67 protein-coding genes and 4 pseudogenes (1 of these 71 running past the window's edge) are annotated in these 82,973 nt (G+C 59.5%); 32 read left to right on the top strand and 39 right to left on the bottom strand.

The window, feature by feature from the left end; all coding sequences use genetic code 11:
- The 3 genes from ASD12_RS03430 to ASD12_RS03420 all read right to left on the bottom strand — a co-directional run.
- Window positions 1-746 (bottom strand): IS481 family transposase (locus ASD12_RS03430; RefSeq protein WP_056581946.1); only part of this gene is annotated, 746 nt, incomplete at its 3' end.
- 255 nt (window positions 747-1,001) lie between these two features.
- A complete protein-coding gene (locus ASD12_RS03425; RefSeq protein ID WP_082525218.1) occupies window positions 1,002-2,615 on the bottom strand; it encodes an ATP-binding cassette domain-containing protein in 1,614 nt (537 codons plus the stop codon).
- Entirely contained in the window at window positions 2,612-4,270 is a 1,659-nt protein-coding gene (locus ASD12_RS03420) for an ABC transporter transmembrane domain-containing protein (RefSeq protein ID WP_082525217.1), read from the bottom strand. Before ASD12_RS03420 ends, ASD12_RS03425 begins: the two co-directional genes overlap by 4 nt.
- Window positions 4,271-4,370: 100 nt before the next feature.
- Here ASD12_RS03420 and ASD12_RS03415 point away from each other — a divergent pair, with 100 nt between their 5' ends.
- The 3 genes from ASD12_RS03415 to cydX are packed head-to-tail and all read left to right on the top strand — an operon-like array spanning window position 4,371 to window position 7,280.
- Window positions 4,371-5,945, top strand: a complete 1,575-nt coding sequence (locus tag ASD12_RS03415) for a cytochrome ubiquinol oxidase subunit I (RefSeq protein ID WP_056581879.1) — start codon at window positions 4,371-4,373, stop codon at window positions 5,943-5,945.
- A 27-nt stretch (window positions 5,946-5,972) separates the two neighbouring features.
- A complete protein-coding gene (cydB, locus tag ASD12_RS03410; protein ID WP_056581878.1) occupies window positions 5,973-7,127 on the top strand; it encodes a cytochrome d ubiquinol oxidase subunit II in 1,155 nt (384 codons plus the stop codon).
- Between the two features lie 21 nt (window positions 7,128-7,148).
- Complete coding sequence (gene cydX, locus ASD12_RS32690; RefSeq protein WP_082525216.1) at window positions 7,149-7,280, top strand: cytochrome bd-I oxidase subunit CydX; 132 nt, start codon at window positions 7,149-7,151, stop codon at window positions 7,278-7,280.
- Window positions 7,281-7,321: 41 nt separating this feature from the next.
- On the opposite strand, the gene ASD12_RS03405 is transcribed toward cydX, so the two are convergent.
- The gene (locus tag ASD12_RS03405) at window positions 7,322-7,651 is read right to left on the bottom strand and encodes a rhodanese-like domain-containing protein (protein ID WP_056581877.1); all 330 of its coding nucleotides are present in this window, start codon (window positions 7,649-7,651) and stop codon (window positions 7,322-7,324) included.
- Window positions 7,652-7,726: 75 nt separating this feature from the next.
- Window positions 7,727-8,056, bottom strand: coding sequence for a metalloregulator ArsR/SmtB family transcription factor (locus tag ASD12_RS03400; protein ID WP_244482722.1), 330 nt, complete (start codon window positions 8,054-8,056; stop codon window positions 7,727-7,729).
- A 131-nt stretch (window positions 8,057-8,187) separates the two neighbouring features.
- On the opposite strand from ASD12_RS03400, the gene ASD12_RS03395 reads away from it, so the two are divergent.
- From ASD12_RS03395 to ASD12_RS32685, 8 genes and pseudogenes are all read left to right on the top strand, one after another.
- On the top strand, window positions 8,188-9,480 hold the full coding sequence (locus ASD12_RS03395) for an FAD/NAD(P)-binding oxidoreductase (RefSeq protein ID WP_056581876.1): 1,293 nt from the start codon (window positions 8,188-8,190) through the stop codon (window positions 9,478-9,480).
- A gap of 29 nt (window positions 9,481-9,509) precedes the next feature.
- Window positions 9,510-9,713 carry a DUF2892 domain-containing protein gene (locus ASD12_RS03390; protein ID WP_056581875.1) on the top strand — a complete coding sequence of 68 codons (204 nt, stop codon included), beginning with the start codon at window positions 9,510-9,512 and terminating at the stop codon, window positions 9,711-9,713.
- Between the two features lie 87 nt (window positions 9,714-9,800).
- The gene (locus tag ASD12_RS03385; protein WP_056581874.1) at window positions 9,801-10,811 is read left to right on the top strand and encodes an efflux RND transporter periplasmic adaptor subunit; all 1,011 of its coding nucleotides are present in this window, start codon (window positions 9,801-9,803) and stop codon (window positions 10,809-10,811) included.
- On the top strand, window positions 10,808-14,074 hold the full coding sequence (locus tag ASD12_RS03380; RefSeq protein WP_056581873.1) for an efflux RND transporter permease subunit: 3,267 nt from the start codon (window positions 10,808-10,810) through the stop codon (window positions 14,072-14,074). Before ASD12_RS03385 ends, ASD12_RS03380 begins: the two co-directional genes overlap by 4 nt.
- Before the next feature lie 18 nt (window positions 14,075-14,092).
- Window positions 14,093-14,479, top strand: a complete 387-nt coding sequence (locus ASD12_RS03375) for a DUF302 domain-containing protein (protein WP_056581872.1) — start codon at window positions 14,093-14,095, stop codon at window positions 14,477-14,479.
- 9 nt (window positions 14,480-14,488) lie between these two features.
- Window positions 14,489-14,938 carry a universal stress protein gene (locus tag ASD12_RS03370; RefSeq protein WP_056581871.1) on the top strand — a complete coding sequence of 150 codons (450 nt, stop codon included), beginning with the start codon at window positions 14,489-14,491 and terminating at the stop codon, window positions 14,936-14,938.
- Window positions 14,939-15,057: 119 nt separating this feature from the next.
- Window positions 15,058-15,459: an OsmC family protein gene (locus ASD12_RS03365; RefSeq protein WP_056581870.1), complete on the top strand. Its 402-nt coding sequence runs from the start codon at window positions 15,058-15,060 to the stop codon at window positions 15,457-15,459.
- Window positions 15,456-15,714 (top strand): annotated as a pseudogene (locus tag ASD12_RS32685) (VIT1/CCC1 transporter family protein); the annotation flags it as partial. The gene ASD12_RS03365 and the pseudogene ASD12_RS32685, both read left to right, overlap by 4 nt.
- 57 nt (window positions 15,715-15,771) lie before the next feature.
- Here ASD12_RS32685 and ASD12_RS34560 read toward each other — a convergent pair.
- On the bottom strand, window positions 15,772-16,344 hold the full coding sequence (locus ASD12_RS34560; protein WP_056581869.1) for a hypothetical protein: 573 nt from the start codon (window positions 16,342-16,344) through the stop codon (window positions 15,772-15,774).
- Here ASD12_RS34560 and ASD12_RS34555 point away from each other — a divergent pair.
- Window positions 16,343-16,951, top strand: a complete 609-nt coding sequence (locus tag ASD12_RS34555) for a Crp/Fnr family transcriptional regulator (protein WP_056581868.1) — start codon at window positions 16,343-16,345, stop codon at window positions 16,949-16,951. The genes ASD12_RS34560 and ASD12_RS34555 overlap by 2 nt on opposite strands.
- Before the next feature lie 282 nt (window positions 16,952-17,233).
- Here ASD12_RS34555 and ASD12_RS03350 read toward each other — a convergent pair whose 3' ends face one another.
- The gene (locus ASD12_RS03350; protein ID WP_056581867.1) at window positions 17,234-17,833 is read right to left on the bottom strand and encodes an NAD(P)-binding domain-containing protein; all 600 of its coding nucleotides are present in this window, start codon (window positions 17,831-17,833) and stop codon (window positions 17,234-17,236) included.
- A gap of 150 nt (window positions 17,834-17,983) precedes the next feature.
- The gene (locus tag ASD12_RS03345; protein ID WP_056581866.1) at window positions 17,984-18,718 is read right to left on the bottom strand and encodes an SDR family oxidoreductase; all 735 of its coding nucleotides are present in this window, start codon (window positions 18,716-18,718) and stop codon (window positions 17,984-17,986) included.
- A gap of 291 nt (window positions 18,719-19,009) precedes the next feature.
- On the opposite strand from ASD12_RS03345, the gene ASD12_RS03335 reads away from it, so the two are divergent.
- Window positions 19,010-19,900, top strand: a complete 891-nt coding sequence (locus tag ASD12_RS03335; protein ID WP_056581864.1) for a LysR family transcriptional regulator — start codon at window positions 19,010-19,012, stop codon at window positions 19,898-19,900.
- A 356-nt stretch (window positions 19,901-20,256) separates the two neighbouring features.
- Here ASD12_RS03335 and ASD12_RS03330 read toward each other — a convergent pair whose 3' ends face one another.
- The 6 genes from ASD12_RS03330 to ASD12_RS03305 all read right to left on the bottom strand — a co-directional run bounded on the left by ASD12_RS03330 (window position 20,257) and on the right by ASD12_RS03305 (window position 26,724).
- Window positions 20,257-20,997, bottom strand: coding sequence for a ribonuclease activity regulator RraA (locus tag ASD12_RS03330; RefSeq protein WP_056581863.1), 741 nt, complete (start codon window positions 20,995-20,997; stop codon window positions 20,257-20,259).
- 19 nt (window positions 20,998-21,016) lie between these two features.
- Window positions 21,017-22,180, bottom strand: a complete 1,164-nt coding sequence (locus ASD12_RS03325) for a mandelate racemase/muconate lactonizing enzyme family protein (RefSeq protein ID WP_056581862.1) — start codon at window positions 22,178-22,180, stop codon at window positions 21,017-21,019.
- Between the two features lie 33 nt (window positions 22,181-22,213).
- Window positions 22,214-23,311 (bottom strand): ABC transporter ATP-binding protein, encoded by a 1,098-nt coding sequence (locus ASD12_RS03320; RefSeq protein ID WP_056581861.1) that lies wholly within the window; start codon window positions 23,309-23,311, stop codon window positions 22,214-22,216.
- 10 nt (window positions 23,312-23,321) lie between these two features.
- Window positions 23,322-24,212: a carbohydrate ABC transporter permease gene (locus ASD12_RS03315; protein WP_056581860.1), complete on the bottom strand. Its 891-nt coding sequence runs from the start codon at window positions 24,210-24,212 to the stop codon at window positions 23,322-23,324.
- Window positions 24,209-25,168 (bottom strand): sugar ABC transporter permease, encoded by a 960-nt coding sequence (locus ASD12_RS03310; RefSeq protein WP_056581859.1) that lies wholly within the window; start codon window positions 25,166-25,168, stop codon window positions 24,209-24,211. Before ASD12_RS03310 ends, ASD12_RS03315 begins: the two co-directional genes overlap by 4 nt.
- A 77-nt stretch (window positions 25,169-25,245) precedes the next feature.
- Window positions 25,246-26,724, bottom strand: a complete 1,479-nt coding sequence (locus ASD12_RS03305) for a sugar ABC transporter substrate-binding protein (RefSeq protein WP_056581858.1) — start codon at window positions 26,722-26,724, stop codon at window positions 25,246-25,248.
- Window positions 26,725-26,937: 213 nt separating this feature from the next.
- Between ASD12_RS03305 and ASD12_RS03300 the strand changes: the two genes are divergently transcribed.
- From ASD12_RS03300 to ASD12_RS33915, 5 genes are all read left to right on the top strand, one after another.
- A complete protein-coding gene (locus tag ASD12_RS03300) occupies window positions 26,938-27,648 on the top strand; it encodes a GntR family transcriptional regulator (RefSeq protein ID WP_056581857.1) in 711 nt (236 codons plus the stop codon).
- A 53-nt stretch (window positions 27,649-27,701) separates the two neighbouring features.
- Window positions 27,702-28,868 carry a mandelate racemase/muconate lactonizing enzyme family protein gene (locus tag ASD12_RS03295; protein ID WP_056581856.1) on the top strand — a complete coding sequence of 389 codons (1,167 nt, stop codon included), beginning with the start codon at window positions 27,702-27,704 and terminating at the stop codon, window positions 28,866-28,868.
- 61 nt (window positions 28,869-28,929) lie between these two features.
- Window positions 28,930-30,288: a mandelate racemase/muconate lactonizing enzyme family protein gene (locus ASD12_RS03290; protein ID WP_056581855.1), complete on the top strand. Its 1,359-nt coding sequence runs from the start codon at window positions 28,930-28,932 to the stop codon at window positions 30,286-30,288.
- A gap of 38 nt (window positions 30,289-30,326) precedes the next feature.
- Window positions 30,327-31,523 (top strand): mandelate racemase/muconate lactonizing enzyme family protein, encoded by a 1,197-nt coding sequence (locus tag ASD12_RS03285; RefSeq protein ID WP_056581854.1) that lies wholly within the window; start codon window positions 30,327-30,329, stop codon window positions 31,521-31,523.
- Between the two features lie 1,781 nt (window positions 31,524-33,304).
- On the top strand, window positions 33,305-33,562 hold the full coding sequence (locus ASD12_RS33915) for a hypothetical protein (RefSeq protein ID WP_156398528.1): 258 nt from the start codon (window positions 33,305-33,307) through the stop codon (window positions 33,560-33,562).
- A gap of 162 nt (window positions 33,563-33,724) precedes the next feature.
- Here the strand turns inward: ASD12_RS33915 and ASD12_RS03280 are convergent, their stop codons facing one another.
- Window positions 33,725-35,614, bottom strand: a complete 1,890-nt coding sequence (locus ASD12_RS03280) for a DUF4838 domain-containing protein (protein ID WP_162252203.1) — start codon at window positions 35,612-35,614, stop codon at window positions 33,725-33,727.
- Window positions 35,615-36,567: 953 nt separating this feature from the next.
- On the opposite strand from ASD12_RS03280, the gene ASD12_RS35695 reads away from it, so the two are divergent.
- The 6 genes and pseudogenes from ASD12_RS35695 (at window position 36,568) to ASD12_RS32675 (ending at window position 41,172) form a co-directional block, all read left to right on the top strand.
- Entirely contained in the window at window positions 36,568-36,699 is a 132-nt protein-coding gene (locus tag ASD12_RS35695) for a hypothetical protein (RefSeq protein ID WP_280139533.1), read from the top strand.
- 161 nt (window positions 36,700-36,860) lie between these two features.
- Window positions 36,861-37,034, top strand: a pseudogene (locus tag ASD12_RS35840) (MucR family transcriptional regulator); the annotation flags it as partial.
- Between the two features lie 85 nt (window positions 37,035-37,119).
- Window positions 37,120-37,266: a MucR family transcriptional regulator gene (locus ASD12_RS35835; RefSeq protein ID WP_320410768.1), complete on the top strand. Its 147-nt coding sequence runs from the start codon at window positions 37,120-37,122 to the stop codon at window positions 37,264-37,266.
- Between the two features lie 372 nt (window positions 37,267-37,638).
- Window positions 37,639-38,955 carry a GMC oxidoreductase gene (locus ASD12_RS03270; RefSeq protein ID WP_056581852.1) on the top strand — a complete coding sequence of 439 codons (1,317 nt, stop codon included), beginning with the start codon at window positions 37,639-37,641 and terminating at the stop codon, window positions 38,953-38,955.
- A gap of 505 nt (window positions 38,956-39,460) precedes the next feature.
- On the top strand, window positions 39,461-40,237 hold the full coding sequence (locus tag ASD12_RS03265) for a response regulator transcription factor (RefSeq protein WP_056581851.1): 777 nt from the start codon (window positions 39,461-39,463) through the stop codon (window positions 40,235-40,237).
- Window positions 40,238-40,365: 128 nt separating this feature from the next.
- A complete protein-coding gene (locus tag ASD12_RS32675; RefSeq protein ID WP_162252202.1) occupies window positions 40,366-41,172 on the top strand; it encodes a Crp/Fnr family transcriptional regulator in 807 nt (268 codons plus the stop codon).
- 39 nt (window positions 41,173-41,211) lie between these two features.
- Here ASD12_RS32675 and ASD12_RS03250 read toward each other — a convergent pair whose 3' ends face one another.
- The 8 genes from ASD12_RS03250 to ASD12_RS03215 all read right to left on the bottom strand — a co-directional run bounded on the left by ASD12_RS03250 (window position 41,212) and on the right by ASD12_RS03215 (window position 50,212).
- Window positions 41,212-42,396, bottom strand: coding sequence for an acyltransferase (locus tag ASD12_RS03250; protein WP_056581848.1), 1,185 nt, complete (start codon window positions 42,394-42,396; stop codon window positions 41,212-41,214).
- A gap of 966 nt (window positions 42,397-43,362) precedes the next feature.
- On the bottom strand, window positions 43,363-44,460 hold the full coding sequence (locus ASD12_RS03245; protein ID WP_162252201.1) for a NeuD/PglB/VioB family sugar acetyltransferase: 1,098 nt from the start codon (window positions 44,458-44,460) through the stop codon (window positions 43,363-43,365).
- Window positions 44,461-44,472: 12 nt separating this feature from the next.
- Window positions 44,473-45,405, bottom strand: a complete 933-nt coding sequence (locus tag ASD12_RS03240) for a transketolase C-terminal domain-containing protein (RefSeq protein WP_056581846.1) — start codon at window positions 45,403-45,405, stop codon at window positions 44,473-44,475.
- A gap of 3 nt (window positions 45,406-45,408) precedes the next feature.
- Window positions 45,409-46,416, bottom strand: coding sequence for a thiamine pyrophosphate-dependent dehydrogenase E1 component subunit alpha (locus ASD12_RS03235; protein ID WP_156388983.1), 1,008 nt, complete (start codon window positions 46,414-46,416; stop codon window positions 45,409-45,411).
- Window positions 46,416-47,591 (bottom strand): DegT/DnrJ/EryC1/StrS aminotransferase family protein, encoded by a 1,176-nt coding sequence (locus ASD12_RS03230; protein WP_056581845.1) that lies wholly within the window; start codon window positions 47,589-47,591, stop codon window positions 46,416-46,418. Before ASD12_RS03230 ends, ASD12_RS03235 begins: the two co-directional genes overlap by 1 nt.
- Window positions 47,592-47,613: 22 nt before the next feature.
- Window positions 47,614-48,291 (bottom strand): PIG-L deacetylase family protein, encoded by a 678-nt coding sequence (locus tag ASD12_RS03225; protein ID WP_056581844.1) that lies wholly within the window; start codon window positions 48,289-48,291, stop codon window positions 47,614-47,616.
- Window positions 48,288-48,950, bottom strand: coding sequence for a sugar transferase (locus tag ASD12_RS03220; RefSeq protein WP_056581843.1), 663 nt, complete (start codon window positions 48,948-48,950; stop codon window positions 48,288-48,290). The genes ASD12_RS03225 and ASD12_RS03220 overlap by 4 nt, the downstream gene beginning before the upstream one ends.
- Window positions 48,947-50,212 (bottom strand): polysaccharide biosynthesis/export family protein, encoded by a 1,266-nt coding sequence (locus ASD12_RS03215; protein WP_056581842.1) that lies wholly within the window; start codon window positions 50,210-50,212, stop codon window positions 48,947-48,949. The genes ASD12_RS03220 and ASD12_RS03215 overlap by 4 nt, the downstream gene beginning before the upstream one ends.
- A gap of 314 nt (window positions 50,213-50,526) precedes the next feature.
- Between ASD12_RS03215 and ASD12_RS03210 the strand changes: the two genes are divergently transcribed.
- Window positions 50,527-51,678, top strand: a complete 1,152-nt coding sequence (locus tag ASD12_RS03210; RefSeq protein ID WP_162252200.1) for a glycosyltransferase — start codon at window positions 50,527-50,529, stop codon at window positions 51,676-51,678.
- A 9-nt stretch (window positions 51,679-51,687) separates the two neighbouring features.
- Window positions 51,688-52,875: a glycosyltransferase family 4 protein gene (locus ASD12_RS03205; RefSeq protein WP_244482721.1), complete on the top strand. Its 1,188-nt coding sequence runs from the start codon at window positions 51,688-51,690 to the stop codon at window positions 52,873-52,875.
- A 36-nt stretch (window positions 52,876-52,911) separates the two neighbouring features.
- Here ASD12_RS03205 and ASD12_RS03200 read toward each other — a convergent pair whose 3' ends face one another.
- Window positions 52,912-55,218 (bottom strand): polysaccharide biosynthesis tyrosine autokinase, encoded by a 2,307-nt coding sequence (locus ASD12_RS03200; RefSeq protein WP_162252199.1) that lies wholly within the window; start codon window positions 55,216-55,218, stop codon window positions 52,912-52,914.
- A gap of 252 nt (window positions 55,219-55,470) precedes the next feature.
- Between ASD12_RS03200 and ASD12_RS03195 the strand changes: the two genes are divergently transcribed.
- Window positions 55,471-56,811 (top strand): O-antigen ligase family protein, encoded by a 1,341-nt coding sequence (locus tag ASD12_RS03195; protein ID WP_056581838.1) that lies wholly within the window; start codon window positions 55,471-55,473, stop codon window positions 56,809-56,811.
- A gap of 512 nt (window positions 56,812-57,323) precedes the next feature.
- Here ASD12_RS03195 and ASD12_RS03190 read toward each other — a convergent pair.
- Together ASD12_RS03190 and ASD12_RS03185 are read right to left on the bottom strand one after the other, a co-directional pair.
- Window positions 57,324-58,772 carry a pectate lyase gene (locus tag ASD12_RS03190; RefSeq protein WP_162252198.1) on the bottom strand — a complete coding sequence of 483 codons (1,449 nt, stop codon included), beginning with the start codon at window positions 58,770-58,772 and terminating at the stop codon, window positions 57,324-57,326.
- 20 nt (window positions 58,773-58,792) lie between these two features.
- Complete coding sequence (locus ASD12_RS03185) at window positions 58,793-60,883, bottom strand: nucleoside-diphosphate sugar epimerase/dehydratase (protein ID WP_244482720.1); 2,091 nt, start codon at window positions 60,881-60,883, stop codon at window positions 58,793-58,795.
- Window positions 60,884-61,510: 627 nt separating this feature from the next.
- On the opposite strand from ASD12_RS03185, the gene ASD12_RS03180 reads away from it, so the two are divergent.
- Entirely contained in the window at window positions 61,511-62,389 is an 879-nt protein-coding gene (locus tag ASD12_RS03180; RefSeq protein WP_056581835.1) for a sulfotransferase domain-containing protein, read from the top strand.
- 104 nt (window positions 62,390-62,493) lie between these two features.
- Here ASD12_RS03180 and ASD12_RS03175 read toward each other — a convergent pair whose 3' ends face one another.
- The 10 genes and pseudogenes from ASD12_RS03175 to ASD12_RS03135 form a co-directional block, all read right to left on the bottom strand.
- The gene (locus ASD12_RS03175) at window positions 62,494-64,686 is read right to left on the bottom strand and encodes an acyltransferase family protein (RefSeq protein WP_056581834.1); all 2,193 of its coding nucleotides are present in this window, start codon (window positions 64,684-64,686) and stop codon (window positions 62,494-62,496) included.
- 25 nt (window positions 64,687-64,711) lie between these two features.
- Window positions 64,712-64,858, bottom strand: a pseudogene (locus tag ASD12_RS03170) (sulfotransferase); the annotation flags it as partial.
- Between the two features lie 12 nt (window positions 64,859-64,870).
- Window positions 64,871-65,851, bottom strand: a complete 981-nt coding sequence (locus ASD12_RS03165) for a glycosyltransferase family 4 protein (protein ID WP_056581832.1) — start codon at window positions 65,849-65,851, stop codon at window positions 64,871-64,873.
- Between the two features lie 244 nt (window positions 65,852-66,095).
- A complete protein-coding gene (cysN, locus tag ASD12_RS03160) occupies window positions 66,096-68,027 on the bottom strand; it encodes a sulfate adenylyltransferase subunit CysN (RefSeq protein WP_056581831.1) in 1,932 nt (643 codons plus the stop codon).
- Window positions 68,027-68,992, bottom strand: coding sequence for a sulfate adenylyltransferase subunit CysD (cysD, locus tag ASD12_RS03155; RefSeq protein ID WP_244482719.1), 966 nt, complete (start codon window positions 68,990-68,992; stop codon window positions 68,027-68,029). The genes cysN and cysD overlap by 1 nt, the downstream gene beginning before the upstream one ends.
- The gene (locus tag ASD12_RS03150) at window positions 68,993-70,330 is read right to left on the bottom strand and encodes a lipopolysaccharide biosynthesis protein (RefSeq protein WP_244482718.1); all 1,338 of its coding nucleotides are present in this window, start codon (window positions 70,328-70,330) and stop codon (window positions 68,993-68,995) included.
- A 356-nt stretch (window positions 70,331-70,686) separates the two neighbouring features.
- A complete protein-coding gene (locus tag ASD12_RS35830) occupies window positions 70,687-72,507 on the bottom strand; it encodes a sugar transferase (protein ID WP_082525204.1) in 1,821 nt (606 codons plus the stop codon).
- A gap of 85 nt (window positions 72,508-72,592) precedes the next feature.
- Window positions 72,593-72,793, bottom strand: a complete 201-nt coding sequence (locus ASD12_RS33910; protein WP_156388982.1) for a hypothetical protein — start codon at window positions 72,791-72,793, stop codon at window positions 72,593-72,595.
- Window positions 72,766-73,848, bottom strand: a complete 1,083-nt coding sequence (locus tag ASD12_RS03140) for a glycosyltransferase family 4 protein (RefSeq protein ID WP_057144053.1) — start codon at window positions 73,846-73,848, stop codon at window positions 72,766-72,768. Before ASD12_RS03140 ends, ASD12_RS33910 begins: the two co-directional genes overlap by 28 nt.
- Before the next feature lie 59 nt (window positions 73,849-73,907).
- Complete coding sequence (locus tag ASD12_RS03135; RefSeq protein ID WP_244482717.1) at window positions 73,908-74,759, bottom strand: sulfotransferase domain-containing protein; 852 nt, start codon at window positions 74,757-74,759, stop codon at window positions 73,908-73,910.
- Between the two features lie 428 nt (window positions 74,760-75,187).
- On the opposite strand from ASD12_RS03135, the gene ASD12_RS03130 reads away from it, so the two are divergent.
- Window positions 75,188-76,087 carry a formyltransferase family protein gene (locus tag ASD12_RS03130; protein ID WP_056581827.1) on the top strand — a complete coding sequence of 300 codons (900 nt, stop codon included), beginning with the start codon at window positions 75,188-75,190 and terminating at the stop codon, window positions 76,085-76,087.
- Between the two features lie 92 nt (window positions 76,088-76,179).
- On the opposite strand, the gene ASD12_RS03125 is transcribed toward ASD12_RS03130, so the two are convergent.
- The 3 genes from ASD12_RS03125 to ASD12_RS03115 all read right to left on the bottom strand — a co-directional run bounded on the left by ASD12_RS03125 (window position 76,180) and on the right by ASD12_RS03115 (window position 80,117).
- Window positions 76,180-77,211, bottom strand: coding sequence for an NAD-dependent epimerase/dehydratase family protein (locus tag ASD12_RS03125; protein ID WP_056581826.1), 1,032 nt, complete (start codon window positions 77,209-77,211; stop codon window positions 76,180-76,182).
- Window positions 77,208-78,557 carry a UDP-glucose/GDP-mannose dehydrogenase family protein gene (locus tag ASD12_RS03120; RefSeq protein ID WP_056581942.1) on the bottom strand — a complete coding sequence of 450 codons (1,350 nt, stop codon included), beginning with the start codon at window positions 78,555-78,557 and terminating at the stop codon, window positions 77,208-77,210. The genes ASD12_RS03125 and ASD12_RS03120 overlap by 4 nt, the downstream gene beginning before the upstream one ends.
- Window positions 78,558-79,442: 885 nt before the next feature.
- The gene (locus ASD12_RS03115) at window positions 79,443-80,117 is read right to left on the bottom strand and encodes a hypothetical protein (protein WP_056581825.1); all 675 of its coding nucleotides are present in this window, start codon (window positions 80,115-80,117) and stop codon (window positions 79,443-79,445) included.
- Window positions 80,118-80,638: 521 nt separating this feature from the next.
- Here ASD12_RS03115 and cysT point away from each other — a divergent pair.
- The 3 genes and pseudogenes from cysT to ASD12_RS03100 all read left to right on the top strand — a co-directional run.
- Entirely contained in the window at window positions 80,639-81,505 is an 867-nt protein-coding gene (gene cysT, locus ASD12_RS03110) for a sulfate ABC transporter permease subunit CysT (RefSeq protein WP_056581824.1), read from the top strand.
- Window positions 81,498-82,382: a sulfate ABC transporter permease subunit CysW gene (gene cysW / locus ASD12_RS03105; RefSeq protein WP_056581823.1), complete on the top strand. Its 885-nt coding sequence runs from the start codon at window positions 81,498-81,500 to the stop codon at window positions 82,380-82,382. Before cysT ends, cysW begins: the two co-directional genes overlap by 8 nt.
- Before the next feature lie 186 nt (window positions 82,383-82,568).
- Window positions 82,569-82,973: pseudogene (locus tag ASD12_RS03100) on the top strand (sulfate/molybdate ABC transporter ATP-binding protein) (its annotated part continues 631 nt past the right edge of the window); the annotation flags it as partial.

The raw sequence follows: 82,973 nt of genomic DNA, 5'->3' as shown, positions 1-82,973 counted from the left end.
TCCTTGATGGTTCGGTTCATGCGCTCGACCTGGCCGTTGGTCCAGGGATGCTTGATCTTCGTGAGCCTGTGGTCGATCTCATGTTCGTTGCAGACACGGTCGAAGATGTGGACGAAGGCATAGCGATGCCGTTCCTGGTTGGTGAACTGGATGCCGTTGTCCGTCAGCACTGTGTGGATGGCATAGGGAAGGGTTGCGATGAGATTGCGCAGGAACTGTGCCGCAGCCATCTTGCCCGCCTTCTCGTGCAGTTCGACATAGGCGAACTTTGATGTCCGGTCGATCGCAACGAAGAGATAGAGCTTGCCTTCGGCGGTCTGGACTTCAGCAATGTCGATGTGAAAATAGCCGATCGGGTAGGATTTGAATGTCTTCTTTGCAGGCTTGTCGCCCTCGACATCCGGCAGGCGTCCAATGCCATGGCGCTGCAGGCAGCGGTGCAGCGACGAGCGTGTCAGGTTCGGGATGGTCGGCTGGAGGGCATAAAGGCAATCATCGAGCGGCAAGAGTGTGTGCTTCCGAAAAGCCACGATGACTGCTTCTTCCTCAAGCGACAGGACCGTTGATTTCGGATCTTTCGGGCCAGTCGGAAGATCCGCAACGGACGTGCGCTTCTTCCATTTGGCAACGGTCTTCTGATTGATGCCGTAGCGCTTCGAAAGCGCTCTCAGGCTCTCTTCACTATTCTGTATTGCTCGACGGACTGCCTCTGTCGTCGTGGCGCTCCCATGTAGAATCTGTCCCACAGTGCATCCCTCCATTCCAAGGAAAATAATGCACCATCAAAGCTCGGGATCAAACACTTTAGACTAGCACAGCGATTTTTCGCGATCATTGCAGTCGAACCGCAGCGGACCCTTTCGGTGTCAGCTCNCTGCCTCTGTCGTCGTGGCGCTCCCATGTAGAATCTGTCCCACAGTGCATCCCTCCATTCCAAGGAAAATAATGCACCATCAAAGCTCGGGATCAAACACTTTAGACTAGCACAGCGATTTTCGCGATCATTGCAGTCGAACCGCAGCGGACCCTTTCGGTGTCAGCTCGTCATGACTGGAGAGGATTACTATCCGCTCCCGCAACCGGTGTAGCAGGGCGTCGAGAATGCGCTTGCCTTGTTCGGCCGCGAGATGCTCGGTCGGTTCGTCCAGGAGTACGATGGGCATATCGGAAAGCCATGCACGCGCGAGGTTCAATCTTTGTGCCTCGCCGAGTGAAAGCATATCCTGCGTGATCCAGCCGTCCAGGCCGCCCGCCGCCCCGATACGGTCCTGAAGTTCCACAGTGGTCAACGCGCGCCACAGCTCATCGTCGCTGGCGTGCGGGGCAAACAGGTTCTCGCGCACTGTGTCGGCGAGAATCGTCGCGTCGTGGGGGCAGAAACAACTCATGGAGCGGCGCGCATCCGCACCGAGTCCAATACCATCGCCCAGGACGCATTCGTCACCGGCGTCGAGCCAGCCGGCGATCTGCTTCAACAGGGAGGTCTTGCCGCAGCCACTGGCACCATGCAGGACTGTTGTCCTGCTGGCGTGGAAGGTCGCGCTGAGTGGCCTTCCAATCAGCCGGCCATCCGGGGCGTGGCGCGGCAATCCGTCCAGCGTTAGTGACGAGATGTGCTTTCGGAAGTGATCGCGCGACAAACCGTCCGCGTTTACGGTCCATTTCGCCAGGGCCGCGCGCGCCGCTGTCTCGCGCGCGAAGGCGACGACGATCTTCGATGCACCCAAGACGGATTCCCCGACGGCCAGCCAGGAGAAGGCAAGGAGGGCGGGCACCAACAGGGCCTCGCCGCGCAGGCCCGACAACCAGGCGCACACCAGGACGCTCAGCATGGCGCATGGCGCGAGGCAGTTGGCCAACATATCGAACAAGGTCTGCCTGTGACGAAGCACCAACGCGCGTGCCTGGGCATTGGCGTGGCCCTCAAATGGCTCGTTGAGCATCGGGTCCCAGCGGCGTTCGCCTTGCAATGGCACCACGGCCTGTACCGCCGCGCCAAGCAGGCGGGAGGCCGTTTGCCTGCTTTCGCGAATTGCCGCCAGATCGGACTTGGCTCGTCTGGCAAGGAACCGGGCCCCGACCGTGTTTACCGCGATGAGGAGCAGGATGGGTACGATTGCCAGCGGGATCAGCCAAGAGGTAGCCACGACAAGCAATGCAATGGCGACGCCAAGGGTGACCGACGGCAGGCCGACGCGCAAGCGTGCATAATCCACGTCCTCGACGTCATCGAGATAGTCGGCGAGGCGATCCTGATTGCCGAGCTGCCACCCGGCTCTGCGCACCGCCGGCGCGGCGGCCATCGTGGCGAACAACGTCGAGCGACGCAGGACCTGATCGGTGAGCGCCGCCCGGTGGCCGACAACGCGCTCGCCATATTTGGCAGCCGTGCGCGTCAAGGCGAACAGGCGTATCAAGGCGGCGGGGATATGGAAGTTGAATGTCATGGCGGCGGGCGTCAGCCCCGCCAGCGCGACCGCGCCGAGAAACCACACGGACGCGCCGGTCAGCAGGATTGAGCCCGCCAGAGCGGCAAATGCCATAACAAGAGCGAGGCGCCACGGCGCTCTGTTCCGGGCGCGCTCGGTGACTTTCGGGGAAGCGCTCTCGTTCATGCGGCTCGCTCCCCTGCTTGCCTGTTTCCCACATCGAGGTCGATCGTTCTACCGGCAAGCATGGCCAGGCTCCTGTCGTGCGTGGCCACGAGTACGAGCCGGCCGCGCGCGGCATCCGCAAGCGCAGCACGGACGATCGCGGCATTGGCGGGATCAAGCTTGGCGGTCGGCTCGTCGGCGAAAATCGCTCGGCTCGAGATCAGTGCCCGCGCCAAGCCGATGCGCACGCGTTGCCCACCGGAGAGGTTTTCACCGCCAGCCTTGATCAGCGCGTCAAGCCCTGCCGGCAAAAGCACATCGTCGAGCAGGCCGACATTCCCCGCCGCAAGCAGCAGCCTTGTCCGGCAGCAGGGGCCGTTTCCCCAGCCGATGGCATCGCCAAGCGTACCTTCCGGAACATAGATGTCGGTCGAGCACCAAGTGACGCCTGGCTGGGCGTCAAGGTTCGGTTGAACGGAAAGGGTGGACCCGATCCCTGCAAGATGGCGCAGCAGGGTCGACTTGCCTGATCCGCTTGGTCCGGTGATGGCCACCAGTCCGGTCTGCGGCAGACGCGCCATCTTGGTTGCCAGATCTCGGGTCCGGATAGCGGCTTTGAAAGCCGGTAATCCCGGACGAGCGTCCAGAACCAGCGCGTCGAGCGCGGCGGCGGCGGCGAGGCCCTCGGCCTTGGCGTGATATTGCTCGGCGTAACGTCGGAACGGGGCGAAATACTCCGGCGCGATCATCAGTATGAACAGGCTTTGCCAGAGTTGAAGGTCGGCAAAGCCGGGAGTGCTGATGAGCTTGAGATGTCCGAGGCCGAGAAACACGGCGAGGATCGCGATCGACAGCGACGAGAAGAAGTCGATGATGCCGGCGTTGAGGAATGCGATCCTGAGCACACTCATCGTGCCCGAGGCATAAGTGTCCAGCCGCACCGCGAGCTTGTCTTCTTCCCGCGCCAGCGCGTGGTTCCCAAGGATGGTCGGCAAGGAGCGGATGCGATCGGCGAACTGGGCGGCAAGACGACCGAAGGCCTTCTCCTGCGCCTCGGCACCGCTGCGGATCGCACTGCCAATGAGGACGAAGAAGACGATCATCACCGGCGTCAGCACGATGAGCGCAAGTGCCGCCTCCCACGAGACGGCAACGATCGCGGTTGCGGCAAGCAGAGGCCCCAATCCCAGCATCATCGAAGCGAGGCAATGCCCGACCGCCAGGCCAGCCACGGCTTGCGGATAGCGTTGAAGTCCCGCGATCAATGTTCCGAGCGGCATAGCCTGGATATCGCCGGGAGAAGCCGCTGCGAGGGCGCGACGCACCGCCTCAAGCAGGCCGTTGGCGACCTTCAGCTTCGTTTTGGCGATGGCGCGGTCGCCCACCAGGCCAACGACAGAGCAAAGGATCAGACTGGTCAGCGCGGCGCCAAGCAGCGGCCAGCTTGCATTCCCCGAGATCATGCGGCCCACGAACATTGCCGCCAGACCTATGAAGGCAAGCCGCAGCATCGCGCGCGCCACCTGCAATGCAAGGGCGGAACGCAAGCCGGGGGTGGCCAGGCCGCGCGCAACGCGAAGTGTCTTGCCGGGGGCGGGTGCCCCTGGATTGGCCGCCTCCGGTGGATTTGCCCCCGTTGGGCGTTTGCCGCGCTGATTCAGGATGGTTTTCAGCATGACAGCTCAATCTCATGCCGCGGCCCTCAGGGAATTGATGCACATCAAAGGCGCAGCCGCACAACAAGCTATCAAAAGGAACGCTATAACGGAGCTTCCGATGACCAACCCATTGCTTGTGGAACTGTCGCGGCTGCAATTTGCGCTGACCGCGATGTACCACTTCCTGTTCGTCCCGCTGACGCTGGGCCTCTCCATCATGCTTGCGATGATGGAGACGGTCTACGTCATGACCGGCCGCACGATCTGGCGAGACATGGTCAAGTTCTGGGGTATGTTGTTCGGCATCAATTTCGCCCTCGGTGTCGCCACCGGCATCACCATGGAATTCCAGTTCGGTATGAACTGGGCCTACTACTCCCACTATGTCGGCGACGTGTTCGGAGCTCCTCTGGCGATCGAAGGCCTGATGGCGTTCTTCCTGGAAGCGACCTTCGTCGGGCTGTTCTTCTTCGGTTGGGAAAAGCTCTCCTCTCGCGCGCATCTCGTCGTCACTTGGCTGGTCGCGCTGGGCACCAATTTCTCGGCGCTGTGGATCCTGATCGCCAATGGCTGGATGCAGAATCCGGTCGGCTCGGCCTTCAACCCGGATACGCTGCGCATGGAAGTGACGGACTTCGTGGCTGTCCTCTTCAACCCTGTCGCACAGGCAAAGTTCGTCCATACCGTTTCGGCGGGCTATGTCTGCGGCGCCACCTTTGTGCTCGGCATTTCGGCCTTCTATATGCTGCGCGGCCGGCACATCGATCTCGCCAAGCGTTCCTTCGTCATCGCCTCGGCCTTTGGCATCGCCTCATCGCTTTCGGTCATCGTACTCGGCGACGAGAGTGGCTACGCCATCACCGACAACCAGAAGATGAAGCTCGCCGCGATGGAGGCGATGTGGGAGACTGAGCCAGCTCCCGCCTCCTTCACCGCCTTCGGCATTCCCAGCATGGCCGATCGCACGACCCATTTTGCCGTGCATATTCCTTGGGTCATGGGCATTATCGGCACGCGCTCGATCGACAAGGAAATCCCCGGCATCTTCGAACTTGTCGAGAAGGCCGAGGGGCGCATCCGCAACGGTCTGACCGCCTACGATGCACTCGAAAAGCTCAAGGTCAACCATGGCGACGCGGCTGCACGCACAACCTTCGATACGACAAGCAAGAATCTAGGCTACGCCCTGCTGCTCAAGCGCTATGTCGAGGATCCGCGCCTGGCCAATGCCGATCAGATCAAGCAGGCGGCATGGTCGACCGTTCCGGAAGTGCCGGCGATCTTCTTCACATTCCGGATCATGGTGTTGTGCGCCTTCCTTCTGCTTGCCGTCTTCGCGATCTCGCTCTGGCATACGATGCGTGAGACGCCGGCGCCCCGCTGGCTGTTTCGCATGGCGCTGATCGCAATGCCGCTGCCATGGATTGCCGCTGAGGTAGGCTGGTTCGTCTCCGAATTCGGCCGGCAGCCATGGATCATCGAGGGTACGCTGCCGACCTTCCTGGCGACCTCCGAGCTTGGCATCCCTGACCTTCTGATCACCATCCTTGGGTTCACCGTTGTCTATGGCGTCCTGGCTGTGATCGAGGTGCGGCTGATGTTGCAGGCAATAGCAAAGGGTCCGGCCGTCAGCGCGAATGCCGCGCCTCCCCTCGGCGAAGGCAAACGAGTCCATCTGGCGACCGCCCAATAGACCCGGGACCAGCAAGGAACAACGACGATGATCGATTTTCTCTTCAACTACGAAACGCTACGGATCGTGTGGTGGGTGCTGCTTGGCGTCCTTTTGATCGGTTTCGCGGTGACCGACGGCTTTGACATGGGCGTAGGGGCACTGCTGCCCTTCGTCGCAAAAACCGACATCGAGCGGCGCGTTGCCATCAACACCATCGGACCGGTCTGGGAAGGCAACCAGGTCTGGTTCGTACTTGGCGGCGGAGCCATCTTCGCTGCGTGGCCGGCGCTCTACGCGTTGAGCTTCTCCGGCTTCTACCTCGCCATGTTCCTGGTGCTGTTCGCGATGATCTTGCGGCCGGTCGCCTTCAAGTACCGCTCCAAGCGAGAAGACTCGCGCTGGCGTTCGAATTGGGACCGGGCGTTGTTCATAGGCGGCGCCGTGCCGGCGCTCATCTTTGGCGTGGCAGTGGGCAATGCGCTAAGAGGCGTGCCGTTCCACTTCGACACTGACCTTCGGCCGTTCTACGAGGGCACCCTGTTCGGCCTTCTCAACCCGGTGGCGCTCTACTGCGGCCTGGTTTCGCTTTCAATGCTTGTCATGCACGGCGCGGCGTGGCTGGCCTTCAAGGCGGAAGGGACGGTGGCTGACCGCGCCCGTATCATCGGCGGTAAGGCCGCGCTGGCCGCTGCCATCTTGTTCGCCGGCGGTGGCGTGCTTGTCTGGCTCGGGCTGCTCGGCGGCTACGAGATCACGAGCGCGATCGTCTGGGATGGCCCGTCAAATCCGCTGGGCAAGACCGTCATCGCGAGCGGAGGTGCCTGGCTGCGCAACTTCCACGCCACGCCAGCCCTTTGCCTGGTTCCGGCGCTAGGCATTGTGGCGCCGCTGATCGCCGCCGCCGGCTTCCGCGCGCGTCGCGAAGGCCTGACCTTCATTGCGTCGAAGATTGGCATTTTCTGCATCATTGCGACTGTCGGCCTGGCGATGTTCCCCATCATCCTGCCGTCCAGCACAAATCCGGGCCATTCGCTTGCGGTGTTCGACGCATCCTCAAGCCGGGCGACGTTGCGCAACATGCTGATCGCAACCGTCATTTTCCTGCCGCTCATCCTTGCCTATACGGCCTGGGTCTACAGCGTGCTTTGGGGAAAGGTCAGCGAAGCCTCCGTGCGCGAGGCCGGTTCATCGGTTTATTGAATCAGACTGGAGATTGCAACGATGTGGTACTTCGCCTGGATCCTCGGCCTCGGACTGGCCACCACGGTCGGCATCCTGAATGCCCTCTGGTACGAACTGCGCGCGGTTCGCGCGCAGCCCTCCGAAAGAATTGAGCACTTGGAAGCGCCGTGAGACGCCGCGACTAAACCTCCATTGTGAAAACGCCGTCCCCATCAGCTTGCCAGGGGAAAGCCTTGCGCACGCCAGGCGCCGATACCGCCGCCCAGATGGGTGTCGTGCGATTGTCCACCAGCTTTGGCGATGGCAATCGCTTGCGATGAACGGCCGCCGGCCTGGCAATAAAACACCACGGGTTTGTCGGATGGGATGAGCGCCATCTCCTCACGAAGCCTGCCTAAAGGAATATGAATGGCCCCGGCTATATGCCCGGACGCCCACTCGGCGTTCTTCCTAACATCGACAAGCGTGATCGTGTCGCCCATCTGACGCACTTGCGTCGGTGTCAGCGTTCTGACCGACGACTGCGCTCCAAATCCAAACATTGCACTTCTCCTGTTTCTTCCGGATGCGGCATGCCATGCACCGCCTTTGAGATTGTCAATTGCAACAGCTTCTCGTCAGGGACAGAAAGCCGAGTGAAGCGCTTCGACGACCGTGAGCACTTCCGGCCGGGTGATGCGGTAGTAGGCAGTCGTGCCATCGCGGCGCGACTCGACCAGGCCGTCAGCACGCAACCGCATCAGTTGCTGTGACATCGGCACTTGGTCGATGCCCAGCAACTCGCGCAGTTCCGCGACAGAGCGCTCGTCCTTCCCCAACGCGCAGAGGACCAGAAGCCGTTGCGGATGGGACAGGCTCCTGAGCAGGTCCGCTGCCTTTCCCGAAGCCGGGATCATCTCTTTTACATTCATACTCTTGAATTTAAAATACTTGAATGTTAATTGCAAGCCCATCTGTTTGGCTTGCGAACGGCACGCCTTACAATCGGGCCGCCCGGCTTTGGAAATTGCGCCAGATCAATACAAGCCTGCGGTCTAACTGTCAGTTTGCTCAAACAAGAAACATTGGGAGAAACCCTATGTCACATGTCGTCGTCCTCGGGGCCGGCCTTGGTGGAACCATCATGGCCTATGAAATGCGTGAGAAGCTGCGCCGCGATGACAGCCTCACCGTCGTCAATCTCGGCACATCCTATTCCTTCGTGCCTTCCAATCCGTGGGTGGCGGTCGGCTGGCGCAACCGCGACGACATCTCTGTCGACCTCGCCGCAATTTTCAAGCGACGCAACATCGCGCTCAAACCCGAGGGCGCCAAGAAAGTGTATCCGAAGGAAAACCGGATCGAGCTCAATGATGGTACGTTCGTCGACTACGACTACCTGATCATCGCGACCGGGCCGGATCTCGCATTTGACGAAGTGCCCGGCCTCGGACCTGCCGGATATACGCAGTCGATCTGCCACATCGACCATGCGACCGCCACGAAGGCCAAGGTCGATGAACTCGTCAGCAATCCGGGCCCTGTGATCGTCGGTGCCGTCCAGGGAGCATCCTGCTACGGCCCCGCCTATGAATTCGCCTTTATCCTCGACACCGCGCTGCGCAGGGCCAAGGTTCGCGACCGGGTGCCGATGACCTTTGTGACGCCGGAGCCCTATATCGGTCATCTCGGCCTGGATGGCGTCGGCGATACCAAGGGTCTGCTCGAGAGTGCCATGCGCGATCGCCACATTAAGTGGATCACGAACGCCAAGGTGACTTCAGTCGATGCCGGAACCATGCATGTCGAGGAAGTGAACGAGGATGGTGGGCTGAAGGCCAAGCACGACCTGCCATTCGCATTCTCGATGATGCTTCCGGCCTTCCGCGGCGTGCCGGCGGTGAAGGACATAGAGGGTCTGGTCAATCCGCGCGGCTTCGTCACGATCGACAAGCATCAGCGAAACCAGGTTTATCCGAACATCTTTTCGATCGGCGTCTGCGTCGCCATTCCCCCCGTCGGCAAGACGCCGCTGCCGGTTGGTGTTCCAAAGACCGGCTTCATGATCGAATCCATGGTCACCGCGACGGCGGAAAACATTGGCGCACTGTTGCGCGGCGAGGAACCGCGGGCTGTCGCAACCTGGAACGCGGTCTGCCTGGCTGACTTCGGCGACGAAGGCATCGCCTTCGTGGCGCAGCCGCAGATCCCGCCACGCAACGTCAACTGGTCATCGCAGGGTAAGTGGGTGCACGCGGCCAAGGTGGGGTTCGAGAAATACTTCCTGCACAAGGTTCGTCAGGGCAAGAGCGAGACCTTCTACGAGGGACTGGCACTCGACTTGCTCGGCATCAAGAAGCTCAAGGCCATTCACATAGAGCCGGCCGAATAGGCACGGCGCAGATTTCAGGAGACAAGATTATGACTATCGACAAGGCAGTTCTGATGTTCGCGGGGTTCATGGTGCTGATCTCCGTTGCGCTCGGCTATTACTATTCACCCTACTGGTTCCTCCTAACCGCCTTTGCCGGGCTCAATATGGTGCAGGCTTCGGTGACGGGCTGGTGCCCGGCGGCGATCGTCTTCAAGAAAGCAGGCTGCAAGAGCGGCGTCGCCTTCAAGTAACACCGACTTTCCAGGATTGGCGTCCCATACGGGAGGTGCCTTCGTGCCTCCCGTCCTTTCAATTCGTTCCGAGAACGGCACATTGCGATGAGATACGCACGATTCCTCCTGGCCGACGGGCTTCTGCTCGCCATCACGCTGCTCGTCGACGGCAGCGCGTTCGCGGGGGACTTCACAGTCAAGGCAGCCACCGTCATCGAGATGAAGGCCGTTTACGGTCAGGTCGAGAGCCGCACGATCGTGCCGGCACGAGCGCGCATTTCCGGTACCATCACCGAGGTGCGGGTGACGGAAGGCCAGATCGTTAAGAAGGGTGATGTGGTCGCTACCGTAGTCGACGACAAAATAGCTCTGCAGCTTCGCGCAGCCGATGCCAAGATCGGCGCCCTTAATTCCCAGATGGAGAATGCCAAGACCGATCTGCAGCGCGCCCAGGATTTGCTGACTAAAGGCGCTGCAACACAGAGCCGGGTCGATGCAGCTCAGACCCAGTTCGACGTCATCACCAGCCAGTTGGCAGCCGCGGTTGCCGAGAAGGCCGTTACCCAGCAGAGCGCCAAGGAAGGCGATACCTTGGCTCCGGCCGACGGTCGGGTGCTGACGGTTCCCGTCACGGCAGGCTCGGTGATCATGGCAGGCGAACCGGTCGCCCGGATCGCGTCGGGACAATACTATCTGCGACTGTCGCTGCCGGAGCGGCATGCGACGGAGATCAAGGAGGGCGCCCAGGTCGATATCGCCGAACGCGGCGCCGGCGCGGACGGCGGCTTCGTCAAGGCCCGCCAGGGCCGCATCGCCAAGGTCTATCCAGAGATCGAGAACGGCCGCGTCATCGCCGATGTCGAGGTCGCCGACATAGGCAAATTCTTCGTCAACGAGCGCACGCTGGTATCAATCCCGGTCGCGAGGCGGACCATGCTTGGCGTGCCGCCAAAGGCGGTCAGGACGGTACACGGGATCGACTACGTCACAGTCAATACACCGGACGAACCACTCGACGTGGCGGTCGTGCTGGGCGAGCGATACCAGGATGGTGGAGAGCTGCGGGTCGAAGTTCTGACCGGCCTCGCCGAAGGCGACAAGGTCGTCCTGCCATGAAACTTGGCATCGCCGGCGGGCTCACCCGCTCGTTCATCGCCTCGCCGCTGACGCCGCTCTTCTTGTTGGCGGCGCTGGCACTCGGGCTTGTGGCCCTCGCCACGCTGCCACGCGAGGAAGAGCCGCAGATTTCCGTGCCCATGGTGGACATCCATGTCGCGGCCAACGGGCTGAAGGCGGAGGATGCCGTCAAGCTCGTGACCGAGCCACTGGAAACCATCATCAAGGGCATTGACGGTGTTGAGCACATCTATTCGCAAACCGTGGACGACGGCGTGCTGGTGACTGCCCGCTTCAAGGTCGGTACCAGTTCCGACGCCGCCGTTTTGCGCGTTCATGACAAGGTGCGCGCCAATATGGACCGCATCCCGGTTGGCATACCCGAGCCACTGATCGTTGGGCGTGGTATAGACGACGTGGCCATTGTGGTGGTGACATTGACGCCGACGCCCGAGGCGGCCAGCCGCTATTCCTCGGCCGATCTGACTCGGTTGGCGCACGAACTGCAAGTCGAGGTCGCCAAGCTGCCGGATATTGGCCTGACTTACATCGTCGGCGAACAGCCGGAAGCGATCCAGGTCGAGCCGGACCCGGAAAAACTCTCTCTTTACGGCATCACGCTGCAGCAGTTGACGGCCAAAATCGCTGGCGCCAACAGATCCTTCCAGATCGGCACGGTGCGCGATGAGGGCAAGCAGCGTGTGCTGATTGCCGGCCAGACCTTGCAGACCCTCGCCGACATCGGCAACCTGCTTCTGACTGCGCGGGACGGGCGGCCGGTCTATGTGCGCGACGTGACCACAATCATGTTGGCAACGTCGCCGGCAGAGAACCGGGTCACCAACGTCATCAAGTCCGACAAGGGGCTTGAACGGGCGCCGGCCGTGTCGCTGGCAGTGGCCAAGCGTCCGGGCACCAACGCCGTTGTCATCGCGGATACGATCGTCAAGCGCCTTGACCAGGTGCGGGGTGAAATTTTCCCGAAGGACGTCGACATGGTCGTGACCCGCGACTACGGCCAGACCGCGAACGAGAAGGCAAATGAACTGCTCTTCCACCTCGGCCTCGCGACGATCTCCATCGTCGTGCTCGTTGCGGTCGCCATAGGCTGGCGCGAGGCGCTGGTGGTGGCCGTTGTCATCCCGACGACGATCCTGCTCACACTGTTTGCCTCGCGCATCATGGGCTACACGCTGAACCGCGTCAGCCTGTTCGCACTCATCTTTTCCATCGGCATCCTCGTCGACGATGCGATCGTGGTGATCGAGAACATTGCCCGGCATTGGGCCATGGATGATGGGCGGTCCCGCAAGCAGGCGGCCATCGACGCCGTGGCCGAGGTTGGCAATCCGACGATCGTGGCGACGCTCACCGTGGTCGCGGCGCTGCTGCCAATGCTGTTCGTGTCTGGTCTGATGGGGCCGTATATGAGCCCGATCCCGGCCAACGCCTCGGCGGCGATGCTGTTTTCCTTCTTTGTCGCGGTGACGCTCACGCCGTGGCTGATGATGAAGTTCGGGAAGAAGGACCACGCCTCGGCGCATGCCCATGATGCCAGTAGCCCCGGTGGCGCGCTCGGTCGCGCCTATATCGCGGTCGCTAGGCCCATCCTGAAGTCGCGGTTTCGGTCGTGGACCTTCCTGCTTGTCGTCGGCGCCGCGACCATGGCTTCGATGGTGCTCATCTACACCAAGCACGTCACTGTGAAGCTCCTGCCGTTCGATAACAAGACCGAATTGCAGGTGGTTGCGGACCTGCCCAAAGGCTCCTCTGTCGAGGACACCAATCGGCTGTTGCAGGCTGTGGTGAACCGTCTCGCCGACGTGGTCGAGGTGGTCTCGTTCCAGACCTATGCCGGTACAGCAGCGCCTTTCAATTTCAACGGCCTGGTGCGCCATTACTATCTTCGCTCTGGACCCGAGCAGGGCGACGTCGCAGTCAACTTGGCGGGGAAGGGCGAGCGCAGTCGTCCAAGCCATGCCATCGCCCTCGACATCCGCGAACGGCTGAAGGGCATTGCCATGCCAGAAGGTACCGTGCTCAAGGTGGTCGAGCCACCGCCTGGTCCACCGGTGCTCGGGACCCTGCTGGCGGAGATCTATGGCCCCGACGCCGAGACGCGCCGCGCGGTGGCGGCAAAGGTGCGCGAGACGTTCGCCGCTATTCCGTTCATCGTCGACGTCGACGACAGCTTCCACAACCAGCCGCAGCGCGTGCGGCTGGCGATCGACCAGGACAACCTCGAATACTACAAGGTCGAGCAGTCCGACGTGTACGATACGCTGAACTACCTCTACGGCGGCACGACGGTCGGCTATTCCCACCGCGGCGGCGGCCGCCAGCCGATCCCGATCCGCGTGGCGCTCTCGAAGAGCGACGGCGTCGTCGACCAGCGTGCCCTTACGACGCCGGTCCCGGCGAACGCGCTACCGGGCGCACGCGACGTGGTGGAACTCGGCGACGTCGTGCGGGTGACGCGTGAACCGGCATCCTATCCGATCTTCCGCCACAATGGCCGGCCCGCCGAGATGGTGATGGGGGAGCTCGCGGGCGCGTTCGAGGCGCCGGTTTACGGCATGCTCGCCGTAGACGATGCCATCGCCAAAGCCGATTGGGGCAACCTCCCCAAACCGACGATCGCATTGCACGGGCAACCGGATGACGAATCCAAGCCGACACTTTTGTGGGACGGCGAGTGGGAGGTGACGTGGGTCACCTTCCGCGACATGGGCGCGGCCTTCATAGTGGCGATCCTCGGCATCTACATTCTTGTAGTGGCGCAGTTCGGTTCGTTCAGGCTGCCACTGGTTGTCCTGACGCCGATCCCACTGACCCTGATCGGTATCATGCTTGGCCATTGGGCCTTCGACGCGCCGTTCTCGGCCACCTCGATGATCGGCTTCATCGCGCTCGCCGGCATCATCGTGCGTAATTCGATCCTGCTGGTGGATTTCATTCGCCATTCCAAGGGCACCGACAGGCCGCTGGTCGACGTGTTGCTCGAGGCCGGCGCCATCCGCTTCAAGCCGATCCTGCTCACCGCGATCGCAGCGATGATCGGGGCAGCGGTCATCCTGACCGACCCGATTTTCCAGGGGTTGGCGATTTCGCTGCTGTTCGGCCTCGCCTCATCGACGCTGCTGACGGTGCTCGTCATTCCCGCCATCTACGTGGCGTTGCGCGGCGGCTCGAGGCAGGACACCAGGACCGATGTGCCGGCAGAGCCTGCAACGACCAATCAACCAACCTCAGCTTCCGGCTGAACCAACAAGGACAAGATCATGAGCTACTATTTTTCCAAGATGCTGGACTCCAGCTTCGATGCGGCGGTCGAACACACGACGGCGGTTCTGAAGGACGCCGGCTTCGGCATCATTACCGAGATCGACGTCAAGGAGACGTTCAAGAAGAAGCTCGGGATTGACTACCGCAACTACCGTATTCTTGGTGCCTGCAATCCCAAAATGGCGCTTGAGGCGCTGTCGATCGAAGACAAGGTCGGTACCATGTTGCCTTGTAACGTCATCGTTCAGGAACTGGGCGAAGGGCAGGTGGAAGTCGCTGCGATCGACCCGGTTGCCTCAATGGCTGCGATTGAGAACGCGGCGTTACGTGGTCCGGCCGAGCAGGTGCGAAACATGCTGCGAGACGCAATCGAAAGCCTTTGAGGCATTGTGATGTATGCACGTCTGTTAGTCGCCACGGACGGATCTGAGCTGGCGGAGATCGGCGTGAAGCAAGGGCTGTCGCTTGCCAACCGTCTGAAGGCAAAGATTGTCTTCTTGTATGTCACCGAACCGTTCCCTCTCTTCGATTGGCGAGATCCGATGTCAGGCTATTCGGCTGGCCAACATTTCCGTGCTTATGTCGAAGAGGGGCGCCGCTTTGCCGGGCAGATCCTCGATCGATGCAAGGCGTCGGCTTTGGACCTGGGCGTGGACGCTAAGGTCGTTCATCTAGAGAACAAGAGACCAGCGCAAGCGATCCTAGAGCTATCCAAGGCAGAAGGCTGCGACCTCATCGTCATGGCCTCGCACGGGCGCCAGGGACTGGGAAAGCTGCTCTTGGGAAGCCAGACCGCCGAGGTACTTTCCTACGTCGATATCCCGGTCCTGGTCGTCCGCTAGGACGTTTGGCGGTCAGCCGCGATCTGACCTCGATCAATACCGGGCGCTCGATTTGCCGGTAGAAAAGCTCAGGCGCTGCTTATACCAAGCAGGCAAGCACCAGCGAGAAAGGCCACGGAATGTTCGAATACAACATTGAAGCCCGACGGACCGATGCACGAGGCAGCGTCGCCACGACCAAGAACGCCGCGCTTGTTCTCGACACCTGTCTCGAGGGCCGACCCGATGCCTTCAATCCAGCCGAACTGCTTCTGGCGGCCATCGCCGCCTGCATGATCAAGGGCATCGAGCGCGTCACGCCGATGCTCGGTTTCAAGCTGCGCGGCGTCAAGGTCGCGTTGCATGCCGTTCGGCGCGACAGCCCACCGGGGATTACCTCGATCGACTACGAGCTTGTCGTCGACACCGATGAAACCGACCAGCGGCTGGAGCTGCTTCACAAGAACGTCCGCAAGTACGGCACGATTTCCAATACAGTCGCCGCCGCCACGAAACTCGAAGGCACGATCCGGAAAGCATGAGCCGGCTGCATGTCGAAAACCATCTTGTGTCGCGCATCGGCTGGCTGCGCGCCGCCGTGCTGGGAGCCAATGACGGGATCGTCTCGACCGCGAGCCTGATCGTCGGGGTGGCGTCGGACCGCCGCGCCGAATTCGCAGGTTCTGGTCGCCGGCATAGCCGGGCTGGTGGCGGGCGCCATGTCGATGGCGGCCGGCGAGTATGTCTCGGTCAGCTCCCAGTCGGACACCGAGAATGCCGACCTCGCCCGCGAACGCGAGGAACGGCGAGCTCACCCGCGGATAATTCAGCTAAGAAGTTGTCCGGTTCCCGTATCAGAGATGAGGACTTTCGCCTCGCGCGATCATCATGTGGTGGTTCTGATGATGCATGCCACGCCCCATGAGCCCGAAGAATCCGAGGCCGCGCAATTTGGCGGCATCCTTCGCCGGCGGCCACACGGTCAGGGATGCGCCACCGTCGATGTCAGAAGCCTCGAAACGCCAACCGTCGACCCCGTTCATCGCCGCCGCATGGGCCTTCACCATCCGGCGCACCGAATCCTGAACGGCTCCCGAACCTGTGACCAGGAAGCGGGTTCCGCCCGGGACCGGCTCGCTCTTCACATCGGCGGCCAAAGTAACCGCGTTCATGTCGACGAGATGCGCACGCAGGGCGTCGATGTCCACTTTGGACCAGTCTGTATCGGAATCAGCCTCCAGGATGGCTACGATCTCCTGGATCGCCGCGAACGCGCCTTGGCCCGGCTCCGTCGGGACGGAAGCACCGGCGGCTTGCCCACTCATCATCTGCATATGCATTTTGTGGTCCATTCCGCCGGTCTGGGCTTGCTGGGCACAGGCCGCGGAAGGAATCAAGCAGGCGGCGAGTGCGAGGGCGCGTATCATGGCAATTGCTCCATTGGACAGGCATGCTTGCCACAGCCTCAAGCAACGCTACATGATAGAAATCATGTCGCTCCCGCTTATTGCCCTGCTCGACCATTTGGAAGGCCACGATATCGAGTTCGTGGCGGGAGCACCGGTGTTTCATCTGGGTGATCCCGTCCGGTTTATCCACGTTGTGCGTTCAGGTGTTGTTCATCTGGTCAGGCATCAAGACAACGGGACGGCGCTGATCCTTCAACGCGCGGGTCCAAATTCCATCTTGGCCGAAGCCTCGTTGTATTCAGCCTCTTACCATTGCGCGGCCCAGGCGGAAGTTGCTGCCGTGACCTGGGCCATTCCACGCGGCGGCCTGCTCACCCGGATCGAAGAGGACACGGAGTTGGCGATCGCTTGGGCGCGCCATCTGGCACACGAAGTTCAGCAGGCGCGACTGCAGTCGGAGATCTTGTGCCTCAAGACAGTCGCGGCCCGCCTCGACGCGTGGGTTTCCTGGCATGGGAGCCTTCCCGCCAGAGGACACTGGTCAACGCTGGCCCGTGAAGTAGGTGTCAGTCCCGAGGCGCTTTATCGCGAAATCGCCTGGCGCCGAAAGCGTGACACGATTTGATTTCTACAGCCGTCGCTGGGTTCGCGCTGCAGGTGTACGGCGGCAGCCGATCGTAAGTTTTGGAAGAGACGGACGTGTCTATCCATCGCCGGGGCAAAGGTCTCAAGCCCGTGATCTGCCGCTCTGTCGGGCGTCTCCGCGCTCTTCGAACGGCGCCCATACGCCGTCAGGCCCACCCCAACCTTCGCGACTTTGTGGCCTTCAAATATTCGGTCGCGCGCTGCTCGAAGAAGTTAGCGCGCGCGACCAGTTCTCGGCGTCGATCACACGGTCGTAGATCGATTACTGCTCCTTCTTGAACAAATCCTGGAAGATCAGCTGGCCCCAAGTGCTGGCGCGTGCGTGCACCAGCGCGCCACCCTCGCTGAGCTTTCCCAGCTTGACGGGTGCGAACCCGAGTTGTTTGGCCAAGGCCGCCACGGGAGCGATCGCGTCCTCGTCGTCGCTCGACAGAAAGACCACCCGGTGGCCGCCCTCGACGATCGGATCGGCAGCCAGGGTGGCCGCAATCAGGTGATTGAAACCTTTCACGAACTTGGCGCCGGTGAACGACTCCGCAACGAAGGCGGAGGACGGGAGGCCGTCCAGCTCTTCAGGGACAGGAAACGCGTTCATCGCGTCGATGACCGTCTTGCCTTTCCAGCTCGGCAGGGCTTTCGCAACCTCGCGATGCTCCCCGAAAGGGACCGCCAAGATGATTGTGTCGGCCTCGAGTGCTTCCCCCAGCGACTTGGCGACGACCCTGGGGCCAATCGCCCGAGCCTGCGGCGCCAACGCCTCGGGCGGCCGGCGGCTCGCGACGGTCACGTCGATGTTTTTACGGGCGAAGGCGTGGGCGAGGGCCTGGCCTATCTTACCGAATCCTACAATCGCGTAGTTCATAATGCTTCTCCGATCCGTGTTGGTTTTGTTTGCCCAGCCTTCAACGGCGCTGGGTTATCCGTTCCGCTGTGTGGCGACCTTTGCGTGGTCGTTCCACCATGGACATGATAGTTCCCGCCGGTCAGCCGCTTCCCGCGACCCGGCGCGATTTCAGATGGCCGAGAAGCCGCCGTCGACAGACAACTCCACCCCATTCACGAAACTCGAATCGTCTGAAGCAAGAAACAGCGCGACCGCCGCAATTTCTTCAGGACGCCCCATCTTTCCCCGCGGGATCAGGGATTCGAACATCTGCTTCGCCTCCTCTGTGAGAACTTGGTCCTGCATCGGTGTGGCGATCGGCCCTGGGTGCAGCACGTTCACCCGGATATTCCTGCCCTTGAGTTCGTTGAGCCACCCGCGTGCGAATGCGAGCAACGTCGCCTTGCTCGCCGCATACACGCTGTAACCTGGAAAACCTTTGATCGAAGCGACTGACCCGGTCATGAAGATCGATCCGCCATCGTTGAACAGCGGCAACGCCTTCTGTACCGTAAACAGCGTGCCGCGCGCATTCAGGTTGAAGGCCGCATCGAAGTGCTGCTCGGTAATCTCGCCCAGTGGGACGGCTTCGCCCGTGCCAGCGCTCGCGTACAGGATGTCGATCTTGCCCTTTTCCCGCTTGACTGTATCGAACAGGCGGTCGAGGTCGTCGAGATTGGACGCGTCGCCGCGAACGCCGGTTACGTTCCGGCCGATCAGCTTGACGGCCTCGTCCAGTGCCTCCTGTCTCCGGCCCGTGATGAAAACATAGGCGCCTTCTTCAACGAACCGCCTGGCGCTCTCCAGCGCCATGCCGCTCGATCCACCCGTGATGACTGCAACCTTACCGTCTAGCTTTCCCATGACTTTTCCCTTCAGGCTCTGCCTTTGGTCGTTCGGGAAGAACCCCGAGAGCCAGGAAATAAGTCTGCCGGGGTCAGGCTTTGAGTGCGGAAATGCGCACATCGGTGGTGCAAAATCGATCCGGCTGGACGACGGACGCCAGCCGCGACGATCGGCGTCCGCCGTTCGGAATTGGACCGTGCTTGTCGGCATGGGCTATGATGACCGCCCGGCGCCACCCACATACGAGATGTTGTTCGATGTGATGGACACGGGCTTTGGAAGGCGCACCTCGCGGTGCGAGATTGCACCATGATCGACTGGGATGACATTCGCTACTTTCTTGCCGTCGCACGCGGAGGCTCGGTGCGGGCTGCTGCCGCGCACCTCGGGGTGAATCATTCAACCGTGCTGCGACGCATCGCCCAGCTCGAGGAACGTCTTGGCGCGCACATGTTCGAAAAGCTGCCTTCGGGCTACCGCCTGACGGCTGCAGGCGAGGAAGTCCTTGAGCTCGCGAACCAGATGGAAGCGTCGTCGCACCAGCTGGAGACGCGCGTCTTCGGGCGCGACCAGAGCGTGCGCGGGCTTCTGCGGGTGACACTGGCACCGACCCTTGCGACACACCTGCTCATGCCGGACTTCGCCGATTTCGCGCTTCTGCATCCGGACATCGAGATGGAAATCTTGTCGTCCGGCGAGCTGGCAAATCTGACCAACCGAGAGGCCGACGTGGCGATCCGCGTCGTCTACGACCGCAAAACCCTGCCGCTCAATCTTCACGGCCTGAAGGGACCGGACCTGTTCGGCGGCGTCTACATGTCCCGGGATCGACTAGCCGCAGGGCGTGCGGGCGCGCCTGATCCCATCCGGTGGATCGTCATAAGCATTCATGGAATTCCGGATTGGGCCAGCGAGATTCGCACCACGGGGGTTCCGTTCAGGACCACGGACGGCGAGGCGCAGATCGTTGCCGTACGGCAAGGGCTCGGGATCACGACACTGCCGTGCTTCGTCGGCGATGCCGACCCCCTACTGGTGAGGGTGCCGGGCACCGACCTGCACATGTACGGAACGCTCTGGCTTCTCACGCAGGGTGAGACACGCAAGACGAAGCGCGTGCGGCTCTTCACCGAGTTCATATCCCGCAGGCTCGCCGCGTACGCTCCGCTTCTCGCGGGGCTGTCTGTATCGCGCGACTGATGAGCAGCAGGTAACCGATGACGCTGTCTCGAGCGTACCGCTGTATCAACTACGAAGCCGATGTAAATCTCGCGACGGACCCTGGTTGTAGACAGCCTCGTGACGGTCTTTGTTTGGGAACTGCCGGTACGGCTCGGTCGGCGGCCGTCAGAAAGAAATCGACCGATTGATACCGATAGTCGCTGAAACCGAGCAAATCGTGGAAAGCTTCCACAGTCGTGGAAACACTGGACTCGCGGTCGCGACGCCCAGTCCGAGCACAGCGCGCTCCCGCAAGCGGCATTCGACATGTCGAGAAGGCCTCGGCACTGCTCAGCAAGCAGTTGCATAAGACGACGCGACCAATGTCCCGTCTATCAGGATTTGGGGTTGGCTTGCCGCCAGGCCTCGTACTCCCCGCGGGCATCGTCATGCAGCGGATAGTAGCGCTGCAACGGCGCGCCCTCCATGAGCTTCATTCGCGAGAACTCCTCCCAATCGTGATGCTTCTTCGATTCTTCGATGACCTTCGTGGCCATTGCGACGGGAAGCACCACCACCCCGTCGTCGTCGGCGACGATAATGTCACCGGGGACCACCGTTACACCGCCGCAGGCAATTGGAACGTTGACCGCGTTCGGATAGATGCTGGTTTGCACATGGTAGTTGGGCGTCCAGCCGCGCAGCCATAGGGGCAGGTCGAGCTTTTCAACATTGGGCCGGTCGCGCATGCACCCGTCGATGACGATGCCCGCGCCGCCTCTGCCCTTGAAATACGTCGACATCATATCGCCGAAGACGCCCGAACTCATATCGCCGCGCGCGTCCACCACGACCACATCGCCTTCCTGCGCGTGATACAGCACGTGCCGATGCAGTTGCGTCTCGGGATCGGCATATTCTCCCTCGCTGAACAGGTCCGGCCGCTGCGGCAAGAACTGCAGCGTCAGCGCCGGCCCGACGATCGACTTCCCATGGTTCTGCGCCACCGGACCGACCATGTGGGGATTGCGGAAGCCCATGTGGCCAAGCGTGCCGGCAACCGTCGCGGCGCCGATCTCTCTTAGCGCGTCGATCAAATCTTTGGGCGGCCGCGTGATGTCGGGTGTATGCGTCATTATCGGACTCCGGTTGAAACTACCAGTTCGTGACGGAACCGTCGCGGCGTCTCAGGTGAGGCGCTTCCCAGAAACGCAAGCTCTCCGCCTGGATCGCAGCTTCGTTGACCTCGACGCCGAGCCCTGGCAGATCGCGCACCGGATAATCGGGGCCGTCGAGCCGTGGTTGCACGGGGAAGAAGTCGGAATTGTCAAAGCCCAGCTTTCTTTCGGGCTCCCTGGTCTCGAGCCACGCGAAGTTGGGTACCGCGCAGGCGAGATGCACGGTCGCGGCCGTGCACACTGGACCAAGCGGATTGTGCGGCATCAGGTCCACGTAATGCGCCTCGCTCCAGCCAGCGACTTTCATCGCCTCGGTGAGCCCGCCGACATTGCAAACATCGAGCCGGTTGAACTGATGAATGCCACGCTCGATGTAGGGCAGGAACTGCCACTTGCTGGCAAATTCCTCGCCGATGGCAAAGGGGATCTCAGTCATCGTACGCAGGGACTCGTAGGCCTCCGGTGTCTCGTCGCGTATAGGCTCCTCGAGGAAATCGAGCACGCCGCGGCGGAGTTTGTTGCAGAAGCTCGCCGCCTCTGCCACCGATAGTCGGTGATGATAATCGATGCCGAGGACGACGTCGTCGCCGAGCGCCTCGCGCGCCCTGTTTAGCATTCTCGCGGTAGCGCCGATCGACTCGCGCGGCTCGAAGACGTCCCTGCTGCTTTGCCCGACGGGGAAGAAGCGGATCGCCTGCCAACCCTGTGCGCACAGTTCGCGGGCGCGTTCAATGGCGGCATCGCCCTCGGCCTCGTCTCCGGTCGAGGCGAACGTGGGGATGCGGTCGCGCTGCTTTCCACCCAGCAGTTCGTAGACCGGCACTCCCAGCGCCTTGCCCTTGATGTCGTGAAGGGCGATGTCGATAGCGGAAATCGCCGCCTGCAGAACCCGCCCGCCTTCGAAGTACTGGCTGCGATAGACCTCCTGCCAGATCCGCCCGATCTGCATGGGGTCGCGGCCGATGAGAAACTCGCGATAATGCTCGATCGCGCCGACCACGGCCCTCTCGCGGCCGCTCAAGCCGCTCTCGCCCCAGCCGAAGATGCCGTGGTCGGTCTCGACCTTGACCAGCATCTGGTTGCGCGTTCCTACCCATACTGGATAGGGCTTGATATCGGTAATCTTGAGCTTCGTAGTCATTAGCGTCCACGTTCCAAACGCATCCACCCTGTTTCAGGAGGCCTCCAGAGCCATTTCAGTTTCGCCGTCGAACAGGTGCATCCGCTCCTGGTCGAACTCGAGCCAGATCTGCTCATCAGGTTTGACGGCGATGTTGGGGGACACGCTGATGTTGACGATGGCGCCGGAGAGGAACGCCTGCACGAAGGTGACATCTCCGGTTGGTTCCACCGTATAGGCCTTGGCCGGAATGGCACCGGTGACCGCGCTCTTGTGCAGCTTGATCGTCGAGTGGCGCGCACCGAGCACGACCTTCCGGGTGGTCGCTTTCTGGACCTTGCGCGCGTTGAGTTGCGACAGCTCGAGGCTCCAGCCTTCCGCGCTCGTCAGAACGGTGCAGCCGTTTGCCGTCGATGCCTCCAGCGGAATAAGGCTCATCGCCGGGCTGCCTATGAAGCTCGCGACGAACATGTTGACGGGATGGGCGAAAACTTGCGCCGGCGAATCGTATTGCTGCAGATAGCCGCCGTTCATCACGGCCATCCTGTCCGCCATGGTCACGGCCTCGAGCTGGTCGTGCGTCACATAGATGATGGTCGCCTTGAGGTCCTGATGGAACCGTTTGATTTCGGACCGCATCTGCACCCGCAGCTTTGCGTCGAGATTGGAGAGCGGTTCGTCCATCAAGAATACCGCCGGATCTCGAACGAGAGCGCGGCCCAGGGCCACGCGCTGCTGTTGCCCGCCCGAAAGTTCGCGTGGCTTGCGCTCGAGCAGCTGCGTCATGTCGAGCACTCGCGCCGCTTCCCTGACCTTCTTGTCGATCTCGTCCCTGGGCAGTTTGCGCATCTGCAGCGGGAACGCCAGATTCTTGTAAACCGATTTCTGCGGATAGAGAGCGTAGTTCTGGAACACCATCGCGATGTCACGGTCCTTGGGGTCGAGGTCGTTGACCACCCGGTCCCCGATGACGATGTCGCCCGATGTGATCGGGATCAGCCCCGCGACGAGATTGAGCGTGGTTGTCTTTCCGCAGCCTGAAGGGCCGACGAGCGCAACGAATTCGCCGTCATTGACCGTCAGCGAGACGTCGTTGACAGCTTTGAAACTGCCATAGGTCTTGACGAGATCTTTGAGGACCACGTGGGCCATCGGCAACTCCCTAGTGCTTGACCGCGCCTTCTGTAAGGGCGCGTACGAAGTATCGTTGCAGGACAAGGAACAGCACCACGACGGGTACGCTCATCATAAAGCTGGCCGCCATCAGGCCCGGAAAGTCCGTCGTATTTTCCGAGAAGAAACGCTGGATGCCGACCGGCAGGGTCAACTGGTCGTTTTTGGAAAGGAAGGTGTAGGCGTAGATGTACTCGTTCCATGCGCCGATGAAGGAATAGATCGCGGTGGCGATGATCCCCGGCGTCGAAAGCGGCATCACGATCAGGATGAAGGCCTGGAACCGCGTTGCCCCATCGATGCGCGCCGCCTGCTCGAGCTGAACCGGGATGTTGTCATAGAAGCCCTTGAGCAGCCAGATCGCCAGCGGCAGGCCGAAGGTGAGATAGGTGAGAATGAGCGAGCCATGCGTGTTCACCAGCCCGATCGCGCGCATCAGGATGAAGAGCGGCACGAGAAAGATCACCGCCGGGAACATGTTACGCAGCAGCACGGCGAAGAACAGGAAGTTCCGGCCCGGGAAACTGAAGCGCGAAAACGCGTAGGCGGCGGGAACAGCTACGATCACCGAAAGGATTGTCGTGACCGTCGACACGAAAAGGCTGTTCCAGAAGAAGCGGAGGAAGTCCTGGCCGACGCTGTTTTGCGGATCGAGCAACTTCTCGTAGCTGGCAAGGGTAGGCTGGTCAGGCCACCATTGCGGCGGGAATTGCATCGCCGCGAACCCGGACTTGATCGAGGTGATCAGCATCCAGATCATCGGCAATGCGGTGTAAAGCAGCATGAACACGAGGAAGATGCGCCCCGCCCACCGCCATCCGTCGACGCGCATGCTGCGACGGGTCTGGCCTCGAGGGGCTGTCTCGACAGTCATGCTCATGCGCTCCCCTCTTTCCGGTCGTTGCCGGCTAGCGCACGGACGTAGAAGTACCCCAGCACCATCAGCATGAGGAACAGGAGCACCGAATAGGCCGATGCGACGCCCCAGCGCTGCCGGCCGAAGGCGAGCTCATAAATGTGCGTGATCCAGATATGCGAAGCGTTCGATGGCCCGCCGCCGGTCATGATCCAGGGGATGATGAACGAATTGAAGTTGGCGACTGCGAGCAGCAGGATGGTCACCGTCGAGACGTTGCGCAAGTGCGGGAAGGTGACGTGCCAGAAGCGCTGCCATGCATTGGCCCCGTCGACTTCGGCGGCGCGCAGCAACTGGTCGGGGACGGTCTGCAGGCCGGCCATCATCATGATCATGGCGAACGGAAACTCGCGCCAGATATTGACGACGATCAGCGAGGGCAGCACCGTGCTGACATTGTCGATGAAGTTCGGTGGTCGGTCCGCCAATCCGAGGCCGACCAATACCGCGCCAATGATCCCGAAATCCGAATGATAGATCCACTTCCAGATATAGGAAGCGGCAACTGCGCTGATGACCCAAGGGATGATCAGGATAGCGCGCAGGATACCCCGGCCGATAAAGTCGCGGTGGAGCGCCAGCGCGGCGCCAAACCCCAGGACAAAGGAAATGAATGTCGAACCCAGTGTCCAGATCAGCGTGTTCCAGGTGACTTTCCAGAACACCTCGCTGGTGAGGATGGCCGTGTAATTGTCGAAGCCGATGAAGCTCTTGTCGCGGAGCTGCAGGCCAGGCGGAGTCTTGAAGAACGACAGCTCGATCGTGTAGTAGATCGGATAGGCGATGACGATGAGCATCACTGCGATCGCAGGGAGCACGTACGCATAGTCCGCGCGATGCTCCCATATCTTCCGCAGAACCCCGGATCTGCCGGGTTGCAATCTTCGGCGAACCTCGGCCTTGCCGGTCACGATCGTCACTGTGGCGTGCCCTTGTTCTTCGGAACGAACCGGCTGCACGATCGGCGCAGCCGGTCAGGTCGCAGGTCAGGCTCGGACTAGAGTCCGCCCATCAGGTCTTTCACCTTCTTGGCCGCGTCGTCCGCTGCCTGATCGACCGTCATCGCGCCGGTCAGAGCATTCTGCAGCATGTCCGGGACAATGATGTTCATGATCTCGGGGGACTGCGGCAGCGCGGGGAACGGGATGCCGTATGGCAGCATCGATGTCGTGACATCGAGGAACTTGATGTTGTCCAGACGTTCCTTCATCCATTTGGTCTTGAAGCCATTAAGGTTGCCCGGGTTCGAGCCGGCGTAAGCCATCTTCAACGACCATTCCGGGCTGGACCACATGCAGATGATAGCCTTTGCAGCCGGCTCGTCCACCTTGCCGCCCTCGACATATTCGGGCTTCAGGATGTGGATGTTCGAACCGCCGAACACGACCGCGCGCTTGCCGTCGGGGCCGGTCGGAATCAGGCCATAGCGCATGTTGTCGATAACGGTCTGCGCCTTGTCCTTGTCGGTGCCCGTCGCTTTCTTTTGCAGGTCGAGCATGACGTTGTAGTCGGACGGGTGCGAGATCATCATGCCGAGCTGGCCGGCGACGAACAGAGGCTGGTTATCGGCCTGCTGGTTGGTGAGCGCCGAAACCGGAACCGACTTGTCGCGAACATACATGTCGTACGAGGCCTGCAGCGCCGCCTTGCTCTGCGGGCTGTCGAGTTCGACCTCGCCGTAGGTCGGGTTCGCGGTGGCTTCGTCGAAGACGCCGCCGCCATAGGCCCATAGCTGCGGCATGAAGCGGTACGGCGTGTTGCCGGCATTCTTGCGAGCCACGAGGCCGTAGCCGGCAATGCCGAGCTTGTCGTGGATCTGCTTGGAATACTTGACGACGTCGTCCCAGGTTGCCGGCGCCTTGTCCGGATCGAGCCCCGCACGCTTGAAGATGTCGGCATTCCAGATGAACGCCATCGTCTCGTTGTTGGTCGGAATGCCGTAGGTCACACCCTCCCAGGTCACGGCCTTCATGGCGCCGGGCCAGAAATCCTCGGTTGAATAGCCCACATCCTCGGGCTTGAGCGGCTGCAGATAGCCCTTCGAGGCGAACTCGGTGCCGCCCAGGATTTGCAGCCGGACAGCCATCGGCGCGGCATTGCCCAAGAGTGCCGTGCGGAACTTGTCGAGAAGGTCGTTGTAGGTGAGGGCTTGATCCTCGAGCTGGATGTTCGGATAGGTCTTGCGGAAGGTCTCGAAGAAATCCTTGTAGTATTGGCGCAGGAGGTCGGGATCGCCCTCGAACACCCCCTGATACCAGAAAGTGAGTCGCCCCTTGTAGTCGAGCGGGGTGACTTTGGCACAATCGGCCGCCGTGTCGAAATCCTGTGTGCCCGCGATGGAGCGCACATATTCCGGCGACCACTTGCTCAGGTCGACCGGCGGCGCACCCAGCGCTGATGTAGACATCAGCGAGGCCGTCAAAACTCCGACGACAGTGCCGCGCAGGACCGCACTGCCGAGCGTAATCCTCGTCATAGGTATCCTCCTGGTTCTCCCATGCCGCTCCGGGCCGAGGCAAAGCGGTCCTTGTTTGGTCGACCGCGGGGATGCTTCTCGGTCTATGTACCCGTTCGACCACTTAGTACGTTTTCAGATCGTGAATTGCCTGTCAACGCACCAGATCGTACATTGTCTGCGAATGCCGTGTATGATATCGGAGAAAATGTGTATAATCTTGGGGAGCCGGCGTTGGCCGAAACAAGCGATTTCAAAGCAGAGCCACCCTTGGGGATTGACCCTATCGGTGCCTCCAGCGAGGGCGCCTCGCTTTATGAACTGATCAGGGAAGACATTATTGAGGGACGGCTCGCTGCCAACGAGCGCCTTGTGGTCACCGATCTCGCCCGGCGTCACGGCACCTCGACCAATCCCGTGCGCGAGGCGCTGCAGTTGTTGCGCGGCGAGGGCTTTGTCACCTTTGTCGCCAACCGTGGGGCGCGCGTCCGACCCATAGATCAGGATTTTGTCCGGGATATCTACGAGATCGGTGTTCTGATCGAGCCAGCCCTAACGCGATGGTTTGTGAATATGGCTACCAGCGAGGACATCGCCGAACTCGAACGTATCCAGGGCCTGATCGAAGAGAACAACTTCGCCGACACATTCAGGCATAGTGAACTGGATACCGCCTTCCACACCGTGATGTACCAGCGCCATTATAACCGTCATGCCGCCGAGCTTTGGTGGAAGCATCGCGAAGTGCTGCGAGCCGTTAGCCGGCGTTTCAATTTCACGCTCGCGCGGCGGGCCGCCATCATGCGTGAGCACCGCGAACTCATCGCGCATATAAAGGCGGGAAATGCCGACGAGGCAGGCGAACTCATTTCCCGCCATGTCGAGGGTTCCGGCCGGCACGTTCTTGAACAGATGCGTGCGCGCAACGCCGCTCGGGCCGGATAGAATGTCCGGTCCAGAACCTCGTGGCCTGACCATTCCAGACAAAGGCAATTGAGATGAAAATCACGAGCGTTCGGCCGTGGCTGATCAAGTCCGATGCTTCCTATTGGGGAGAGTTCCTGTTCGTCGAGGTGACGACCGACGCAGGGGTGAGTGGCTGGGGAGAGATCACCACCACCACAAGGCTCGCCAACCGAGCCCTCTGCACGATCCTGCGACAGATCGGTGTCGCCGTGACAGGCGAGGATCCGGCGCGTATCGAGTATCTCTGGCACAAGATTTTCCGCAGCTTCACCTACATGGGCAGCCGCGGCGCCGCTGTTGAATGCGTAAGTGCTATCGATATCGCGCTCTGGGACATCCGGGGCAAGGTCCTCGGCAAGCCGATTTATGAGCTGCTGGGCGGATCCGTGCGCGATGAAATCTCGCTTTACACCCATCCCAACCAAGCCAAATTCACCAGCAAGGAGGCTGTGGTCCGCGAAATTCGCGACATTGTCGAGTCCGGACACACCGCGCTCAAGTTCGACCCTTTCCCCCACCAGGGCCGTGGCGCCGATGGCCTTTCCCGCGAACAGCGGGACGGCTACCTCGATGGCAGCATGACCCGCAAGGACGAGCGCGAAGCCGCCGAACTCACGGCCCTGATCCGCGAAACGGCGGGGCCTGATGTCGACATTCTCATCGATGCGCATGGCCGCTTCGACGTTCCCACTGCCATCCGCCTCTGTCGGAGCCTCGAGGAAGCCGGCCAGATCGACTGGTTTGAGGAGCCATGCCCGCCTGAGAGCCTCAACGCCCTCAAGCAAGTGCGTGAGAAGGTCAGTGCCGCCATCTCGTGGGGCGAGCGTGGCCACACGAAGTGGGATTTCGTGCCGGTCCTTGAGAACAGGCTGGCTGACTACATCATGCCGGATGTCACTTGGACCGGCGGCATTACCGAACTCAAGAAGATTTCCGCTCTATGTGAAGCCTACTACATCCCGGTCTCGCCGCATGACGCCGCGGGGCCGATCAACGTGGTTGCTGGAGCGCAGGTGATGATGACCGTTCCCAATTTCTACAAGCTCGAAACGTCGGAGTGGAACCTGGGCAAATACGATCATCTCATCGACAGGCCACTCGACGTATCGAACGGCAGCCTCAAGCTGACGTCGAAGCCCGGTCTCGGTATCGAGATGGACCGCGACTACCTGCAGGCCCATGAGATTGAATTGGGCTAGCAACGCCCTATGCGGGCAGGCCCGCGCGCAACAAGCCCGCCGACCAGAACGAGGATAAGCCATGCCAAAAATGCGTGGAGCCGACGAGGCGCTCAATCGGGTAAACACCAACTCCAAGCCGTCCGAGCTTCGCATCACCGACATGCGGGTAGCCGAAATCGTTGGCGCCCCGTTCACCTCGGCGCTCATCAAGATCTACACCAACCAGGGCATTGTCGGCCTGGGCGAAGTGCGTGACGGCGCCAGCGCGACCTATGCGCTGATGCTCAAGAGCCGGTTGCTGGGCGAGAACCCCTGCGACATCGATCGGCTGTTTCGCCGCATCAAGCAATTTGGCGGCCATGGGCGGCAGGGTGGTGGTGTCTCGGCAGTCGAGATCGCCCTCTGGGACCTTGCCGGCAAGGCCTATGGCGTGCCGATCTACCAGTTGCTCGGGGGACGGTTCCGCGACAAGGTGCGTGTCTATTGCGATACCGATGCGGAGAAGCCCAGCGGCACCGAGACCGGCAAGCGGCTCAAGGCGCGGATGGCTCTCGGTTTCACGTTCCTCAAGATGGACCTCGGGCTGGCGCAGATCTCCCACATACCAGGCGCGGTGGTCGCGCCGGCTGGCGTGCTCGACGGATTCCGCACGCATGCCGGTCGCGGCCGGGCACGCACGCTGGACGAGCGCCGGGCGCGCAATGCCGCTTATGACGCACAGAACGTGCCGCATCCTTTCACCGGCCTCCACTTCACCGAAAAGGGCATCGACCTGCTTGATCAATATATCCACGAGGTCCGAGAGGTGATCGGTTACGAGATCCCGCTCGCTATCGACCATGTCGGCCACATCTCGCTGCAGGATGGCATCCGTCTCGCCCGGCGGATCGAGAAATACGCCCCAGCCTGGCTCGAGGACGTGATCCCCTGGCAATACACCGAGCAGTATCGGCAGTTGCAGCAGGCAACATCCGTGCCGATCTGCACCGGCGAGGACATCTACCTCAAGGAAGGCTTCGAGCCGCTGCTCAACTCAGGCATCTCGGTCATCCACCCGGACCTGCTTACCACCGGCGGCATCCTCGAGACCAAGAAGATCGGCGACGCGGCGCAAGAACATGGCGTTGCCATGGCCATTCACATGGCGGAGAGCCCGATCGCCGCGATGGCCGCCGCGCATGTCGCCGTGGCCACGGAGAACTTCATGGCGCTCGAATATCACAGCGTGGAAGTGGACTGGTGGGACGATATCGTCACGGGCTTGCCCAAGCCGCTGGTCAAGGACGGGTTCATCACAGTGCCCGACAGACCGGGCCTGGGCATCGACGACGTGGTTGATGAAGTCATCAGTCAGCACCTGCAGGAAGGGGTCAAAGGCATCTGGCAACCGACCGATCACTGGGATGACGAATATTCCTGGGACCGGACCTGGAGCTGACCGCCTCACCTCTTGAGGGAACGCAAGAAGGGGAAAGCATGAAGATCACCGATCTCCGGTGCGCCGTCATCGGCAAACATCCTATCGTCCGCATCGTGACCGACGAAGGCCTTTATGGCCTCGGCGAGGTCGAGTACACCAAGCCTTATCTCAAGCCCTGGGTCCTGCATTTCCGCGACGCCCTAATCGGTGAAGACCCGACCGACGTCGAACGCTGCATGCTGAAGATCCGGCAGCGGGGCTCGTTCAAGCCGTACGGCGCCGCCGTCAGCGTCATCGAGCACGCTCTGTGGGACATCGCGGGCAAGGCGGCCGGCGTTCCGGTCTACAAGTTGCTCGGCGGCAAGGTGCGCGACAAGGTGCGGGTCTATAACGGTTCGATCCGCAAAAAGCGCACCGGGGACAAACCCGAGGACTACGCGGCCGACGTCAAATGGATGATGGAGCGGCCCGAAAACTTCTTCATGGTGAAGCAAGGTATCAGCTTCCACTCCAACATGAAGACGAGCGTGCCTGACTTCCACTACGGTATCCGCCAGCCGCCGACCTATCACGGCGCGATGGACCAGGGGCAGATTAGCGAGCGCGGCATGACGCATATGATCGAATGCGTCATCGCCATGAAGGAGGTGCTCGGCGACACGGTTTCGCTCGCGCTGGATTGCGGCCCCGGCTGGTTCTTGCCCGACGCTATCCGCTTTGCGCAGTCGGTTGAAAAGTACAATCTCATGTGGCTAGAGGACATGCTGACGGGTGACTACGTGCCATGGGTCAATCCGCAGGCTTACCGCGAACTTACGATATCGACGTCCACCCCCATCCACACAGGAGAGCAGATCTACCTGCGGCACAATTTTAAGGAATTGATCGAGACGCAGGCAGTGCGCGTCATCGGCCCCGATCCTGCCGATATTGGCGGCATCGCCGAGCTCAAATGGGTGGCCGAGCACGCCTATATGCACTCGATCCTGATGGCCCCGCACGGCACCGCGAACGGCCTCCTGGGCCTCGGCGCGCTGATCAACGTATGCGCCACCTTGCCCGCCAATTACGTGGCGTTCGAATATCCCAGCGCCTCGGACCCGTGGTGGAACGACATCGTCATCGGCCTGCCCAAGCAGATCGTGAAGGACAGCATGATGGACCTGCTGGAAGCGCCGGGTCTGGGCGTCGACATCGACGCCGAAGCAGCCAGGAAGTACCTCAGGGAAGAGGATGCGGGCTTCTTTGACTGAAACCATTCTTCTTTAACCACCCTGCACCACGCGGACCGCTTCACGCAAATTGGCATTCGGAATGATCGCTTCGGGTCAGAAACGGAAGCTCGGCAAAATCGTAATGCCCCGCATTCGCCTCGCTGCTAAAGACCTTCTGCGAGGTAGCGCACCTTGTGGCAATTGGCGTCTCAGTGCACCAAGTAAAACCTTTGACCTGTGTACTGCGCACCCTCCACCCACAATGCGAGCGCAATCGCTGGCGAACGTCCCTTAACTTCAAAATTGCGGCCCCGATACCTTCCTGCTGCGATCCATACTGTCTTTGAACGGCGGTAAATCGTGATGCCCCGTTCACTCGCCCAAGCGCACAGTTCTGCGCCATTTCGACCCATTTCCCAGCCCTGGGCCGATGCTGTCTCTGTATAAGAAAGCTGCATATCCATATTAGGCTTCCCTAATCTTGATAACCTAGCGCCGTCTCCAACATCACGGAATGAATGATCGGACTACTCCGTTTCGGTTGTGTGTCGACCACAGCACGATCAGGTATCCACCATAGACAAAAAGGCCCTTTGCCTTGTGTCAGATGACGGGAGCGGTCGCGTCTTGGTCTCTTGGTCGGAAATGGCCCTTGGCGCCAGCCGTAACAAGACGACCGGCAAGGCTGCCTGAGAGGGGACACCTTGCCGCCCGTGCCGGCCGCTGCGGCGGGAGCTTGGGGTTCCTCTCCGCACCACGCAGATTACGCCTATATTAGCACTCACGCAACAAGGTTGGCTCTAGCCGACGGAGGTCAGCAAGCGGCAGAGGGGCTGGGTCTTGTCGAAAACGAATGGCCGGTGCGGCTTACTGCGTTGGACAGCTTTGCTTTGCGCCACACCGGCCATGCGGGTTGGATTGGGTGTCCCCCGCGTCGATCAATTTATAGATATATTAGCCGCATCGCAAATAAGACTGAAGTCCCATGGTTCCCATGGAACGTCCAGTTGCGGGGTTGGTTGGTAGCTCCCCATCAACGAGCCAATAGTGGCTCGGCAAGCGGTCGCAGGGGGGCTCTTCGGACGCGATCTCGGATTCATACAAAGTCGGCATCTATGTCAAATGCAAATGAACGAGCACCGTTGCCGGCAATTTGAGGAGCCGAAGGCCAGAGCATATGCATCGCGATTACGAAGCGATTTTCTATCGGGCGAGTGCTCTCGGCGTCTCGATCTATCAACGTTCAAAAACAGTGTGGGTAGCTACGGGGAGTCACCTGGGCCGCCATTTTGAGGTTAAAGCGCGCTCTCCTGCGATCGGACTCGCATTGTGGATGGAAGCCGCTCAGTACACAGGTCAACGGATTTAGCGCCTCGCAATGACAGAGGCCTGAACAGCGATCACATCTCCGGGATGTTGAGAACAACATTGTCAGATGGTTAACAAATGGTTGCATCTGGACTTTGGGATCTGTCAGGCTGATGTCAGGAACGCAATAAACAGTCAGATCGCGTTGGCGATCGAACGCCCGACAATTTTAAATAGATAGATCAGTTTCTACTTGGCCGAAGCGCACGCTAGACCGCCCACGGTTGCCATTAAGTCAGGCGACTGTTGTCGCCTGCCGCATCGCTTCGCAAGTTCTATGCGGATATCCAAGAAATTGCTAATGCTCCTGTTTTGAAGGAGATGTGAGTAAATGTTGATAATAAATTGAGCTCACTAATTATAAAACATGCTGACAGCCTCATCATAAAACAAGACTCGATCTTCCGGAAAGATAAGCGACAAAATTCTCAGGAGCTGAACGTCACATTGTTATGAAGGCTTATCACGATAGACGCGTTCCTTCCGCGATTTCTCTTGTTGCGTCTGTTGAATCGATCTCGACGATCAGCTTTGCAGAGTCTTTGACCAAAATTAAATCTGTGGAAGCAGGCAAGGCAGGTCGCGCTCCGGAACCCGGCAAAGCCGGCGGTGCTGGCGAAACCGGCAGCAAGGCTGGCGGAGCCGGTGAGTCCGGAGGCAAGTCCGGGGGCGCTGGAGAAGGTGGCAGCAAGGGCAGCAAGGGCAACTGATCGCCCTGTCGATCTTGCCAAATGACTAAGAGCGCACCTTGCCGGCGTGTATGCTGGCGGGTGCGTTTGCCGCGGTCGAGACTCCTACCGCGCACGCGGGAGTCCGTCGCCTTGCAAAGTGCATGCGGTGACTAACGGCCCGCTTCCATTCGCTGACGAAGATCATTCTGGATCGGGATCCTGAGATTGAACTGCCACGCCTGGAAGCGTCCAGCTCGTGCTTTCGACCCACGCGCAGTGATTCAAGTTGGAGATCCACATGCGCTCGTGCGCTCGACGAAATGCTAAGAGCGCCTGCAGTTCCGCCCGGCCTTTCTCGGAATTGGAGTCTGGATTGCCGAGCGTGAGCTTGGCGGCGGCCAATGAGCATAACTTCGCGTGCTGCAATCCCAATCGAAGGAACTGCACGCGCATGGATGCCTCCTGATCGCCGTTTGCAGAGGAGGCTGCTCTGTCGAGCAATGCTTCGGCTGGCGCAAAACTCTCCTCTGGATAGATCGCATGCGCCGCTTTCGCCCAGCTTCGCCAACGCGAAGCCCCAAGAGCCTCAAAGGTGTCATGCAGCCGGGCGCGCCCATCCGACGTATACGCCTCCCAGAAATCAAAGTACTTCCTCACGTCAGCTGCCGCTGGGCCGAAGGCAGAGTAATATTCGGACAGGAGGGAATCGGCAGGCACATCGGGACGGATATGCAAACGCAGCAACAGGTAAAGGTTTGGGCCTTGTGTCGCCCAATGACCTGTCAGCGAATCGAAATCGGTCCCGACCATTCCGTTGTTCGCGGCGCTCTGAAACTCGTCGGCGAACTGGGTCGAAAATATGTGCGGCATACAATACCCGTCCAGAAAATAGTTCGCCCGCATGAAAAGTTTAGCTTGTGTGTCCGCCCAACCGCTCCACTGGGCTTTTATCCAGTCTTGCTCGTCGCCACTTCGGGGATAGAACCAGGATGACGGGCAAAATCCGACCATGATGTTCGGGCTCAATTTTACGCCCGATGTTGGAGCGGCGAAGTAGTTCATATAGGCGTAGCCGACGACAACCGCGTTCGAATTGTATTTCGCAGCGATCTGCTGGATGGCTTGCCATGAACGTGCATATCGGTCGGATACGAAAGGCTTGCTGGCAATCTTTGACTTCGACGGAATGAATTTCCGATAGCTCGGTGGTTCGGGACCATCCAGCGCCTTGCACGCATCGCATTCGCATTGGCCAGGGACGTCATTCTCAACAGCGTTGACGAAGGTTGGAAGATGCCCGGGGCGATCGCCTCCATGCTGACGCCACTGCGAGACAATCTCTTCGTGCAGACCTGGATTGGAAATGCACATCGAGAAGCGCCCACCCAGCCATGAGGGTCCTCGTTTGCCGTTGACGAGCTGAAACCATTCGGGATGCTCAGCACCATACTGCCGCCACCAGTTCACGAAGGCATGGCCGTACCTCGCCGGGATTCGGCGACCCATGCGGTTGCGACGCAGAAATGCAGCCTGGGCGTTCATGTATTCTTCAGCCGCCGCGGCGGTGAAGCCCATCTCGGCATGATCTTTGGCCCTCAAGCCAGCGCCCGTGCGCACGTGACGCTGCATGAATCGAGGCGTTACGACGCAATCTTGAAGAGGAACGACAACGGACTCTGCTTTCGGAACAAACGTTCCCAGTTCGCCTGGCCATAGCCACCGAACCGCGAAGTAGCGATCGAGAAGTTCGTAGACGCCGAACAGCGTTCCCGCAGACGTGTTGACATCAACAGGACTGCCGCTCGTGTCGTGCCCTGCGATACACAGGTGGCGGCCGACGGTGCGAATTGCGCACGACTCCGGCCCTAAGGCGTCGAAATCGACTCCGGCCTTTCGGGCAAACTGGGTATCGCCCAGAAAGATGTGGGTTTTGCCGAGCCTGGCCGACGTCACCTTGCTCTCGGTCACTGTGGCAGGTTGGGAGCCGGTGGCCTTTTCAATGTGCCAGCGAAGTTCCACCGCAGCGTAGTGGACAGAGTCGGTTGGCGTATCGGGGGTGACCAGAGTGACGACGGGTCTGCCTTCCGCCACCAGGGTTACACCATCGCTCGGCTGATGGTACGCGTCAGCCGGCCTGCAAACGCCGAGCCAGTGCGACAGGCCTAACAGAGCTCCCTGCGCAAACGTCCTCCGCGACAGTGCTCGCATAACAAAACCCTACCTACGCGCGATCATCCGACACGGTGGACCATCTTCTGGTGACTGCGCGAAGTGGCTTGTGGAGCGGTGCAGGCATGGGCGCCATCCGAAGAAAATTGCCCGCCGCATGTTGGTCCGGCGGGCGATCAAGCGTTGCATCCTAGGCGAAGTGGTTGCCGTTGCACGCAAATCATCAGTGAATGGTATTGCCGTAGCGTATTGATCCCAGATAGGCTTTTGGACGTTTCGGCTAAACCTTTGGGTGGGGGTGAAGGACGTTCTTGTCCCTTGGTGGCTTGCTGTTTTTCGCGCTTTCCACGTTTGGCAGGGTTCGACGCTTACCCCTCGTTCCAGGAGTTTGCTTGCTCCAAGCGGGGGGCGAGATCGACAGGTGTTGGCAAAACCGGCATGGCAGCCGATGGGCAAGTGTTAAAGTCGTCACATTCCGTGCAACTCTGGTCTGGCATTGTCGTTGTCAGGTGCGGTTGCATGGCGACGGGGCTACAATGCATGGGGGTAACAACCAGTGGCGAACTGTCGCCAGCTCTCTGGGCGTCACTGTTTATCAGCGCTCAAAGACAGTGTGGATCGCGGCCGGAAAATACAGAGGTCATGATTTTGAGGTGAAAGCTCGTTCGCCAACGATCGCGCTCGCTTTGTGGAAGGAGGCCGCGCGTTATACTGGTTCGGACTGGTGACAACTGACAGGACGGTATTTGCGCGTGGTTTCGTGCATAGCGCTATCTTACTTGTGCAGCAGTCAGCGGAAATCAGAAGGGGCGGCTCCCGAGGAGCCTCAAATATATCCGGTATATTTCAATTATCGTCCTGTAGAAGGCGCGTTGATGTCGGCAATCTTCAAGAAAACGCGCAACAAACGAGGCGCGACGAGCCGCGGTGCCAACGAACGAGTGCGCCTCGGCCATCTCGATCGGTTACCACTTTTGGATGGATTCAGCGCCACCAAGGGCAATTGACAGAAATGGCACCTGCAGATGGCATTGAAGGGTTCCAAACGCGGGGAGGATCAGGAGCATATGCTCCCGATTTGATGTTGGATAGTTCGGCAAACGAGTGATCCAAGACGTGCTCCGCATCTGGCCACGGACGATAACCATCGTCAGTTGAGAGCGGATCCATGCACCCTGACCCCGTCGATCACCTGGAATCAACTGTCAAGATTGTTTCGGCCTTTGTCAGCAGGAACCGAGCGTCGCGTTCTGATCTGGTGGATCTGGTCCGCACTTTGCAGGCCCTTGCGAGCGGTGCGGAAAAACCCAAACCGAAGCTCATTCCCGCCGTGCCAGTCAGCAAATCGGTGACCCCGGATTTCATCATCAGCCTGGAGGATGGGCGCAGGATGAAAATCATTGAAGCGGTATCTGACCTCGATTGGAATGACCCCGGCCGATTATCGCAGGAAATGGGGTTTGCCCCGAGACTACCCGTTGGCGGCGCCGAATTTCACCGCGCTGCGTTCGCAAGCGGCAAAGAGGATCAGGCTTGGACAACGGATCGCCAGTGATCAGACCTCACGAACCTGACCGCATCGCTCTGCGGCCATTCAACGTCAGTTCTTCCTTGCGCTGTTCGGGTGATTTTGCCGCGACGGCTGCCTGCTCGCGATCTATGCCGCCATGATGGAGGATTGCAATAGCATTCCCCATGGCACGCGCCTGGAGGCAGATCTGTGCATCGTGGGCGCGGGCGCAGCCGGTTTGGCATTGGCTTCACAGTTTGAAGGAACGCGACATCGTGTATGCATCATCGAGAGCGGCGGGCTGACATACGAACACGGGCGCCAAAGACTGTCGCGCGGCCGTTCTGTAGGCAGACCCTACGAGGCGCTTGATCTTTGCCGTATCCGCCAGTTTGGCGGCAGTACCGGCAGAGCTGGTTGGGGCGGGTGGTGCAAGATGCTGGACCACGTCGATTTCGAGGCTCGGTCCTGGATTCCCATGAGCGGATGGCCTGTCGACCGTAACTCGCTTCTCCCTGACTATGAAACGGCGGCCGGTTTGTTGGGCATCGAGGATTTGCAAGCCGAATGGCCGGGCTCCCCAGCCCTGCCAATGAATGGGCCGGTCTTTTCAGAACGATGCTTTCTCAGTCCCATCCCGGATTTGGGGGCGACACTGCGCGCCAGGCTGCAAGCGGCGAAAAACGTGCAGGTTGTTCTTCACGCCACGGCCTTGCGGCTAGACACCGACGCATCTGGAAGATGTGTTCGCTCCATCGAGGTGGCCAGTACACCAGACAGACGTTTCCGGATCGAAGCACGATCATTTGTGCTGGCCTGCGGCGGGATCGAAAACGCGCGCCTGCTCTTGGTTTCAAACCAACAGATGCCGAATGGGATTGGCAACGAGCATGACCTCGTTGGCCGCTATTTCATGGAGCATCCCCGCGTAAAATGGGGAAGCCTGCAAATCTGCCGTCCTGACACCGCCATAGCCTTTCACGTGCCATCCGCTGAGGCTCGCAGGCCTTATCTGTCACAGGAAAAACACTGTGACGTGACCGCTACATTCGGACTGGCGCTGCGCCCGGAGATTCGGGAAAGTGAACGCCTTCTGGGCTCCCGGACGTGGATCAAGCCGGGACCTTGCGCCAGCGATTTGGATGGTTCCGAAGCGTTGCATTATCTTGCTTTCTGGCTGCGGAAGGGGCGCCTGCATCGCGACCTTATCAGGAGTGGCCGCACCATCCTTCGGCATCCCGCAGGATCGATCGCATCAGCTATCGAGCGCATCGGGCACTCACGCCGGGGCGCGGGGCACTTTCACTTTGACACCATCCTCGAACAGGAGCCGGACCCGGAAAGCCGGGTTACGCTTGATACAAGACTTGACGAATTCAATGTCCCGCGCGTGAAGCTGGAATGGAGGGTGGGACCTCTCGTTCGGCGCACTCTTGAGCGCGTGCAGGCAATCATCACTGACGAGATGCGGCTGCTGGGCCATAGAATCGATGTTCAAGCTCCCACCCACGAGGCCCCAGCCTACGGGGACGATATCCCATACCGATGGGTTAGGCACCACATGGGTACTACGAGGATGAGCAACGATCCACGGACTGGCGTGGTCGACGCCTCATGCCAAGTGCACGGCCTCGCGAACCTTTTCATCGCCGGGAGCTCCGTCTTTCCAACCGGGGGAAATGATATGCCCACCCTGACGATTGTTGCACTCGCCATTAAGTTGAGCAGGCACCTCCAGCAATGGCTTGAGTAAAGATCAATTCCAGATTGGCGGGGCCTAGTTGACGGGGGCGGCGCTTGGAGGCTTCACGCGTCTGGCGGCTTGTTGCTTGAGGATCGGAACGTGGGAGGCTCCAAATATATACTTTCGTTTAATAATGAAAAAGATTGCATATATAACTGATATACTTGCGAACGTCCACAGATTTATAATTGTCGTCACGTGAATTCCATGGATGCAATTGGTAATATACAGCATCCGGCACAGAACGACGTCTTTTTCGTTGATGATACACCTTTTGGTGGAGCCGACCTCCACGCCACGACATCTGCCCACGTCGGATCTAATCCTCTCAAAAATATGCAATTATATTCACGCTGTGCGTTTTGTCACACCGCCGCTTCAATCCGCAAGTTATTACTAATGCATTAAGGAGGTCATTAAGGAGGTCATTAAGAGGTGGGTCTTCGAAGGCGGATTTCTCCGTTGGGGTGAATTCCGCTCATGTTGAGTTGAACCTTTGGGTTGGGGATAAGCCATGACAATTCTGTCCAATACCGATCAGCCGGTCAAAATCGATCTGGCTCATTATTCACCTGTTGCCGATGTCAATCATATCGGATCTGCCTCCTCCTTGCGGGGGGGGTTGGAGATAGCAATTATCGATGACAGGCCGCTGATGTGCGACTGCTTCGCCAGTAGCCTCGAGCTCATCGAGCCATCATTTCGCATCCAGCGCTATCCGACCGTCGAAGCGTTCGACGCCGCGAGTCCAGAGGAGACTGAACGGGTTTCGACAGTCTTGCTCTGTGTCATGTGGTCGAACTCTCAAGCAGACTTTCATCTTTCGCGGATTGCCCATCTCACGGCAACCAGGCCGTCTCTGGGAATCGTGATGCTGTCGGATATCGAAAGCCTTGATGATGTTCTCAAAGCAGTAGAAAGCGGCAGCCGTGGCTACATCCCCACGAGCGTTAGCTTGCAGGTTGCGGCAAAGGCGATCCAACTTGTCGCGGCCGGCGGGACTTTCATACCGCCCAGTGTTCTCTTTAATTCGGGTCAGGCGATCAAGGACACCCAGCCAGCCAAGCAGCCGCAAGGTGACAATGTTTTCACGTCACGCCAGATGTCGGTGATCGAAGCGTTGCGTCGAGGCAAGGCAAACAAGGTTATCGCTTACGAACTCAACATGTGCGAAAGTACGGTTAAGGTGCACATTCGCAATGTCATGAAGAAGCTTCGCGCCAGAAATCGTACCGAGGTAGCCTATATCCTTAACACGACGCCTTATGACGGTATCACTATGCGGAATTGAGGCATGGCTGCCGCCTCGGTCCAAAAAGTGATGGTTTTTTTTGCCCACGGCAACTGTGGCAGATGGCTTCATCAGGCCCTCAATTTGGAGGGCCTGATGAGCGATCGACATTTTGTAAGGGGCGAAAAATGAAACAGCCGCCCGATCGATATTCTGTTCCGCAGACTGAGAGGGAGTCCAGTTCCGCAGCCGACAGGAACACATCAGCAGCCGACAGGAACACATCAGCAGCCGACAGGAACACATCACAAGGGCCGGACCTGGGCGATATCGAGCATTTCCACGCCATTCGTCCCTCCACGCTGGCCGAGATGAACCGCCGCTGTCATTGGTTCCATCTCGAAGACGGTGATGTCTTGATCCCGGCGGGCGAAAGGGTCGATCGACTTTTCTTTCTTTTGGCGGGCGAGCTTCGCTTCCCTGTCTATACCCGTACAGGCAAGATAGTGTGGCTCCCATCGGCGCACCAGGGATCACTCGTCAACGGAGTGGCTTTAAGCGGTGACCTTCTTGTAGTGCCCTATTCGATTGAAGCCGCGGGACCATGCACCATCGCCTCCATCGGAAATCGGGCCTTCCTGGATATAATCAAGGACGATCCGGAGGCTCTTCAAGCCGTCGTCCAAATGTTGGTCGAGCGCCAGCACGCGCTTGTCGAGCACATCGTTGAACTCTCGACACTCAGCGTTCGATCGCGCGTGCATAGCGAGCTGCTGCGCTTGTGTGTTGAAAAAATCGACACTGACGGTTCGGCTTTGATTTCTCCCATTCCCACGCATACGGATCTGGCCAATCGCATCGGCACGCATCGCGAAGCCGTGGCCCGCGAACTCAGCTATCTTCAGAGTGTCGGGATCGTGCTGCGCCGCGCAAAGGAGCTTTATGTGCCCGATGTGTCCCGCCTGACGGATCTGCTGTCTAAATCTGACGATTAATCGGCCATGTCTTCACGTCGTGGACTGCCGCAACCTGCGTTATCCCCGCAGCCACGCGAATCGCTTGGTCCCTAAACCAAGCCACGACCAAACGGCGTTCTGCTGCGATGTCGAACGGTAGATCTTCTGATGATAGACCAACTCATAGGGCCACAGTTCGAAGGTGCGGTTCGCGAGATGCGTCAGTATCCAGGTGATCGCACCTGCAGCGACAACGAAGGCGCCCATCGAAACGACGACATTGGCGGTGAAGAGGTGCGCGTGCGAAAAGACGGAGCGGGTCAGAAGATAGGTATAGGGATGCACCAGGTACAGGCTGTAGCTGACTGTTCCGAAGTAGCGAAGAAGCCGATTGCCAAGCAACAGCGTCGTCAAGCTGTTTCGCGAAACTGCAAGGCAGAAGTACAGCGCTGTCGAGGCGACCAGCACTGGCACTTCGGCATTCTGGAAATCGGACAAGTGATAGTCGTAGTGGCCGCGGGCGGATAGAAAGACGCAAGTTGCCAGGGCCGCGCTCTCGGCGAGCCGATGGTGACCAAGACGCACCCAATCATATCGATCGTAGGCAAGTCGGATCAGGCCGCCCGCGACGAAATACAAGGCAATTGGGTATCTGGCGATAAAGAACGCTGCAAGCAGACCCAAAACGGCGACGCCGACCTTGCTGGGGCGACGAATAGCGAGGAACACGAAGGCGCCGGTAAACACATAGAACCAGACCTCGAAAGTCAGGCTCCACGCATTCGGTGTCAACTGCTCTGTGTGGGTGAAAAGATTCAGGAACGTCAGTCCCGCGAGAATTGCGGTGAGATTGTTGGTATCGGGATAAAGGTTCGTTGCTGCGTTCAGCGCGACGTACAGCACACTGAGAACGAAGAACAGCGGATAGACGCGCAGGAACCGTCGGGCGGCAAACTCACGCGGACTGTAGTGCAGCGCACTCGGAAGGATAACGAAGCCACTGATGGCGAAGAAAAGGCACACCCCGAAGGTGCCGAAATTCCAGAACGGCCCAATGGCGGCGACATAGGCCGAATTCGAAGCGTAGACGTGCTCCGCCGTGCCCCCTAGGAGATGCGCAAAGAACACCATCAGTGAAGCAATGCCGCGAAGCCCGTGCGCAGCCACGTTGAATGACTTGTCGGAAGTTGGTGTCGCGGTTGCGTCGCGCAGGACATGCGGTGCGTCGGATGAATTCAGAGAATGGGGATGCGCAACAGCCATTTGAGCCTTCAAATTGGTCCCCGCAGACCATTCCAACCTACACCGATCCAGAGTTTGCAATGCTCAGGAATTCGAAGGACACCCCTGCCCAAAAGTAGTGGGCTGCCGCGGGAAAACTCCTCCCGATGATCAAGCAGCCGCGTTGCGGGATCGCGGACATTAACGGAGGCCCGCCTTTGCCGCAGGCGAGCGCTGAACCGCAGCGGGGCGGAGCTTGACCTGCACCGGATCAGAATTGGCGGGCTCTTCGGCAGCCAGGACGCCAAAACGGCCGCAAGTTGCCACGTCGAACCGCTCCGATCGGGAAAAGCCCCCGGATCTCCGCGCCTCCCTGTTGTTTCAGAGGCCATTTCGATCATGTTCGCTGGTCCGCGGCGTAGTCCGATTAGCCGCAGGTTACCTCCTATTGCGGGCGGACAGCGGTGCGAGAGTGCCGTTATACAGCCTCGGCATGTCACACTATCAGGCTCGTCGGCCCAGCCTCGCTGCCGGCGTGATGTTGGACGGTCGAAAACCCTCTCGTCCAGCATCGCTCCATTCAGCACAGGCGGCTCCAACCTATCGCGCCGATATCGATGGTTTGCGCGCCATCGCCGGCGCGCTTCTCCAAGGCAGCTCGACTCGTAGCGCAGGGACATGACCTGCCTGGCTTCAACGTGTCAGAGCGCGTCTCCCGGGAGCGGCAGCGGATTGCATTTGGCGTTCTGGACAGGCTGGCCCAACATCCGCGGCTCGTTCGCGTTTATCCGGCGCAGGCACTTTGTCCGCAGGAACGGTGTGTTGTCATGATGGGCGGAAAACTGCTGTTCTTTGACAGCCACCACCTCGACATCCCGGGTTCCGAGACACTCGTGCCGATGCTTGCAAGAGCTTTGCGACAAGGCGCCTGAAGTTCCAACAAGGCTCCAAAGTGTCGCGTTTGAACGGAAACGCAGAAAGCCGTTTCACACTTTCCTGGAAATCGCTTTAGCGGAGATGTCGGCGGCCCTGAGCGTCAACGATGGTATTGTCTCCGACATTTGCGCTGATATGCGCGCCATTGTGGATCAGGCAGCCGGAGCCGATCTGGACGCCCAGCAGCACCGTTGCGCCCATTCCCACGACAGTCATGGCCCCAACACTCACCGCGCCGGCGAGGATGGCGCCCGGAGTCAGGTGCGCATTGTCCTGCACGATGCTGTCGTGGCAGACGATACTCCCCTGATTGACGATGACGTTGTTGCCGATCGTACAGCGCGGACCGATGCTCGCGCCGGCCAGAATATGGCAGCCATCTCCGATCCTGGTCGCCTTGGAGACGATCGCGGATGGATGGATCACAGGAGGCAGAACGAAGCCCATGGCCAAGGCGCGTTCAAACATTGCCCGCCTCGCCTCGCTGGACTGGGCTCCCCCGATGCCGATGAAGGCGTAGCGCGCGCCTTCGGCGAGCAGACGCTCCAGGCTCTCTTCCGTACCGATCACCGAAATGCCACCGCAGACCTGGTGGCCAGCGGGCAGAGCTTGATCGGTGCAACCGAGGATGTCGTATCCGGACCCATCGAGAGCATCGATCAAACAGGCGGCGTGGCCGCCGCCGCCGATGATGACAGCCCGCCGCATCGACGCGGAAGGAACGACGGACCGCGTCCCGTCCGATCCCGCGGCTACGACCTCGGATCGGCGGCTGGCCGCCGCGCGCACCTCGGCTTCGCCGATCCGGCCGTTGGAGGGACTGACATCCGCAAGATCGACCCCGAGCTCAGACGCGGCCTTCCGGGCCTTGGCCGTTATCGCGATCTCGTTGACCGCGACACTGGCCGGGCTGGCCGTTCCGGATTCGGCATTCGCATTTTCGTCGACGATTTCGCACAGCGTTGAGCCGACAGCGACGAAATCGCCGATCTTGACGTCGAGCCGGCCGATAACCCCTGCCTCGGGGGCCTCAACCTCGACGGCAGCCTTCGTGGTCTCAAGTACAAAGAGGATAGCTCCTTGCTCTACCCTCTCACCCGGCACGACCCTGATCTCGATCAGCTGAAGATTGTCCTCGTTGGCGTTAGCCCGCGGGGCTTCGACAAGCACACTCATGAAAGCTTAGCCCTTCTTGAACAGATCGATGCAGGCCGCCTGGATGGCGTCCACGCCTGGCAGCAGATCATCCTCCCATTCGCGGCTCGAGGGAATGGGGTGGTCCGGCCCGGCCAATGCGCTGAAGTGCTTGACCCGACCGATCAGAGCGCGTGCGCATTCAGACGCGAAGCCCCAGCCGGGAGAGCCTTCCTCCACGGCGAGAACGCGGCTGCAGTGGCCGACCTGGCTTAGGACCTCCACGCAAGGAAAGGGCGAGAGCTGTTCAACGGCCACCACGGTGGTTGCAATTTCCTCCTCTTCAGCGAGCTTGTTTGCGGCCGCAACCGCGTGCTCGACGCAACCCCCATATGTCAGGATCACGACGTCCGAATCCGTCGGACGTGGAAGGGCACCCGCACCGAGCACCGGCCTCGAATACATGACCTTGTTTTCGATTATCAGGTGAGGGGACCGAGACGCGAGAGCTCGATGTAGCAGCGCACCCGGATCCGCATACTCATGCGTTGCAAACACGGTGAGACCGGGCACGCCGCAGAAGTGCTTTTCCAGACTTTGCGAGTGCGTCGGCCCGTAGCCGCGCCGTCCACCCATGGGCGCGCGGATAGTGATCGGCACCTCAACCTGATCGTTGTACATCCAGCGGAACTTGGCTGCGTGGTTGATGATCTGGTCGGCAGCAAGGGCGATGAAATCTCCGAACATGAGCTCGACGATCACAGGCCTGCCCTTGAGAGCCATGCCCGCCGCCATGCCTACGATGCCGCCCTCGCTGATCGGCGTGGTCCAGACACGATCCTGATAGGCCGAAGAGAGGCCCTTGGTGACTTTGAATGCGCCGCCGTAGGGATCGAGGATGTCTTCCCCCAGGATCACCAGGCGGAGATCGGCTTCCATAAGATCATGTAGCGCGCGATTGATCGATTCGACGACGCGCATGGGTCAGCCTCTCGCCAGGGCAGCCGCGGCTGCGGATTCGACTGCGCGGTCCACGGCAGATCGACAGAAGGCATCGATCTCCTCGAAATGCGCAACGCGCCGGCGCATCGGGGGGATGGGATCCCGGGCTCGAGCCTGCTCAAGCCGCAAGGCCGGCCGGGTATCATCTCCCTTGCTGTGAGGACCAATCCGTTCTGTCCGTAAATAGAGCCAGCACGGGCGGGATTCGGCGCGGACATAGCCTACCGCCTCTTGGGCAAGCTCACATATTTCGACGGGATCATTGCCGTCATAAGCGAACGTGCGGATGCCGAAGGGTTCAGCCCTGGCGATGATCGATCCGGAAACGGTGAGACTCTTTGGAGTGGTTTGGGCGATTTCGTTATCCTCGACCACAAAAAGCACGGGGGCACCAAAAACCGAAGCGAGGTTCAAGCTCTCGTAAACCGCTCCCTCGCCCATCGTGCCATCGCCCAGGAAAACCACTGCCACGGCGCCCTCATCCTTTCGTGCCAGCGCGCAGCCAACCGCCACGGGTGCTATGCCTCCTTGGATCCCATTCGAGTGGAAGTTGCGGAAACACAGATGCTGACTGCCGCCGCGCCCTCCGCAAATGCCTGTTACACGCCCCATGATCTCGGCGATCAGGCCTTCGACCTCACCCGAATAGGCAATGAAATGACCGTGGCAGCGGTGGTTGCTCCAGACAATGTCGCGATCCCGGTCAAGAGCGTTGACCACCCCCACAGCATTGGCCTCCTGTCCAATGGATGTGTGCGTCGTGCCGAACAGGAGACCCTGGGAAAAAAGCTCGAGCAGGCGCTCCTCCACGAGCCGGATGAGGATCATCTGCTGATAAAGTCGGGCCACAGTCGGCAATTCGAACCCGAGCAGCGTCCTTTCTGCTTGAGGGAAGGTAAGGTTCTGTAGCGCTGAAGACGGCACCAATTTCAGCTCTCCAAAAGAAGACGCTGGAATGTCTCCATCTTTCCTGATCGCAAGCTCGTTCATCAAGCCGCCTCGAGCTGGCGCGAAGCCGCAACAAGGATGGAGCGCGTCGTCGCCGCCGCCGCCGTGGTCTCCTCGATCGTCCAGGACGGGTCGACCAGGAACGCGATGCTCGTTTCACCCAGTTGCCGCGCGACTGGCAGTCGTTCCGCCGGTGCCACGCCAGCATCCGCGAAGGCATGCTCCAGATAAATCTCGGAGCAGCTACCCGAGAAGCATGGAACGCCTGCAGCATTGACGGCTGCAATCAGCTCGTCCCGCGACCATCCCGAAGACAACATTTCCGGCTTGATATAGAAATAGCATCGGTACCAGGCATGCCTGTGCGCCGGATCGAGCCGGGGCGTGCGCAGCATCGGCAAATCGGCAAGCGTCCTTATCCAGATGTTGGCGTTGCGCTCGCGTTGACGAACCCAGTCCGGCAAACGTTCGAGCTGCCGCAAACCAAGCACGGCCTGGATGGACGTCATGCGCCAGTTCGTGCCGACGCTGTCATGCAACCAGCGGAACCCGGTCGGCCGATGCGGGGCAAAGACCACATTGTAGTTCTTGCCGTGGTCCTTCAGGCTCCACGCGGCGAGCCACAATTTCCTGTCGTCCATCGCGACAAGTCCGCCCTCGCCACCTGTCGTGATGATCTTGTCCTGGCAGAACGAAAACGCCGCGATGTCACCGAAGGAGCCGATCGGTCGTCCGGTGTATTCGGCTCCATGCGCCTGTGCGCAATCTTCGATGACCTTGATGCCGCTGCGCTTTGCAAGGTCCATGATTGGCGCCATGTCGCACGGCCATCCGGCGATATGGACGACAATGACCGCCCTGGTTCTCGCCGTTATCTTCGGCGCGATCGTTTCAGCGGAAAGATTGCCCGATGTCGGGTCGACATCCGCGAAGACAGGTGTTGCACCGGCAAACATGACGCAAGCGGCCGATGCGACGAAACTGCGGGGCGTTACGATCACCTCGTCGCCGGCGCCGATATGGAGGATCTTCATTGCAAGGTCGAGCGCGAGGGAGCCATTGGCCAGAGCCACCGCATGGCGTCGGCCGAGGCTGCGCGCATAGGCTCGTTCGAAGGTCTTCACATGGTCGCCGGTCCAGGCGTTCACCCGGCCAGACCGCAGGACATCCACAACGTCGGCTATCTGTTCTTCATCATAAATCGGCCAGCGTTTCATCTTGGAACACTCCAGCTAGAATTCACATGACATTTCTCAGAAGGACAAAGGCCTCGGCCGCCCTCAGATGGACAGCGGTGCCCCTGACAATCGCCAGCGCCCGTAATGTTTCGATCGAACGCTCGTGCGGGAAATTCTTCATCTGCGAACCGAACATCGACGCAGCTTCGAGTTTGCGCTCGAGTGTCGCTTCGATGTCTAGGAAGACATTCGGCACGAAGCTCGGCGTGACATAGGGTGCATTCCAGTTCGTCTCAGACACGGTCTCGTAGGCCATGATCGTCCGTGCGTAGTGGGACTGGGTGGGACGAGCCGCAACCAGCGACGACAGGAAGATCAGCTGATGATCCATATGAACATCGCCGACGAAGGGGATAAGCAACGTGTCCGGCTTGACCTCCTGCAGCAGAGCTTGCAACGTCGCGTTGACGGTCGAGTGTGGTGTCTGGGCAATCTGCGCGGCAGGCAGATCAAGCCAATGCGTCTGTCGCACGCCCAAACAAGCATGGGCCCTCTTTGCCTCGCAGCGAACCCGTTCTGTCATGTCCTCGGTGAAGGCAGGTGGGCAGCCTCGCGTGACCACCGCAACATGGACTTCTCCGCCTTCCGCGGCGACCCGGGCTATCGTGCCGCCACACCCCAGAACCTCATCGTCAGGATGTGGCGCGATCACCAGGAGTCGACCGATGGCTGGGCTCATGACCGAACCGTCCCGGCGGGCATCGCCTTCATAGCGTGATCGACATGGCGGCGGTCAACGCGCTCGCCAAACAGTCCCACCAGGACTGTCAGAATCAGTATCTGCAGATCGAGCCACAGGCTGCGATTGCGCACATACCAGAGGTCAAGCGCCAGCTTTTCGCTGTTGGTGAGGCGGGTATTGCCGTTCACCTGTGCCCAGCCAGACAAGCCTGGACGGACCGTACAGCGAATACGCCCCAGCTCGCCGAATTCGGCGACGGTGGCGGGGAGCAACGGGCGTGGTCCAATGAACGCCATGTCGCCTCTGGCTATGGAGAGAAGTTGAGGCAGCTCATCGATACGGGTGGCGCGCATCAGCCGGGTGGCGGACGTCTCACGCAAAGCGTCAGGGAGCAGTGCGCCATCTGCATCTCGCCTCTCGTGCATCGTACGAAACTTGCAGATCACAAAGGGGCGAGTTCCCAGTCCGCTGCGAATCTGCCGGAAGAATAGTGGACGGCCCACACTCGCCCAGACAACCGTGGCAGCCACGATCCATAGCGGCAGGCTGAGAACCAAAAGCACTACCGAGGCGATCCTGCTGGGCATCGCCCGGCCGATCGGCACTCGTGCAGTCCACTCGGTGGTGCGAGCGATCGGGTTGCTGAGGCCGATCATTGCGACGGTCCGACCTGGACGGAAGGGGGAGCCGCCAAAGGTGCGTCCAGACTGCTTGCCAGGTCCAAGGTATTGTCCAGGCGGTTTATCGACACCAAGATCGTGTCCCCGGCCGCAACCGCATCGTCGAGGGTCGCCACCTTGGTGGCGATCTGGCCGTTCAGCTTGCGGCGGATCTGGTAAGTGAACGCGATGGTGTTGTTGGTCCGTGTCTGCTCCGCGGCAAGTGAGCTCAGCAGCAGGATCTGCTCCTCGGTCGACTCGCGAACTGCGATCAGGCGTTCGATTTCAGAGTTGTGGGCTTGGAGGTCGGTCAGCGCGGTGTGCGTCCAGGTCTGGGTGGCGTCATCGAGGTCGCGCTGCAACTGGCTCAATTCTCGGCGCACCGTTGACGCCTGATTGTAGATTTCAAGCAGGTGCGATTGCTGCGTGGTCGCTTCGCGCTCGGCGTTCGAGAGGTCTGTAAGCGTGACGATCCCTTTTTTGTTGAGGGCCCTGACGCGCTCGAGATCGGCTTGCGATGAAGCGATCACGGTCTTCTGTATCTCCGAAAGCTGTTGAATGTTGGCGAGGGCGACATTCACCTCGTCGATCCCCGCCGAGAGCTGCTTGCGACGTGTGGTCAGAGCGTGTTGATCTGTCTCAAGGATGCGCTGTTCCGTCGGAAGCAGCGTTGCGATCAGATTGGCGTTCATCAGGCCCTTGACCTTGTCAGGCATATCCAGTTCCGAAATCTTGTCGCTGTTTGCCAACTGGGCCTTGATGCGCGCGGCAGCGATTGCTTCCTTGGCGATCTCCACCACGCTTTCGTCAAGCGCTCCGCGCAGCCGGGCGCGCGTCACGACGCGGTCCTCGGCAGTGGCTCCGCCGGTCGATTGGCCGCCGGCGAGCGCCACCGCCTGCTCTACAGTCAGTGCTGGTTGATAAGGAAACGAGCCCGGCGCCTTGACGTCCCCAAGGACGAAAATTGGACGGAAGCTGACCACCGCTAGGGCTATATGCGGGTCATTGAACAACTCGCGATCGATGAACGCCTTACGAATATGGCTCAAGGCGTCCGGCACCGTAAGGCCGCCAACTTCAAAGCTGCCGATCAGCGGAATGTTGACCGCTCCATCGCTGGCCACGGTCAGCTGTTCGGCAGGCAGCGAATCGTCAATGAAGTCAAATGACACCACATCGCCGACCGAAAGCCTGTAGCCATCGTTGGCCGCGGCCCAGGCAGCAATCTGGGAAGCCAGGATCGCCGCAATCGCGGGCACCGCAATCCTTGTACGTCCCAACGCTTTCGCAAGGAACGCACTGGTCCAGGTGCCGATCGATCGCCGGCTCCGCGTCGCATTGCAACAAGACACCATGATAGCCCGCCACAGAAATTTCCTGTGAAGACCCTAGCGACACCTGCGCGAGGACAATGAGTCATACCTTTGGTGGAGCAGTGGTAACCTTAGGTCTCGTTCCCACCCAATTTGGCTAACTGGATGTCGGCCTCAACCAACGTATGGTGCGACTGGATACTGTCGGCCGATTGAACGCTTCCTCGCGGTGGGGCGTCGCAGACAGCTGGGAATCTTGCGTGCACACAAGTGTTCTTCACACCATAACCAGTCTCGACGTTGGCGGCGCCCAGGTCATGCTTGCCCGCTTTCTTGGCCAGGTCGACCAAAACCGCTTCTCGTCTTCGGTTCTATCGCTGCTTTCACCCGGGCCGTTGGCCGCACAGGTGGAGTACACAAAATCAGGGCTCGCATCGCTCGACATGACGGAACGCCCGCGTCCGCGCGATGTCTTTCGGCTGACGCGCTCGATAAGCAGGGCCGCCCCCGATCTGCTTCATGGATGGATGTATCACGGCAACGTCGCGGCAACGTTAGGCTCGGTGCTGGGGCTCAATTTCTCGCCGGTAATCTGGAGCATCCATCACACAGTTCGCGATCTCGCCGACGAGAAGCCGTTGACGCGCCATCTGATCCGGCTCTCTGCCCGTCTGTCGGGTCGCGCTAGCGCGATCTCGTATTGCTCACGCGTGGCCGCCGACGATCACGAGCGTCTGGGCTTTGATCCGCGTCGCAGGGTGGTTATCCCGAATGGCACGGATTGTGATCAATTCTCTCCCTCGGCCGACGCCGGTGCGAAACTGCGCCATCTGTTCGGCTTGCCAGCCGGACGGCTGATCATCGGCCATGTGGCACGGTTTCATCCTATGAAGGACCAGATCAGCCTGGTCCGGGCTATAAGCCGTGTCCTGGCCCAGGGGTACGATGTTCAGGGCGTGTTTATCGGGGAGGGGCATGTCGACGGCCCGGTGCGGGTCGCCGCCCGTGAGCTCGGTATAGACGACCGGATCACAACGCCGGGCATCCGCAGTGACGTTGCCGACCTCATGCCAGGCTTCGATATCTACGCGCTTTGTTCAGCTTGGGGCGAGGCTTTTTCCCTTGCCGTCGGCGAGGCCATGGCATGTGGCGTACCGGCGGTGGTCACGGCAGTCGGTGACTCAGGCTGGCTCGTCGGCAACAGTGGAGTGGTCGTTCCGCCCCGAGACAGTGAAGCACTGGCCGCTGGGCTGATCAGGCTTGTCGGCCTTGAACCGGCCGGGCGACGCGCTTTGGGCCAACAAGCGCGTCGCCGGGTCATGGAGAACTTCTCACTGTCGCTTTACGTCGATCGGCACCTGGAACTTTATGGAACAGCTCTCGGCTGTCGCCGCCATATCTCGGTCCGATAGGAGCAACTGGTGGTTGTTGCGCATGCGAGTGGAAGAGATCATTTTCCTGCTGCCGTGGATGGTGCGATGCGCCGCAAGCGGATCGTCGTCATCGCCAGCCTGACGCGTTCGCTTGTCAATTTTCGCCTCGAATTGTTGAAAGCTATGGTCACCGCCGGGCACGAGGTCATCGCACTCGCCCCCGATAATGACGAACAAGCCATCGCCAAGCTGGGTGCGATTGGCGTGAACTTCCAACAGATTCCAATGGCCAGGACAGGCACCAATCCGCTGGCAGATCTGCAAACGCTCAAGGCGCTCTACGGGCTAATGCGCCGCCTGGCTCCGGACATCGTCCTGCCGTACACGATGAAACCTATCATCTATGGGGGACTGGCGGCCCGACTTGCAGGAGTACCTCGGCGGTTCGCACTCTTCACAGGGTTTGGCTTCATATTCAGCGGCAGCGTCACCGGACTGCGCGCAACTGTTCTGCGCCGGCTGAGCATTGCTCTTTACCGCTCGGCCCTGATCGGTTGCGAAGCTGTTTTCGCCTACAACGAAGCCGATGCTTCCGACATCCGAGGCCATCGGATGGTTTCTGCGACGACGCCGGTGATAAGGGTTCCAGGTTCCGGGGTCGATCTGACGCTGTTCGCCGCCAGCCGTCCACCGTCGGGGCCTCCCGTCTTCCTTCTGATTGCCCGCTTGCTTCGCGAAAAGGGGATCGCCGAGTTTGCCGCCGCCGCGCGCATCCTGAAGACCAAGCACCGTGCCGCGCGTTTCCAGATTCTCGGGCCATTCGATCCCAGTCCTCTCTCCATCTCGAAAGCCGAAATGGACCAGTGGACCAGGGAAGGAGCCGTGGAGTATCTCGGCGAAACGCACGATGTCAGTCCCTATCTGACCGCATCCACGGTGTTTGTACTGCCTTCTTACTATCGCGAGGGTATTCCTCGCAGCGCGCTGGAGGCCTTGTCGACGGGGCGGCCGATCATTACGACCAACGCTCCTGGCTGCCAAGAAACGGTCATCGACGGCGAGAACGGTTTTCTGGTCGAGTCACGGGATGTGGAGGCTCTGGCCTCGGCGCAGCGAGCCTTTCTTGAAGATGAGGGTCTCGCCGTGAAAATGGGCGCCAACTCAAGAAAGCTGGCGGAAGAACGCTTCGACGTTCACAAGGTAAACCATACCCTGCTCGAGGCGATGGGGCTGTAACCGGTCGGGCGTGATCGGCTATGCGCTCACCGACAGTCAAACGGGGAAATAGCGCCGGATCTGCTGCCGTCTCAGGTAGGCTTTCCGGAACGCACCATGAGCCTGTTGGAATGGGTCCACCCGGTTGAACACCCAGCCGATCGATGGGCCGCCGGCGAACCGCAGACGCTCGACAACCTGGGAGAGTGCCTCTTGCGTTGTGCTGTCGCACGCGGCGACGACCACGACAGTGTCCACGGAGGCAGCAATCCGGACTGCGTCCTCCAGAACGAGCATAGGCGGTGCGTCGATGATCACTACGTCGTACTCGAGCCGGAACGCCTCCAGCAACTTAGCAAGCTGGCTGGAGTTGAGGAATTCCGGCGACGTCTGGTCGCCGGCAGGTGGCGCCATCACATCGAGCTGCGGAATTTCAGGCAGCGTCTGGACGATTTCCGCCAGACCGCAATCCCCATGCAAATAGTCATCGAGTGTCTTGCTGGCGGAGCCAAGCCCCATGGCGGTGTGGAGGTTGCGGGTTCGCAAATCCAGATCGATCAGCGCAGTCAAGGCGCCATCCATTCCAGCAGCCATGGCAAGGCCCATGGCTGTCGTTGTCTTGCCCTCCTGGGGTAGGCCGGAGGTGACCAGGACAACATGTTTGCCCCGCCCGCCGTTCATCCTGGTGCAGGCACTGTAAAGCGATCGGAAAGCGTCGGAAAAAGCCGACCGTGGTTTTGACAACAGGGTTTCGAGAGGGGGCAGGGCCGGACGCAGGAACTTCCGGGGCAATCGCGGGATTGACGCCAGCAGAGGGGCACGTATCAGCTTCGATGCCCGTCGCAAATCCCGTATCCGCACATCCATGCTATCGAGCGTCACCACAAGAATCAGAGCCAGGACAAGCGACGCGGCGAAACCGCCAGCAAGCATCAAACGAAACTTGGGAAAGGAAGGGCTGGTTGGAACCTCCGCCACCGAGACGGTGCGCACGCCGGGCTCGACCGCTTCGGAGAACGGATCGAGACTGCCAAGCCTGCCGGACACGAGGTCGTAAAGCTTCTGCTCGGTCGTCAGATCGTTGTTCAGTTCACGCAGCTTGGCTTCCGCGAGGCTTCTCTGCCGCAGTTCCTCGTTGGATGCCTGCAAGCTTTTGGTGAGTTGGTTCACCCGGGCCTCGTCGACGCGCACTTCATTTTCCAGGATTGCGATTGTTCGCAGCATCTCTTGAGAAATCATCGCACGGACAGCAGCCACTTTTGCATCGGCCTCTTGGACCAGAGGGTGATTTCGACCGTAGTTGCCGGCCAGTTGCGCGCGATCCCTCATTGCCGTCGCTTCGTCATTGCGCAGGGAGGTCAGGAAGTCCGATGAGAGGAGAGGATCGACGTTGGCGCCCGCGTCGCCGGTCTTGGCCGCCAGCTTGACCTGGGCGAGGCGCGCCTGCGCTTGCGTGTACTCACCTCTGGCGGTGTTGAGCTGTTCGTTGTTCTGCTGGATTGAGGCGCGCAGCAGATCGTCGCGCGGATCGCTGGAGACGCCGTGTTCATTTGCGTATTTGGCGATCTGGCCTTCGATAGTGGCAATCCGCGATGCAAGCTCGGTCGACTGCTGTCTCAAAAAGCTGACTGCGTCCTTGATATCCTGCCGCTTGTTGTCACGGGCCCATTCCACAAACAGTCTGGCCGTTGCATTGGCTATTCTGGCCGCGGTCGCGGCGTCGTCGTTGAGGAACGAGATCGTCATCGCCGCGCTTTCGCCGGAGCGATCGACCGACAGGCTCGCCAGATACAACGTAATCGCCCGGTCCTGCTGAACGCTCTTGGGCGGGAGCGATGGAGCATGCTGCGGGTCGGCGCCGAAGACCAGCGCGAATAGCTTTTGCGGTATCGCGACGATCAAGCCGACGGTCTGTGACAGCACTCCAGTGCCCGAATCCGAAGTTGAAGTCCCGCCAGGGCCGGCTGGCGGCAGGTAGGTGTTGAAGTCCGGATCGTTGATGAGGTCGAGCCTGTCGACGACCAGGCTGGCGAACACGCGAGAGGTGATCAAATCCGCCTCGGTGTCCATCCGCGACTTGTCGGGCTGCTGGTTCGGCTGCGCCTGCGCGGTGTCGAGAGGATTGGAACCGTCGGTTTCGACAACGATCATCGAACGAGCCGTATAGGTCTTGGGAAGTTCCACGGCGGCGATGAGCGCGAGAACGGTGCCAGCAACGACGATACCGATGATCAAGAGGAGGCGTCTGCGGAAAAGACCATAGAGCTCACGCGCGCCGAACGTCCGTTCCTCCTGGGGCTCGAGTGGCTCTTGAAGGAATGGTCCCAGCCGGTTCCACACACTGTTTTCGTCTACCAAGCTCACGGATCGCGCCCCCTGAGGTTTGTTTCTTGATGGTCTCACCGGGTCTTCAAGCCAAGTTCGAGACCCAACCCAAGCGACAAGTTTTTAACACGGATGCACGGACGCCAGCGCGTTCAAGAGGCTTAGTCGCCGGAAGGGGAATTATCCGAAAGGATAGCGTAGGTGGCCGGGGGCCTATCTTGGCAGATGCACCGAACTGCCTGTCCATGATGGCTGGTAAAAAGAACTCTCGAGTAGATTTCAGGAGTGAGGATGAATCACGCCGGGCTCCCTCGCGGCTACTGGGCAAAGCCCGACCGCAGGCCGGCTGCCGTGTCGTTGCCAAAGGTGACCAACAAGATCGGGCTCTGGCTGGCAATGGCCTCGGTCTTCCTCACTCCGTGCAACATCCTTCGTGTCGACACATTCTACTTCACCGCCAGCGATGCCTTCGCTCTGGCGGCCGTTTTGGCGATGGTCCTGGGGAAATCCTTTCAGCCCGCCCCTTTGGGGGCGGGGACGCTGCTGTGGAACACCGGAGTGGCACTGCTGTGTGGCATGCTGCTGCTCAGCAGCCTGATCAATGGTGATCCCCAACGAGGGTTCATCATCTCGGCTCAATATCTGTATGCCTACTTTCTCCTGGCCTTCATGCTGGCGTCAAGGCCCTGGAGCGAAACGGTTCTGCTTACAAAGGCGCTTATCTGCTCGATCGCCCTGATGTGCCTGCATGGCGTACTGGTCATCGACATCCTCAAGCAGCAAGGCACATACATGACCAGCCCCAGTGGCCGTTTTATCGGCTGGGTCGAACGTGAAAATGAGTGCGCGACGCTGATTGCACTCGCGGTTCCCCTTTTGTTGTGGCTGGTCGCTTCGGGATGTGCACGGCCCCGCTGGGCCTGGATCGGAGTGCCGATCCTTGCGTATGGTATTGTTCTGACCGGCTCCAATACCGGCCTGATTGGCCTGGTCGTTGCGCTCACCGTCTTCGTCGTCATGACGGGCTCGTGGCGCCGTATCATCTTGCTGGCGGCGTCGTCGACCGCCACGTTCTTTGTCGTCGTTACGTGGGGCCAAGATTTCCTGCCGCCCATCTTCCAGCGCCGTGTGCTGAACGCATTGCAGAGTGGCGACATTGACGAGGCTGGTACGTTTGCAGACCGTATGCGGCTTATTCATGAGGCCATCGGCAAAGTGGACAGCAGTTCGCTGCTTGGCATTGGTGCCGACCAGTATCGATCTTTCAGCGCGCTGCATGCTCCGGTCCACAACGTCTATCTTTTGATATGGGTCGAGGCGGGGCTGGCTGGGTTGATCGGCTTTCTGCTCATGCTGGTAGCCGGCATAGTCATTGGCATGCTCGCTGCCCGGCTTCGCGAAGGACGAATATCGGCCATTTGCACGCTGGCCACGGTCCTCCTCTTCGCAGCATTGGCCAATGCGCTGCCGCATCTCTACAGTCGTTTCTTTGTCGTGCCTCTCGTGCTTGGGATAGCACCCAGTGTTGCGATCCTGCGCGACGGCCCAGTTCCGAGAACGGTCGGACGCTTCCTTCGTGACGCTCGCTCCGGGCGGGGTCGTTTGCGGCCTCCCCAACGCAGGCCGATCTAAAGCGCGTCGCGTTTGAACGGATTCAGGCGACGCGCTTGTCTTATGACAATTTTGGCCGAAGGGGCGAGAATGAACCGCTGGGAGAGAGTAGCAGCTCTCTCGTCAGCGGCGAGGGATGGATCGTCGACGCGCTGGCCATTTGAGGGGCCGAGCTAAAGTTTGATCACCCTCGTCTTTTCCCGAAGGCCTGAAACGGATACGCGCAGTTTGAGCTGCGCATGACAAGCAGAGGCACGGCAAAAGATGACCGAGATTACCATTGGCGTCGACATCTCGAAAGAGGCCCTCGACGCCTGTCGCTTCCCTGACGCCGTGAGCCGCCGCTTCGACAACACGGTCAAGGGCCACAAGGCGCTGATGCGCTGGATCGGCTCCGAGGTCACCCGGATCGTCTACGAGCCGACAAGTCCCTATCATCGCGGGTTTGAGTGCCATCTCGCCGAGGCCGGACTGCCACTGGTCAAGGTCAATCCGCGCCAGGCACCCAATGACGAGCAGGCGATGTGCGGAAACTACTTCGCCGATTCTGATGCTTGCGGGGAGATAAAACGAGCGAGAGCGAACACCCCGTCGACAAAGTCCTCTCCCATGACAAACCGGCCCTCGACCCAGCGTCCTTGGGCATCCTGACTGTCGACGAGGTGACGCACCTCGGAGCTCAGTTCGTCAGCGCTCAACTCATCCGCGGCATTGATCCACAGCTGTTGATTGGAAACCGTCAGGCCGCGCCTGGCAAGCTCCAGCCGAGCGAATACCGGCTCGATCTCTGCACCCGTTTTCATGCCGTAGTGTTGCAAGAGGTTCTTGTCCTCGAAGGTCACCTTGCCACGATCATCAATGTAAACCGGCCGGTTGGTGTTGAGTTCATAGAAACGAGCCCATCTGCCGTCGGGCAGGCGCGCCGCCTGCAGCCAGGTGGCCGCGGATGCTGCCGCGTCCAGCAGCCGCGCATCCTTGTTCTGTTCGTTCAACTCGATTAGGTAATCGATATTGCCGGCGGTTTCGCGCGAGACGACGGCTGGCGGCTCAAACTTGCGACCCCATACCGGCTGCATGGAACGATCGTAACCCTGAGCCCAACCCTGTTGCGGGGCGGGCAACTGGGCCGCAAGCAGAAAATCACCGACCTTCTCCGCTGCCTTGAGATATGCGGGATCATGATATGTGCGGTAGGCGTTGAGAAAGAGGCGACCCATATCGCGGGGGAGATTGTCGTTGACGATGAAGTAGGGCGGACGATCAGGCTTCTGCCAGTCGTGAGACCAACTGGCCGGCATACTTGCCTTGGCGGCTGTCTCCACATCCGCACCCGGCGCGGCGCCCTTGAAGAAGACCGGAAAGGCCCCATTTGGATACTGCACGCGCATCAATCGATGAAGTGCTTTGTCGATGCAGAGACGGACGTGGGGATCCGAACCGCTGCTCGCCTGGTCGAACCACATCAGGAAATTCAGCACGCTCTGTGTGTTGTTGTCGTCGAGCACAGTCTCGTTGCGATGCGGGTTGTCCTTGATGTCGTTACAGGTTTTACCGCCCACCATCAGTGCGCGGTAGCACCATGTCGCCGCCTTTTGCGGGTCGGTCTCGATCTTGTAAAACCATCCGCCGGACTCCAGCTGCGTGTTGACGAGAGCCGTTGCCACAAGCTGGGCAGACTGAAGCCATTGCTTGTCGCCGGTAACCTCGAAAATGCGCAGGAAGGCAGCTCCGACGGCCGGCGTGCCAGGCGGCTGTACCCAGCCAACGCTTGTGGGCACGGCGCCGCCTTCGCCCACCCTCCTTTGGCCATCAAGCGAATATTTCCATACATAAGTTCCTGCCACTCCGAGATGATCGCGGAAGTAGACCCCTGCGCGCTCGATCGCGCTCCGTGCCTCGGCCACAGTTGGTTGAGGTGCTCCGGCCAGTGCAGTACCGCACGACAGCGCAACGAACAGAACCGAGGCAATATGTCTTGGCACGGCAGCGCTCCCGCCGGGCATCAGGCCGCCGCCTCGTGTGGAGGCGTGGTGGTCGCCTTGGCCGAACCGAGTATCACATGAGGCACGAATGGCGCCGCCGTGGGTTTTGGTTCCTCTCGACGGTAGCTGGGAAGCAGCTCCGCAACAAGGTTCAACACTCCCGTAGTGTCGCCAGCTCTCGCCAGGCGGCGCAATTGCGAAAATGCCTTGCGCAGCGTGTCAAGCGGCACCGGGTTGGGCACGGCACCCAAGACCCCGGAAATAGGGACGTCGACACGTCTTTCTCTTTCGTCGAAAAGTTCCTCGAACAGCTTTTCTCCAGGCCGGCATCCCACAATCTTGATCTTGATGTCTTCATCCGGCCGAAACCCTGCGAGCTTGATCATGCGGCGCGCCATGTCGATGATCTTGATTGGCGCTCCCATGTCGAGAACGAAGATTTCGCCCTGTCCTAGGCTCTTTTCCAGGCCGTGGGCCGATGCCTGCAAGGTGAGTTCAACCGCCTCCCTTATCGTCATGAAGAAGCGTTTCATCTCCATATCGGTTACGGTCAGCGGGCCGCCGTGGGCAAGTTGGCGCTTGAACAGCGGGATCAGCGATCCACTTGAGCCCAGAACATTGCCGAAACGAACGGTCATGAAGCGGGCCGGTGTGTCACTGGCGACAACAGCGAGGTCCAGGGACTGGCAATAGAGTTCAGCCAGGCGCTTGGTGGCGCCCATGACGTTGGTCGTGTTCACAACCTTGTCCGTGGATATCTGGACCATTGCCTTTGCACCGCAAAGGCGCGCGGCTTCTGCGACATTCATTGTCCCGATGACATTGGTAAGGACGCCCTCGCAAGGATTCAGTTCTACCATTGGCACATGTTTGAGCGCCGCCGCATGGAAGACCAGGTCGACGCCATGCCGTTGGAAGATCTCGCCCAGGCGAACAGGGTCGCGCACGTCACAGATATATGGCTTCCGGCGCACATTCGGGAATTTCTCCGCCAACTCCAGATCGATGGCGTATAAATTGTATTCGCTGTTATCGATCAGGATCACTTCGGCCGGACCAAGCGCGGCAATCTGCTGTGTAAGTTCGCCGCCGATCGAGCCGCCGGCGCCAGTCACAACGATGCGACTGTTTCCGATCATTCGCGACAACGCACCCTTATCAAGCACCGCCTGCGGCCTTTCCAGCAGGTCGGTAAGTTCGATCGGACGCAATTCGAAGCGACTCTCGTGTTTGGGATTGCGCAGTTCCAGGACGGGGGCAGGGCGAGAGACAGCGATGCCCAGACGTTCGGCCCGGTCGATCAGCGCTTCGAGCGCTGGGTCGACGAGACCAGGCACTCGTTCAGTGAAGATCACGTGCCGGGGTTTGATGCCGCGGCCCTCCAGATCGCTAATCACCGCGTCGAAATCAGCGATGTCGCCCAAGATCGGCACGCCACGCAGAAAATAGCCCTCGGTGGCCGCACCTCTTTCCAGCAGGCCGACCGGCCAATGGCGTGCATCCGGGTCCCGCTGCAGCGCGCGAATATAAAGATCAGCCGCATCGCCTGCACCGATCAGCAGGACAGGGACCATGTCGCATCCATTCTTTGCCCTGCTCGCGGCCGGGCCAAAGCGGCTTACTTCAAGGAGCTTGGAGCGGATTCGAACTGAGATGAGCAGCGGCACGAGCAACAGAACCTCGATCGCCATCACCGAGCGCGGGATCGAATCGAGCCGTGTCGCCACAAACATCACAAACACGAAGGCGAGCGATGCGACTATTACCGCGCGAAGGATACCGAGCATGTCGTCGACGGATGCATATCGCCAGTTGCGGGTGTAGAGGCAAGTCACCGGGAAGACCACGGCGCATGTGAGCAGGAAACAGGGGAGTGCGAAAAGCAGCGAATGGTAGCTTTCCGGACTGGTGACATCTCCGTCAAGGCCCAGTCGCATGAATGAAGCAAACGACAGGGCCGCGAGCGCCATCGCCAGATCGAAGACGTAGAGATGAAGATTCTTGCCAACGGCCTTGGCGCGCCCGATCACCCGTCGACGCAAGTACGACAGAACATGAACAATTGTGCGCGGTTTGCTGACAAGACGGCCGAGAGCGATTGCAGTGGCCATTAAAAGGGATTGGCCTCCAAGTGGACCGACTGCCTCAAACGGCTGATCTGACTGGCTCATCCTAGGACCTCGACAAAGCTAAGCCGCCGCGCTCCAGAGGGCGCGTGAATATGTGCAGCTGATTGAACTCGCAGACATCAATCCGCGACGGCCATTCCCTTGTTCAATCAAGAACAGGTTGACCTGCTGTCGTTCGGATCCGAGGCTACGATTTTATGTTGCTATGGAGCGCTCTGCCTGCTTTCGACGCAACACATGCTTTTGTGCATGGAGTACATACCGGATCCACAGGCGGGACTTTGCCAATGTTAATCCAAAGAGGTACTTCCGCCAGTCTGGACCAGCCAGCCAGACACGACCCGTTGCACCAGCGTGCCAAGCTGATCGACTTTAGCCCAAATTGCAGAGATTTCTTGCAAACAGGAGGATGCTATTACCTGGGAGAACGGCTTGCACACAGATCGCCCGTAATGTCTTGAATGATGACGCAGTGGCTTACAATGACGCTACAACCCACCGGAGATCAAAATGGGTCGCTTGAGTTTCGATCCGGCGATCCCGCTCTTCGGCCCCTTCGTTATCGACCACGCTAATGCGCCAGGCTCATGCTAGCAAAGGAAGCTTTCTATGCTCGGACGGTTGAAGAACAATCTTCGCGACGGTTCCTTTTTCCTTGGCGAAGCCATTGTCCCAAAGAAAATACGCTACTCGGGTCCCCTGGGAGCGTTGCGCCGCCAAATGATCTTTTGGTCGCGGGACTCCTTTGTGCTTTCATACCCGAAATGCGGTCGAACATGGCTACGCACTATGGTTGGCCGCGTCATCGATAAACACTACGGCCTTAACTTGCAGAATCCAATGGAGATCCAGCACTTCTGGAAGATCTCGTCGAAGATCCCTTGCATTGGTTTTTCTCACGACGACAGCCCAAACCTTAAGCGCCCTGGCGAGATCCAGATCGACAAGTCAAAATATTCAGGAAAAAAAATCCTATTTCTGGTTCGGGATCCGAGAGACGTGCTTGTTTCATATTATTTCGACGCAACGCATCGAATGAAGGTGTTTGACGGAACGATCAGTGAATTTCTGGTCCAAGATGTTGGCAGCATTGATTCCATCATAGCGTTCTATAACGCTTGGGCACACAACCGCGACAGGGTGAAAGCATTTCAAATTCTATCCTACGAACATATGCACCAAGCTCCAAAATCGGCGCTTCGCACGGCGTTGGATTTTCTGGGCATTCAGGGCGTGCCGGAAATGATTCTCGATGAAGCGACAAGCTTTGGCTCTTTCGAGAATTTGCGAAAGATCGAAATGGCAGACGCTTTCGGCCACGAAAGAATGCGCCCGACGGATCAGTCGAACCCCGACAGTTTTAAGGTACGGCGTGGTAAAATTGGTGGTTATGTTGACTATTTCGACAGAGACGAGATCGCCTACCTGGATGAGAAAATTGCCAACTCTTTGGACCCGTATTTCGAAATATACCACCGCAAGGCATAGCGTCGAGCACTACTGCAAGGGCCGCCTTGTCGCTTCCGTGCTGAGACGTCGCATAAGGTCTCACCCGTCGAAAGGTCCACGCTTCTTCCTTCGCCTGTCATCCGTCATTTCCCCCACCGTTCTTTGATGGCGTCCATGATCAAAGTATTGACCTTGGACGCGCCCGTTTCGCTGAGGTGGTTGTCGTCCCGATAAAAAACCTGAGAGCCTTGGTTAGCGAAACAGCGCTGTTGATCGCAGAAGACCTTCTCCGGATACACACGCACGAGATTTGGATCGGATACTACATGATCGTATAGTGCGTATGTCCGTTGCGTTCGCCTGCGGAAATCCTCGTAGGAAACCGAAATCGGTTCCGCCTGCATATAAGCTGCAGGATCGTTCTGGCGTCTGGCCCGCATGAGAAGCACCTGCGGGACGTTCCAACCCATCTCCGGGATAGGATAGACTAAGACAACCTTCACCCCGCGTTCCAGAAGTGTGCCCACAGTGTGGGAAATGGCCGTGGCGACTGCAGCCGGATCGGCGGGCCCGGTTTCACCCAGCTTGGCCAAATGCGGATGATCGTCGCCCGGCTCGATGCCCCCCTCGCCATTGTCATAACGACTCTGCTCCACGAGAATAGGGAGACGCCACAAGAGCACGGCGATCGGTCGCTTCAGCCTGCTTACATAGTCGAGCCTCTTGTCATTGTAGTCGCCTGGACACCCCGGTTGGTCCACGTCAACCCTTTGCAAACCGAGGAGAAATACGCAGCCGCCGCGATTGAGCGGTGTGAACGAGGCGATATCTCGGTAGCTGTCGAGGCTGACCCGCATTGGACCAAGCAGAGTGCGAGCGTGAGAGTCACCCAAACTAACGAGGGCATAGCCCTCGGGATTCGAGCCATGAAAGGTACAAGGGCCTTGTTCAGGCACAAAGTTGAGACAGCTCTTCCCGTTCTGAAAGATCTCCGCCTCGCTTACATTGGATGCAGCGGCAATCGGGGCAAGACCGTCTGCAAAACGGCTTGGCATGCCATTTTGGACATACCAGTAGTATCCGCCCCCGCTGAGTAAGACGGCCCCGAGGGAGGCAATCAGCCATATAACGCTTTTGCTGGTTCGCTTTCTGCTGCGGGTCGGAATCTCAACGAAACGGTAGGTCGCAATAGCAAGTATAATTGACACTAAAATCCAAAAAAGCACCATCGCATCATCGACGGAAGCGGTGGCGGTCATTCTTCCGAAAGCAAATATCGGCTGATGCCAAAGATAGAGAGAATAGGATATCAGGCCGACAAATACGAACGGTCGGGAGGAAAGCGCTCGGGTAATGGGATCGCCGTGCCCTGTATACCAGATAAGCAACGCCGTTCCTGCAATCGGGATCAGCGTTACAAGTCCTGGGTGGTGCCACTGCGGTCGCATGAGCGGCACCGCGACGATCAGGAGCGCCAAACCAACCGCAGGCGCGACTCGTGAAGAGCGCATCGACACAAGCCGGCCGCCAGCCAATTCGCGTCTTGCCAGAAACACCCCCAACCCTAGTTCCCAAATTCGAGGCGGCAGTAGAAAAAAAGATGCGTCCGGCAAATGCCGTGTCATCCACTCCGCAAGAATGAATGAAACGACGAGCCCAAAGCATAGGATGACAGTTAGAAACTTTCGAGCATATTTCCAAGTCAATAGGAGAAAGCAAGGAAAGATCACGTAGAATTGCTCTTCGATGCCCAAGCTCCAGGTATGAATTAGAGGTCGAAAGAGATTGTCGGCGGCGTCATAGCTCGCGACATGCCAGAAGTATATGTTGGAGGCTGAAAAAACGGTTGCCAAAAGGCTCGCTGAATAGTCTCGAAAGGCACCAGGCAGCAGATATAGCCAAGCGAGTGGGATCGTTACTGCTAGGACGGTATACAGTGCAGGTAAGATCCGTCTCGCCCGACGCTCGTAAAAGCTGGCGAACGAGAAAGTCCCATTCATGACTTCCCGCTGTACAATCGAGCCAATCAGATAGCCGCTAATAACAAAAAAAATGTCAACACCAATAAAGCCACCCGCAAAAGGGTCATGGCCTGCGACGCGAAACCCTGAATGATAGAGAATCACCAGAACGACGGCGATCGCCCTCAGGCCGTCAATTTCGCGGCGATATCCAACTTGACCGGCCTGGGTCGTAGTAACGATCCCACTCTGGGCAGCTTCCTTGTCTTGGTTCGCATCGCGAGCAGCATCATGGCCTTCGTGAGGCAGACGTCGATCAATGCCGGGGGAGCTATATGTCAATAGCGCAGCTGACTTTTCGCGAAATTCACTCATGGCAATGGAGGCCCTTCCCTCGGGTGTCGCCACGGTCATAGAAGCGACTGAGATAGTGCAGCTCGGGATCCGGCGTGCTGAAGCCCGGATCGGCTTGAAGCTCCTGCTGCTGCCAGGTCGTCGCGCTTTTTGCGGCTCCGATGACAAGGAAGTCGAGGTCCTCTGCCCGCATTGCCAAATCCCTTTAACCGCCGATTTCGCTTGTTAGATCGAAAGCCAAGCCGGCTTTGCGAGAGCAAAGCGCCCCGTCATAGATCTTCATGACATTTTCGACATGGCGGTGCGTGCTGTAGGAGAAGAAGGCGTGGTCACGGGCTGCGTCGCTGATCCGGGCCCAGAGCCGCGGATTGGACAGCAACCGCGATAGCGGCTCCATGAAAGCCCCCGCGTCTTCCGGCGTGACCAGAAATCCGGTCCGCTCATTCTCGATGGCTTCCGGGTTGCCGCCATGATCGGTCGCAACCACCGGCGTCCCGAGGAACATCGCCTCGATAAGGGTCCGGCCGAAGGGCTCTCCCATGGCGGGAACGACCAGAACGTCCGTTGCCGCGAGGAAAGGTTCGATCGGGTTGCGAAAACCCATGAAGCGCACCGCTTGGCCGAGCCCGCGCTCGGAGCAGCGTATGCGGGCGGCCGATTCAAGATCTTGCGAGCCCGCAGGTGAATTCCCGAACACGCAGCCGACGACCGGGATTTGCGGATGCTCCCGCACGAAACGGTCAAGTATGTCGATGAAGAGGAGCGGCCGCTTTCGTTCGATCAGCCCACCGATGAAGCTCAGGACGCGTGTGCCTGGTGCGAGGCCGAGCTCTTTCAGAAGCGAGGCCTTGGCTGCGGCCCTATCGGGAACGACCGATGGCTGGTCGAAGGGACTGTGGATGACGCTGAGGCGCCCATTGAAGGATCTGATCGGATGCTTCGGCCGCGAGAATCGCGACACGGTCACCATGCGATCCGCAATTAACGGCCCAAGAATATTGGCGCCCTTTGCATCGGGATCGCCGCGATGATGCCAAACCAGTCGGGCGCCCGCAAACCGTGCCGCAATGCCCCAGTTGATGTGCGTTCTCCCATCATTGGTATGAATGATGTCGAACCTCTGCTCTCTGATAAAACGGCTTAACTGCGGTAGCGTGCTGGTCAAATAGGTGGCGACACCGCCCAAGGTTGTTCCTTTCGCGGGCAATGTTGTCAAAGGAGGCAAACCCATGAAGGGTTGGCTCTCCCGTGTCAGAAACGCTGCGAGCGGCCCCATGGTTTCTTGCAGCACCAAAACCGGAATGACCCTTGAGGTGTCGAGATTCTGGACGAGCTTAAGTGCCGAGATGTGACTTCCGCCGACATCGTCACCAACAAATGGAAAGCAAACCCGTATCGGCTCTCGGCCAGTCCCATCACTCATCGCCGACTTACCCGGTTACGTTTCCAAGATAGCTGCCGCGGTCGAGATAGCTGACGATCAGTTCCGCAGCCTCCTCGGCGCTCAGATCTGGAGTGATCGTGATGTGAGGAGCCTCGGGGCGCTCATAGGGACTGCCAATGCCAGTGAAATTCTGGATCAGTCCATTTCGGGCGCGTTGATACAGTCCCTTCGGATCACGACCTTCTGCCACCTCCAGCGGCGTATCGACAAAGATCTCGATAAACTGCCCGTCGGCAAAGAGGTCGCGCGCCATCCGGCGTTCCGCCTGGAATGGCGAAATGAAGGAAGCCAGCGCTATCAACCCCGCATCGACCATCAGCTTGGCGGCTTCAGCCACCCGCCGAATGTTCTCGACGCGATCTGCGTCGGTAAAGCCAAGGTCCCTGTTCAGGCCGTGGCGAACATTGTCGCCATCCAGAAGATAGGTGTGCTTGCCGTTTGCATGAAGGCGCTTCTCCACGAGATTTGCGATCGTTGACTTGCCGGCACCCGAGAGGCCTGTGAACCACAGCACCACTGGCCTTTGCCCCTTGGCGATCGCTCGCGCGTTCATGTCCACGTCCAGCGCCTGCCAATGAATGTTGCTTGCCCTGCGCAGGCTGAAGTCGATCATGCCGGCACCAACCGTGTGATTGGTCATTCGGTCGATAATGATGAACGCACCAGTTTCATGCACCTGGGAGTAGGGATCGAAAGCAAGCGGCGCCTGCGTCATCAGATTGATGAAGCCAACTTCGTTCTTTTCAAGAGTTTTCGTGGCGAGCTTTGCAAAATTGTTGATATCCAGTCTGTGTTTTATGTCGGTGACGCTTGCACCTACTACGCTGGTGGCAAGCTTGATCACGTAGGGGCGGCCGGGGATCAATGGATCGTCATGCATCCACAGCACGTGCGCCGCAAACTGATCGGAGACTTCGGGGCGCTCGGCTGCAGCTGCCAGAACGTCGCCGCGGGAGGCGTCGATCTCATCTTCAAGCGTCAGCGTGACTGCCTCGCCGGCACCCGCCTCCGACAGGTCCCCATCCTGGGTGACGATACGCTTCACCAAGGTCGTGACGCCTGAGCGCGCCACCGCCACGCGGTCTCCTGGTCTCACCACTCCGGCTACGATGGTGCCGGCAAATCCGCGAAAGTCGAGGTTGGGACGATTGACCCATTGCACCGGCATGCGGAACGGAGCGGCACGGCGGTCACTGTCCACCTCGACAGTTTCCAGATGCTCGATGAGTGTCGGGCCCTGATACCAGGGGAGGTTCGCACTTCTGGAAAGAATATTGTCGCCATAGCGAGCCGACAGTGGGATTGCCTGTAGCGAAACGAAGCCGAGCGGCTCCGCAAAACTTCGATAGGCGGCCTCGATCTCGTCGAACACAGCTTGCGAGTAGCCAACCAGGTCGATCTTGTTGATCGCCAGAACAACGTGCCGGATGCCAAGCAGGGAAACGATGTAGGAATGCCGGCGGGTCTGGGTGAGGATTCCCTGCCGGGCATCGACAAGGATGACCGCGAGGTCGGCGTTGGACGCGCCAGTGGCCATGTTGCGGGTGTATTGCTCATGGCCGGGTGTGTCGGCGACGATGAACTTGCGCTGCTCGGTGGCGAAGAAACGATAGGCCACATCGATCGTGATGCCTTGTTCGCGCTCGCTGGCGAGGCCGTCGACCAGAAGGGCGAAGTCGAGATCGTCGCCAGTCGTGCCGTGTCGCCGTGAATCAACCGCAAGGGCCGCGAGTTGATCTTCCATCAGCCGTTGGGTGTCGTAAAGCAACCTGCCGATCAGTGTCGACTTGCCGTCGTCCACGCTGCCGCAAGTGAGAAACCGCAACAGGCTTTTCCGCTCATGGGCATGAAGGTACTGCGAAGTGGTCTTGCGCTCCAAGGAAGCTTCGAGGTCCGCGGCTTGAGCAAAACCCAGCATCAGAAGTACCCCTCACGCTTTTTCTTTTCCATCGACGCCGCCTCGTCATGATCAATCAGGCGGCCCGATCGCTCGGAAGTCCTCGAGGCAAGCATTTCCTGGAGCACTTCGGGAACCGTCGCGGCCGTGCTCTCGGTGGCCGCGGTGAGTGGATAGCAACCGAGGGTGCGGAAGCGGACCGAGCGCATCTCAGGCACTTCACCGGGGCGCAGCGGCAGACGGTCGTCGTCCACCATGATCCACTGTCCGTCGCGCTCCACCACCGGGCGCTTTGCTGCAAAGTAGAGCGACACGAGCGGGATGCGCTCCCTCATGATGTATTGCCAGATATCGGTTTCGGTCCAGTTCGAGAGGGGAAAGACGCGAACAGACTCCCCAGGCTTCAGCCGGCCGTTGTAGAGATTCCATAGTTCCGGACGCTGGTTCTTTGGATCCCAGCCATGACTGTCGCTGCGCAGCGAAAACACCCGCTCCTTGGCGCGGCTTTTTTCCTCATCTCGCCGCGCCCCGCCGAACGCGGCATCGAAGCCGAACGAGGACAGCGCCGATTTCAACGCTTCGGTCTTCATGATCTGCGTGTAGATCGACGAGTCGTGGGTAAACGGTGTGATGCCCTCGGCGAGACCGGCTTCGTTGCGCCGCACCAGCAGATTCAAACCAAGCCGGGCAACGGTTTCATCGCGGAAGCGGATCATCTCCCTGAACTTCCAGGTCGTGTCGATGTGGAGCAGGGGAAACGGCAGCGGCGACGGGTGAAAGGCCTTCATCGCGAGATGCAACATCACCGCGGAATCCTTGCCCACGGAATACAACATCACGGGGTTGCGCAATTCGGCTGCCACCTCCCGCATGATATGGATCGATTCAGCCTCGAGCCGCTGCAGGTGGGTGAGGGACGGCGACGAAGGAGCAGGGCGTCGCTGTACCGTGGGCAAGGTTGTTGAGGCTTGGGGTTCAACGGTCATCTAAATCGCCTTTGAAGGGGCAAGACTTGCTTGGTTGAGAGCGTCTGCCGGCGGGACCTGCCGGTCGGGGTGATGAACGGTCTTGAGCGCCTTTCGCAACGAAAGCCCCAGGCCGAGGGTCCACAGAATGCCCAGGATGATATGGGCAATGTTGCCGCCCATCGCGCCGATCCGCGGGATGAGCAGGAGGGCCGTCATGTGGAAGGCGGCTGTCGCAACGACAACAATGCGCAACACCTCACGTTGCCGTCCCATGGCAAGCAGCGCCGTGCGGGCGGCTGAGCCCGAAAGCACGAACGTGACCGCCACCATCTGCACGACGACGAGGCTGGCTGCGCCTATGAACTCCGGTCCCGCGGTCCAGGTAAGCAGCGGCCGGATGATCGCCGCCACGACCAGGATGCAAATGACACCAAAGCCGAGCAGCATGGCCTCGGCCTGAAAGATCACCCGCTTGAATTCCTCGATGCTGCCTTTCGCCCAAAGGCGGGCAACATCGGGATAGAGAACGTTCTGCACCTGCGGGCCTACTTGCTGGCCGACGCGGCCTATGCGCTTGGCGATCTGGTACAAGCCAGCCGAGGCCGGGTCGGCTAGCCATCCGACCAGCAGCGTATCGAGCTCTTGCGCGCTCGCGCGCAAAGTGAGCGAAATGTTGGACGACCACGCGAAATTCCAAATGCCGGGGAAGCGGCGTGTGATGCCGGCCAAAGGCGCGCCCAGGACATTGTGGACACCCTGCTTGTGTAGCGCGCGCATGGTCAGCGTCAGGAGCGTCAGGGAGCCGAGGATCTGCGTTCCGGCCCAAACCGCTGTGAAATAAGCGAGATCGGCGTTGAGCAGCACGCCGAGGAGACACAGCAACACGCGCAGAACGGCGTTGAGCAGCTGCCCGTAGGCGAGGAGGCGGAAGTTGCCGGCCATGCGTTGGACAGCCACGGGGACGCCGGAAATCTGAAACAGCAGAACGCTGGAGTAGAGAACAAGAAGATGCACGATCTGCGCCGACCAACCGAAAACTGGCGCAACGAGAAGGGCAGCGCCAATGGCGACGACCCAGGCGCAGACAGCGGCGCCGACATCGATAAGCAGGCCAAACTTCATGAGGACGCGCAAATTCTCGTGGCCCTCGGATGCGTCCAGGCCGGCTGCGTATTTGATAATGGGCTGCCACGACTGGAAGCTGACAACGCGCTCGACGACCCTTGTGAACGCAATAATCAATGCAAGCTCACCATAGTTCGTCACGCCAAGCGCTCGTGCTGAAAGCGTAAAGGCTACAAGTGCCAGCAATGAGCCAAGAAAGTTGCCGGTCAGAAGGTGTGCGATATTGGCCATGCGCGTGCGGCCCGCACTCTTGCGCCTGGCAGCTTGCAGAACCCGTTGAGCCAGTCTTCCGATCATCGCAACCGTAGCCAAAGTCGCCCCGCTCATTCTTGATCGGCAATAAACTTCCCTTGGTCGTTCTCAGGGACTGTTTCTGCCGATGGCTTCCATCATCGGCAGAAACCAGAAAGCCGCCACGACCAAGTTTGGTCCTGTCGCAACCCCAATAAGCTAGGACCTGATCGCTGATACGACTGACGGCCTACTCCATTAGCGGTAAGCAGCTTCACGGTGAGTTCATCGCCGAATATATACGGCGCGAAAAATTAGAATGAAAAATTACATTCAACAGATAGGGCAAGAATATCTTAAGTATTTGGCTCTCTCATCTTAAAGAAAATCAGATACTTCCATATTTTAGCAATCTCCTCGGGATGAAGCGCAACATATATGACGCGCCTCTTTCGCTGTTGGTCGAGGACTGATCCAAGGTTGGATCCGGTAAGAGATACGCCGAAATCCGACGGACCCGAATAGGCCTCGCCGAGCATGCGATCCAGCATCAACTCTCCCAAAGCCGGGGTATAGCGCGCAGAGTTCCAGTACCATCGCATCGCCTGATGACGATCGCCCGGATCCGGAATGTCTTCCATTGTAATGGAGTTATAGCCGCTAAAATCCCACAGTTTCACTTCAGACGTGGCTGTCTTGAATGCATTGACCTGATCTACAGCATATGTGAGGTCCATACGCCAGCGGTCGTAAACCGGGAGAAGCCCCATGGCCCTGAGTGCTTCCATCTGACGAGCATGTATCGGTGAAATGAAGAGCGTGACGTCCACGCCAGCGGCGGTGAGGCGGTCCAGCAGGTCACGCAACAGGCCGATTCTGGTCAGGTCATAGTCGAAGCTGCCGGGGGACGAAAACTCCGCCATCAACCGATTCAGCTTCTGGTCGGATACCTGTCTGTAGCTGTAATTGTGCGCTAGCGTGATCTGGTGAAAACCGTCTTCCTTGTCGGTCTCTCGAAATCCAATGCTGTTGGCGTGCACCGTCCGCAAAGCGTCGATAAAGCTTTCAGGGGAGAACAAGGAGCGCGCATAAACGATAGGCATTGGAACCCCGGCAAAGCCGGATTCCGGAAAATCTTGCGTTTCCTTTTGGTCGGCCTCAAACATGGAAAAATCGAGATTGACGATCACCCGGCGGGGCGTGTCATGAGCCAAGGCGAACATGCCAATGTCATAGAGTTCGACCATGCTCGCGCGGGGAACTGCCGCATTGTAGGCCTTTAGCCTGTTGAGGCTCGGTCCTGCTGGGTCAAGACCGACGCGAGCCCGCGAGCCGCCGAGGATCAAGGTATCGTAGTCGGTAAGCCATAGACGTAGCGAGTGCTCTGCACTCGCGCCTATCGAGAGGCGATGTGTCTTTTCGGCATTGAAATCGCGAATCTCCGGAAGATGACTAATCCCATACGGATCCACAACGAAAACGAAGCCCGCAATCCCGAGCTCTAGCAACCCCCCCAAGACTGCAACCCTCAAAGCCAGCCGTGGCAGGCGCGATCCGGATATCATTAATGGCGGGCTTGGCGCAGGAGCCTGCGAGCCCCTGAATTTGGGCATGGTCATGTGTCCTGCGGGGTTGATGCCCTCGCGGATGAACACCTTGTAAAAGGTCAGGCAGAGGATTCTTATGTCGAGCCAGAATGTCCGGTGATCAACATACCAAACGTCCAGAGCGAAGCGGTCCTCCCAATCAAGTGCGTTGCGGCCTTTCACCTGCGCCAAGCCCGTGATGCCAGGAGTGACTTCGTGACGACGCGCCTGCTCAGGGCTATAGCGCGGCAGATATTCTACCAAAAGAGGTCGAGGCCCGACGAGGCTCATCTCGCCCCGCAATACGTTGATCAGTTCGGGCAGCTCATCAAGGCTGCTTGCCCGCAGGAAGTTACCGAAGCCAGTCAGCCTGTAAGCATCGGGCAGCAGCCGGCCATGACGATCCCGACGATCGGTCATCGTTCTGAACTTGATTATCTTGAAGGTTTTTCCGTGCAGTCCGGGACGTTCCTGGCGGAAAAAAACTGGACGCCCAAGAAGCAGCGCGACTGCAATTGAAAGTACCATGATGAAGGGCGACATCAGCAGCAGAAGGCAGGCGGCAACGAGCAGGTCGAACGTGCGTTTCATGAGCGTTGCTCCTTTCGTCGGCATGCCTGCCGCGGCTCGCTGATACGCCCTCCGGCCAACCGCGACGCTCCGTAATAATCAAAAGCTAAACCACGTCACGGGAGATGTTGTGAAACATAATTTCGAAAGGCAGAACAAGGACTCGACCTGCGCCGAACAGCGCCTGAGAACGCTTGAGATGTTCTTGTCCAACACCGGATATTTCGATTGCAGATCGAGAACCTGAATGGCTGAGTTCGGTGTCGATTGCTTTCAATTTCAGAATTTCGTCAAAGCGGTGTTCCATTTTTCCGCGATCTCCTGCATTGAGAACCGGGCGCTCGTTTCGCGAGCTAATCGCCCCATTTTCTGGCGAAGAGCGTTGTCTCGCATCAGGCATGCCATTGCGGATGCCAACTCGGCAACATCGTCAACCGGCACGAGCAAACCCGAAACGCCTGACTCGATGATCTCGGATGGACCGAAATCGCAGTCCGTTGCGACGACCGGCCGGCCGGCCGCCATAGCCTCGATCAGCACGTTGGGAAAGCCTTCATACCGTGACGTTAGGACAAACAGGGAGGCGTCGCGTGCCCATTCACCCGGACGCTCGGTAATGCCGTCAAGCTTTACCCTGTCCCTCAGATCAAGTGCATCGATCTGACTTTGAAGAAGACCCCTATCCGGTCCCTCGCCGAAAATCGTCAATGTCCATGCCGGAAATTCCGTAGCGATCTTGGCAAACGCCTTGATCAGCGTATCGAAGCCCTTCTGTTCCACCAGACGTCCGACGGCGACCAGACGAAACGTCTCGGTGCCTTGGTTCTTGTGGGCATCGGTCGCTTGGCACGGATTCCCGATAACGAAGGCCTTTCTTCTGAGCGTATCCGGCAGTGTCGTGAGAATCGCATCGGTCTGCATGACAAGCCGATCCGCCCATCGAAGTATAACCCCGGAAACGAGGCGCCATGCGAAGTGCTTTTTTTGCGCGTTTGGATTGTTTCGTTCCGAGATAATGACCCGGATGCCGAGGTTTTTTGCCGCCAGCAGGCAGAGAATATTGATTTTTGTTAGAAATGAAACGACCAGGGTGGGCTGAAGATTTTTGAATTCTGCACGCAAAATGAACACGCGCCGCAGGCTGCGGACAAATCCGAATTTCGAAAGCCGTGAAGCTTCATCCTCTACAAGCTTGTGAACCGTGACATTCGGGTGCAGGGCAAAGTAGCTCTTTTCTTCTTCTCTCACGAAAGCAAACAGATGGACTTCATCGCCGCGCCGGCATCGATCCGCGGCAAGCAGACTGACCACACGCTCCGTCCCTCCTGCACCCAAACCCGCCTGCACAAGCGCAAGTCGCATTTACGCCTCTCTTAATTCCAAACCGTCGATCATCTCGCCCTGGCGTTTTTATCGATGAGTCAGCAATGAAGTTCATACGAGCCGCATACGAGCCGCGTTCCGCCACGGCGAAGCAGCTCCACCGCCGCTGGAGTTAGCCAGTCCATGCAGGTCTGCTCGATGAGTTCGGCCTGCACATCACTAAGATAGTCCGCAAAGCCGCCGACCTTACCGCAACGTGTCTGATGGCTTTCATCATCATGCGCCGCCGGGCTGCCCGCCATATCAAGCTCACGCATCGCATCGTAACGCGAAGCGTCGATGGAAGCCTGTAGCTCGCGCGCGGACGTCGTGTGGCCAAGGAATCTCAGGATCCGCGTACAGGTCCCCGCAGGGTCTTCGGTCAATTCCTCATAGCTCAACACCGCATTCTCGTGATGCTTAAGGCCTCGGCCCCACTCATTCAGGTAGACGATCAGAGCCGGCAAGCCTTGTTTACGATCGGCAATGAACGCGTCCATGTTTCCTTCGAAGCAGTGTTTGTGACGCGTAGCATGGAAATAAGCTGATACAATTATGCTGCGTGGATCTCGCACCATGAAGATGACCGGCCGGTTGAGAAAGAGCGAGCGCCTGTAGCCCAGGTGCGAAACCAGGACGAGTGGCACGCTGGGGCGCTCTTCTGTGTAACGGAAGGCCGGGATGCCCCTCGCTGGATCGAGATCGAAATCCGGAAGAACCTCGAACATCGGGGAAAGACCGGCATTTCCGCAACGGGCGTGGCGATTGAAGTAGTCCGAAAGGATCTGTCTAAGCCAGGTTCCTCCGCATTTCGGGTAGGAGACAAGAAACGCATCGGCGCCCGACGCAGCCCAGCTCATCCTGATACGGGTGTCGATCTTCTGGAATGCGCGAAGGGTAGTCGTCAGCATGGCGACAGGCCTTCGGTGCCAGGAGGCTGTTTCGAAACACGCTCTGGCGAACCATATGATGGTGGTTCCGAGAACCGGAGCGCATCCCAACGGTTGGCGAGACCATGCATGGCATGTCCCGTGCCCCCCGCACTAGGTCCGGGAATCACGACCGCCACGCGTAGCCGGTGCGATCCCCAGTTCCCAGCAGGAGTGGTGGCGCTGCGATACCGAAATGCCGGGTCGGCGAAGCTCTCCATTGCGTATTCCAGTCCCACTGTCCCAGTCTCTAGATATCCAGCTTTCCTCGACTGGAGGAGATGCAAATATGGCTACGTCAATGCTGCCGTTTACCTCTAAAGGTGAACTTGGGCGTAGAATCGAAGCGACCATAGAAAAGGTCCGCGTCTCGCTGTCGCTTGCGGCACTTAAGCTGGAGTTCGAATTTGATGCGCATAGCCTTTGTCGGTGCGGTGGAAGGGTCCCGTGTTGCTTTCGACGCCCTCGTTGAAGCGGGTATGACGCCATCGCTGCTTGTCACCCTTGCGGCCGACGCCTCCACACGCCATTCAGATTTTGTGGATTTGTCGGGTCCGGCGCGCGCCGCCGGAGCCTCGGTCCATCTGACCAAGAACATCAACGCGTTTGATACAGTCGCTTGGCTCGAACAAGGTCGCCCCGATTTGACGCTGGTGATCGGTTGGTCGCAGATCTGCCGGGCCGAATTTCGTTCGGTCGCCCGCCTTGGGTCGGTAGGCTTTCATCCGGCGCCGTTGCCGCGCTTTCGAGGCAGGGGGGTGATCCCTTGGACGATCATCGCGAACGAGAGGGAGACTGGATCGACATTCTTTCGGCTCGATGAAGGCGTCGACAGTGGCCCGGTTATCCTGCAGAAGCTTTTTGCCGTGGCGCAGGACGAGACCGCGCGTTCGCTCTACGAAAAGCACAAGCAGGCCCTGCGGGAAATGACACCCCTCGTTGTGTCAGCGATCGCCCGCGACAACGGCGTGGGCGTTGCGCAGGACGATTCCCTCGCCAGCTACTGCGCCAAGCGCTCGGCGGATGACGGATCGATAGACTGGACGCAGACGGCTGAGGCCATTCTTCGTTTTGTCCGCGCTGTCGGCGATCCCTATCCAGGTGCCTTCACTGTAGGCGAGGGCAGCAAGATCGTCGTCGACAAGGCACGCATGTTTGCGGAACGAGGGCGCTACATAGGGCTGACTGGCCAGGTCCAGGCGCATACTGACGGTGGTTTTGCCGTGCTTTGCGGCGATGGAGCAACCATTGAGGTGACATCCTGGCGCGGCGCCAGGCCCAAGATACATGCCAAGCTGGTGTCGGCCTGAGAGGGCCATGCTGGCCCGCTCTGGGCCACGGTCCGCTTGGAAGGGATCTGCCGCTTCAGCTGTTTGTTTGGTGTATTTGAACGAAGGAATGTTCAGGCGGCGATTGTCGGCCGCGATGAGGGTCGTTCTTGCAGATACCAGCGTACGAAGGCAGCCACCCCGTCCTGTATGCTGGTCTTGGGGCGAAAGCCTGTAAGGGTCTGCAGGAGGCGCGGATCAGCATAAGTCGCCGGCATGTCGCCTGATTGCATCGGCAAAATCTTGCGGATGGCACGTTTGCCGAGGCAATTCTCGATTGTCTCGATGAAGGACAACAGCTCCACCGGCTGGCCGACGCCTATATTGACAACACGCCAAGGCGCCACGGGTGACAGCGTATCGACGACATCCGGTCCAGACACCGGCCGGCCGGCCACGGGCACGCATCCGATGAGCCGAACGATGGCTTCAACAAGATCATCAACATAGGTGAAATCGCGTTTCATCAAGCCTTCGCCATAGACTTCAATCGGACGCTCGTTCTGAATGGCGTCGACGAACTTGAAGAGCGCCATGTCGGGTCGGCCCCAGGGGCCGTACACGGTGAAGAACCGGAAGGATGTCGTTGGAATCTGGAAAAGATGCGAATACGAGTGTGACATCGCCTCCACCGCCTTCTTGGTGGCCGCGTAGAACGTTAGTGGCCAATCGGCCTTGTCGGTCTCAACGAACGGGATTGTTTCATTCGCGCCGTAGACCGAACTGGTGGAAGCAAGCAGCAGATGTCCTGGCTTCAGGTCACGGGCAAGTTCAAGGACGTTGAAGGAACCGACCAGATTGCTGTCGGTGTAGCTTCGCGGATTGTCGATCGAGTACCGCACACCGGCCTGTGCGGCCAGATGGACAATCACGTCGGGCATGGCCGAGTCTGCCGCCCGCCGGAGCGCGTCCATGTTTTCCAACTGTTCGACGTGGAAGCGAAAGGCGTCATATCGCTGAAGCAAGGCATTTCGGGATTGCTTCAAGGCAACGTCGTAGTACGGCGTCATGCCGTCGAAGCCGGTTACGGAGTGACCGTCATCCAGTAGGCGTCGCGCCAGATGAAATCCGATAAATCCGGCGGATCCGGTGATGAAATACCTCATTCGGCGGCCGCGGCAAAAGCAGAATTCTCCGCTGTCACCCCCTCGCCGATGTTCACGTACTCAAAACCATGCTTGCAGACCTCTTCGCGCCTGTAGATGTTACGAAGGTCGACTACTACCTGCTTCGACATGCAGCGCGACAGCCGTTCAAAATCGAGAGCGCGAAACTGGTTCCACTCGGTGATGATCACCAGGGCATCGGCGCCCTTGGCGCATTCGTACACTCCCCTCGCATAGTCGACGCTGGCGCCAAGCATGAGCTTGGCCTGTTCCATGCCCTCAGGGTCATACACCCGAACAAACGCCCCGAAATCGATCAAAGCCTGGATGATCGAGAGGGAAGGCGCGTCACGGACATCATCCGTGTTGGGTTTAAATGTGAGACCCAGTACGGCTATCGTTTTTGCTCGCACATTGCCGCCGCAGGCGAGCACGATCCTGCGGGCCATGGTGCGTTTTCGCTGGTCGTTCACGGCGACCGTCGTTTCGACCAGCCGTAGCGGCGCGCCGCTATCTTGCGCCGTCTTGACGAGAGCCAGCGTATCCTTCGGGAAACAGGATCCCCCATAGCCTGGGCCCGCATGCAGGAATTTAGAACCGATGCGGTTGTCTAGCCCGATGCCTCGCGCCACCTCCTGCACGTTCGCACCTACGTTCTCGCAAAGATCCGCAATCTCGTTGATGAATGTGATCTTGAGCGCCAGGAAGGCATTGGCCGCATACTTTATCAGTTCTGACGTGCGACGTCCGGTGAACATGATCGGCGCTTGGTTGAGATAGAGTGGCCGGTAGACTTCCGCCATCACTTCGCGGCTGCGTTCGTCCGACGGTAGACCGATAACGATCCTGTCGGGACGTTTGAAGTCGTCGATAGCTGCCCCTTCGCGAAGGAATTCCGGGTTCGACACAACTGCTACATCTGCCGTCGGGTTGCAGCTGCGAATAATCCGCTCGACTTCATCTCCTGTCCCCACTGGCACTGTGGATTTGACAGAGACCACGGTGAAACCGCGAAGCGCAGCCGCAATTTCCCGCGCCGCCTCGTAAATATAGGAAAGGTCGGCATGACCGTCGCCTCGCCTCGAAGGCGTTCCGACAGCGATGAACACCACATCTGCATCTGCGACTGCTGGCGCAAGCTCGGTGCTAAAGACGAGCTGCCCAGTCGCAGAATTCTTGCAGACAAGGTCTTCGAGACCTGGCTCATAAATCGGCATTCTTCCAGCTTGAAGATCGACAATTTTTGCCTCTGCCTTGTCGATACAGACGACTTTGTGACCAAAGTCAGCCAAGCATGCCCCAGACACGAGACCGACGTAACCTGAGCCAACAACCGCGATGCGCATGAACTCGCCACTCTGATGATGATTTTGTTCGATTAAGCCAGCAGCGATCAAGAAAATGGAGCGCGAAATCGGATATGGCTTTACCTCTTCCGAGACCCGCCGCGATCTGGAAACCTCCGCCGGCGCCATTTGACTACTCTAAATGTTGATAGCCTTCCCACGGGATTAGACCCGAGCGATACCTCCTCGCCAAAACGCGGGCGAAGGATCGGTTGCCTGCGGCGCCCGTTGGCAAACGCTGTTGGAATGGGTTCACTGTCGTCCGTTTCCGACCAGTGCCTTTACGAGAGTGCATTGAGACGAGCGGAACTTCGCGGTTGAAGTGGCGGCAAACGCCTGGTCTACGGCTGCTTTCCGGCTCAGGCCATTGTGCAGGAATATCTACCCTTTCCTTCGAAACAGACCTCGCTGCTCGCAAAAGACGGCGGCTGACCACCCTGGGCCGCTACGATCGACGGAATTGGACACGTACGAACAATCGTCGGGCCGAGACGACTTCTTCTGGCATCCCGCCAAAGCCTTTTTGGCAGCTTCTACCCCAGAGCGATGTCCCCAAACCGCGATCCAGGTTCCGTCTATTGATCCGGAGATCGCTTCCAAGCGTGTGTGCCAGGATCAAACCGCATCAGCTGATCGAACTCTTTCTTCGTCAATTCTCCGGCCTGCGGTCGTTTCGTTTGTCGCTGCCAGGCTCTCAAAGCGTCCAATGTCCGCTGACTAATCCTGCCATCGGGAATACGAGTCAGGAAATTACTCTCGAATAGCCTCGCCTGGGCTTGATAAATTTCTGTTTGACTCATCTGGGACTGCGCAGCGGAGTGTTCCTACCCTCATGTCTGGTGGCCGCAATGGAGACCTGCCGTCAGGCACGGCTCAGGCAACGAATCAATGCGCGTGGTTGGGCGCCCGGTTTGTCTTCGGACCACGACCTGCGGTGACTGGCTTTGCGAAGAGGAAAGCTCCGTCCTGGGAGAACAGATCCGCCGGCATCATTTGGAATTCGCGCTGCGAATGCGGCACGTCCAATTCCCTATCGATGATACGCCAGAGGTTGTCGAAGAACGACCCGTCGGCAAGCCGTACACTTCCCCCCTTTAGCGGCTTCGTAGAACAGAAAACTGTTGCGGGATTGGCCCACATGTCGGCAATCGCCACGTCGTAGTAACCAGGATGGGCGGTGTTGGGCTTGATGATGGCAAAGGGCGTGTTCTTTTCAGGCCAGCCTATCCTTCCCACTGTCAGGCATTCGCCTGGCTCGGGCAATCTTGCCTTCACCAGATAGGCCAGTGCCGCATCAATGCCCCCAATTTGCGAAACGACGTGGGCCGTCAATCCCGCGCGAGCCAAGTGCATCAATTCTTGAGCCTGTCGCTCATAGATATCAGCCAATGTCAGGAAAGCCCGCCATTGCTGATGTGGGCAGTCATTCTTGGCCTGACAGAGAAGCCGACCCGCCTCCAAGGCGGATTCGATCCTCCTTTTATCCGCTTCTGCGAACGCTTCGCGCGCCGGACGGATGTGTTCGGCCAGTTTCATCAACTCCTTTGAAATGGTCTCCATTTCTTCTACTCCCCGATCGATATCCAGCCAGCATCTTATTGTTACGTTGGTTTAGCCCTACGCAGAACTCCTCCAAGGGTATTGCACGAGATGCTATTGAGACTCATCACACCTATTCTGTTGGGGATGGCTCTACTTTCGGCTGCATCTGCCTGTTGGCTTTCACGCTGACATTCGACAGCGGAGCGCCGCATATCGAGCATGTTGAGGTCCACGGCAGGACGTTTCTCGGGACATCGCACCTGCATATGCAGGCACCTGTTCCAGCGGCGGAGTATTAGCCGATTGAAAATGGGGCGACCTTATCATTTCGGGGAGGGTGCCTATCCGACCTGATCCAATGTCCGCCCTCTAAGTGGTAGCTGCACGACCGCGGAATTCCCGAGTGGCGACGGAGGACGAAATTCCACTGAGCGAATAGACGTAGTGGGAGGGATCGTTCAACCAACTTGCGCACTCAGACCTCTTCGCGCCATAGCGGTGGCAAGCTTGGTTGAGTGGGAGGGACTCCCCTGAACGCGATGACCGCAACATCCGCGACCACAGCATCCGCGCAGGCGGGGTGGCGGTTCAGACAGCCGAGTGTCATTCCTGGTTTCGGATTGACGCTCGGCTTCTCGCTTGCCTATCTCACCCTCATCATCCTCATCCCGCTGTCGGGGCTGATCTGGCGCTCGGCCGCCCTTGGCTGGCCCGAGTTCTGGGCGATCGCAACCGACCGTCGCACYATCAACGCGCTTGAAATCAGCTTCGGCACCGCCTTCATCGCGGCTGGCGTCAACGTCGTCTTCGGCACGCTGGTCGCCTGGGTGCTGGTGCGCTACCGCTTTCCCGGCCGCCGCATCGTCGATGCCATGGTCGACCTGCCCTTCGCGCTGCCGACGGCGGTGGCCGGCATCGCGCTGACCACGCTCTACGCGCCGAACGGCTGGATCGGCAAATTGCTGATGCCGCTTGGCGTCAAGGTCGCCTATAYGCCGCTCGGCATCGTCATCGCGCTGATCTTCATCGGCCTGCCTTTTGTCGTGCGCACCGTGCAGCCGATCATGGAGGAGATCGACAAGGAAGTGGAGGAAGCCGCCGCCACGCTTGGCGCCAGCCGCTTCCAGATCATCACCCGCATCCTGTTTCCAGGCCTGGCGCCGGCCATCGTCACCGGCTTTGCGCTGGCCTTCGCGCGCGGCGTCGGCGAATACGGCTCGGTCATCTTCATCGCCGGCAATTTGCCCTACAAATCCGAGATCGCGCCGCTTCTGATCGTCATCCGGCTGGAGGAGTACAATTATCCGGCGGCGACCGCGATCGCGGCGATCATGCTGTTTTTGTCGTTCCTGATGCTTCTGATCGTCAATCTCGCACAGTCATGGAGCCGCAAGCGCTATGGCTGATCCCGAGATCAAATCCTACGCACCGCATCACGAGAGCCGCTCGGCGGCGGTGACCGAGAGCCGGCCGGCGCAAGCCGTCCTGATGGCCGTCGCCTTCGCTTTCCTCGGCATTTTCCTGCTCTTGCCGCTGATCATCGTCTTCAACGAAGCCTTCGCCAAGGGCATCGGTGCCTACACCGAGGCGCTCGGCAATCCCGACACGCGCTCGGCGATCCGGCTGACGCTGCTGGTGGCGGCGATCTCGGTGCCGCTCAACATCGTCTTCGGCATCTCCGCCGCCTGGGCGATCGCCAAGTTCGAGTTCAAGGGCAAGGCCTTCCTGACCACGCTGATCGACCTGCCTTTCTCGGTCTCGCCGGTCATATCGGGCCTCGTCTATGTGCTTTTGTTCGGCGCCCAGGGGCTGCTCGGCGGCTGGCTGAAGGCGCATGGCATCGTCATCCTGTTTGCCGTGCCGGGCATCGTGCTGGCCACCGTCTTCGTCACCTTCCCCTTCGTCGCCCGCGAGTTGATCCCGCTGATGCAGGAGCAGGGCAATGGCGACGAGGAGGCGGCMCTCTCGCTTGGCGCCAATGGCTGGCAGACCTTCTGGTTCGTGACCTTGCCCAACGTCAAATGGGGGCTGCTCTATGGCGTGCTGCTGTGCAATGCGCGGGCCATGGGCGAGTTCGGCGCGGTCTCGGTGGTGTCGGGCCACATACGCGGCCTGACCAACACCATGCCGCTGCATGTCGAGATCCTCTACAACGAGTACAACGCCGTCGGCGCCTTTGCCGTGGCTTCATTGCTTGCGGGCCTGGCGCTCGTCACGCTGGTCTTGAAAACACTTCTCGAGATGCGCTACGGCGCCGAGATCGCCGCCACGCGCGGGCACTGATGCATGTCGTCCAAAAGTGGGATCCGGTTTTGGGGCAACGACATGCATGAAACAAAGAAGTGCATGTCGCCCAAAAGTGGGATCCGGTTTTGGGGCAACGACATGCATGAAACAAGAAGTGCATGTCGCCCAAAAGTGCCTAGCGGTTTGGGACAACGACACGCCTCGAATGAAAAGGTTCTGTCGATGGAAGTTCGCGTTGCCAACGTGCGCAAGGAGTTTGACCGGTTTCCGGCTCTCCACGACGTGTCGCTCGACATCAAGTCGGGCGAGCTGATCGCGTTGCTGGGGCCGTCCGGCTCCGGCAAGACGACGCTGCTCAGGCTGATCGCCGGACTGGAGCGGCCGACGCGGGGAAACATCTTCTTCGGCGACGAGGACGCCTCGCACAAGTCGATCCAGGATCGCAATGTCGGCTTTGTCTTCCAGCACTATGCGCTGTTCCGGCACATGACGGTGGCCGACAATATCGGCTTCGGCCTGAAGGTCCGGCACGGGCCGTCGCGCCCGCCGGCGCAGGAGATCCGCCGCCGCGCCTCCGAGCTTCTCGACCTCGTCCAGCTGTCGGGGCTGGAGAAGCGCTATCCGGCG

Source organism: Mesorhizobium sp. Root102 (assembly GCF_001425625.1).
Lineage (GTDB): Bacteria > Pseudomonadota > Alphaproteobacteria > Rhizobiales > Rhizobiaceae > Mesorhizobium.
The sequence above is the reverse complement of the archived record's forward strand: the minus strand, read 5'-3'. Positions and strand labels throughout refer to the sequence as shown.

What these genes read in the sequence shown, in the direction of transcription:
- cysN (WP_056581831.1), bottom strand. Translation starts at nt 68,027, where the DNA reads ATGCTGGGTTTTGCTCAAGCCGCGGACCTCGAAGCTTCCTTGGAGCGC.
- ASD12_RS35830 (WP_082525204.1), bottom strand. Translation starts at nt 72,507, where the DNA reads ATGAAACGCACGTTCGACCTGCTCGTTGCCGCCTGCCTTCTGCTGCTG.
- ASD12_RS03120 (WP_056581942.1), bottom strand. Translation starts at nt 78,557, where the DNA reads ATGCGCATCGCGGTTGTTGGCTCAGGTTACGTCGGTCTCGTGTCTGGG.
- ASD12_RS03180 (WP_056581835.1), top strand. Translation starts at nt 61,511, where the DNA reads ATGCTCGGACGGTTGAAGAACAATCTTCGCGACGGTTCCTTTTTCCTT.
- ASD12_RS03380 (WP_056581873.1), top strand. Translation starts at nt 10,808, where the DNA reads ATGAAACTTGGCATCGCCGGCGGGCTCACCCGCTCGTTCATCGCCTCG.
- ASD12_RS03235 (WP_156388983.1), bottom strand. Translation starts at nt 46,416, where the DNA reads ATGAACGAGCTTGCGATCAGGAAAGATGGAGACATTCCAGCGTCTTCT.
- ASD12_RS03220 (WP_056581843.1), bottom strand. Translation starts at nt 48,950, where the DNA reads ATGATCGGCCTCAGCAACCCGATCGCTCGCACCACCGAGTGGACTGCA.
- ASD12_RS03320 (WP_056581861.1), bottom strand. Translation starts at nt 23,311, where the DNA reads ATGGCCCACGTGGTCCTCAAAGATCTCGTCAAGACCTATGGCAGTTTC.
- ASD12_RS03385 (WP_056581874.1), top strand. Translation starts at nt 9,801, where the DNA reads ATGAGATACGCACGATTCCTCCTGGCCGACGGGCTTCTGCTCGCCATC.
- ASD12_RS03240 (WP_056581846.1), bottom strand. Translation starts at nt 45,405, where the DNA reads ATGCGCGTCGTCGAATCGATCAATCGCGCGCTACATGATCTTATGGAA.
- ASD12_RS03335 (WP_056581864.1), top strand. Translation starts at nt 19,010, where the DNA reads ATGATCGACTGGGATGACATTCGCTACTTTCTTGCCGTCGCACGCGGA.
- ASD12_RS03195 (WP_056581838.1), top strand. Translation starts at nt 55,471, where the DNA reads ATGAATCACGCCGGGCTCCCTCGCGGCTACTGGGCAAAGCCCGACCGC.
- ASD12_RS34555 (WP_056581868.1), top strand. Translation starts at nt 16,343, where the DNA reads ATGGCAATTGCTCCATTGGACAGGCATGCTTGCCACAGCCTCAAGCAA.
- ASD12_RS03305 (WP_056581858.1), bottom strand. Translation starts at nt 26,724, where the DNA reads ATGACGAGGATTACGCTCGGCAGTGCGGTCCTGCGCGGCACTGTCGTC.
- ASD12_RS03135 (WP_244482717.1), bottom strand. Translation starts at nt 74,759, where the DNA reads ATGCTGACGACTACCCTTCGCGCATTCCAGAAGATCGACACCCGTATC.
- ASD12_RS03225 (WP_056581844.1), bottom strand. Translation starts at nt 48,291, where the DNA reads ATGAGCCCAGCCATCGGTCGACTCCTGGTGATCGCGCCACATCCTGAC.
- ASD12_RS03425 (WP_082525218.1), bottom strand. Translation starts at nt 2,615, where the DNA reads ATGAACGAGAGCGCTTCCCCGAAAGTCACCGAGCGCGCCCGGAACAGA.
- ASD12_RS03325 (WP_056581862.1), bottom strand. Translation starts at nt 22,180, where the DNA reads ATGACTACGAAGCTCAAGATTACCGATATCAAGCCCTATCCAGTATGG.
- ASD12_RS35695 (WP_280139533.1), top strand. Translation starts at nt 36,568, where the DNA reads ATGTCGGCAATCTTCAAGAAAACGCGCAACAAACGAGGCGCGACGAGC.
- ASD12_RS03115 (WP_056581825.1), bottom strand. Translation starts at nt 80,117, where the DNA reads ATGGAGACCATTTCAAAGGAGTTGATGAAACTGGCCGAACACATCCGT.
- ASD12_RS03415 (WP_056581879.1), top strand. Translation starts at nt 4,371, where the DNA reads ATGACCAACCCATTGCTTGTGGAACTGTCGCGGCTGCAATTTGCGCTG.
- cydX (WP_082525216.1), top strand. Translation starts at nt 7,149, where the DNA reads ATGTGGTACTTCGCCTGGATCCTCGGCCTCGGACTGGCCACCACGGTC.
- ASD12_RS03140 (WP_057144053.1), bottom strand. Translation starts at nt 73,848, where the DNA reads ATGCGACTTGCGCTTGTGCAGGCGGGTTTGGGTGCAGGAGGGACGGAG.
- ASD12_RS03270 (WP_056581852.1), top strand. Translation starts at nt 37,639, where the DNA reads ATGCTGGACCACGTCGATTTCGAGGCTCGGTCCTGGATTCCCATGAGC.
- ASD12_RS03345 (WP_056581866.1), bottom strand. Translation starts at nt 18,718, where the DNA reads ATGGGAAAGCTAGACGGTAAGGTTGCAGTCATCACGGGTGGATCGAGC.
- ASD12_RS03315 (WP_056581860.1), bottom strand. Translation starts at nt 24,212, where the DNA reads ATGAGCATGACTGTCGAGACAGCCCCTCGAGGCCAGACCCGTCGCAGC.
- ASD12_RS34560 (WP_056581869.1), bottom strand. Translation starts at nt 16,344, where the DNA reads ATGATACGCGCCCTCGCACTCGCCGCCTGCTTGATTCCTTCCGCGGCC.
- ASD12_RS03395 (WP_056581876.1), top strand. Translation starts at nt 8,188, where the DNA reads ATGTCACATGTCGTCGTCCTCGGGGCCGGCCTTGGTGGAACCATCATG.
- ASD12_RS03130 (WP_056581827.1), top strand. Translation starts at nt 75,188, where the DNA reads ATGCGCATAGCCTTTGTCGGTGCGGTGGAAGGGTCCCGTGTTGCTTTC.
- ASD12_RS03185 (WP_244482720.1), bottom strand. Translation starts at nt 60,883, where the DNA reads ATGGCCACTGCAATCGCTCTCGGCCGTCTTGTCAGCAAACCGCGCACA.
- cysD (WP_244482719.1), bottom strand. Translation starts at nt 68,992, where the DNA reads ATGACCGTTGAACCCCAAGCCTCAACAACCTTGCCCACGGTACAGCGA.
- ASD12_RS03265 (WP_056581851.1), top strand. Translation starts at nt 39,461, where the DNA reads ATGACAATTCTGTCCAATACCGATCAGCCGGTCAAAATCGATCTGGCT.
- ASD12_RS03405 (WP_056581877.1), bottom strand. Translation starts at nt 7,651, where the DNA reads ATGTTTGGATTTGGAGCGCAGTCGTCGGTCAGAACGCTGACACCGACG.
- ASD12_RS03375 (WP_056581872.1), top strand. Translation starts at nt 14,093, where the DNA reads ATGAGCTACTATTTTTCCAAGATGCTGGACTCCAGCTTCGATGCGGCG.
- ASD12_RS03295 (WP_056581856.1), top strand. Translation starts at nt 27,702, where the DNA reads ATGAAAATCACGAGCGTTCGGCCGTGGCTGATCAAGTCCGATGCTTCC.
- ASD12_RS03420 (WP_082525217.1), bottom strand. Translation starts at nt 4,270, where the DNA reads ATGCTGAAAACCATCCTGAATCAGCGCGGCAAACGCCCAACGGGGGCA.
- ASD12_RS35835 (WP_320410768.1), top strand. Translation starts at nt 37,120, where the DNA reads ATGACCCCGGCCGATTATCGCAGGAAATGGGGTTTGCCCCGAGACTAC.
- ASD12_RS03250 (WP_056581848.1), bottom strand. Translation starts at nt 42,396, where the DNA reads ATGGCTGTTGCGCATCCCCATTCTCTGAATTCATCCGACGCACCGCAT.
- ASD12_RS03330 (WP_056581863.1), bottom strand. Translation starts at nt 20,997, where the DNA reads ATGACGCATACACCCGACATCACGCGGCCGCCCAAAGATTTGATCGAC.
- cydB (WP_056581878.1), top strand. Translation starts at nt 5,973, where the DNA reads ATGATCGATTTTCTCTTCAACTACGAAACGCTACGGATCGTGTGGTGG.
- ASD12_RS03370 (WP_056581871.1), top strand. Translation starts at nt 14,489, where the DNA reads ATGTATGCACGTCTGTTAGTCGCCACGGACGGATCTGAGCTGGCGGAG.
- ASD12_RS33910 (WP_156388982.1), bottom strand. Translation starts at nt 72,793, where the DNA reads ATGGAACACCGCTTTGACGAAATTCTGAAATTGAAAGCAATCGACACC.
- ASD12_RS03125 (WP_056581826.1), bottom strand. Translation starts at nt 77,211, where the DNA reads ATGAGGTATTTCATCACCGGATCCGCCGGATTTATCGGATTTCATCTG.
- ASD12_RS33915 (WP_156398528.1), top strand. Translation starts at nt 33,305, where the DNA reads ATGAAGGCTTATCACGATAGACGCGTTCCTTCCGCGATTTCTCTTGTT.
- ASD12_RS03230 (WP_056581845.1), bottom strand. Translation starts at nt 47,591, where the DNA reads ATGAAACGCTGGCCGATTTATGATGAAGAACAGATAGCCGACGTTGTG.
- ASD12_RS03365 (WP_056581870.1), top strand. Translation starts at nt 15,058, where the DNA reads ATGTTCGAATACAACATTGAAGCCCGACGGACCGATGCACGAGGCAGC.
- ASD12_RS03285 (WP_056581854.1), top strand. Translation starts at nt 30,327, where the DNA reads ATGAAGATCACCGATCTCCGGTGCGCCGTCATCGGCAAACATCCTATC.
- ASD12_RS03350 (WP_056581867.1), bottom strand. Translation starts at nt 17,833, where the DNA reads ATGAACTACGCGATTGTAGGATTCGGTAAGATAGGCCAGGCCCTCGCC.
- ASD12_RS03175 (WP_056581834.1), bottom strand. Translation starts at nt 64,686, where the DNA reads ATGAGTGAATTTCGCGAAAAGTCAGCTGCGCTATTGACATATAGCTCC.
- ASD12_RS32675 (WP_162252202.1), top strand. Translation starts at nt 40,366, where the DNA reads ATGAAACAGCCGCCCGATCGATATTCTGTTCCGCAGACTGAGAGGGAG.
- ASD12_RS03390 (WP_056581875.1), top strand. Translation starts at nt 9,510, where the DNA reads ATGACTATCGACAAGGCAGTTCTGATGTTCGCGGGGTTCATGGTGCTG.
- ASD12_RS03290 (WP_056581855.1), top strand. Translation starts at nt 28,930, where the DNA reads ATGCCAAAAATGCGTGGAGCCGACGAGGCGCTCAATCGGGTAAACACC.
- ASD12_RS03150 (WP_244482718.1), bottom strand. Translation starts at nt 70,330, where the DNA reads ATGGCCAATATCGCACACCTTCTGACCGGCAACTTTCTTGGCTCATTG.